We start from the raw sequence: 114,922 nt of genomic DNA, 5'->3' as shown, positions 1-114,922 counted from the left end.
CCGGTGCGGCGGCTGCGACTGGCAGCACGCCACCCTGGAGGCCCAGCGCGCGCTCAAGGCCGATGTGGTCGCCGAGCAGTTGCGCAGGCTCGCCGGCATCGACCGGAAGGTCGTGGTGGAGGAGGTTCCGGGCGCGCCGGACGGTCTCGGCTGGCGCACCCGGGTCCAGCTCGCCGTACGACCGGACGGGGCGCCGGGCTTCCGCAAGCACCGCTCCCACGACATCCAGCCCGTCGACGCGTGCCTGATCGCCCACCCGGAGGTGGAGGCGGTCGGTGCGGAGCTGCACAAGTGGCCCGGGGCGGCGGGCGTCGAGGTGATCGCCTCAGCGGGCGGCGACCGCGCCGTGGTGGTCAAGCCGCGCCCGCGCCGCACGGTGCCCGTGCCCGACCTCGACGCGCCGGCCTCGATCCTGCTCGACCAGGGCAAGGGTCGCACGGTGCCGCGCCACGGCTCGGGCGTGCTCCGCGAACGGGTCGGCGACCGGGAGTTCCGGGTGTCGGGCAGCGGCTTCTGGCAGGTCCACCCCGGCGCCGCGGAGACCCTGCTGGACGCCGTCCTGACCTTCGCCGCCCCGGAGCCGGGGGAGTGGGCGCTCGACCTCTACTGCGGGGTGGGCCTGTTCGCCGCCGGCCTGGCGGAGGCGGTGGGGGCGGAGGGGGCCGTCTTCGGCCTGGAGTCGGACGCGGCGGCGGTCCGCGACGCCCGCGCCAACCTCCGCGACCTCCCGCAGGCGCGCGTGGAGCGGGGCCGGGTCGAGGAGGCCCTGGACCGTTTCCAGATCGAACGCGCCGACGTGGTCGTGGTCGACCCGCCCCGCGCCGGCCTCGGCCGCGAGGTGGTGGACCGCATCACGGGCCTGGAGGCGCCACGCATCGTCTACGTCTCCTGCGACCCGGCCACCCTGGCCCGTGACCTGGCGTGGCTGGGGGAGCGGGGATACGGCCTCACGGACCTGCGCGCCTTCGACGCCTTCCCGATGACCCACCACGTGGAGTGCGTGGCGCTGCTCGTCCGCGGGTGAGCCGTAACCCGCGCACCAGCGCGACGGCTCAGAGCCCGCGCACCAGCGCGACGGAGAAGGGCAGGCTCGGCGTGCCGTCGCCCAGTGGGCCGCCCTTGTCGAACTGCGAGCGCACGACGTACAGCCCGTGCCGGTGCCACGTCAGCGTGGTCGGGAGCTGGAGCGCCTCGTCGGTCAGCCGCCGCTCCACCCGCGCCGCCGTGCCGTCGCGGGTGACCCGCCACCGGCTGATCGTGTCGACGGTGTTGTGCACCGCCCACAGCGTCGCGCCGCGCAGCTCCAGCCCGTCGGCGTGCAGCATGTCGCCTCCCTCCAGCGCGACCTTCCGGACGGCGCGGGTGGTGAGGTCGACGCGGTAGAGGCCGCCGCCCGTCATGTCCGCCGTCAGCAGGTAGCGGCCGGCGCGGTCGGCGACGATTCCGTTCAGCGTGAACGTTCCGGGCGCGTTCGGGCCGGCCGCGTCGCTCAGATCCGCGTACGGCGTGAGCGGCGCCCTGCCGCCGCGTGCCCGGGCGAGCTGGCGGAGGGTGACCCGGTACACGACGGCCCGCACGCTGTCGGTGAGGTAGGCGGTGCCGTCCGGCGCGATGGCGACGTCGTTGACGAACCTCGGCTCGTCCCCCTCGACCTCGAAGCGGGCGAGCAGCGCGCGGGTGCGGGTGTCGTAGACGGTGACGCCGCTGGTGGAGTCGGTGACCCACAGCCGGCCTGCCCCGTCCGCCTCCAGGCCGTTGGCGGTGTGCCGGCCGTCGGCGCCGGCCGGCAGGAAGGTCTCGGCCACCCGCCGTCCGGGCGTCATGCGGAACACGGTGCCGTCGGTGAAGGAGCCGGCGTACAGGTCGCCGGTACGCGGATCGGCGGTGATGCCCTCGGGGTAGACCCGGGCGCCGGGCAGCTCGAATGCGGTGGAGACGGTGGCGGCAGGGGCTGAGACCGTTGCGGCGGTGCCGGCCGCCAGGGCCGCGGGGGTGGCGCCGGCGAGCGCGATGGCCAGGGTCATGCCCGTTGCGGCGGCGACGGTACGGAGGGAACGCATGAGCAACTCGCAAGGGTTGGATCATTAGGACGAGAACTTACGATAATTAGAGCTCTAATATCTGTCAACATCGGCTGAACGGGGTCGTTACCATGCGGAGATGACCTCGATGCCCGTTACCGAGCGCCTGGGCTTCCACCTGAAGCGGGCGGAGCAAGCGCTCAACGCGGCCAAGCACGCCGCGCTGAGGCCCGCCGGACTGACCGTGCCCCAGTACGCGGCGCTGCTCCACCTCGCGGAGAACCCGGGCATCTCGGCGGCCGCCCTCGCCCGGGCGTGCGGGGTGACGCCGCCCACCATGAACACCGTGCTCAGGAACCTTCAGGAGCAGGGCCTGATCGAGCGGACACCGCACGAGTGGCACAAGAACATCCTGGAGACGCGGCTCACCGCGAAGGGCGCGCAGGTGATGGCCAGCGCCGACGCCAACGCCGTACGCGTCGAACGCGGGCTCGCCGGCGCCTTCAGCGACGAGGAGCGCGAGACCCTGATCGCTCTGCTGGCGCGCTGCGTCGAACAACTGGAGGGGGCACGCCCCGCCTAGTGCGCCCGCGAGGACGGCACGCGGGCCGCGCCCCCACCGACCGGATCTGTCGGTGCTGTCGGGCACCATCGCTGAAACGATCAAGGAGTGGCGATGGCGACCGACCCGCTCGCCCCGTTCCGCTGGCTGGCGGTTCCGGCGGGGCACGAGGACGACCTGTTCGACGAGATCTTCTGTGTGTCCTTTCTCCGCGGACTCGAACCGGCCGAGGTGCTCCGCCGCTTCGCAGAGCCGGAGGCGCGACAGGGCACGCCTCAAGGGCCGCTTCAGGGGCGGGAGATGAGCCTGGACGAGTACGGTCATAGGGCGTTCGCGTTCGGCGACAGGTACGGCGGCTCGCGGGGCGGTGGACATGTGGGAGTCGTCCAGGCCGGCGACTGGTGCGTGGCCCTGGAACTCCTCGGCTGGGAGGCCGCCAGGGGAGACACCCGGGCCAGGCTGTCCTCCGGCTGCGAAGTGGTGGCCGTGCTACGCCACGACTACGCCAACCACCATGTCGCCTACGCGCTCGACGGTGAGACCGTCACCTGTTTCAATCCGTACATGCCGGACATGCGGTCGGGCAGTGATCCGGATCGGCTCAACGGGCTCATGCGCGAGGTCGGCCTTCCGCTGGAGCCGACGACCGGAGGCGAGGACTGGAACGACCTCTACGCGACCGCGATCGCGCGGTCGTTCCACCTGGCGGCGCGGATCAGCGGCGTCGTGCCCACACCGGAGATGCTCAGGGGGCCGCTCCTGGTGGGCCCGGTGCGGGGCGGGTGAAATCGGATGGCGGCGCCGGGCTGGGTGTCGTTAGGGTCGCGGCGTGATCTACGAGGACCCTCTGGCGTACCTGCTCGGCATCGAGGGCGTCGCCCTGTTGCGCTCGTTCACCGGCCAGTTCGACCGCGGCTTCGTCGAGGCGCGTGTCGCCGAGATCCGCCGGCTGCTCGACGACGAGGCGCTGGCGGACGCGGGCGTGCAGGTCGCGCGGGTGGACGCGGTGGAGGGCTATCGCATCTGGTCGCGCACCTATGACGGGCCCAACGGCCTGTTCTCCATCGACGAGCCCATCGTCGGGCGGATCCTCGACGGGCTTCCGGCGGGCGTCGCCCTGGACGCCGCGTGCGGCACCGGCCGGGTGGCGGCGTCCCTGGCCGGGCGCGGCCATCAGGTCATCGGCGTGGACGGCTCGCCCGACATGCTCGCGCGGGCGCGGGACCGGGTCCCGCAGGGGGAGTTCCTGGTCGGGGACCTGCTGCGCCTGCCGGTGCCGGACGACGCCGTGGACCTCGTGGTCTGCTCCCTGGCGCTGACGCATGTCCCGTCGCTGCGGCCGGTGATGGCCGAGTTCGCCAGGGTGCTGCGTCCGGGAGGACACCTGGTGGTCTCCGACATGCACCCCGAGGGAGTCGCTCGGGGCTTCGTCCCGCCCGTACGGCGGGAGGACGGGCAGCCGGGGCGGATAGCCACCTACCGGCACCCCGTCGGCGACTACCTGCGCGCCGCCCTGGCGGCGGGGCTGCAGGTGCGCCGCTGTGAGGAGCCTCGCCTGGCCGAGGCGGAGCGGCCCCGGCCGGCCGGGACGCCGTCCACGGCGCAGGCGCTGGAGACCTGGGACGTGTGGCCGTGGTGCCTGACGGACCTGGTGCCCGAGGCTGCGAGGGCCGCCCATGGCGACGTGCCGGCGATGGTCGTCTGGCACTTCCAACTGGCCCCGGCGGGAGGCTGAGCCGCGAGTTTCCCCCGAGGCGCATAGATGGCCCACCAGGGCGGGCATGTCTCTACCCGGCCCCACAGGTGCGGGCCGCCCGCCATCGGCCCGGATGGCAAGCTGACTCGCGGTGGCCGGACCCTCACGGAACGGGGCGGCACGGGCGGCTGCGAACGTCTCCCGCGTAGACCCCGGGCACGGCCACAGGCAGGCAGTCTCCCCTCGGGAAGGAGCACGAATGAGCAACCGTGTCGTCGCGCGAAGGCTCAACGACCACGTCGAGATCCACCACGTCGACAGGCCGGACGTGGTGCTGGAGGTCCCGCGCAAGGACTTCGCCGACCTGATCGCCGCGGTCACGCCGCTGGAGGCCGAGGTCGCGGAGTCCGCGGCCTGACGCCAAGGACCACCTGCCGGAGCCCCCGCCGCCCACGCGGCGGGGGCTTCCGCCTGTCTGCGCCCATGGCTTCCGGCCTGGGTAAGGGGTAGCCTTTCAGCGCTGTTTCGGTCATCCATTCGGCGGAAAAACGGACGGCGGTGGTCATGTGGGGCGTACGGTGCGCCACATGCGCAAGCAGGTTTCCGAATCCGCCGAGGCGGGCGGAGATGGGCGCAGGACGCGGGTCCTCGCGGTGGCGGGCACGGCGCTCGTGGCCGGCGTGAGCGTCGTCCTGGTCGTGACGAGCCTCGTCACCGCCGGCGGGCCGGCGTCGCTCCCTCCGGGGAACGCGGGCCACGCCGCCCTGTTGCCCCCCGCCGGAGGCGAACTGCCCCCTGGCCTTGGGGCTGAGCCTGACCGGGCGTTCCTGCGCCGCCTTGAGCGGATCGCCCCGTGGCTGGCTCCCGAGGAGGACGCGGCGCTGAGCCGGGCCCGCGCCACCTGCCGCGACATCGTGGCCGGCAAGCCGGGGGAGGAGCTGGTGAGCGACGCCCAGGAGCGCTTCACCGACGTGACCCGGGAGCAGGCCGCCCGGATCGTGGAGGCGGTCAGGGAGTGGTGCCCCGCACCGGCGGCCTCCTTCGCGAGCTGAACCCTCGTCGGCCACACTGAGTCCATGGAATACGTCGGCCGGGTGCCCGCCCCGCCGCTCGACCGGTTCATCGACGACATCTACTGCCTGACCGGGGTGCCGCGCCACCACCGGATCAACGTTCCGCCGATGCCGTCGGCACACCTGTTCGTCAACCTGGGCGAACCCGCCCGCCTGTGGGAGCCTTCGGTGCCGCCGGAAGTGTTCAGCGATGGGTGGTTCATGGGCGTATGGACCAGGCGTTTCCTCGTCGAGTACCCCAGCCGGGTGCGGCTCGTCGGCGTGCACTTCAAGCCTTGGGGTCTTTCGCCGTTCGTCGACATGCCGGCGACCGAGCTGCGGGACCGATGGGTGCCGGTCGACGCCGTCTGGCAACGGTCTGCGGACCGGCTTCGCAACCGGCTCGGCGAGAGCGCATCGGCCACCGAGATGCTACGGGTCCTGGAGGAGGAGCTGCGATCGCGACTCGCCGAGGCGCCGTCACGCGGTCTCGACCTGGTCCGGCACACCGGCGGGCGGTTGGCGACCTCCCACGGCGCGGTCCCGGTCGGCGCCCTGACCGATGCCGCCGGGGTGAGCGGCAATCACCTGGCCACGCAGTTCAAGTCGCACGTCGGGGTCACCCCGAAGCGGGTGGCGCGGATCTACCGCTTCGCGCGGCTGATCCTGTCCGTGGACGCCCTGCGTCCGGTCGACTGGTCGGAGCTCGCCCAGACGGCGGGCTACTTCGACCAGGCCCACTTCAGCAGGGAGTTCAAGGACTTCACCGGCCATACCCCGACGCAATACCTGGCCCTGCGGCGCCGGTTCCCCGCCGACCCTTCGGACAGCGTTCCGATGCCCGCTGATTGATTTTCTACAAGCCCCATGGCCCCCCGGGACGACAGGATCGGAGGCGAACGCGCAGGACGACTCCAGGAGGACCCGTGGGCACAGTGATCATGCACAACGTGGTGTCGGTGGACGGCTTCATCGCCGATGACCAGGACGACGTCGGACCCCTCCACGACTGGTACTTCAGCGGGGACACCCCGATCACCGAAGGCGGCGACCAGGAGTACGACCATTCCGGTACCGGAAGCCGCCTCAAGGTCTCACGCGCGTCGGCGCAGTACGTCCGGTCGATGTGGGAGTCGATCGGCGTGATCGTGATGGGCCGCAACCTGTTCGACCTGGTGAACGGCTGGGAGGGCAGGCCGCCCGCGGGAGAGCACGTGGTCGTGGTGTCCCACCGGCCCAAGCCCGAGGGCTGGCACCCCGAGGCGTCCTGCCATTTCGTCGACGGCGTGACGGCCGCCATCGACAAGGCCCAGGAGCTCGCCGGTGAGCGAACCGTCGCCGTGAACGCCGGCGACGTGGGCGGCCAGATCCTCGCGGCCGGCCTCGTGGACGAGGTGGCGATGGACGTGGTGCCGGTGGTGTTCGGGTCGGGCAAACGCTACTTCGGCGGCATCGAGGGGCAGCACCTCCTGGAGGACCCGCACGTGGTCATCCAGGGTGACCGGGTGCTGCACCTGAAGTTCACGGTACGCCGACAGCCCTAGAGGCGGGGGTCCACCGGCTCCGACTCCAGGGCCAGGACGGCGAAGACCGGCTCGTGGACGCGCCAGGCCGCCTCGCCCTCGCACAGCCGGGCCAGCGACTCCAGCCCCAGCGCGTACTCCCGCAGCGCCATCGCCCGCTTCTTGCCCAGGAAGCGCCTGCGCAGCACGTCCAGCGACTCCGTGTAGTCCGGCCCGTAGATGATGCGCAGGTACTCGCGGCCCCGCACCTTCACCCCCGGCTGGACCCGGCCCGGCGTGTACGTGGCCGGCTTGACCACCATGCCCTCGCCGCCGGCCGCCGTCAGCGACTCCCACCAGGCCACGGCCTCGGCGCGCGACTCCTCCGACTCCAGCGACACGAACAGGTGACGCGTGTGCGTGATCAGCGGCGAGTCCAGCCGCGCCAGCGTGGACAGGTGCCAGGCGTGCGGCTCCAGCGCCGTGGCCCGCCCCTCGCAGGCGAGGATCTGGAACGGCGCCACCCGTACCCCGTCCAGCCCGTCGACCGGCCAGCAGTAACGGGCGTAGGCGTCGCGGAACAGGGCAGCGTTGGCAGAGCGGCGCCGGGTGCGGGACAACAGTCCGCCCACATCCGCCCCGCGCCCGGCCGCCGCTTCGAGCGCCGACACGGCCTCGGGCAGTGCCACCCGCGCCGCCGCGCCCACCGAGGCGTACTGCGTCCTGATCAGCTCGCCCGCCTTGGCCGACCAGGGCAGCAGCTCGCAGTCGAGCACCACCCAGTCGGAGCCGAGCTCCGCCCACAGCGGCGCGCACGCCTCCCGCAGCCCCTCGACGAGCGGCCCGTTGTCGTGGAAGAACGGCCGGCCGGTACGCGTGTAGACGGCGCCCGTGCTGCCGTCGGTGACGCCGAACCGCTCCCGCGCCACCTCCGGCGTCCTCGCCAGGACGGCCACGGCCCGCGAGCCCATGTGCTTCTCCTCGCACACGACCTCGCCCACCCCGGCGGCGGCGAACTCCGCGAACGCCTCGGCCGGGTGCTCCAGGTAGCCGTCCAGCGTGGACGTCTCCGGCGGCGCCATCGTCGGCGGCAGGTACACGAGCCAGCGCGGGTCCACCGCGAACCGGCTCATCACCTCCAGCGCGGCCGCGGCGTTCTCCTCCATCACCTTGACCCGCGCGCCGAAGCGGGTCTCGACGTACCGGGTGCCCCGGACGTCGTCGATGCTCAGCGTGTTCGGCTCGCGGGCGGGGCCGCCGAGCGGCTTGACCGGCTCGTACCAGACCTTCCGGGCGGGCACCTGCACCAGCTCCCGCTCCGGGTAGCGCAGCGCCGTCAGCTCGCCGCCGAACACGCAGCCCGTGTCGAGGCACATCGTGTTGTTGACCCACTCGGGCCGCACGGTCGGGGTGTGGCCGTAGACGACCATGGCCCGGCCCCGGTAGTCGTCGGCCCACGGGTAGCGCACCGGCAGGCCGTACTCGTCGGTCTCGCCGGTCGTCTCGCCGTACAGGGCGAAGGAGCGGACCCGGCCGGACGCGCGCCCGTGGTACGCCTCCTTCAGGCCCGCGTGCGCGACGACGAGCCGGCCGCCGTCGAGCCGGTAGTGGCTGATCAGCCCGTCCATGAACGTCCGCGCCCGCTCCGTGAACTCCGGCGGCTCGGCGGCGAGCTGGTCCAGCGACTCCTGGAGGCCGTGCGTCGCCCTGACGTTGCGGCCGTTGAGCGCGCGCACCAGCTTCTGCTCGTGGTTGCCGGCCACGCACAGCGCCGTGCCCGCCTCGACCATGTCCATGACCAGCCGCAGCACGCCCGGCGTGTCGGGGCCGCGGTCCACCAGGTCGCCGACGAACACCGCCGTCCGGCCCTCCGGATGCCGTACTCCCTGCCAGCCGAGCCGCGCGAGCAGCTCCTCCAGCTCGGCGCGGCAGCCGTGCACGTCGCCGATGATGTCGAACGGCCCGGTCAGCTCACGCTTGTCCGACCACGCCCTCTCGTACGTCACGGTGGCGCTCTCGACGGCGTCGAGGCCGCGCAGCACGTGGACCTTGCGGAAGCCGTCCCTGGAGATCTTGGACAGCGACCGGCGCAGCTCCTTGCGCTGCCGGACCACCACGCCGGCCCCGAAGTCACGGTCGGGACGGGTCGCGTTGCGCTGGATGGCCGTCTCCTCGGGCACGTCCAACACGATGGCGTCGGCCAGCACGTCGTGCCGCTTGGCCAGGTCGATGAGGGCCTTGCGGGCGCCGTACTGCACGTTCGTCGCGTCGACCACCGTGAGCAGGCCGCGCGACAGGCGCACGCCGACGATGTGGTGGAGCAGCGCGAACGCCTCGGGCGTGGCGGACTGGTCGTTCTCGTCGTCGGAGACCAGGCCGCGGCAGTAGTCGGACGAGATGACCTGCGTCGGCTTGAAGTGCCGGGCGGCGAACGTCGACTTCCCGCTGCCGGACACGCCGACCAGCACCACCAGGGACAGCTCAGGAACGCTGATCACGGGTGAACACTCCCATCTGCGTCGGCGGGCCGACCTCGGGGTCGTCCTCGCCCACGGGGCGCAGGGCGACGGTGTAGCCGTACCGGCCGGCCACTTCGGCGGCCCACGCGGCGAACTCGGCCCGGGTCCACTCGAACCGGTGGTCGGGGTGGCGCAGCCCGGTCAGGAATTCGTAGCGCACGTTGTACTCGATGTTCGGGGTGGTGACGAGCACGTGCCGGGGCCGGGCGTGACCGAACACGACCCGCTCCAGCGCCGCCAGGCGCGGCGGGTCGACGTGCTCGACCACCTCCATGAGCACGGCCGCGTCGTAGCCGGCCAGCCGCTTGTCGGTGTACGTCAGGGCGCCCTGGAACAGGGTCAGCCGCTCACGCCTGGCGGCCGGCATCCGGTCCAGCTTCAGCTTGCGCGCCGCGACGGTCAGGGCCATGGGGGAGACGTCCATGCCGCCGACACGGGCGAACCGGGGCCTGGCCAGCAGCTCGCCGACCAGCTCGCCGTGGCCGCAGCCGAGGTCGATGACGCTGGTCGCGCCCAGCTCCTCCAGGGTCAGCAGCACGGCCTCCCGCCGCTTCCCGCTGAGCGAGCGCGGCCCGGCGCTCTCCTTCGGAGACTGCTCCTCCTGGACGGGAGCGTCCGGCAGCTCGCCTTCCGGGCTCTCGCCTTCCGGCTGCTCGCCTTCCGGCTGCTCGTCGGCCGGGGCCGGTGTCGCGGTCGGCCCCTCCTCCTCCGGTACGGCCGGCTCCAGCGCCTCCTCCGTCTCGTCGCCCAGCTCCGCCAGCCGAGCCAGCGCCGTACGGGCCAGCGCCCGGCGGCGGCCCAGGTAGCGCCGCGTGATCAGCGCCCGCTCCGGGTGCGTCCCCAGCCAGCCCTCGCCGGCGCGGATGAGCTTGTCCACCTCGTCCGGCGCGATCCAGTAGTGCTTGGCGTCGTCGAGCACCGGCAGCAGCACGTACAGGTGATTGAGCGCGTCGGCCAGCCGGACGGTCCCGGTGAGGGTGAGCGTCACGTACCGCGAGTCGCCCCACTCGGGGAATCCCTCGTCCAGCGGCACCGTCTGCGCCGACACCTCCCAGCCGAGCGGCTCGAACAGTCGTCGCGCCAGGTCGGGGCCGCCCCGGCAGGGCAGCGCCGGCAGCCGGACCTCCAGCGGCAGCGGCCCGGCCGCCAGCTCCGGCCGGGCCGCGCACCGCCCCGCCCGCGCCGTGCGGAACACGTCGGCGAGCGCGACGGCCAGCAGGGACGAGGCGGCGTAGGGCCGGTCGTTGACGTACTGCGACAGGCTGAAGTCCGGCGAGCCCTTCCCGCGCGAGCGGGCCAGCGTCACCGGGTCGACCTCCAGGAGGAGGGCGGCGGTGCAGCGCTCCTCGCCCGCCTCCGGGTAGAACACCGTCGCCTTGCCGGACGACTGCCCGAACTCCTGCACCCGGTCGGGATGCTTGTGCAGCAGGAAGCCCAGGTCTGTCGCCGGTCTCGCGGTCGTCGAGATCGTCAGCAGCACCCGCCAAGTGTGCCGTAGCGGGGCAAACCGCGTCACGGCGTTTACCGTCACGGCGTCGACCGTCACGGCGTTTACCGTCTCGGCGTTTATACGTGCGGCAGCACCTCGGCGGCGATCAGCTCCAGGTGGTCCGAGTCGGCCAGGTCCATCACCTGGAGGTACACCCGCTCCGCCCCCAGCTCCGCCAGTCCGCCCAGCTTGTCCAGCACCTCGGCCGGGGTGCCGGCGAGCCCCTTCTCGCGCAGCTCGTCCAGACCCGTGCCGATCGCCGCCGCGCGCCGCTCCAGCTCGGCCTGGTCACGGCCCACGCACACCGTCTGCGCCGCCGACAGGACGATCGTGCGCCCGGCCTCGTCGGCGGCCCGCCGTACCCGGTCGAACGCCGCCCCCGTCTCGGCCAGGGTGTGGAACGGCACGTTGTACTCGTCGGCGTACATCGCCGCCAGCCGGGGCGTCCGCTTGGCGCCGACCCCGCCGATGATGATCGGCGGGCGCGGGCGCTGCGCCGGCTTCGGCAGCGCGGGCGAGTCGGCCAGCCGGTAGTAGGCCCCCTCGAACGAGTACGGCCCCTCGGCGGTCCAGAGACCCCGGATGATCTCCAGCTGCTCCTCGAACCGGCCGAACCGCTCACCCACCGGCGGGAACGGGATGCCGTACGCCGCGTGCTCGCCGTCGTACCAGCCGGTGCCGAGGCCCAGCTCGACCCGGCCGCCGCTCATCTGGTCGACCTGCGCGACGCTGATCGCCAGCGGCCCCGGCAGCCGGAACGTGGCCGGCGTCACCAGCGTGCCCAGCCTGATCCGGGACGTCTCCCTCGCCAGACCGGCCAGCGTGATCCACGCGTCCGTGGAGCCGGGCCCCGGATCGCCGGCGCCGATGCGCTGGTAGTGGTCCGACCTGAAGAAGGCGTCGAAGCCCAGCCGCTCGGTGGTCTGGGCGACGGTGAGCAGGTCGGTATAGGTCGCGCCCTCCTGGGGCTCCGTGAAGATCCGCAACTTCATACCGTCATTATCGGCATGGACCGGACGGCATCCGGAGAACGGCCCCGGGGAAGCCGTCCGGCTTGCTACCGTCGCCGTCAACGCTCTGTGTGATCGACTGACGACTCGGGGTGGCGCATGTCTGGTTCGCGGCTGTCCGGGGGGCGGTCCTCGCGCGAGCGCTCCTCGCGCGAGCGGTCTTCCGCTACGCGGTCGGGCGGGTCCCGGCGCGAGCGGGAGGCCGGCACGCTTCCGCGCCCGCTGGCGTTCCTCGCCGCCCTGGGCCTGGCGGCCGCGACAGGGACGTCGCTCACGCTGTTGCCGGCCCGCGCCATGCCCGACCTCGTCCCGCCCGCCACCTCGCCGGCGCTCGCCCGGCCCCGGCCTCCCGACGTTCCCGGAGCGGCCACGGCAGGGCCCGCGTCGTTCGTCCGTTTCGCCGAGCCCGGCCGCGACCCCGGCTTCGACCTCGCCGCCGACGCGCGGCTGACGGGAACGCACTGGTACGCCCTCGGCCACCTGGTCGCCGGCCCCGGCCCTTGCACCCCCGCCTGGACCACCTCCCCTTCGGCCGTCGCGGCGCAAGGCGAGGCGGCCGGAGACCTGACGGACACCGACCGCGCGCTCGCCGCAGGTGTCCGCTCGTTACGGGAGGAAGGAGGCGGCGCGGGCGTCATACTCGGCGGGTCCCGGGGCCGTGACCTCGCCGCCACCTGCGCCACACCCGAGACCCTGGCCGCCGCCTACGGAGACGTCGTCTCCCGCCTCGGCGCCTCGTACCTCGACGTCGACCCGAGCGCCGTCGGGCCGAGCGAGGGCGAGCCGGACGACGAGCCGGACGACGACGAGCCGGACGACGACGAGCCGGACGGCGGCGGGCCGGACGGCGGCGCCGACCGGGCCGCGGTGATCCGCCGGGCACGCGCCCTGGCCCTGCTGCAGCGCGGGCGGCGGCTGCCCGTGACGTTCACGCTGCCGCTCCGGCCGGACGGCCTGGCCGAGCGCGACGTCGCGATGCTGCGCCTCACCCGCGCGCACGGCGCCGACGTCGCCACCGTCAACCTGCTGTCCCCGACAGAGCCGTCCGGCGCGCCCCCGGGCAGGCTGCGCCGCGTCGCCTCGGCCGTGCGCGCGGCCGTGCGGCAGGTCGCCGAGATCCAGGGCCTGGACGGCCCGGCCGACGCGTGGCACCGCGTCGCGCTCACGCCCGTCCTGGGCGCCGCCGCCGACCTGAACGAGACCGACGCGCGTGCGCTGGCCGCGTTCGTCGCCCGTAACGACCTGGCCTGGCTGTCCCTGCGCGGCGCCGAGCCCGAGCCGGCCGTGGCCCGCGTCCTCTGGCACACCCTCGCCTGAACGACACCCTCTGGCGTACTCCCGCCCGAACTATAGGATTTCGGCGACATGATGACATAGCCGACGAGGGGGAGGGCGGTGGCGGGCCAGGCGCGTACGGCGCGGAAGATCCTCATCTACTGGATGGACGCCACGGTCGCCCTGCTGGCGCTCTCGTTCGCGGCCATGGTCACGGCGGTGACCATGGAGGGGAAGATCTCGGTCGCGCACGCCGTCGTCGTCGGCGTCTGTCTGCTCGGATCGTGCGCGTTGTTCCCGTTCCTGATGCGCGAGGCCTTCGACACCCGGCCGCGGCCGACTGCCAAGCTCGCCGTGGCCGGACTGCTGGCGGCGGGCGCGGTCGCGCTGCTGCCCCCGGCGGTGGGCAACGGCATGAGCGAAGGGCTCTGGGCCATGGTGGCGTACCTGTGGCTGTCCGGAGCGGTGCTGTACCTGCCGATGTGGGCGGGCATCTGCACCGGCGCCGCCGTGATCGGGCTCACCGTGACCGCCGTCGTGCTCATCACGCACCAGCCGTGGCAGCCGGTGCTGCTCGTGCAGGGGATCACGGCCGTGGCGATGGCCGCCGCCCTGTGGTTGTGGCGCTGGCTGTGGTGGACGATCAGGGACGCGCACGACAGCCAGGAGGCCAAGGCGAGCCTGGCCGTGGCGGAGGAGCGGCTGCGGTTCGCGCGCGACCTGCACGACCTGCTCGGGCACAGTCTCTCGGTGATCTCCCTGAAGAGCGAGCTGGCCGCCAAGCTCGCCACCCGCTCGGACGCCGGGGCCGGCAAGGCGGAGCGGGAGATGGCCGACGTACGCAGGCTGGCCGCGGAGGCGCTGGCCGAGGTGCAGGTCGCCGTGGACGGCTACCGGACGCTCGACCTGGACGAGGAGCTCCACGGGGTACGGGCGGCGCTGGAGGCGGCCGGCGCCCGCTGCGTGATCGACGCCGCCACCGCCGACCTGTCGCCCGCCGCCCGCGCGCTGCTCGCCTGGGCGGTCCGCGAGGGCGCCACGAACATCCTCAAGCACAGCACGGCCACGCGGTGCGCGATCACGATCCGCGACGGCGCCCTGGAGATGCGCAACGACGGCGTACGCGTCCCGGCGCCCACGGCCGCGTACCCGCTGGAGACCGCTTCTGAGCCCGCTTCCGAGACCGCTTTTGAGGTGGGCCCGCCGGCGACGAGCCGGGCGGGCGGGGAGCGCGGCGGCAGCGGGCTGCGCGGGCTGTCCGAGCGGATGGCCGCCGCCGGCGGGACGTTCGCGGCGGGCCCCGATCACGGCGGCGAGTTCGTGCTGAGGGCGGCGGTGCGGGCATGAGCGGGCGAGCGGACCGGTTCCAGGCCAGGCGGGGGACTGAACTGGACAAAGTACTCCGGATCTGGCGGGCGGCGAAGCTGGGCAAGATCCTGCGGTTCAGGCGGGTGACGAAGCTCGACAAGGTCCGTTGGCTCATCGTCTACTCGATCGACTTCATCCACCTCACGTCCCTGAGCGGCTTCTTCGCGCTGTACGCGCTCTGGGAGCAGGGGTTCCCGACGCCGCTGGCGGTGGGGGCCGGCGTGCTGCTGGCCGTCCTGCTGGTCCTCGCCGGCCGGACGTTCCGGCTCGCGGTCAGGGGCGGCAGCCGCCCGACGGCCGTCCTGTGGATCTCCGGTGTGATCGCGCTCGTGCTGTCGCCGATCACGCTGGTCTGGGGGCCCGCTCTGTGGCTGGGCATGCTGGCGCCGTTCACCCGCAAGCGCACCGTCCTCGCGGCGTTCGCCGCGTCGATCGTCGCCGTGAGCGTCTACCTCGCGCTGATCACGGGGGGCGTGGTCTGGCCCGTGGTCGTCATCCAGGCGCTGCTCACCGTGGTCATCGTGGGCTGCGTCGGCGTGAACCTGTGGCTGTGGCGGCTGGCCAAGGCGGCCCACGAGGGCCAGGAGGCCAGGGCCAGGCTGGCCGTCTCCGAGGAGCGGCTGAGGTTCGCCCGCGACCTGAACGACCTGCTCGGGCAGAGCCTGTCCGGCATCTCGGCCGGAGCCGAGCGGGCCGAGGAGCTGCTCCGGTCGGACCCGGAGGCCGCCGCGGCCCGGATGTACGAGGTGCGCGACACCGCCCGGCAGGCGCTGCGTGAGGTGCGCGTGGCCGTACAGAGCTATCGGACGCTGGACCTCGACGAGGTGCTCGCCGGCGTGCGCGCGGTCCTGGAGGCGGCGGGCGTGCGCTGCGCCGTCGAGGCCGACACCGCCGCGCTCGGGCCGGAGACCCGTACGCTCCTCGCGACCGTCGTCCGGGAGGGCGCCACGAACGTCCTCAAGCACAGCAAGGCCGAGCGCTGCTCGATAACGATCAAGGATGGGGTGCTGGAGATGTCCAACGACGGGGTGACCGGCCCGGTGGGCGACCACGCGCCGGACGGGCTCGGCGGCCTGTCGCGGCGGGTGAGCGCCGCGGGCGGCACGCTCCAGGCGGCGCCCACCCGCGAGGGTGCGTACGTCCTGCGCGCGGCGGTGCCGGCGTGACGACGCGTGTGCTGCTGGCCGACGACGAGCACCTGATCCGTGGCGCCCTGGCCGCGCTGCTCGACCTGGAGGACGGCATCGAGGTGGTCGCCCAGGTCGGCCGGGGTGACGAGGTGCTGGCCGCCGTCACCGAGCACCGCCCCGACGTTGCCGTGCTCGACATCGAGATGCCCGGCATGGACGGCCTGAGCGCCGCCGAGCAGATCAGCTCCCAGTGCAAGATCGTCATCCTGACCAGCCTGGGACGGCCCGGGTACCTGCGGCGGGCGATGGCGGCCGGCGTCAGCGGCTTCCTCGGCAAGGACGCCTCCGCCGAGGAGCTGGCCATGGCCATCCGCAAGGTCCAGTCGGGCGGGCGCTACCTCGACGCGGAGCTGGCCGCCGCCGCGATGGCCGCCGGAGACAGCCCGCTCACCGACCGGGAGCGCGACGCGCTGCGGCTGGCCGGCGACGGCGCGACGATCGCGCGGATCGCGGCGGAGCTGCACCTGACCGAGGGCACGGTGCGCAACTACCTGTCGAGCGCGATGACCAAGCTCAATGCGCAGAACCGGCTGGAAGCCATCCGCACTGCACAGCGCATGGGCTGGCTGTGAGGCCGTACGTCAAGATTGCGTAAGTATGGCGGTATAGGTGCCTTGCGAGGGGTAGATGCCGGTCTCATAAGGAGGGGACCGCATGGCTACTCAGCCCGCTCATCAGGAGAACCTGGGACATGTCGTCTTCATCACCGCAGCGGCGGCCATAGGCGGGTTCCTGTTCGGCTACGACAGCGCGGTGATCAACGGCGCGGTCGTGGGCATCCAGAAGTTCTTCGGCGTCGGGGCCGTGGAGATCGGCATCGTGGTGGCCATCGCGCTGCTCGGCTCGGCCGTCGGCGCCTGGGTGGGCGGCAACCTGGCCGACCGTTGGGGCCGTACGCGGACGATGCAGGTGGCGGCCATCCTGTTCGCGATCAGCTCCATCGGGCAGATGCTGCCGTTCGGCGTCTGGGACCTCGGGGTGTGGCGGTTCCTGGCGGGTGTGGCCATCGGCATGGCCTCGGTGCTCGGGCCGGCGTACATCGCGGAGGTGGCGCCGCCCGCCTACCGGGGACGGCTGGGGTCCTTCCAGCAGCTCGCGATCGTGCTCGGCATCGCCGTGTCGCAGCTCGTCAACTACATGTTCGCCCGGCTGGCGGGTGGCAACGTCAACAACCCGCTGTGGGGGCTCCAGGCATGGCAGTGGATGCTCGGCGCCTGCGTCGTGCCGGCCCTGCTCTATCTGCTGTTCGCCTCGACGATCCCCGAGTCGCCCCGCTACCTGATCATGGCGGGCCGCACCGAACAGGCCCGGAAGGTGCTGCGCGAGGTCGAGGGCGACGAGGTCAACCTGGACGACCGGGTCCATGAGATCCAGCACGTGCTGCGCACCGAGGCCCGGCCCACCATGAAGGACCTGCGCGGTTCCGCGCTGGGACTGCTGCCGATCGTGTGGGTCGGCATCGTCCTGTCGGTCTTCCAGCAGTTCGTCGGCATCAACGTGATCTTCTACTACTCGTCGGTGCTGTGGCAGTCGGTCGGCATCACGCAGTCCAACTCCCTGCTGATCAGCTTCTCCAGCTCGGTGATCAACATCATCGGCACGTTCATCGCCATCGCCCTCGTGGACCGCATCGGACGCAAGCCGCTGCTGCTCATCGGCTCGGCCGGCATGGCCGTCTCGCTGGGCACCGCCGCCTGGGCGTTCAGCTCCGCCCGCACGGTGAACGGCGCGGTCACGCTGCCGGGCGCCCAGGGCGCCATCGCGCTGATCGCGGCCAACGTGTTCGTGCTCTTCTTCGCCCTGTCGTGGGGCGTCGTGGTCTGGGTCCTGCTGGGCGAGATGTTCCCCAACCGCATCCGCGCCGCCGCCCTGGGCGTGGCCGCCGCGGCCCAGTGGATCGCCAACTGGGCGATCACGGTGTCGTTCCCGTCCCTGGCGGAGTGGAACCTGCCGCTCACGTACGCGATGTACTCGTTCTTCGCCATCCTGTCCTTCCTGTTCGTCACCAAGTGGGTCAAGGAGACCAAGGGCCGCAAACTCGAAGAGATGGGCTGACCCTCACGGACCCTTCTGGCGGCGAACCTCTCACTGACTCGGGCGGCTCGGGCACCTTCCGGATCGGCTACCCTCCAGGGCGTGATCGACGACGTGCTCGGGCCCTCACTGGACGTCCTGTTCTGCGGCATCAACCCCGGCCTCATGTCGGAGGCCACCGGCCACCACTTCGCCCGCCCCGGCAACCGCTTCTGGCCCGCCCTCCACCTGTCCGGCTTCACGCCCCGCCTCCTGTCCCCGTCCGAACAGCACCTGCTCCCGTCGTACGGGCTGGGCATCACGAACGTGGTGGCCCGGGCGAGCGCGAAGGCGTCGGAGCTGACGCGGGAGGAACTGGTGGAGGGCGGCCGCCGGCTGGCTGCCTTGGTGGGGGAGGTCCGTCCCAAGGTGCTGGCGGTGCTGGGGGTGTCGGCGTACCGGACCGCTTTCGCCCGTCCCAAGGCTGCGGTGGGGTTGCAGGAGGAGTCGGTGGGCGGGGTGCCGGTGTGGGTGCTGCCTAATCCGAGCGGGTTGAACGCGCACTGGACGTTGGCGGGGATCGCGGAGGAGTTGCGGCGGGTACGCGGGCACATTGGCCGGACGTGATTGGCACGTTCTCACGGAGGGTTACGTACCTGATAGGGCCGGTTTCCGGTTTGTGACCTTTGCCCTCTTGCTGTGTGGATCACGATCTATTTACCTTGATCGTCAGATAGTGATCTGCTCCGAGCCACCTGGCTAGGCACCTGCATGCCGCGGCGGAGAGCGACGTCCAGTGTCCTTTGGTCGCCGTTTGTGGTTCGGAGTGTGATGACGCATGCGCCGTAGTCTGTCGTGGGCTCGTTCGGCTGCGCGGTCGGTTGTCGTGGTTGTCGGGGTGCTGCCGGGGTTGGTCGCGTTACAGGCGTTGCCGGCGTCGGCGATGGTTGCCGCGCAGGTGGCCTTGGCTGCTGACGCGGGGATGGCTCCGGTGCTCCCTCGGCAGATGTCGGGGTCGGCGCAGGGTGTGCCGTCTTTGGTGGCCGCGACGCACTTGGCGGCGGTGTCGGCTCCGGCGGATGGGTGGAAGGCACAGGTCGCTGCTCCGAAGGGCGCGGTTCCGGCTGAGCAGCGGTTGACGCAGTCGTCTGCGGCGACGGCCTCGGAAGCGACCAAGGATGATCTGCCGGCGGGTGTGCGGAATGCCGAATCCGCTGATAGCGCGGTGCTCTCGGTGCCGGTGCTGGACAACGTTTACCCCCGCAATGGGGAGTTGGTCGACTCCTTGATGCCGGTGTTGCGGGCTTGGGGGCAAAGCACCAGCGGCTCGTCGGTGTCGTACTCGTTCACGATCTGTGACGTCAAGTCGATGTCCGGCACGGGCTGTACGTCGTCGGGCTATGTGGCGGGCAACCGCAACAACTGGAGCGTTCCGGCGGGCAAGCTGGCGTGGGGCAAGCAGTACTGGTGGCAGGTGACCGCCCGGGACAACCTGGACAGCTCGACCACCACCTCGCCGGTGTTGACATTCACCACGGGTGTTCGCCAGCCTGTGGTCACGTCGTGGCTGGGGCAGTCGATTACCAGCGGCCGGGAGTTCGATCAGCAGTCGGGCAACTACACCACGTCGTTCACTGATCTGTCGGTGGCCACGGCGGGGGCACCGTTGTCGGTGGTGCGGACCTACAACAGCATGGACCCGCGCACGGATGGGATCTTCGGTGCGGGCTGGTCGACGCGCTGGGACATGAAGCTGGTCAAGGAGGTCCGCGGCGCGGCGACCTCGGCGCTGGTGACGTATCCGGACGGGCGTCAGGTGCGGTTCCGGGCAAACGGGGATGGCTCGTTCCAGCCGCCGCCGGGCATGTACGCCACGCTGGCGCAGCAGAGCGGCGGCACCTGGAAGCTGATGGACAAGCAGGCCACCAGCTACCTGTTCGATGACCAGGGCCGGCTGACGAAGGTGAGCGACCAGCGTAACCGCAGCCAGGAGTTGTCCTACGGCGGTGACGGCAAGCTGGCGAAGGTGAGCGGGGTTGGCGGCAGGTCGCTGACGTTCACCTGGACGGGCAACCACGTTCAGACGGTGTCCAGCGACGCTGTCGATGGCAAGCCGCTGACGTGGACCTACGGCTATGAGGACAACCGGCTGACGCAGGTGTGCGCGCCGGTGGCGACGCCGAACTGCACCAGCATCGAGTACGGCAGCGGGTCGCTGTATCGCAGCGGCGTTCTCAACACAGACCCGGTCGGTTACTGGCGTCTGGGTGAGGCGACCGGGACGACGGCCGAGGACGTGGGCACGAGCGGCGGGGATGCCACCTATCAGGGTGTGACGCTGGCCCAGCAGGGTGCGCTGACGGGGACGTCGGACACCGCGGCCAAGTTCGGTCCGGGTGCGCTGGTCAAGCTGCCGTCGCACACGATCGCGCGTCTGGGTGACCAGATGTCGGTGGAGGCGTGGTTCAAGACCAGCCAGTCGGGGGTGATCCTGGCTGCTGGCACGGGTGAGAGCAGCGGCATCGCCAAGGGGGCGATGGTCTACGTCGGCACCGACGGCAAGCTGCGCGGCTCGCTGGACGCGGTCACCGCACCGATCACCTCCGCCCAGCCGGTCAACAACGATCAGTGGCATCACGTGGTGCTGACCGTCTTGGGTGCGAATCAGACGCTGTTCCTGGACGGCCAGCAGGTCGGCACGATGACCGGGCAGGTGACGGCGTGGCGGCAGTTCGCCAGCGTCGGCAACGGTGTCACCGATCCGGCCAAGTCGCCGGCGGTGCCGTCCACGTCGCAGGCGTTCCCGTTCCAGGGGACGATCGACGAGGTCGCGGTGTACGGAGCGCCGCTGACTGCGGCGGAGGTGGCGGGGCATTACGCGGCGCGTGGCGGTGCGCCGTACAAGCTGTCGAAGATCACGCTGCCGTCCGGGCGGGTGTGGGCGTCCAACACCTACGACGACAAGACCGACCGGATCGCCACGCACGTCGACAACCACGGCGGTACGTGGAAGATCGGCCCGATCTCTGTCCAGCAGGAGTACGGCGAGGCGCAGGTCACCGTCACCGACCCTGGCACCAAGACGCTCAAGTACCTGTATGACGCCTGGCGCGGCTATCGCATCCGCGGCGAGACCGACCAGCTCGACAAGACAACCTGGTACGAGTACGACCAGGCCGGCTTCCTGAACAAGATCATCGACCGCAACAATATCGCCAACGAGATCTACCAGGACAAGCGCGGCAACACCCTCGGCCGCCAGTACTGCCGCGCACCGGGCGAGTGCGCGATCGAGTTCTGGACCTACTACCTCAACGCCAACGACGCCTTCGACCCGCGCAACGACCAACTGATCGCCTACCGCGACGGCCGCTCGGCCAGCGACACCGACAACACCTTCGCCGCCGTCACCGAATACAACAGCTTCGGTGAGCAGACCAAGCAAACCACTCCCGCCACGACCGACTTCCCCAACGGCCGCTCCACCTCGATCGCCTACACCGACGGCACGGAGCCTGCGGTCGGTGGCGGCACCACTCCGGCCGGTCTGGTAGCGAAGAAGACCGACGCACGCAGCAACTCGTGGACGTACCGGTACACGGCGGCAGGTGACCTGGCCGAGCAGACCAACCCGACCGGCCTGGTCACGAAGCTCGAGTATGACGCAATCGGCCGTCTGTTGACGTCCACGCAGGTGTCGCAGGCGTACCCGGACGGGGTGAAGACGACCTTCACCTACGACGGGCTCAGCCGACTGGTGACGGCTGCGGAGCCGGGGGTCAAGAACGAGGTCTCCGGGGTCACGCACACCAAGCAGACGACGTTCGGCTACGACCCGGACGGCAACCAGCTGACCGAGAAGGTCGCCGACCTGACCGGCGGCGACGCCGAACGGACCACCACCTACACCTACGACACCCACGGCCGCCAGGACTCCGTCACCGGCCCCGAAGGGGGCGTCGTCCGGCAGGACTGGAACCAGCGCGGCTTGCCGACCCGCATCACCGACGTCCGCGGCACCATCATCGACAACGGCTACACCGACCGCGGCGAACTGGCGACGCGCACGCTGAAGGGCTGGACGGACAGCCCTGTCAACCCACAGCCGGCCAAGGACGTGGTACTGGAGTCCCGCGGCTACGACCCCGCCGGGCGACTCACCTCCACCGTCGATGCGATGGGCCGCAAGACCACCAACGTGTACTGGATGGACAACCGGCTCAAGCAGAAGATCGCCGACGACGCCAAGCTGAACGGCAACACCACCACCCGAGACGTCGTCCTTGAGGCCCACGAGTACGACCCGGCCGGCAACCTGGTCGAACAGACCACCGGCGGCGGCCTCACCACCACCATCTACGACTACGACGCCGCCAGCCGGCTCATCGACCAGATCCTGGACCCGGACAACCTCGCCCGCAAGACCGCGTTCGCCTACGACGCAAACGGCAACGTGCTTCGCAAGACGCTGACTGGTGCCGGCACGTCCCGCTCTGAGGTGACCGAGTACGTCTACGACAAGATGAACCTGGTCACCAAGACGACGGTGGAGAACGGCGCCGACGACATCGTCTCGACCTCGGACTACGACGATCGAAGCCTGGCCGTCGCGGCCACGGACCCGCGCGGCAACACCACCGGAGCGGATAAGGCTGCGTTCACCTCGACGCTGCGCTATGACGCGCTGGGCCGGTTGGTGGAGGTGACGGGTCCGCAGGTGAAGGTGGACAAGGCCGGCTCGTCTAGCGATGTGCGTCCGTCGGCCCGTTACGGCTACGACACGTTCGGGGCTACCACCCATGAGCGGGATGCCGAAGGGCGGACGGTCACGTCGGTGTTCGACAAGGCCGGCCGCCTGGCGAGCAAGAGCGCCCCGCCGTACACGCCGCCGGGCGGCACCGTGATCACATCGAGCACCTCGCACGGCTATGACAAGGCCGGTCAGCTGATCCGCACCACGGACCCGCGTGGCTACACCAGCACGTTCGAGTACGACCAGTTGGGTCGTCAGGTGCGGGTGACGGATCCGGCGCCAGAAGGTGAGACGCCGGGCCGGTGGGTCGCCGAGTATGACCTGGCCGGGGAGCAACGTGCGGCGGTGGACCCGACCGGTGCGCGGAGCGAGGCAACCTACGACGACCTCGGGCACAAGATCACCGAGACGCAGGTGGAGCGCAAGCCCTCCGCCGCGGCGTACACCACGAAGCTGGAGTATGACGATGCCGGCCGCTTGATCAAGTCGGTGGCCCCGGGCAGCCGAACAACCACGTATAAGGTTAACGCGGCTGGTGAGCCGATCGAAAAGACTGACCCGGTTGTTACGACCACCAACACCACAAAGACGGACTACGATCCGGCTGGTCGCCCAACCAAGATCACTGATGGGTTGGGAAATGCCACGTTGGCGGAGTATGACCTGGCCGGCCGCAAGATCGCGGTCAAGGACCTGAGCTCAACCGGGACGGTGCTGCGCACGATGAGCACCGGCTACGACCCGGCCGGCAACTCCACCACCCTGACCTCCGGTGAGGGGCACGTGACCAAGCAGACCTTCGATGCCCTCAACCGGATGACCAGCCTGATCGAGCCGGTCAAGGACGGCGAGAGCATCACCACGTCGTTCGGCTACGACGCCACCGGCGCTCGCACCCGCCTGACCGACGGCCGCGGCAACGCCACCTGGACGACGTACAACACGCTCGGTCTGGTGGAGACGGTGACCGAGCCGTCCACCACCGCCCACCCGGACGCCGCCGACCGTACCTGGACGGCCGGATACGACCAGGCCGGCAATCCGACCGCGCTCATCCAGCCCGGCGGGGTGCGCATCGACCGCACCTTCGACCACCTCGGCCGCCTGACCAAGGAGACCGGCGGCGGTGGCGGGGCGACCAGCGCGGAGCGCAGCTTCGGCTACGACCTGGCCGGCCGGCAGACCACGATCGGCGACCTGACCGTCGACTACAACGACCGTACGCTCCCGTTGTCCATCAAGCAGGGCACTGCCCAGCAGACCGGCTACGCCTATGACGAGCTGGGCAACCCCACCCAGCGCGTGGACGCGGCCGGCACAGCCACCTTCGCCTGGGACAACGCAGGACGGTTGTGGACCGCCACCGACCCGGTCACCACCCGCAAGATCACCTACGACTACGACCAGGCCAACCGCCTCAAGACGATGACCGCCAAGGTCGGCACCACCTCCGCCGACACCCAGGTCTTGACCTACGACGACATGGACCGCCCCAAGACCCACACCCTCAAGTCGAGCACGGGTGCCCAGTTAGCCAACATCACCTACGGCTGGGACAAGGACGACAACCTCACCACCAAGACCACCGCCGGCCTGGCCGGGGCGGGCACCAACACCTATGGCTACGACCACGCCGGACGGCTCACCTCCTGGACCGCCCCCGGCGGCGCCAAGACCCTGTACGAGTGGGACGCGGCCGGCAACCGCACCAAGGCCGGCGACAAGACCTACACCTACGACGAACGCAACCGCCTCACCTCAGGCGACGGCTCCACCTACACCTACACACCCCGGGGCACCCTGGCCACCGAGACCAAGAACGGATCCACGACCCAGCTCACCTTCGACGCCTTCGACCGCCTCATCGCCGACGCCGAAAGCCTCTACAGCTACGACTCCCTCGACCGCGTCACCACCCGCACCCGCGGCACCACCAAGCAGACCTTCGCCTACGCCGGCCTGACCAACGACCTGGCCGGGATCAGCGACACCAGCGGCGCAGTCCAAGCCAAATACGGTCGCGACCCGCTCGGCGGCCTACTCGGCCAGAAGGAAGGCACCAACCCCGCCCTATCCACCCTGACCGACCTGCACGGAGACCTGGTCGCTACCTACACCATCACAGCCATCGCCACCACCACCAACTATGACCCCTTCGGCGCCATCACCGCCCAAACCGGTGCCAAGACCACCCTCGGCTACCAGGGCGCCTACACCGACCCGGACACCGGCAAGGTCAACATGCACGCCCGCTGGTACCAGCCAGGAACAAGTGCCTTCACCAGTCGCGACACTGCCAACCTCATCCCCAACCCCTCCGTCCAGGCCAACCGCTACACCTACGCCAACGCCTCACCCCTCACCGGCATCGACCCAACCGGCCACGCCACCGTCATTACCGACGGCGTCGGTGGAGTCGGGATGACCCCCACCTACTCCGGCTCGGCAGTCGGAGGAGTCTGGGGCACCCCCTACGGACCCGTCCGCGACGACTATGAGGTCGGCGACATGTGCGCATGGGCTGGCACTTGCTTCGGCGCAGACGAAATTGTGTGGCTTGCCCCTCAAGTCGCCCCCGAATGGTATTTCGAGAACTATGTCCTGCGGGACAATCCCCTGATGAACGACGAAGAAGCGAAACGAGCCGGCGTCATGCCGAACGGCATGACGGCTCCAAAGGGCTTCTGGGACATGAGTGCCAAACAGCGCGCTGATTTCACTCGGCTCGCCTCGTGGGTAAATTTTATCAATCCTTCTATTTCACAAGAAGAACTGCTCGGAATTGGAGGAGATCCGGCCGCCGGGGGAAAGAGCGGGCCGTCATACTATGACATGTACAAGCAGCTCATCCCTTATCAAAATAGAATTAAAGAGGCTGCCGATTATTATAAAGTCGACAAAGTATTCTTAACTGCTGTTCTTGTTTACGAATTACAGCGCGATGAGACCAAACTGTACATGAGAAATCGTAAGGGGACTACGACGCTAACCCTGCTGGCTAAAGGAATGAATGGCTCCTTTGGTCTGCCACAGCTTGAACCCTATAAGGTGCAAAAGGCGCACGAAAGATATTTTGGTGTGGCGATCAGTGAGAAACAAGCTCTGAAAATGATAATACAAGATCCCATTGGGGCGGCTGCACTGTATATGCGGTTCCTGCATGACACGGTCGAGATTCCGACCGTGAGCGGCGGTACTAGGAGATTGACCTGGGCGGAAACGGCGGTTGCCTATTGTGGGTGTTCGGGAGCGACTCGTAATGCCAGCGACCACAGGTGGAGCACTAATAAGCTGGTGACATGGCTAGGCGGTACCAGTCGTTATCCGCAGACGAGTAGTAGGTTTGAGGCTGCAAAGCGCCGGGACGCGATGGAGGGTGATGGTTGGGCGGCGAATGCGGCCCGCGAATTCTGGGTGTTCGCCTGACGGCCATGCTGTACGAAATGCTCGGTCCTGATTGCGCAACTTCGCCATCGATGCTGTACACCTTGCCGGAGTCGCCAACCTCGCCCAAGCCAACCGGCATCTCTCCTGAGACACCGCCCGCGCCCTGACTATCCTCAGACTCACGTGATCAACTGACCTCCCCGGAGCCTTGGGCCCTGGGGAGAGGGCCAATGCCCAGCTCACGGGCTGGCGGCTTCTTCGCGAACTGCGATACTGCTCCCTACGAGGCCGGACAGCTATGCAAGACGATTGCCATCCTACAGAACTACGAGCCGCCAGAGGATGAAAAGGACTTCAGTGATGTATGCTGACCCGGCAATGGCTGTGCTAAGGAAGCGTGGCCATGTCCGATCGTAACGGGCAAGGTTTCGTGATGACTGATAAGCGCCGTTCTGCTATAGCCGTGGTGAGTGCTGCAACGAGGGTCGTATCGATCGCTGTTTGCGTATTACTTCTCCTGACAGGATGCGGATCCTGGTTCCAAAAAACGATTAGGGCTGAGGAGGGTGCACTTAGCGAGGTGCGTAGCGTGGGCCGTGTCGTTGCGCAAACCACCGAGGATCCCGTATATCGAGACGTTATCCAAATCGAGGACGTCCTTGTAATGGATGTCGACGCCTCGGCTGCCGATGCAGATATGGATGTTGCGCGTCGGCTGCTCGAGCAGCGTGGATGGGATTTCATAGAGAAGGTGGGAAGCCGTACACTCATGAACTCTACGCGCTGGAAAGATACAAGTTTGACTATCGAGCCATTTCAGAAAGATGATACGTATGCCGGCTCTTGGCGGGAATATATAGCACAGAAAGTCCAAGTTGAGCCGGTTGGTCGCAACAAATATTTGCTTGTAGTGGTTAGCCGCTCGCATCCATGAAGCATTGATGTGCCACTTTTGACCAGAGTCGTGATCGCCGAGTTGTTGTGGCTGGTCTCTGGCGTGATGCGACTTGAATGTGGTCACACCTCTTGGTCGGCCTGGCTCTGGTGTCGACGCTGGTGCCGTCAGGGTGGCCGAATGCCCCCTCGCCGCCATCCCTCGGACCTGACCGACGCGCAATGGGAGCTGATCGAGCCCTTACTCCCCGAGCCGAACACCGGCGGGCGTCCGGAGAAGCATCTGCGCCGGGAGATCGTCAACGCGATCTTGTATGTGGTCCGATCCGGTTGTCCCTGGCGCTATCTGCCACGGACCTGACGCCCTTTATGTGGAATCAGAGCTTGGAGGTCAAGCCGTATCCGCCCCGGTTTCGAAGACGGGCGGCATGGGTCCTCCATCAGCCGCGCAAACCCCACGAGTCCAAGCCCGAGTAGATGTAGGCCGTCTGGCACTGAGGTGATCTCGTGCGCCCAGTAGAACAGGAGGTGAAGCCGTGACATAGCGGCTCATGGTGTTGTTCGTAAGCTCGTCGTCGCTTGCCGGTGGAAGTCCGGTCCGGGTAGCTGCCAGGAGGCCCGGTAGCAGGCTGGCGGCTTCGTCTGGAAACGGGCGGGGTCGAAGCCCAGCGTCAAAGGCCCTGTTCATGGGGGAGCGACGGTGCGGTCCCTAGCATGAAGCGAAGCCTGCGGCGTCGTTACTCAGCCCGCCCTTTGGGTGGGACAAGGGAGTGCCGAGCCTCTCGAAACCGCGGCGAAGGCCATGGACGCGGTGAAGAGCCTGGAAGCGCAGCCGTCAAGGACTCCTCGGCGTATGGGGCGCGGAACGCATCGACAGTGGCGGCGGGAACTGGGGAGGCCTCCCCGGCCCGGCAACCTGCGGACATATGGGTGTTGCTGGAGCGTCGCGCCCCATAACCGGTCGGAGCCGGGAAATGGGCAGCGAGCCGGGTGGGCGTCGGAGGCGGCCGTAGTACCGATCGAGCCGACCGGACAACATAACCGGTGGTGAGGGGAAGGACCGCTGCTTCGCAGGCGACGTAGAATGCCCCAGATCCGGGCGGCTTTGAGGTCGTGCACCGCGCCGGGCAAGGAGCCGGAGGTCCACAGCGGTGTGCCGCCGGGAGCGGCTAGGACCTGGATGTTCATGCCGTGCTTGTTGTGCTTGTCGGAGTAGAAAGGCCGGTCGGCGGCCACTCGGGCGATGAGGATGAGCGTGCCGTTCAGCACCAGAGGGGTAGCCGGCGCGCTTGGCCTCGCGGATGTAGCGCCAGGCGGTTGCGATGCCGACGCCGAAGCCAGCGGCGACTTCGGCCAGGGTCTCGCCTTTACGCAGGTGGACGAGCACTGGCGGGGCCTGCCGCCCTGAGGTGAGGCGGCGCCACGGTTATAAGCCCTCACTGAGACCGTCATGGGGGCCCACGATGTCGGCATCTACGGCCATCACTTCGCGGCCGGTACGAGTTCGGCCTAGTCGCGAGGCGCGACGTCGTAAATGACCACGGCCGTCACGTGGGTTGGGCACCTCCTCCTATAACGCCGCAGGAGCGGGTCCGGCAGCATGATGGCAGGGTGTTGTCTGGTGCTGTTGACTAACGTGGTGGCCCGGGCGAGCGCGAAGGCGTCGGAGCTGACGCGGGAGGAACTGGTGGAGGGCGGCCGTCGGCTGGCTGCCTTGGTGGGGGAGGTCCGTCCCAAGGTGCTGGCGGTGCTGGGGGTGTCGGCGTACCGGACCGCTTTCGCCCGTCCCAAGGCTGCGGTGGGGTTGCAGGAGGAGTCGGTGGGCGGGGTGCCGGTGTGGGTGCTGCCTAATCCGAGCGGGTTGAACGCGCACTGGACGTTGGCGGGGATCGCGGAGGAGTTGCGGCGGGTGCGCGAGCACATCGCTCGGCCGTGATTGGCATGTTCTCCCGGAGGGTTTACACAGCCGACAGGGCTGGGCTCCGGTTTGTGGCCTGTGCCTTCTTGGTGTGCGAATCATGGTGCGTTGCTCAAGCGGTCAGCAGGAGTCCTTCGCGCTCGCCCGCGCCGCCACGTCAGGCAACTGCTACAAACAACAGGACTGCGGCATGATGGCAGGGTGTTGTTTGGAGCTCTCTGAGGTTCTCGTCGTTTTCCGGTGGAATTCCGGCCCGGGTGGCTGCCAGGAAGGCCCGGCAGCAGGCTTGCGGTCTCGGCTGGATACGGGCGGGGTCGAAGCCCAGAGTCAAAAGCCATGCTGGGGGAGCGACGGTGCGGTCCGTAGCATGAAGCGAAGCGCCTTCGGGTGAGACAAGGAGTGCCGAACCGCGGGCGCTTCTGGGACGGAGCCCGGGGACGTCAGCATCTTCAAGCACTGAAGCCGCCCACCCCTCAAACTCCGCCTTCGACTGCCTCATAGGTGGGCCAGCAACATGTCCAGCGGTCGCGGTACGCGATCGAGATCGAGGGCCGCGACGAGCCGGGCGGAGTAGCGGATCTTGCGGCCGCTGCCTGAGCCCATGAACCGGCGCAGCTGGTCGTGAGTACTTCTCCCACGCCATGTGGGTTGCTTCTGCAGCGTGCGGAACGAGCTGAGTTCGCCCTCGGCATCGACGACGCGCTCAACCGTGGTGGTCCCGAGCGCGCGGATCAGCTCGTCCTCCAGGTCGGCGACGCACACGAAGAACCCGAGCGCCTCCAGATCGCTCTGGCTGAGATCGGAGCCGAGGCCGGCGCGCTCGAGAGCCCTCCGGTAGTCGCCTTCCTCCCCGACGTCGCACAGACCGGCCAGCCGGAGGTTGCGACCGGGAGGGCCGAACCTGCCGACATACGTCCCGATGTTCGTGGCACCGCCCATCGCCACAAGGGAGATGCCTTCGGCCGCCAGGTTCCGGCCACGGCGCTCGGCCAACGCTTCGATGGCCGACTTGTCGCTGGCGCCCTCGACCAGGACCACGGTCTGCGTGTCGCTCACGAGCCCACCCTTGCATCGAACCTGAAGAGGTTCATCCCCTTTTATGCGTGGAAGGCCGCCTGGCTTCCCCCGCGATCGCCAAGGACGGAATCCCGGCAGCCGGTGACGGCCCGTGACGGGCGGCGTAGCACCATGGACAGGGGGACAGCCGACGTCCGGGGAGGCCGCCACGATGGCCGTGACATTCGATCACCAGGGCCCGTCCAGGGCCTCCCGCTACCTGCCCATCGCCGAGCACGGCCTGATCGGCGACCTGCGTACCGTCGCCCTGGTCGGCACCGACGGCACCATCGACTGGTACTGCTGCCCGTCCTTCGACTCGCCCAGCGTCTTCGCCTCCATCCTGGACGCGGACCGGGGCGGCGCGTTCGAGCTGTGCGCCACCGTGCCCGCGCGGACCAAGCAGTTCTACTTCCCCGACACCAACGTGCTGATCACCCGCTTCTTCACCGGGGACGGGGTGGGCGAGATCCAGGATTTCATGCCGGTGACCGGCGACGACGTGGAAGCCGACCGGCACCGGCTGATCCGCCGCGTCCTCTGCGTACGCGGGCAGATCCCTTTCCGGGCGAGGGTGGCGCCCCGGTTCGGCTACGGCGCCGAGCCGCACGAGGTGACCCGGCGCGACGGCCTCGTCGTCTTCTCCTCCGCCGACCTGTCGCTCGCGCTGACCGCCACGGTTCCCGTCGAGTGCGACCAACGCGACGCGCACGCCGACTTCACGCTGAAGGAGGGGGAGTCCGCGGTGTTCGCGCTGGACCGGGTCCGCGCCGACGTGTCGCCGCGCGGGTGCCCGCACGAGGAGGCGGAGGACGAGTTCAACGCCACGGTACGGTTCTGGCGGCGCTGGCTGTCCGCCTCGCGCTACCGCGGCCGCTGGCGCGAGATGGTGCACCGCTCGGCGCTCACCCTCAAGCTCCTCACGTACGCGCCCACGGGGGCGATCGTCGCCGCGCCCACGACCAGCCTGCCCGAGCAGCTCGGCGGCGAGCGCAACTGGGACTACCGCTACCTGTGGGTACGCGACGCCGCCTTCGCCGTCTACGCGCTGCTGCGGCTGGGCTTCACCGGCGAGGCCGAGGCGTTCATGAACTTCCTCACCCGACGCGTCTGCCGCCACGAGGACGGCCCGTCCGGGCCCCTCCAGATCATGTACGGCATCGACGGCCGCACCGACCTGCCCGAACGCGAGCTGACCCACCTGGAGGGACACCAGGGCTCGGCCCCCGTCCGGGTCGGCAACGCCGCCGCCGACCAGCTCCAGCTCGACATCTACGGCGCGCTCATCGACTCGGTCTACCTCTACGACAAGTGGGGCCAGCCGATCTCCAGCGACCACTGGGACGACGTCTGCGCCCTGGTGGACTGGGTCTGCGCCCACTGGAACCAGCCGGACGAGGGCGTCTGGGAGACACGTGGCGGCCGCAAGAACTTCCTGTACTCGCGGCTGATGTGCTGGGTGGCGATCGAGCGCGCCATGCGGATGGCCCGGCGCCGCGGCCTGCCCGCCGACATCCCGCGCTGGCGCGACACCCGCGACGTGATCTACCGGGAGCTGATGCGGCGCGGCTGGTCGTCCACGCGGGGCGCGTTCGTGCAGCACGAGGACGACGACGTCCTGGACGCCGCCGTCCTGATGATGCCGATGGTCAAGTTCATCTCGCCCACGGACCCGAAGTGGCTGTCCACCCTCGACGCGCTTACCGCCGACCTGGTGTCGGACTCCCTCGTCTATCGCTACGACCCGGAGGCCAGCCCCGACGGCCTGCGCGGGGAGGAGGGCACGTTCTCGATCTGCTCGTTCTGGTACGTCGAGGCACTCGTACGGGCGGGCCGCGTGGAGGAGGCGCGGCTGGCTTTCGAGAAAATGCTCACCTACGCCAACCACGTGGGCCTGTACGCGGAAGAGATCGGGCAGAACGGCGAGCAGCAGGGCAACTTCCCCCAGGCCTTCACCCACCTGGCCCTGATCAGCGCCGCCTTCAACCTGGACCGCGCCCTCGGCTGACTCCGCAACCGGGCCAGAGGGCTCGTGATGTCAAGGATTCACGCCTACGTTCAGCAGGCCGAGAATCCGGTGCTTCTTCGCAAGCTCCTCATGGGCTGGCGACGGGCAACTGTACGGTTGACGGTCTGCGTCCTGTCACTTCACGTACAAGGGGTTGGCCATGCCGTTACGACCGGTTCGCCATATCGCCTCCATAGCCGCAGTGGTCATTGTGCTGGTCGAGGGCGTGCATTTTCTCGCCGACGATCCTGAGCATTTCGCCGAGGTGTACAGCGGAGCGGTCCAGATGGCGCATCCGGAACATTGGATGGGCGACTCCGGTGCCGAGATCGGCATCCTGTCCACTGACCTGGCCTTCACAGCCGATGAGTACGGTTCCCCGAACGCCGGCTTCCTCCACGGCTCGATCAGTATGAATGCCCTGCGGATTCTCCGCGTCGAGCCGCTCCCACGCACGAAGATGACCGGCATGCTTCAGGAGTTTCGGGGTGGAGGAGGGGCGGACGACGACGCGAAGAGGCGGGGCCGCAGCGAGCTGGCGAGTCTGCCCGACAACGTGTTCGCGACGGCGATCATCGAGCTGGCCCGGCCATTGGACGAGCGGCAACTCGACACGACGTTCCCCGGACTCCTCGCCACGAAAGGCGATGGCATGTATCTGTTCCTGTCCGGCGTGGACAAGGGGATGACGAAGCCGGTCTTCTGGCGGTCGTGCGCGGTCTATCGCCCCTCCGAGTGTGAGCAGAAGTCCGGCTTGGAGCTGTATCGCCGGTGGGTGTCCGAGCTTCGCCGGCTGGACGGGATCGGTCTCGCGCAATTGGACCTGGACATCGACCGGTTGCGAGAGGCAGCGCGGGAAGGGCGTGTCTACGGCATGCTCACCTACGGCTATCCCGGATCCCGGCTGTCGGAGATGCTGGACCTGCCCGCGGTTCGTACGATCCGCATCGTTGAGACACGAACCATCGGCTGATCGGGTGGGCGGCGGCTTCCACGGGGGCGCGGTGCGCCGCGGTCCCGCCCCGGGGAGCCGCCCGGCCGACTTCCCGGTCAGCCCGACCTGATCGGCGCATTCACGCGACCACCGCCGGAGCGGGTCACTGGCGGTTGCTGTGGCGGTGGATCAGGGAGAAGACCATGCCGACGATCCAGACCACGAACAGCACCTTGAACACGCCCCACCCGCCGAAGATCATGCCCAGGATGAGGAACACCGCGAGCACCGGCAGGAACGGTTTCGGGCCGTGGCGGCGGCCCTGGTGGCGCATGTCGCGGTAGGCGCGGCGCATGTCGCGGTGGGCGTGGCGCCCCTGCTCCATCTGCTGCCGGTGGGCGTGCATCGCCGCCTTCCAGTCGTCCATGCCCGGGATCGGTGTCGCGGGCGGGCCGGGGTGGACGGCGGGGGAGCCGGGCAGGTCGGCCGTGACCTGCGCCAGGTCGCCGGCGGTGCGCGCGGCCAGCGCCCGGTCGAGGCGCTCGTCGAGCTCCTCGTGGTCCAGGCGGCCCTGCGCGAAGTGCTCGCGCAGGGCGGCCATCGTCTGCTCGCGTTCGGCGTCGCCGATGCGGAGATCCTTGGGGTCCATGGCAGGGGCCTCCCTCTCTCCGAGCCGGCTGTCCGTTGCGAAGCCGGTCATGCGGTCACTCCTCGCCCGGGTCGCCGTCGGCCAGGATCTGGTAGAGCTTGCGCCGGGTCTCTACCAGAGTCTTACGCGCTTCGCGGATCTGTGCGTCGGTTCCGGTCTGGAGAACTTGAACCATCGCGAAAGCGGACTGCCGGGCGATGTCCCACAGATCGGCCGCGTTGTCGTCGATGTCGGGGCGCATCTCGTCCCACGGGGTGCGGATCTCGTCGCCGTGGGCGTCGATGTACGCGCGGCCCTCGTCGGTGAGGCGGAAGGTCTTGCGGCCCTCGTTCTCCTCGGCGACGACCAGGCCCTCGTCGGTGAGCTGCTGGAGCGCCGGGTAGACGGCGCCGGGGCTGGGCTTCCAGCCGCCCTCGCTGCGCTCGGCGATCTCCTGGATGATCTGGTAGCCGTTGCGCGGCTCCTCGGAGAGCAGGGCCAGGATCGCGGCGCGCACGTCGCCCCGCTTGGCCTTGCGGCCCCGGCCGCCCCAGCCGCGGTGGCCGAACGGCCCGCCAGGACCGAACGGCCCCCCGGGGCCGAACGGGCCGCCCTGACCCCAGGGGCCCCGGCCGAACTCGGGCGGGAACGGACGCCGGGCGCGCGGCCTCTCCTCGTGCGGGTGGTGGTGATCGTGGTGACGGCGGTGTCCCGCCTCCTCCCAGGCTCCTGCCGTGGCCCTGAGCGCTCTGATGGCCTCACGGGCGGCCCGCTTGAACTCACGCGCGTCGGGCCACTGCCCGCCGGCTGCATGTGCTGTGGTCATGATATTTCCTCCTCTGAGATACCTCGCGACTGTTCGCGATGCTTCAACGATATATCGGAAGTATGTCGTCTGCAACGCTCCCGGGGGAGTGAGACAGATCACGAAAAAGTCGCGGAATTCGGGAACAGGATCCGGAACGGGGTCGTTGTTCAGTGCAGACGAGGTCGTTCCGCGTCGGCAGGGCTGGGGGGTGCTGTCGCCGTGGAGACGACCTCGTCTGCGTTTCCGGACGGTTCTCGGACGCATGCGGGCCGGGTACGGGACCGTTCCCGTACGGCACGCTCACCTGTCGCCGCTTTGCCGTACAGTCCGGATCATGATGGGGCACACGCACGCGATGACGGGGGCCATCGCATGGTTGGGGCTGGCGCCGGGGCTCGCGGCGCTGCCGATGGTGACGGAGTCGTCCCGGTTCATCGAGACCGGGATCATGGCCAACGCGCTGACCCCGGCGGAGCTCATCGCCGGCGCGCTCGTCTGCGCGGGCGCCGCGATGCTGCCCGACCTCGACCATCCCAGCGCGACGATCGCGCAGACGTTCGGGCCCGTGACGTGGCTGCTGAGCAAGGCGGTCTGCTGGGCGAGCGGCGGGCACCGGGGCGCCACGCACTCGCTGGTGTTCGCGGTCGCGCTCGGGTTCGGGGCGCACTGGCTGGCCGGCGCCTACCCGATCGGGCGCGACATCATGGTGGTGCTGCTCATCGGGCTCGCCTTACGCGCCATCGGCATCGGCATTCCCGGCAACAAGCTCGGCTCGGCGGTGGTCAACATCGGTCTCACCGCCGGCCTGTACGCCGTCTTCCTCTCCCAGGGGGTCGGGTACGCCTGGCTCGGCATGGCCGTGGCCCTCGGCTGTCTGATCCACGTGGTGGGCGACTGCATGACCGAGCGCGGCTGCCCGGTGCTCTGGCCGATGTCGGTGAAGTTCTTGCTGCCGTGGAAGATCGGCATCAAGACCGGCAAGAAGTTCGAGCAGAAGATCCTCGCGCCCTTGCTGTCGGTCGCCATCATCGCCCTGCTGTTCCTCCGCCTCGCCCCCGTGTAGCCCTCCGGAGTCCTGTGCGGCCCGTCCGGAGTCCCCGTGTCACCTGGCCGAACTCCTCTCCCGGGCCCCCACTCTCTCCGTTTAACTTGATGTCGAGATACTTTTCGCGATATCTTGACGTCGAGACACCGCTGCAACCGCCGGTTAGGGTCACCTAACGTGCTGATCAGTCCCGGGGTGCGGCAGGATTCAACTGGGAGCGAATCCGGCATAGCGCGCGGAATGCCGCGGGCAGGCAGCCGCGAGCGTCCCCACGATCACGCAATGGTCTATGGAGGAGGCGAATCACCGTGTCCGCGAACAGCTTCGGCAGCCGTGACACGCTACGCGTCGGCGACGCGTCGTATGAGATTTTCCGGCTGGACGCCGTCGAGGGCGCTGCCCGCCTCCCGTACAGCCTGAAGATCCTGCTGGAGAACCTGCTCCGCACCGAGGACGGCGCCAACATCACCGCCGACCACATCCGGGCGCTCGGCGAGTGGGACCCGAGCGCGGCGCCCAGCGTCGAGATCCAGTTCACCCCCGGCCGCGTCATCATGCAGGACTTCACCGGCGTGCCCTGCGTCGTCGACCTGGCCACCATGCGCGAGGCCGTGCGCGACCTCGGCGGCGACGCGGCCCGCATCAACCCGCTGGCCCCCGCCGAGATGGTCATCGACCACTCGGTCATCGTCGACTACTTCGGTCACCCCGACGCCTTCCGGCGCAACGTCGAGCGGGAGTACGAGCGCAACCGCGAGCGCTACCAGTTCCTGCGCTGGGGCCAGACCGCCTTCGACGAGTTCAAGGTCGTCCCGCCCGGCACCGGCATCGTGCACCAGGTCAACATCGAGCACCTGGCCCGCGTGGTCATGACCCGCGACGGCAAGGCGTACCCCGACACCTGCGTCGGCACCGACTCCCACACCACGATGGAGAACGGCATCGGCGTCCTCGGCTGGGGCGTCGGCGGCATCGAGGCCGAGGCCGCGATGCTCGGCCAGCCGATCTCCATGCTGATCCCGCGCGTGGTCGGCTTCAAGCTGAGCGGCAAGCTGCCCGCCGGCGCCACCGCCACCGACCTGGTGCTGACCATCACCGAGATGCTGCGCAAGCACGGCGTGGTCGGCAAGTTCGTCGAGTTCTACGGCGAGGGCGTCTCGTCCGTGCCGCTGGCCGACCGGGCCACGATCGGCAACATGAGCCCCGAGTTCGGCTCCACCTGCGCGATCTTCCCGATCGACGGCCAGACCGTCGACTACCTGCGCCTCACCGGCCGCTCCGAGGAGCAGATCGCCCTCGTCGAGGCGTACGCCAAGGCGCAGGGCCTGTGGCTGGACCCGGCCGCCGACGAGCCGGTCTTCTCCGAGTACCTGGAGCTCGACCTCGGCACGGTCGTCCCATCGATCGCCGGCCCGAAGCGCCCGCAGGACCGCATCGCGCTGTCCGAGGCGAAGAGCGCCTGGCGCGCGGCCGTCAAGGACTACGCGCCGAGCGTGCTCGGCCCCGCGGACGAGGCGTCCGACGAGTCGTTCCCCGCCTCGGACTCGCCGGCGATCAGCCACGACAGCGACGGCGACCAGCCGCACGCCGCCCAGCTCAACGGCTCGCGCCCGCACAAGAAGGTGCCGGTGACCCTGGCCGACGGCACCTCGTTCGAGATCGACCACGGCATCGTCGCCATCGCCGCGATCACCTCGTGCACCAACACCTCCAACCCGTTCGTCATGCTCGGCGCCGCCCTGCTGGCCCGCAACGCGGTGGAGAAGGGCCTGACCCGCAAGCCGTGGGTCAAGACCTCCCTGGCGCCCGGCTCGCAGGTCGTCACCGGCTACTTCGAGCGCTCGGGCCTCCAGCCGTACCTCGACAAGATCGGTTTCAACCTCGTCGGCTACGGCTGCACCACCTGCATCGGCAACTCGGGCCCGCTGCCCGAGGAGATCTCCGAGGCGGTCCAGGCCAACGACCTCGCGGTCACCGCCGTGCTGTCCGGCAACCGCAACTTCGAGGGCCGCATCAACCCCGACGTCAAGATGAACTACCTGGCCTCGCCGCCGCTCGTCGTGGCGTACGCGCTGGCCGGCACCATGGACATCGACCTCGACAACGAGCCGCTCGGCACGGGCGCCGACGGGCAGCCGGTGTTCCTGCGCGACATCTGGCCGTCGCCGGAGGAGATCTCGGCTGTCGTCCACTCCTCGATCGGCCGCGACATGTTCGAGCGCGACTACGCCGACGTGTTCAAGGGCGACGACCACTGGCGGTCGCTGCCGATCCCCACGGGTAACACGTTCGAGTGGGACCCGTCGTCCACGTACGTCCGCAAGGCCCCGTACTTCGACGGCATGCCGGAGAAGCCCGAGCCCGTCACCGACATCGCCGGCGCCCGGGTGCTGGTCAAGGTGGGCGACTCGGTCACCACCGACCACATCTCGCCGGCCGGCTCGATCAAGGTCGGCACCCCGGCCGCGCAGTACCTCCAGGCCAACGGGGTCGAGGTCAAGGACTTCAACTCGTACGGCTCGCGGCGCGGCAACCACGAGGTGATGATCCGCGGCACGTTCGCCAACATCCGCCTGCGCAACCAGATCGCGCCGGGCACCGAGGGCGGCTACACCCGCGACTTCACCCAGGCCGACGCCCCGGTGTCGTTCATCTACGACGCCTCCGTCAACTACGCCGCCGCCGGCACACCGCTCGTGGTGCTGGCCGGCAAGGAGTACGGCTCGGGCTCCTCGCGCGACTGGGCGGCCAAGGGCACGGCGCTGCTCGGCGTCCGCGCCGTCATCGCCGAGTCGTACGAGCGCATCCACCGCTCCAACCTCATCGGCATGGGGGTGCTCCCGCTGCAGTTCCCCGAGGGCGCCACGGCCGAGTCGCTGGGGTTGACGGGCGAGGAGACGTTCGACATCACCGGGGTGGAGGAGCTCAACAAGGGCGGCATCCCGCGGACCGTGCACGTCAAGGCCGGTGACGTCGAGTTCGACGCGGTGGTCCGCATCGACACGCCGGGCGAGGCCGACTACTACCGGCACGGCGGCATCATGCAGTACGTGCTGCGCTCGCTGCTGGCCAAGTAGCGCCACCGAGGACGCCGTCCCCGCACGGCGGGGGCGGCGTCCTCGCGTTTCACCGGTCCATGGTCCGGTAACGGTGCACGGCCAGCGGCAGGAACACCACGAGGATCCCCACCGACCAGATCAGGCTCGCGCTCACCGGATGTCGGAGCGGCCAGGCCGAGGAGACCGAGGTGGGGTTGCCGAAGAGGCCGCGGGTGGCGGCGACGACGGCGCTCATGGGGTTCCAGTCGGCGACGGGCTTGAGCCAGACCGGCAGCCCCTCGGTGGGGACGAACGTGTTGGCCAGGAACGTCATCGGGAACAGCCAGCCGAACGTGGCCGCGTCCGCCTGCGCGCCGCTCTTGATCCACAAGCCGATGTACGTGCCCACCCAGATCATCGCGAACCCGAACAACGCCAGCAGCCCGAACGCCGCCACCGTGTCTCCGAGGCTCCCGTGTGCCCGCCACCCGGCGATCAGCACTCCGGCCAGCACCATGGCGGCCAGCGACAGCAGGTGCATCGACAGGTCGGCGACGCTGCGCCCGACGAGCACGGCGCTGCGGGCGATGGGCTGGGCACGGAATCTGTCGATGATGCCGCGTGCCATGTCCTCGCCCACGGTGGTGGCGGCCGAGGTCGCGGTCATGGCCATGACCTGCATGAAGATGCCGGGCATGAGGTAGTTGCGATAGTCGCCCCCGCCCGGCAGCACGATCGCGCTGCCGAAGACGTAGCCGAACAGCACGGTCATGATCACGGGGAACACCAGGAAGCCGACGATCTCGCCCGGCTGGGCCTTCAGCCGCGAGTAGGTGCGGCCCGCGATGGTGAGGGAGTCGAGCAGGGTCCAGCGCAAGGTCTCGTACATCGATGGGCTCCTTTCAGGCCGTCAGGCGGAGGAAGACCTCGTCGAGCGTGGGCCGCCGCAGCGCCAGGTCCTCCACGGGGATGCCGGCCGCGTCCAGCGCGCCGGCGATGCGGATGAGCGACTGCGCGCCGTCGGCCGCGGGAACGGTCACCTGCCGCCCCTCGGCGCTCTCGACCTCCGGCGTCCCGGTGCTCCGGAGCAGCCGCAGCCCCGTGTCGACGTCACCCGGCTCCCGGAAGACGATCTGTACCCGGTCGCCGCCGATCGTCCGCTTCAGTTCCTCAGGCGAGCCTGCGGCGGCCACGGCGCCTTCCCTGAGCACCACGACCTGGTCCGCCAGCTGGTCGGCCTCGTCCAGGTACTGCGTGGTCAGCAGGAGCGTGGTGCGCTCCTTGACCAGCTCGCGCAGCAGCTCCCACAGCTGCATCCGGCTGCGCGGGTCGAGTCCGGTGGTGGGCTCGTCCATGAACAGCACCGGCGGTGACACGATCAGGCTCGCGGCCAGGTCGAGCCGCCGCCGCATGCCCCCGGAGTACTCCTTGACCGGCCGCCGTGCCGCGTCCGCGAGCCCGAACCGCTCCAGCAGCTCGCCGGCCCGGCGCCTCGCCTCCGCCCGGGACAGGTGGTAGAGCCGGCCGAACATCTCCAGGTTGCGCCGGCCGGTGAGCAGCTCGTCCGCGGCGGCGTGCTGACCGGCCAGGCCGATGCGGAAGCGCAGGCGCGCCGCGTCGCGCACCACGTCGAGCCCGTCCACCTCGGCCCGGCCGCCGTCGGGCCGCAGCAGCGTGGTGAGGATGCGCACGGCCGTGGTCTTGCCCGCGCCGTTCGGCCCGAGCAGGCCGCAGACCGTGCCCTTCTCGACGCGCAGGTCGATGCCCGTGAGCGCTTCCCGGTCCCCGTAGCGCTTGCGTAAGCCCTCCACGCGGATCATCCCGATCCTCCTTAACGACGTTAAATCTAACAACGTTAAGGATCGTTGAACGGCGTTAAGCTGTCAACCGTGGCACTGGAGAAGGGCACCATCGTCGCGACCGCGCTGCGACTGCTGGACGAGGGCGGGCTCGACAAGCTCACGCTGCGGCGGCTGGCCGGGGAGCTGGGGGTGCAGGCGCCCGCCCTCTACTGGCACTTCGGGAGCAAGCAGGACCTGCTGGACGCCATGGCGGCGCAGATGATGCGTGAGCGGCCCGCGCCGCCGGTGTTCACCGACCCGGCGCGGTGGCGCGCGTGGGTCGCCGCCCGCGCCCGCAACGACCGCGCGATGCTCAACGCCCGCCGCGACGGGGCCCGGCTGGCCGCGGGGACGCGGCCGTCGGCCGAGCTGTTCGCAGAGGTGGAGCGGGCCGTGGCGGCGCTGGAGTCGGCCGGGTTCACGGCGGAGGAGGCGATGCTCGGGCTGTCCGCGGTCAGCGGGTACGTCGCGGGCTTCGTGCTGGAGGAGCAGGCCGACCGGGCGCGGGACGACGCGGAGGGGCCACCGGACCGGGAGGCGTTCGCGCGGGCGTACCCGCGGCTGATGGCGGCCCTGGAGCGGATCGGCGACCCCCAGGGGGACGAGGCCTTCGAGGGCGGGCTCGCGCTGATCCTGGACGGGCTGGAACGGCGGCTGGCCTCCCGCGACTCGGCCGGCCTCCCGGGGCCGGCCGAGTGACACCTGGCGAAGGCGTGCGATTCCCCCGGGGCGGCCCTGCCTCTGGCAGGATGGGAGGCTGCCACCCGGCGAAATTCCGCTTCGCCGGGTGGCGGCCGTCTACAGCATGTCCGTGACCCAGCTCGTGATCTCCTGGACGACGTCGTCGGACACGATGCCGACCCTCCTGGTGAAGCGCAGGGGCGAGACACTGCGAACCTGCTCGGCCATGGCCCAACTGGGTTTGTCCAGGCCGGTGCCCTCGCAGCCGACGGGGATGTGGTTGTCCCAGCCGCGCTCGGTCGTGGTCAGCGGAACGACGATCTTCACGGCGATGGCGGCGTTGAAGTCGTCATTGCTGACGACGAGCACAGGGCGATGGTGACCCTGCTCGCGGCCGGTGGGTTCGCCCAGCTCAGCGAGCCAGATCTCGCCCTGGATGACCCTCATCTCTCTCCTCGGGAAACGTGATGAGCCCCTCCCACTCGGGTGCGATGCGGGGGGAGCGTGGCAGGGGGCCTTGGACCAGCCGGCTTTCGGCCAGATAGTCGGCCCAGGCTTGGGGGTCCTCCTTCTGGGTGCGCTCGATCTGCTCCGCGACGGTCTGCCAGCGCTGTTTCTTCTCCATCTCCGTGATGGCCTGGTCGATGATCGCGGTCATGGGTTCACCTGCCTTTCTGGCGAGTGCTGCGATGCGGTCTCTCGTGGTGACGCTGACGCGGATCGTCGTGGCTTTGGGTTTCATCGGCATACTCCGGAGGCTACGTCGGCGTCTGTCAGGACCATACACATCCGCGGTTACTCTCGCATCATCATCGGCAACAGAGAGTAAAGATGATTGACTCTCGCCCATGACTCCTGCGGTATTAGTCCTCATTGTTGGTGGTTTGGCGGTCTTTGTGGGCGCGGTCGTCCAGGGCAGTGTGGGCTTCGGCCTCGGGCTGGTGGCCGCGCCCGTGCTGACCATGCTCGACCCCGGCGTGATGCCCGGGGCGATGCAGGTGGCGAACATGACGCTGCCGCTGCTGACCCTGGCCGCCGAGTGGCGGAGGGTGGACTGGCGTGGCCTCGGCTTCGCCGTCCTGGGCAGGCTGCCGGGCAGCGTGGTCGGCGCGGTGATCGTGGTCCAGGTGTCCGTCCACGCGCTGGGCGTCCTCGTGGGGGTCATGGTGCTGGTGGCGGTCGGCCTGACGGCGAGCGCGCCGGCCGTGCCGCGCAACGGCGCGACGATCGCGGGGGCGGGGTTCGTCTCGGGCGTCACCGGCACCGCCACCGGCATCGGCGGCCCGCCGATCGCGCTGGTCTACCAGCACGCCAAGGGGCCGCAGATCCGCGCGACCCTGGCCATGTTCTTCTTCCTGAGCGCCGGTCAGTCCCTGGTCATCCTGGCGGCGGTGGACCGGTTGCCGGCGCGGGCCCTGGTGACGGGCGCCGCGCTGCTGGTGCCGATGGCGGTGGGCTTCGCGGTGTCGGGGCCGCTGCGGCGCTACCTCGACGGCGGCAAGGTCCGGACCGCGGTCCTGGCGGTAGCCGCCACGTCCGCCGCCGTACTGATCGCCCAGAGCCTCGTTTCCTGACCGCCGACCGAGGAAGTGTCCGCGTGAACGACAGGTGGCTCCGGGAGCGACAGGCGGCCGATCTGAGGGCGTTGACAGTGCGTATACGCCGCCGTTGCGGCTCACTACGATTCCGCCATGCCTTTCGATCTTGTGCGGTATGCCTTCCTGGTCGCGTTCATATTTCTTCTCGCGGGCGGTCCCGCGGCCGGGGCCATCACGGCCGCGATGCTCTCCGCCTCGCCCAGCCGCCACAAGTTCATGGGGCGGGGATTTGTCGTCGGGGGACTGTCCGTGTCGCTCGCCGGGGTCTTGTTGCTGGGGCTCGGCGCGTGGCTGGGGCGTGAGGATTCGCGCTACGGCATCATCGAGTACCTGGAACTGCTGGTGATCGCCTTCATCGGCGCGGGTCTGCTCGTGACCGGTCTCGGCCCGCTGCCTTCGTGGCTGCTGCGGCTCTCCGGTCCGTATGCCGAACGGCTGCCGCTGCCCTTGCGCCTGGCGGTCCGCGACCTGGCTCGTCGTCGTGTTCGCGTGGTGCTCGCGATCACGCTGGCGATGGTGGCGAGCGCCGTCGGCATCGTGCTGACGGTCATCGCGGTCGCGTAGCGACGCAGAGCAGGGCCGCATACGCTCCCCAGGCCCGGCCGGGCACCTTGTTGGTGCGGTCGAGCCCCTTGTTCGCGCAGCCTTTCTCGGCGGCCGATGCGGGCACCGTGCGAGCGGCGATCGAGCGGGAGTTACCCGGGGTGCCGATCGCCCAGAGCGAGCGCCCCTCGGCCCTCTCCTGGTACTTCGACGCGAGGGCGGAGAACGTCGAGATACCCGAGGAGGCCGTCTACGGGGATCAGGTCATCGGTGACGAGAAGCTGCTGCGGTACCTCACGGGCAACCAGTCGACGCCGTACGACGAAGGCACGGCCGTGGTGATCACGTCAGCCGACGTGAAGGTCGACTCGGTGGTGCTCTCCTACGAGATCAACGAGAACGACGAGACGACGACGAGCAGGACTGTCCGGGCGGTCCTCGCCAGGACCGCCGACCCGCACATGGAGACGATCTTCGTGCCCTCGAAGATCGTCCGGGACCTCGGCTACCAGCTCCGACCGGACGAGCTGATCGTCGACCCCTCTCTCCGCCGGGTCACGGCGGAGGAGCAGGAGCGCCTCGACGACCGGCTGGACGACGCGGTCGCGAAGACCTACGTCGAGCGGGGCTTTGAGGCTTCGACCGGATGGCTGCCCATCGTCGCGGCGGCATTCCTCGTCGCCCTCGCAGGTGCGCTGGCCGCCGGCCTCGGTGAGGCCGCGAACGCGCGCCAGGCCCGGGTCATGAGGCGGGCCGGCAACGGATCGGCCACGGCCTTCCGGTGGTTCTGCGCCTTCCGCGCGGGCCTGAGCGCCCTGTGCGGAACGGTCCTTGGCGCGATCGCCGGATGTCCCGCCGGGATGTTGCTGCTGTGGCCCCTGACGGCGCCCACCACGTGGGACGACCCGGCACGGGTGCCGTTCGAGACCCCCTGGCCGGCGATCGTGGTCGTCGTCGCCGGCCTTCCCCTCCTCGCCGCCGCCCTCAGTGCGCTTCTCGCCCGCGAACGGCCGCGCCTTCCCGCACCCGCGGCGCCTCGACCCTGAAGCCGGGGGAACGCCTCGACGGCGGCGAGGTCCGGACCGCGGTCCTGGCCGTGGGGCCACGTCGGCCGCCGTACTGATCGCCCAGAGCCTCGCTCCCTGGCCGCCGATCGAGGAAAGCGCTTGCGTACTGTGCCTGCGTGAACGGCGGTGGCCGGCACGGTCGTCCGTGTTGAGGGGACGTTTCTGGATTGTTACCGGGAACAACAAACTGCCCCTTCTGGGGGTCTTCCAAAGCAGGCTACGGCGGAATACGTTGCCGCAAACAACATTCATCCGGGCCCCTCCGGAAGAAAGGACCCTGCACATGCGCAAGGGGATCCTCAGTACGACCGCCGCGGCCGCCGCGCTCGCCCTCGGTCTCACCGCCTGCGGGGGCGACGGCGGTCAGAGCACGACCGACGCCTCGGCACAGGCATCACCACAGCAGAAGATCGGGAAGATCGGCGTGATCCTGCCCGACAGCAAGTCCTCGGCCCGCTGGGAGACGGCGGACCGCAAGTACCTGGAGGAGGCGTTCAAGGCCGCCGGGGTGCAGTACGACATCCAGAACGCCCAGAACGACAAGACCGCCTTCCAGACCATCGCCGACCAGATGATGACCAACGGCGCCACCGTGCTGATGATCGTCAACCTGGACAGCGGCACCGGCAAGACGGTGATCGACAAGGCCCGCTCGCAGGGCGTGGTCACCATCGACTACGACCGGCTCACCCTGGGCGGAGGCGCCGCCTACTACGTCAGCTTCGACAACACCAAGGTCGGCCAGCTCCAGGGCGAGGGCCTGAGCAAGTGCCTGGCCGAGAAGAAGGCCGACAAGCCGATCGTGGCCTACCTCAACGGCTCGCCGACCGACAACAACGCCACCCTGTTCAAGGCCGGCTACGACGGCGTGCTCAAGCCCAAGTTCGACTCCGGCGAGTACGTCAAGGGCCCGGAGCAGTCCGTCCCCGACTGGGACAACACCCAGGCCGGCACGCTCTTCGAGCAGATGCTCACCACGCAGCCGAAGATCGCCGGCGTGCTCGCCGCCAACGACGGCCTCGGCAACGCCGCCATCACCGTGCTGAAGAAGAACAAGCTCAACGGCAAGGTGCCGGTGACCGGCCAGGACGCCACCGTCCAGGGCCTGCAGAACATCCTCGTGGGCGACCAGTGCATGACCGTCTACAAGGCCGTCAAGAAGGAGGCCGACGCCGCCTCCAAGCTCGCGGTCGCGCTGGCCAAGGGCGAGAAGCCGGCGGCGAGCGGCAGCGTCAAGGACCCCGAATCCGGCCAGGACGTGCCGGCCGAGCTGATGGAGCCGGTGGCCATCACGTTCGACACGGTCAAGGACGTGGTCGCCGACGGCTACGTCACCAAGGAGGAGCTGTGCACGGGTGACTTCGCCGCCAAGTGCACCGAGGCAGGAATCCAGTAACGAAGCTCATCCGGGGCGCGGCCGGCGCCGCCCGGCCGCGCCCCTGCCCGAGGGAGACCCATGACCCCCCTGCTCGAAGCGCGCGGGATCGACAAGAGCTTCGGCCCCGTGAAGGTCCTGCACGACGTGACGTTCTCCGCCTACGCCGGCGAGGTGACCGCCCTCGTCGGCGACAACGGCGCCGGCAAGTCGACGCTGGTCAAGTGCATCGGCGGCATCCACCCCATCGACAACGGCGAGCTGCTCTTCGAGGGGCGTCCCGTCCAGGTGAACGGCCCGCGCGACGCCGGCGAGCTCGGCATCGAGATCGTCTACCAGGACCTGGCGCTCTGCGACAACCTGGACATCGTCCAGAACATGTTCCTCGGCCGGGAGCGCCGCCGGGGCATCGTGCTGGACGAGGACACCATGGAGGAGCTCGCCGAGCAGACCCTGAGCGGCCTGTCCGTCCGCACGGTCAAGTCCATCCGCCAGCAGGTCTCCAGCCTGTCCGGCGGCCAGCGCCAGACCGTCGCCATCGCCAAGGCCGTGCTGTGGGACAGCAAGGTCGTCATCCTCGACGAGCCGACCGCCGCGCTGGGCGTCGCCCAGACCGCGCAGGTGCTGGAGCTGGTGCGCCGGCTCGCCGACAACGGCCTGGCCGTCGTCCTCATCTCGCACAACATGAACGACGTCTTCGCCGTCTCCGACCGGATCGCGGCGCTCTACCTCGGCAGGATGGCCGCCCAGGTCAGGACCGCCGACGTGACGCACGCCCAGGTCGTCGAACTGATCACTTCGGGCCGCAGCGGAGATCTCGGCCTCAGGAACGGGGTCATCTGATGAGCAAGGTCAAGGAGCTTCCCGGCGAGGCGGTGGTGGCGGCGGTGCGTTCGCCGTCGATCGGCCACAGCGCCCGCGCCTACACCGAGAGGGTGCGCGCCGGTGACATGGGCGCGCTGCCCGCCGTCCTCGGGCTGGTGGTGCTGTGCACGGCCTTCGCCCTGGCCCGGCCCGCGTTCCTCAGCGCCATCAACTTCGCCAACCTCTTCACCCAGGGCGCGGCGATCACCGTGATCGCCATGGGCCTGGTCTTCGTGCTGCTCATCGGCGAGATCGACCTGTCGGCCGGGTTCAGCAGCGGCGTCTGCGCGGCCGTCCTCGCGGTCACGCTGACCAACATGGGGCTGCCCTGGTACGTCGGCGTGCTCGCCGCGATCGTCACCGGCACGCTCATCGGCACCGTGCTCGGCACGCTCGTCGCCAAGGTCGGCATCCCGTCGTTCGTGGTGACGCTGGCCGCCTTCCTCGCCTTCCAGGGGCTCGTGCTGGTCCTGGTCAACGAGGGCACGAACATCTCCATCAACGACCCCGTCATCAAGGCCGTCGCCCAGCGCAACCTGCCGCCCGCGCTGGGCTGGGCGCTGTACGCGGCCTGCGTCCTCGCCTACGCCGGGTTGCAGGTGCTGCGGGCGCGCAAGCGGGCCGCGCGCGGCCTGGTGGCCGATCCGCCGTCGCTCATCGCCGCCCGGGTCGGCGCCCTGGCCGTCCTCGCCGGCCTGGCCGTGTACGCCCTGAACGTGGAGCGCAGCTTCAACCCGGCGTTCGCCTCGCTCAAGGGCGTGCCGATCGTGGTGCCGGTCATCCTCGCGCTGCTGGTGCTGTGGACGTTCGTGCTGCGGCGCACCGCGTTCGGCCGGCACGTGTACGCGGTCGGCGGCAACGCCGAGGCGGCGCGCCGGGCGGGCATCGCGGTCGACCGGATCAGGGTGAGCGCGTTCGTGATCTGCTCGTCCATGGCGGCCGTCGGCGGCATCGTGGCCGCCTCCCGGGCCAGCTCCGTCGACCCGAACACGGGTGGCAGCTCCGTGCTGCTGTACGCGGTGGGCGCGGCGGTGATCGGCGGCACGAGCCTGTTCGGGGGCAAGGGCCGGGTGCTGGACGCGGTGCTGGGCGGCGCGGTCATCGCGGTCATCGACAACGGCATGGCCCTCATGCAGTACGGCTCCAGCGTCAAGTACCTGGTCACCGGCTTCGTCCTGCTGCTGGCGGCGGGGGTGGATGCCGTGGCGCGCAAGCGGGCGGCCGCCGCTGGTCTAAGGTGATCAGCGACTTTCCGTCGTTCAAGGATGCTCAGACGATGCGTGCGGGCCCCTCACAGGAGGACATCAGGCGTCACAACCTCGGCGCCCTGCTGCGCCATGTCCACCTCGGGGGGCCCACCTCGCGGGCCGAGCTGACCGCCAAGATGGGGCTGAACCGCAGCACCATCATGGCTCTGACCTCCGATCTCACGGCCGCCGGCCTGGTGCGCGAGGAGCTGCCGCGCGAGACCGGGCGCGCGGGCCGCCCCTCGCTGGTGGTGCGGCCGGAGTCGTCGCGGGTGTACGTGTTGGCCTTCGACGTGGGCCCGGACCGGCTGGCGGCGGCCCGGGTCGGGCTGGGCGGCGCGATCCTGGACCGCCGGGAGACGTCGCGGCGCCGCGGGCCGTTCGACCTGGACGAGCTGGCCGGGGCGCTGGCGGGGTTCGCGCGGCAGATGCGGCGCAAGACCCGCGCGGACACCGTGTGCGTCGGCGCCGCGGCGGCCGTGTCCGGAGGCGTGCGCAGGGACGACGGGGTGATCATGTTCGGCCCGAACCTGGGGGCCGAGGCGGTGCCGTTCGGTGAGGAGCTGGGCCGCCGGCTGGGCCTGGGGCTGCCGGTGAGTGTCGGCAACGACGCCAACCTGGCGGCGCTGGCCGAGCACAGCCGCGGCGTGGCCGTCGCCGTGCGCGACCTCATCTACCTGCACGGGGACGTCGGCATCGGCGGCGGCATCATCACGGGCGGCCACCTGCTGGGCGGTCACGACGGCTACGGCGGCGAGGTCGGCCACATGGTGGTCAACCCGGGCGGCCGGCCGTGCGGCTGCGGCTCGCGCGGCTGCCTGGAGGCCGAGGTGGGGGAGCGGGCCCTGCTGGAGGCCGCCGGGCGCGGTTTCGAGCCGGCGCCGGCCGGGGAGGCCGTGGGCCGTCAGGGGCGCGAGGCGGTGCGGGCCGTGGTGGACGCGGCCGACCGGGGCGACATCGTGGCGCAGGAGGCGCTCAAGCGGGTGGGCGACTGGCTCGGCCTGGGCGTCGCCAACCTGGTCAACATCTTCAACCCGGAGATGGTCATCTTCGGGGGCATGCTGCGGGAGGTGTACCTGGGCTCGGCGGCGCAGGTGCGCAGCCGGCTCGCGACGCACGCGATGGGCCCGCAGCGGGAGAAGCTGCGGCTGCGCACCTCGGCCCTGGCCGACGACGCGACGCTCGTGGGCGCGGCCGAGCTGGCCTTCGCCCACGTGCTGGCCGATCCCCTGGAGGTCCTGGCCCGCGTGACCGGCTGAGACCGTCCCAGGGGAACCGGGTCGTCAGGAGACGCGGGCGGACGACGCCGTCCAGGTGTTGCAGGAGGCGGCCGAACCGCTGGAGTAGCCGCGGTCCTGCCAGTAGGCGAGGTTGCGCGGCTTGCCGTGGACCTTGCTCTCGTGGGCCTCGCGGACGGCGCCGATCCACTGGTCCCACGTGATGCCGGGGTCGACGGAGTCGAGGGCGGCGCTGTAGAAGACGCCGGCGAAGCATTCGGCCTGCATCTCCAGCCGGTGGCTGAGCACGGTGCGGGCGCCGCCGCCGGATCGCCAGTAGAGGCGATTCTGCTCGTCGAGCATGCCGGTGAGCTGCTGCACGTGGTGGCCCCACTCGTGGGCGACGGAGTGGGCGATGTTCATCTTGAACGGGTCGGTGAGGTCCCGCTTCATGATGCGGATGGCGACGGTGCGCTGGGCGGGGCAGTACTGCGCGCCGTTGCTGGTGATCCTGCCGCAGACCGAGGAGCTGCCCGTGGTGATCGTCACCTTCGGCGAGGTGTAGCGCAGGCCGGCGGACTTGAACCGGATGGCCCAGAAGCGGTCCGCGCAGCGGGCCATCGCGCGGTGGAACGCCTTGAGCGAGGCGGAGCTGCCCTCACGGATCTCCGGGATGGGGCAGGACAGCGGCGCGGCGGTGCCGGAGCGGTAGATCTGGTTCTTGGCCAGCACGGCGGGGGGCACCGCGGCCGCGTGGGGAACGCCGGAGGCGGCCTGTGCCGCAGGGGAAGCAGCGGTGGAGACCGCCGCGGGGTCCGCCGCGGTCTGCGCGCCGGCCGTACCGGGCGTGACCAGGCCCGCGATCACGCAGACCGACGCTGCGACAAGGGGAATACGCACGATCGCGGATACTAGACCAGTTGATGGTGATTTGGTGGGCTGTCTGGGGAAAAGGCCGGGAACGCGAGACGCGGCCGCGCCCCGAAGGATGCGACCGCGCGGATCGTGACCCGGGGGTGGCCGGCATGGCCCGGCCGGGCAGGCTCCAACCGGCAAGGCCGTACCACACGCCAGCCAGGTGATCGTCTCCGGCGGCCGGCGACATCAACCTCCTTCGCCGGCGCCCTGTGCGTGAGACCTTTTGAATGCCTCCACGAACGGCGCCTTTTCTTCTCGGGTCAGCCTTTCGAAGGACTCCCACACTCGCCGTTCTTCTTCCCTGGAGATGCCGGCTCCCTCGATCGCCGACGCGAGTTCGAAGATCGGCGCCCCGAATTCTCGGCGCGCGAAGGCGTTGGTCATGAACGCGAATTCCGGATCGGGCTGGCCACGGGCGATCCAGGCGCGCACGTTGGACAGCATTCTGTCCCTGCCCCGGTCGAGCTCGCCCTGCCAGTCATCGCCTTTCGATCTCAGCTCCATGACGTGGTCGACGCAGTGATCAATGGCAATGAGGTTGATTCGCAGCACGGCCTCGCGGACAGCCGGATCGGTAAGTGCCTCCGGGATGAGCACAGGGTTCAATCCGTGCGTAGGACTCCTGTTGTCGCGTTCGAGAGCCTGCACCGGGTGACCGTCATCGCCAATTCGGGCGGGGCTTGACCTCGGCCCCTGCATGGTTTCCTCGATGGCATAGAGCGCCCAATTGCTCTGAAACGTCAGCCCGACCTCTCTCGGTGGCAGCGGATCGAAGAGCGGGGATCCGCCATTGCTCCGATCGAGGCCCAGATGGAATTCGTAACCCTGCTTCGTTCCAGGATGAGGATCCCCCGGGGACTGGGCGAAGAACATGTAGCGTCCCGTGAACGAGGTCTCCGGCCCGTACATGGCGGAGAGCATCTCTTGGATGGTTCCACGGAAGCCGTTGTCGACAATGGTGATGGCACTCTCACGTCCCACGGGCACCCCGCAGCTCCGGAGATAGTCGGTCAACAGTTGAGCGGCTCCAGGGACATCACTGGGGTCCACATCATGTGCCATATGCCGCAGACCCTTCAGCTCCGGAAAGCTCCTGCCCCCCCGTTCCAGGTCCTGTACTGCTGCTTCCGCCATTTTCCTGGACACAAGAGCCACGGTGCAATGGCGTTCGAAGAACGCCGGATCCACCAATACCCTGGTCAATTTCTCGGTCACGCGGGCCATGGCTTCTCCGTCGCGGCCCAGGTGGAGGAGCGTGTGGCCTGCCGCCGCGTCCGCCACCAGATCGGGGATCATTTTCTCGACGGATCTGACGATGGTCGGCGCATGGTTCGCCCTGGCCGCGTCGTACGCCACCTCCAGGGCATTCAGAGCCTTTGGATGCGACAGGCTCAACTCCGCACTGACCTCGCTGATCGCCTGGGCGCGTTGATTCATGTAGGCGAGCGGGCTGCGGGCCTCGGCCCCGTGCACGTCCATCATGGCCTGCACCCACTCGGACGTGGGAGTCCTCGGATGATCCGGAAATGGCTGACCCGCCTGCGGGTGGGAAATCTCAGCAGTATGCGTGACGGGCGCATCCGCCGGTTGGTCCGGCGCTGTGTCGGGAACGATCCCCTGGACATCGTGACCGGTGTCCTTGGGATCCACCGTCAAGTCGGCGACCTGCACGGGTTCCGTCGAAGGTCGCCGGCTGTCGGCGAGGGGCGGGCCGGCTGCATGAGAATCCTGACGGCCGGGGCCGGGACCACCCTGCTCATCGTGAACGGCTCCCTTCCTGCCGAGGAGGGCCGCTTCGATTCTGTTGTGCCCCGGGGCGGCCTTCGGGTCCGGTGAGGCGACAGCACGGTCGGTGGAAGGCGCCCTACGAGCGTCCGGACCCATGGGGTGTGGCCCGCCGCCTCTCGCAAGGAGATCACCGATCGCGTTGTCAGGCGTGGCGGTTCGCGGTTCGCGGACCGGGGAGCCGGGCGTGCCGATCCGGCTGTCGGGTGAGGCGTGCGGGTGGGTCTGCGTCGTGGCCTGGGCGAGATCGGTGTGGTGGGCGGTGGGAGGACTTTCCGGCCCCACCGTGCTGCCGCGTACGGCTGCGCCATCGGAATGGCGAGCGGCCAGGTGCGGGGTGGCCAGGTGTTGGCCGTCGGCGCCAAGGGCCGCGGATGTGCCGCTCTTGAGGATCAGGTCCCAGTCCAGCGGCCGGCCGTCCAGCACGGTGCTGATCGCAGCGGCGGCCGACCCGGCGACGCCGTACTGCAAGGCCTGGCCGGGCACCGTTCCCGTCAGCAGAGCCATCAACTTCTCGCCGAACGCGGCCTCTGCCCGAGCGATGCCGTCCCGTAACGCCGGCGTGGCCAGCCGGCCCAATCCGCCCTGGAGCAGCCCGGTAAGGAGCCCGCTGATCGCCCCGTCCCGCACAGTGATCAGCACCTGGTGAGTGTCGATCTCATCCCGCCGCCCGCCCTTGACCTGCGAAAGCTCTGTCACCAGCTCCAACGCCCCGCCGATCGAGGCGAACAGGACCGCGAGCTTCGATGCGAGCATGGCGATCTGCAAGGCGCTCATGCGGCTTACCCGTAAGAAGGCACTGAGTGCCCATGGCGCCCGCCAGATCAGGAACGGCACGACCGTCATCATCAGGATCACGATGAGTGTGATCATGCGCTGGGCGTGCTGGATGGTCACCCCCACCCCGTTCAACGCGAGTGCCGCGTTGATCAGCCGCTTGACAAGATCGGCTCGCCGGCCGCCCACCTTGTCACGCACATGTGCGACGAACAGCCGCTGCGCCGCGCCGTCCCACCGCTCCCCCACGAGGTTGGCCGTAACCAGGTCCGCGGCGTCGGTGTCGGCCACCACCCGATGCGCCGCCACCACGCACGCATCGGCCAACCGGAAGCATCGTCGCGGGTTGACCTCGGGCCATGCCATCGCGGTGACCCAGTCGACGTACGGCCGCAACGCCTCCGGAACGACACATCCGTCAAAGCGCATCCCCCACCGCCGTTCCGCGGCGCGGGGAAAGGTGACCCAAGGCGGTCACGTACGCAGTTCGCTGGAGTGCTCGGCCACCTCGTAGAAAGCCGAGCCTCGGGCCAGGCCGTCGCCCTCGTGTTCCAACTCATCAAGCAAGGCGCCGAAGAGGTCGAATATCCCCTTTTCGATCGCTGGGAGTTTCCTGGCCAGCTCCGCCCCGTACACATCGTCCCCAAGGGCGGCTCTGTCCTCGTCGAACGCCCGCCGCAGCTCCTCTTGGGCCTCTGCCAGCTGATCGTAACGATTCCGGGCGACGGCACTCGCCCACCGCATCGACGGCCAGTGCGCGGAGTAACCCTGATCCCTCATAGCGCGTCGCTCTCACCGAGAAGCTGTGGCACGACCGATCAGCTCCATGAACGTTCTCGACAGCCCGGCTTGATGCTCGGCATCTCGCGACGCGGGTCCACCACCACGTCGGTGAGCAGCCCGTCGTCCGACTGGGCTGCTCACCGACCGCTCATGCGAGCTGTAATGGACATCCGAGCGCTGTGCGGACCTTGACCGGTCGCGTCACCGGGCTCCCGAGCGCCTGTCGAAGATGATCGGCACCCATCCAACCGGCAGGAACGGCTTGCGCGCCGACCCGGTGATCGTTTCCGGTCACGGCACTAGGCGACCGCGCGGGACGAGGCGGCCCAGGTGTTGCAGGAGCCCGGGGAGGCGGAGCCGTAGCCGCGGTTCATCCAGTACGCCTGCGACGAGCCCCTGCCGTGGTCGTTCTGCGGCCAGGCCTTGCCGCCGTTCTTGCGGAACCAGTCGACCGTGTAGTCCCACTCCGACGGGTCGATCGGGAGCGTGTCCTCGATCGTCCGCATGAAGACGGAGGAGAAGCACTCGGCCTGGAGCTCGGAGCGGCGCGAGAGCTGGAGCTGACCCGCCTTGGAGGCGCGGGCGCGGGCCGGCCAGTAGTAGTTCCAGATGCCGGAGATCTGCTGCACGTGGTGCCCGTACTCGTGCGCCATGAGGCGGGTGATGCCCAGCGCGAACGGGTCACGCAGCTGCGTCTTCGTCACAAGCATGTACATCGTGCGGTCGACGGAGCAGTAGACGCCGTCGGCGCCGGTGCTCCACGGGCCGCAGGGCGTGCGCAGCTTGCGGGTGATGATGCGCAGACGCGGCTTGCTGAACGACAGCTTCGCCTTGCGGAACTGGCTCGACCACGACGCGTTCAGGCAGTTCGTCACCTTGGTGAGGAACCGCTTGTAGGCGGCGGTGCTGCCCTTGGGCAGGCTGCCGGGGGAGCAGTGGGAGCTCGCGAGCGTCCCGGTCCTGTACAGGGGGTTGGCGGTGGCGGCCGCCTTGCCGCGCGGCGGCGCGGCGAGCTGCTGGGCCTGCTGGCCGGAGTTCAGGGCCTGCTGCTGGGCCTGCTGCTGGGCCTGCTGTCCGGCGGTGTTGACGGGGTCGGTCTGTGCTGCCGCCGTGCCCGCACCGACCAGCGAGGCGAGCACGCCGGTGGCCACGAGAGTCGTCAGCTTCCTCATGGGGAGAGTCTTCATAGTGAGGGAAAGACTAGGTCAAGATCGGACATATGTGGGTGGAATTGACTCGATGGAGTCAGCGAGGCATCCACGAACTAGACTTCAAGCCGTTGGCGCACAGGAGCAGAGGGGATGCATCCGTGAGCGGGTTGCTGGACTCGGTTGAGGGACCGCACGACGTCAAACGGCTCGATGCCGAGGAGCTGCCGAGGCTGGCGAACGAGATCCGCGACCTGCTCGTCGACTGCTGCTCCCGCTTCGGCGGGCACCTCGGCCCCAACCTGGGTGTGGTGGAGCTCACCATCGCGATCCACCGGGTGTTCGACTCACCCCGCGACCCGGTCATCTGGGACACCGGCCACCAGGCGTACGTCCACAAGCTGCTCACCGGCCGAGCCGCCGGCTTCGGCGCGCTGAAGCAGGAGGGCGGCCTGTCCGGCTACCCGAGCCAGGCCGAGTCCGAGCACGACTTCGTCGAGAACTCCCACGCCTCCACCGCCCTGTCCTACGCCGACGGCCTGGCCAAGGCGTTCAAGCTGCGCGGCGAGCGTGACCGCACGGCCGTCGCCGTGATCGGCGACGGCGCGCTCACCGGCGGCATGGCCTGGGAGGCGCTCAACAACATCGCCGCGGTCAAGGACCTCCCGCTGGTCATCGTCGTCAACGACAACGGCCGCTCCTACTCGCCGACCATCGGCGGGCTCGCCTCCCACCTGTCCAAACTGCGGGTCACGCGCCGCTACGAGGACTTCCTGGAGTACGTCAAGGAGAAGATCGGCAACGTCCCGGTCCTGTACGACGCGCTGCACGGCTTCAAGAAGGGCGTCAAGGACATCCTGGCCCCGCAGGTCATGTTCGAGGACCTCGGCCTGAAGTACGTCGGCCCCATCGACGGCCACGACGAGCAGGCCATGGAGGCCGCCCTGCGCACCGCCCGCGACTTCCGCGGCCCGGTCATCGTGCACGCCCTCACCCAGAAGGGCCGCGGCTACTCCCCGGCCGAGAACCACGACGAGGACCAGTTCCACTCGCCCGGCGCCTTCGACCGGGTCACCGGCGCCGAGAAGCCCAAGGGCCGCATCTGGACCGACGTCTTCAGCGAGGAGCTGGTCCGGCTCGGCAAGGACCGCGAGGACATCGTCGCGATCACCGCCGCCATGCTCCACCCGACCGGCCTGGCCGCCTTCGCCGACGCCTTCCCCGACCGCACCTACGACGTCGGCATCGCCGAGCAGCACGCGCTGACCAGCGCGGCCGGCCTGGCGCTGGGCGGCCTGCACCCGGTCGTCGCCGTCTACGCCACCTTCCTCAACCGCGCCTTCGACCAGCTCCTCATGGACGTCGCCCTGCACCGGCTGCCGGTCACCGTGGTCCTCGACCGGGCGGGCGTCACCGGCGACGACGGCGCCAGCCACAACGGCATGTGGGACCTGTCGATCCTCCAGGTCGTGCCCGGCCTGCGGATCGCCGTGCCGCGCGACGGCGAGCGCCTGGCCGAGCTGCTGCAGGAGGCCGTGTCCGTCACCGACGGCCCCACGGTCGTCCGCTTCCCCAAGGGCCCGGTGGCCGCGCCGATCGAGGCGGCCGGACGGCTCGGCGAGATGGACGTCCTGCGCGCCGGCGACGCCGACGTGCTGATCGTCGCCGTCGGCCCGATGGCCCAGGCGTGCATGGACGCCGCGGTGCTGCTCGACGCCCAGGGCATCTCGGCGACCGTGGTCGACCCCCGCTGGGTCAAGCCGCTCGACGAGGCCCTCGTGCTCGCGGCGGGCGCCCACCGGCTGGTCGCGGTCGTCGAGGACAACGGCCGCGTCGGCGGCGTCGGCGACGCGGTGGCCCGGCTGCTGCGCGACGCCGACGTGGACGTGCCGGTCCGCACCTTCGGCATCCCGCAGGAGTTCCTCCAGCACGCCAAGCGGGCCGCGATCCTCGGCCGCGTCGGGCTCACCGGGCAGGACCTCGCCCGCCAGATCACCGAGGCGGTCGCCCGCCGCGACCAGCCCATGAGGAGCCCGTCCACCCAGCGCTGACCCCGGGCCGCGTCAGGTGCGCGCGCCGGTGCATGATGCCCGCGTGTGTGGGCAAGGTCACACTCGTGGACGTACTTCGCACGAAAACGGTTGAGCAGTCCATCAGCGACACCGAGGCACCGGAGCATCGGCTGCGCAAGCGCCTGACCGCCGTCGACCTGACCGTCTTCGGCATCGGCGTGATCGTCGGCACCGGTATCTTCGTGCTGACCGGACAGGTGGCCAAGCAGACGGCCGGACCGGCCGTGGCCATCTCCTTCGTCGTCTCCGCGATCGTGTGCGGCCTGGCGGCGCTGTGCTACGCCGAGTTCGCCTCCACGATCCCGGTGGCGGGCTCGGCCTACACCTTCTCCTTCGCCACGCTCGGCGAGCTGCCCGCCTGGATCATCGGCTGGGACCTCATGCTGGAGATGGCGCTGGCGGCCGCGGTCGTGGCGGTCGGCTGGTCGGGCTACTTCGCGTCGCTGCTGTCCTCGATCGGCCTGCCGCTGCCCGCGTCCATCGCCGGCGACGACCCCGTGGTCAACCTGCCGGCCATGATCGTGGTGCTCCTCCTCACCGCGATCCTGGTGGCCGGCATCAAGCTCTCCTCACGGGTCAACCAGGTCATCGTGGCGATCAAGGTCGCGGTGATCCTGCTCGTCATCGTGGCGGGGCTGTTCTTCATCAAGCCGTCGAACTACTCGCCGTTCATCCCGCCGCCGCAGGCCACGGAGCAGGTCGCCGGGCTCAAGGCGCCGCTGATCCAGGTCCTGTTCAACATCACGCCCGTCGCGTACGGCGTGATCGGCATCTTCTCGGCCGCGGCGGTCGTCTTCTTCGCCTTCATCGGCTTCGACATCGTCGCCACCGCAGCCGAGGAGACCATCAACCCGCAGCGCGACATGCCGCGCGGCATCATCGGCTCCCTCGCGATCTGCACGGTCCTGTACGTGGCCGTCTCGCTGGTCGTCGTGGGCATGCAGAACTACAAGACGCTCAGCACCTCGGCGCCGCTCGCCGACGCCTTCACCGCGGTCGGCCAGAAATGGGCGGCCGGGCTCATCAGCATCGGCGCGATCGCCGGGCTCACGACCGTGGTGATGATCCTCATGCTCGGCCAGACGCGGGTGCTGTTCGCCATGTGCCGTGACGGGCTGCTGCCGCGCAAGCTGGCCAAGGTCCACCCGAGATTCGGCACGCCGGCCCGGCTCACGGTCATCATCGGGATCGTGTCGGCGCTGCTGTCCGGGTTCATCTCGCTGGGGGCCCTGGCCGAGCTGGTCAACATCGGCACGCTGTTCGCGTTCGTGGTGGTGTCGGCCGGCGTGATCATCCTGCGGCGCACGCGGCCCGACCTGCCCAGGGCGTTCCGCACGCCGCTGGTGCCGGTCCTGCCCATCCTGTCGGTGCTGGCCTGCTTCTACCTGATGCTCAACCTGCCGGTCGAGACGTGGCTGCGGTTCATCATCTGGATGATCGTGGGCGCGTTGCTGTACTTCACCTACGGCTACCGGCACAGCCGGGTCGAGGCGGCCAAGGCCCGGTAGCGGACAAGCGTGGGGGACGGTCTCCCGGCCCCCACGCGGTTCCCTGCCTGTGTGACTGCCTGCTCGTACGACTGGGCTCAGAAGACGAACACGCCGTCGCCGGCCGCCTTGGCGCGGCACAGGTTGGCGAAGGTCGAGTGCAGCGCGATGTTGCGGCCCTGCCAGCGCCCCACCACGGCCACCTCGTACGGCTCGGAGATCCACGGACAGGCGCTGTTGGACCGGCGCAGCCCCGACAGCCGGCCGTCGACGGCCCGGAGCCGGTCACAGGCCACCTCCGGGTTCGGGTGGTCGCCGCCATCGGGGTCGCAGCGCAGCACGTACGTCTGCGGTTCCTGGCCCGACGCCGTCACGGTGATCCGCAGGGCCGTCCGCCCGTGCTGCGCCGCCATGGCCGGCAGGGCGGCCGCCATCAGGAAGGCCCCGCACAGCGCGGTTACCTTGAGCGATCTCATGACTGTCCTCTCCGTCGTGGCACAGGCCCGCCCCGGCCGACGACCCGAGTGAGCGTGGGGACCGCAGGGGCTGATGTGCCTGGTGTGACACCGGTGTAGGTACCCGGCGGTCCCGACGGCGGCGGCCATGGATCGTCCCCGATTCGGCCATGTGATGGGCAGGGCGCAGAGCGGCGGCAAAGGACGCAGAAAAGGGGACCCGCGGCGCCACCGCGAGTCCCCTTCCCTCACGCCACGGTCAGGCGGGCACCGAGGCCACGCCCGGCGGCAAGAAGCGGGGCCGCGCGAACCCGGCCCGGTCCAGCAGCGGTGTGACACCGCCCAGGTGGAACGGCCAGCCCGCGCCGAGGACCATGCACAGGTCGATGTCCTGCGGGGCCGCCACCACGCCCTCGTCGAGCATGATGCGGATCTCCTCGGCCAGCGCCTCCAGCACGCGCCGCCGTACCTCCTCGGCGGTGGACGGCGCGTCGCCGCCCGCGAAGAGCGCCACGGCCTCCGGGTCGAGCGAGAAGTCGGGCGCGTACACGCCCGGCTTGCCGGAGGCGACGAGCTTGGCCATGCCCGCCGAGACGCCGAACCGGCCGGGGAACGCCGCGTGCAGGGTCTCGGCCACATGCAGGCCGACGGCCGGCCCGACGAGCTGGAGCAGCGCGAACGGCGTCATCGGCAGCCCGAGGTCGTCCAGCGCGTGCTCGGCGACCTCCAGCGGCGTGCCCTCGTCCACGGCGGAGATGACCTCGCCCATGAAGCGGGTCAGCAGCCGGTTGACCACGAACGCCGGGGCGTCCTTGACCAGCACCGACGACTTCTTCAGCGTCCTGCCGACCGCGAACGCGGTGGCGAGCGTCGCGTCGTCGGTCGAGGCGCCCTTGATGATCTCCAGGAGCGGCATCACCGCGACGGGGTTGAAGAAGTGGAAGCCGACCAGCCGCTCCGGACGCGCCAGCTCGGCCCCCATCTCGGTCAGCGACAGCGACGAGGTGTTGGTGGCCAGCACGCACTCCGCGCTCACCACGGCCTCGACCTCGGCGAACACCTTCTTCTTGACCGCCATGTCCTCGAAGACGGCCTCGATGACGAAGTCGGCGTCCGCGAACGCGTCCTTGGTCAGCGACCCGCTGACCAGCGACTTGAGCCGGTTGGCCTGGTCGGCCGACACGCGGCCCTTGGCCAGCAGCTTGTCCACCTCGGCGTGTACGTAGCCGACGCCCTTGTCGAGGCGGCCCTGGTCGAGGTCGGTCAGGACGACCGGCACCTCCAGGCGGCGGGCGAACAGCAGCGCCATCTGCGAGGCCATCAGCCCCGCGCCCACCACGCCGACCTTGGTGACCTTCCGCGCCAGCGACTTGTCCGGCGCGCCCGCCGGCCGCTTGGCCCGCCGCTGCACCAGGTCGAAGGCGTACAGGCCGGCGCGCAGCTCGTCGCTCATCAGCAGGTCGGCCAGCGCCTCGTCCTCGGCGGCGAACCCCTCGTCCCGCGAGGCGGTGCGGGCCCGCGCGACCAGGTCGAGCGCCCGGTACGGGGCGGGCGAGGCGCCGCGCAGCTTCATGTCCACGAGGAACCGCGCGTCCGCGACCGCCTTGTCCCAGTCGTCGCCGTCATGCGAGGGACGCTCGACCGCGACCTCGCCGTTGACGACCCGGGCCGCCCAGCGCAGCGACTCCTCCAGGAAGTCGGCGGGCTCGAACAGGGCGTCCGCGACGCCCAGCTCGTACGCCTGGGCGCCCTTGACCATCCGGTTCTGCGACAGCGGGTTCTCGATGATCAGCTTGACGGCGTTCGCCGGGCCGATCAGGCGCGGCAGGAGCTGCGTCCCGCCCCAGCCCGGCACCAGGCCGAGGAAGCACTCCGGCAGCGCGACGGCCGGGACGCCCGAGGAGATCGTCCGGTACGTGCAGTGCAGCGCGATCTCCAGGCCGCCGCCCATCGCCGCGCCGTTGACGAACGCGAACGACGGGACGTCCAGCTCGCCCAGCCGCCGGAACACGTGGTGCCCGAGCGCGCCGATGGCCAGCGCCTCCTCGCGCGAGGCGACCGAGGCGGCGCCCTTGAGGTCGGCGCCGACGGCGAAGATGAACGGCTTGCCGGTCACGCCCACCGCGGCCAGGTCGCCGCGGGCGGCGATCTCCGACAGCGCGCCGTTCAGCGCGAACAGGCCGTGCGGGCCGAACGTGTTGGGCTTGGTGTGGTCGAAGCCGTTGTCCAGCGTGATGAGCGCCATCGTGCCGGCGCCGTAGGGCAGTTCGACGTCGCGGACGAGCGCCTTGGTGACCACCTCGTCGGTGCTGCGCTCGCTCAGCAGGGCGCGCCAGGTGTCGATGTTCGTCATGCCAGGTTCTCCCAGATCACGGTGCCGCCCATGCCCATGCCGACGCACATGGTGGTGATGCCGTAGCGCACGTCCGGGCGCTCGGCGAACTGGCGGGCGAGCTGCGTCATCAGCCGCACGCCCGAGGAGGCCAGCGGGTGGCCGAAGGCGATCGCGCCGCCGTAGGGGTTCACGCGGGGGTCGTCGTCGGCGATGCCGAAGTGCTCCAGGAACGCCAGCACCTGCACCGCGAACGCCTCGTTGATCTCGAACAGCCCGATGTCGGAGATCGACAGCCCGGCCAGCCGCAGCGCCCGCTCCGTGGACGGGATCGGGCCCACGCCCATCACCTCGGGGTCCACGCCGGCGAACGCGTACGACACCAGCCGCATCCTGGCCGTCAGCCCGAGCTCCTCGGCGACCTCCCGGGCCGCCACGACGCAGCCGGTCGCGCCGTCGTTGATGCCGGAGGAGTTGCCCGCCGTCACGTGCCCGTGCGGCCGGAACGGCGTCTTCAGCGCGCCCAGGCCCTCCATCGTCGTGCCGGGCCGGGGCGCCTCGTCCTCCACCGCGAGGCCCCACCCCTTCTCGGCCGTCCTGATCGCGGTCGGCACCAGGTCGGGCTGGATCTTGCCGTCGGCGTACGCCTTGGCCACCTTCTCCTGAGAGAGCACCGCGTACGCGTCGGCGCGCTGCTTGCTGATCGTGGGGTAGCGGTCGTGCAGGTTCTCGGCGGTCATGCCCATGACCAGGGCGCTCGGGTCGACGAGCCGCTCCGACAGGAAGCGCGGGTTGGGGTCGACGCCCTCGCCCATCGGGTGGCGGCCCATGTGCTCGACGCCGCCCGCGATGGCGACGTCGTACGCGCCGAACGCGATGCCGCCCGCGACCGTGGTCACCGCGGTCATCGCGCCCGCGCACATGCGGTCGACGGCGTAGCCGGGAACGGACTTCGGCAGCCCGGCCAGCACCGCGGCCGAGCGGCCGATGGTCAGGCCCTGGTCGCCGATCTGGGTGGTCGCGGCGATGGCGACCTCGTCCACGCGCTCCGGCGGCAGGGCCGGGTTGCGCCGGATGAGCTCGCGGATGACGCGTACGACCAGGTCGTCGGCGCGGGTCTCCGCATACAGCCCCTTCGGCCCCGACCGGCCGAAGGGGGTGCGCACGCCGTCGACGAACACGACGTCACGAGAGGAAGGCACGGGGTTCGCTCCTCGTTACTGGACTGCTGTCGGGCCCATGCTACTCGTCAGTAACTAGAACCGGGACGCGGGCGGATGGGAGTGATGAAAGGGCAGGTGTATATGAGGTTGGGAACAATTTATGGGGATGCTGTGAAATTTCCGGACAAAGATGGGTGGAGTCTGTTAGGAAAGGTCGCGCACAGCTATGGACTAGAGAGGTCACAGAGTGTCGCGCGACGAGAACGATAGGTCGTACGAGGACGGTCAGTCACGGCCGTTGAACCCGGAGCTGACCGGCGACGTGCTGTCACCTCGGTACAGCACGGACGACACGGATGAGCAGCCGGCCATCGTGGTCTCCGGCAACGAGACGTACATCATGCCGTCCGACGGCGCGCCCCTTGAGCGGTATCCCCCGCAGGACGCGGCGACGCCGTACCCCTCGGAGGGGACGTCCTCGTATGCGCCCCAGGACGGCACGGCCCTGCACGCGGACTCCCCGCACGCGGACGCCCTGTACAGCGACGCCCAGCCCGCGGACGCCCTGCACGCGGACTCCCCGCACGCGGACGCCCTGTACAGCGACGCCCAGCCCGCGGACGCCCTGCACGCGGACTCCCAGCACGGGGACGACCCGTACGTCGACGCCCTGTACGGGGACGCCCAGCACGGCAACGCCGGATACGGCGAGACCGAGGGCGGCGCCCACCGGGCGGACGGCGAGCAGGCGGGCTACACGGACGCCGACAGCGGCTCCCACCGGCTCCAGGACACGGGCGACTACGGCGACCCCGCCTATCTCCCGCTCGACAAGGGTTACGAGACGTCCGCCGACGACGAGGACGGCGAGCCGCGGCGTGGCTTCCTCGGCTCCGGCTGGACCGACGCGAACCAGGAGAGCACCGCCGACAAGGAGGTGCGCCGCCGTACCAAGCTGCTGGTGGCCGCCGCGGCCGTCGTCGTCGTCCTCGGCGCCGGCGCCGGCTGGATGCTGACCGGCACCTCCTCCGACGACCCGTGCGCGGCGGACCGCTGCGCCAGCGCGGGCCGCGTGAGCGCGCCGCCCACCTCGGCCGCCCCCGACCCGGAGGACACCGGCGAGGCCGCGGACGAGCCCGGCGAGTCCGCCACGCCGGAGCCGTCCACGTCCAGCACGGTCGCCCCCACCCCGACGGCGGCCCGCGTCCGGGTGAGCCGCACCCCCGAGCCGCGCGTCACGCGGACCCGCGTCGGCCAGCCCACGACCCGCGCCACCGGCAGGACCACCCGGCAGCCGACGACCGTCGACGACACCACCACGACGCGCGACGACGACGTGGACGCCAAGACCGCCGACCAGCCCACCGCGCCGGCGCCGGTCGCCACGACCCAGGCGCCCGCCACCACCCAGGCGCCCGCGCCGGCTCCGTCGGAGACGCAGAAGGGCCTGTTCGACATCCTGTTCCCGTGGAGCTGACAGGCTGAACGGCGCCTGATCTGGCCTCCCGGCGCCGGGCGTGTAAGGATGCGGACCCGGGGGCCGGTCTGACAGACTGGGAAACCGCTTTCCGGGGAGGTCTCGTGGTCACGCTGGAGGACGTCGCCAGGCAGGCGGGCGTCTCGCTCGCGACCGCCTCGCGGGTGCTGAACGGCAGCACCCGCCAGGTGGGCGCCGACCTGCGGGCGCGGGTCGAGAGAGCCGCCGACGAGCTGGGCTACCGCGCCAACATGGCCGCCCAGACGCTGGCCCGGGGCGCGAGCAACGTCATCGGCATCGTCGTCCACGACCTGACCGACCCCTACTTCGCCGCCCTGGCCGACGGCGCCATGCGCGCCGCGGCCGGCGAGGGCCTGCTCGTCATGGTCGGCACCACGCACCGCGACCCCGAGCAGGAGATCGCCTACGTCGCCACCATGAACGCCCAGCGCGTGCGCGCCGTCCTGCTGGCCGGCTCCCGCGTGGACGACCCCCAGGTGACCGGCCGGCTGCGCCGCGAGCTCGAACGCTACCGCTCCAGCGGCGGCCGGGTCGCCTGCGTCGGCCAGGACCTGCTCGGCGTCGACACCGTGGCCCCCGCCAACCACGAGGGCGGCGCGGCCCTGGCCCGCTCCCTGGCCGGGCTCGGCCACACCCGCTTCGCCGTCCTCGCCGGGCCACCGCACCTGATGACCGCCCGCGACCGGTGCGACGGGTTCGTCGCGGCGGTCAAGGAGCTCGGCCTGCCGGAGCCGCGCGTCGTCCACGGGCCCTTCGACCGCGACGGCGGCTACACGGCGGCGGGGGAGACGGGCGACGCGACGTGTGTGTTCGCGGTGAACGACGTGATGGCCGTCGGCGCGCTGGCCGCCTACCGCGACCGGGGGACACGGGTGCCGGACGACGTCTCGGTGGCGGGCTTCGACGACATCGCCACGCTGCGCGACCACGTACCGGCCCTGACGACCGTCCGGCTGCCGCTGGCCGACATGGGCGCCCGCGCGCTGGAGCTGGCGCTCGCGGCGGGCGAGACGACGACCGTGGACCACGTCGCCGGCGAGGTGGTCCTGCGGGAGAGCGTGCGGGACATCCGCTGACGTCCGCACCCGGCACTCCCGAGACCGGCCGGCCACGCAGTCCGCGTGCCGCCGACCGGCCACGCACCCGACGCCCGGCACACCCGCTGCGTCCCAGGCCGTGCGCGCGGACGACGACCACCCGTCCGGCGCGTCATCAGCCGGGCGCGGGGCCGACGACCACAGGTCCGGCGCGTCATCAGCCGGGCGCGCGGATCACGATCACACACACGGACGACACATGAGGGAGACGCGGTGAAGCTCGCGGTCAGCACACTCGGAATGCCCGGCGAGGGGCTGGACAGGGCGATCGAGGTGGCCACGGCCCACCGGTGCGACGGCCTCGAACTGCGTCTCCACCCCGACACGGGCGTCCACCGCGGCCTCACCGCCGAGGAGCGGCGCTCGGCGCGCGAGCGCGTGGAGGCGGCCGGGCTGGAGATCTCCGCGCTGGCCGGGTACGTGCGGGTGTGCGAGCCCGGCCCCGACGAGCCGCTCGTGGAGGCGCTGCGCGCGGACCTGGAGCTGGCGGCCGACCTCGGCGCGCCGGGAGTGCGGGTGTTCCCGCGCGGCGACGACCCGGCCGTGGGCGCCCGCCGCCTCCGCGCCGTCTCGGAAGCGGCCGCGCGTCTCGGCGTCCGGGTGCTCGTCGAGACCCACGACCTGATGCCGACCGGCGCCGCCGTGGCCGGGCTGCTGGAGGCGGCGGACCGGCCTGAGACGACCGGGGCCATCTGGGACCTGCTGCACCCGTGGCGCCACGGCGAGACCCCCGCCGACACGCTGGCCGCGCTCGGACCCTGGCTGGAGTACGTGCAGGTCAAGGACGCCGTCTCGGCCGAGGACACGACGCCGGTGCCCATGTGGACGGGCTCGGTGCCGCTGGACGAGGGCGGCGAGCTGCTGCGCGCGGCGGGCTACGACGGATGGGTGTCGCTGGAGTGGGAGCGGACCTGGTATCCGCAGGTGGCTCCGGTGGAGGAGATCCTTCCCGGCGCCGCCGAGTGGGTCCGCCGCTTCGCCCCCGCGTCCGGGACCGTTCCGGGGGATGTCGTATGAGGGACAAGGTGCTGGTCGTCGGGATGGACGGCCTGCGCTTCGACCGCCTGGTCGCGATCCGTCCGCCGGTGCTGTCGGCGCTGATGTCGACGGGCGCGTACGGCACCAGCACCCTCCCGTACGGCGAGCCCGAGGCGCCCCGCACCGAGTCTCCGGGCCAGGTCGTCCCGGAATGCCCTGTCGAAACGGGCCATATCGCCCACGAGGGCGCCGAGGGCCTCCTGCGGGTCATCCGGGCGCGGACCGACTCCGGGCCCGGGTGGGCGTCGATCGCGACCGGGGTGTGGCCGGACAAGCACGGTGTCGTGGACAACGGCTTCGGCGCCGAACAGCTGACACCTCCGCAGTTCGCGAAATATCCGGACTTTCTGACGCGAGCCCAGGAGGCCCGCCCCGACCTCGTCACCTCCGCGTTCTTCTCCTGGGCCGCCCTCGCCGAGCACGGCGCGTTCGGCCCCGCCATCGGCACCCGGTTCGTGCTCGACGGGTACGCCCTCACCTGGAGCGTCGCCGACCGCCAGGTCGCCGCGGCGGCCCGCGAGCACCTGGAGCTCACCGGCCCCGACCTGTCGTTCGTCTACCTCGGCGACACCGACGAGGTGGCCCACGTCCTCGGTCCCCTCGGCCCCGAGTACGCCGACGCGCTCCTGCTCCAGGACGCGTACCTCGGCGGGCTCCTCGACGCGATCCGTGCGCGGCCGTCGTTCGGGCACGAGCGGTGGACGGTCCTGGTCACCACCGACCACGGCCACGTGGACGCGGGCGGCCACGGCGGGGTCTCGGGGGAGGAGCGGACGGTGTTCGTGATCGGCGCGCGGCTGGGCGAGGACCTGGGCGGCGTCCGCCTCCAGGAGCCGCGGCCCGTGGACGTGGGGCCCACGGCGCTCGACCGGCTCGGCATCGAGGTGGACCCGGCCTGGGACCTGGACGGAGCGCCGCTGGCGTTCTGATGCCGCCGATGTTTCATCAGGTGTTGAATTTCTGGGCGCGAGGGGTGACACTCGTGTCCAGAAGCTGAACACCGAGGACGGGGCAGATGAACACGGCACTGGACTTCTCCGAGATCGACGCCACCATGCTGGCCGAGGTGGGCGGGAAGGCGGCCAACCTGGGTGAGCTGACCAGGGCCGGGCTGCCCGTCCCGCCAGGCTGGGTGCTCACCACGGACGCCTACCGCCAGGCCGCCGAGGCCGCGAACCTGGAGGAGGTCGTCACCGCGGGCGGCGACGGGCCGGCGGCGGCTAGGGAGCGCCTGCTCCGGACCCCGCTGCCGGAGCCCGTGGCCCAGGCCGTCATCGCCGCGTACGAGCGGCTGGGGAGCGGCCCGGTCGCGGTGCGCTCGTCGGCCACGGCCGAGGACCTGCCGTTCGCCAGCTTCGCGGGGCAGCAGGACACGTACCTCAACGTCGTCGGCGCCGACGCCGTGCTCGACGCGGTCCGCCGCTGCTGGGCGTCGCTGTGGACCGACCGCGCCGTCTCCTACCGCGCGTCCAACGGCATCGACCACGCCTCGGTGCGGCTCGCGGTGGTCGTCCAGAAGATGGTCGAGGCCGAGGTCGCCGGAGTGATGTTCACCGCCGACCCGGTCACGGGGCGAAGGCGGCGGGCGGTCATCGACGCCAGTCCCGGCCTGGGCGAGGCGGTCGTCTCCGGAGCCGTGAACCCGGACCGCTTCGTCGCCGACCCCGCCACCGGCCAGATCCTCGAACGCCACCCCGGCGACAAGCGCGTGGTCATCCGCTCCCTGCCCGGCGGCGGCACGGAGCGCGTGGACCGTACCGGCTCCGTGGAGCCCTGCCTGACGGACGCCCAGGTCCGCGAGCTGGCCACGCTCGGCGCGCGCGTCGAGCGTCACTACGGCGCACCGCAGGACACGGAGTGGGCCATCGACGCGGCCGGCGCGATCTGGCTCACCCAGGCACGCCCGATCACCACGCTGTACCCGCTGCCCGCCCCCACCCGCGACGGGCTGCGCGTCTGGTTCAGCCTCAACGTCGCCCAGGGCGTCATGGGCCCGCTCACCCCGATGGGCCTGGCGGGCTTCCAGCTCACCGCGTCGGGAGCGGCGGGCCTGTTCGGGCGCCCTCCGGCGGACCCGAGGGGCGGGCCCGCGTTCATGTCCGTGGCGGGGGAGCGGCTCTGGCTGGACCTGACCACCGCCGTGCGCAGCCGCGCCGGCCGCGCCGTCCTGCCCAAGGCGCTGACGCTCGGTGAGGCCCGTACCGCCGCCGTGCTGAACGACCTGTTCGACGATCCCCGGCTGTCGCTCGTCCACACCTCGCGCCTGCCGTTCCTGAAGGGGCTCGCCCGCTTCGCCCGCACCGTCAACGCGCCGGTCCGCGTCCTGGAGGCGCTGGTCAGCCCGCGCGCCGCCCTGGCGTACACGCGGCGGCTGGGCGATCAGCTCGACCGGCGGCTGCGCGTTCCGGACGGCGCCACCCCCGTCCAGCGCATCGACCACGCGGAGCGCATGCTCCGCGTCGCCTTCCCCGCGATCGTCTCCGTCATGCCGATCGTGATCACCGGGTACGGCCTGTTCGCGCTGGCGTCGCGGCTGTCCGGGACGCCCATCCCGGAGATGCAGGGCGTGCTGCGCAGCCTCCCCGCCAACCCCACGACCGAGATGGACCTGGAGCTGTGGAACCTGGCCACGCGGGTGGAGCCCCAGCCGTTCCGGGAGCTCCCGGTCGGTGAGCTGGCGCGCCGCTACCGGGCCGGCGAGCTGCCACCGAAGGCCCAGCGGGGCGTCGCGCGCTTCCTCCAGCGGTACGGCCACCGGGGCGTCGCCGAGATCGACCTGGGGCTCCCGCGCTGGTCGGAGGAGCCGGCGCACATCCTCGGCGTCCTGGCCAACTACCTGCGCATGGACGACCCCGGCGACCTCGCCCCCTCCGCCCTGTTCGCCCGCGGCGAGGAGGAGGCGCGCCGGGCCGTGGACACGATCGCCGCCCGGGCCGGGCGGCGCGGCTTCGCGCGGGCCGCGGTCACCCGCTTCGCGCTGCGCCGTACGAGGCGGCTGGCGGGGCTGCGGGAGCTGCCCAAGTTCTACCTGGTCAAGATCCTGGCGGGGATACGGCGGAGCATGCTCGTGGTGGGGGAGCACCTGACGGCCGCGGGGCTGGTGGACGAGCCGGGCGACGTGTTCTTCCTCCGCTTCGAGGAGGCCAGGTCCGCCCTGCAGGCTCTGACACCGCACACCGCGTCCGGTACGGCTCCCGTCCCGCCGGGAGCGCCGGCCGGCTCGTCCGGAGCGGCTTCCGCCTCGGAGGAGGCGGCGCTGTCCGGGCAGGGGCTGCGGGAGCTGGTGACCGCCCGCCGGGCCCGCTACGAGCAGGAGGCGCGGCGCCGCCACGTGCCCCGCGTCATGCTGTCCGACGGCACCGAGCCGGAGGCCGTCGCCGCCGCCACCGCCGGCCAGGCCCCCGAGGGCGCGCTCACCGGCACGGCCGCCTCGGCCGGCACGGTGACGGGCCCGGCCCGCGTGGTGCTGGACCCGGTGGGCGCCCACCTGGAGCCCGGCGAGATCCTCGTCTGCCCGTCCACCGACCCCGGCTGGACGCCGCTGTTCCTCACGGCGGGCGGCCTGGTCATGGAGATGGGCGGGGCGATGTCCCACGGCGCGGTGGTGGCCAGGGAGTACGGCATCCCGGCCGTGGTCGGGGTCCCGGACGCCACCCACCGCATCACCACGGGCCGGCAGATCACGGTCAACGGCGCCGCCGGCACCATCACCCTCGACTGACCGGTGCCGACCATGCCTCGCGCCGGCTCCAGGCCGATCTCCTTCTCGAAGGGGAGCCGTAGTGAACATTGGGGTTTACGGCGTACACCCGATTGGTTTACTGTGTACACCGTGAGTCCGAGCACTGCCGAGAAGATCGCCGACGCCGCGCAGACCATTCTCGTGAGCGAGGGTGCCGAGGCCGTGACCATGCGGCGGGTGGCTGACATGGCCGGCGTGTCCGCGATGGCGGCCTACAAGCACTACCCGAGTCGTCAGGCGCTCCTGGATGCGGTGGCCGACCGGGCTTTCCGCGAGCTGGCCGAGGGGTGGGGAGTCCGGGCGCAGGACGGGTCCTGGGAGGACCGGGCGCTCGGCCTCATGGAAGATTTTCTCGACTTCGGCCTGGGCAGGCCGCATCTGTACAGGTTCCTCATGACCGATCGCCGCGAGCGGGCCCGGCGCTTCCCCGACGACTTCCAAGGCGGCGCGTCGCCGGTGTTCACCATGCTCGTCGTGCTGGTCGAGGACGGCATGCGCGAAGGGGTGGTGCGCAAGGACCATCCGCTGGAGGTCACGCTGACGCTGACCTCGTCCGTCCAAGGGCTCCTGCAGCTCTACCTCGGTGGCCGCATCGGCTTGGACGAAGACGGCTTCCGCAGGCTGTGCGAGCGCACGGCGAGGAGGATCTTCGATGGCATCCGGGAGTGAGCGGCGGCCCCGCCGGAAGCGGTGGGCGTGGGGCGCGGGCGCGGCGGTCCTCGTCATCCTGGTCGCGGCGACGGGGTTCGGGGCCTGGTACGGCAGTGAGCAGGGGATCAGGGTCGTGCACTACGGCACGAGCAACACCAGGGTGCTCACCGTGCAGGGCGATCTGGTGACGCTGGAGCAGACGCCGGAGTCCGGCAAGCCCGGCACGTACTGGCTGGAGTGGAGCGGCGCGTTCTCGATGCTCGGCGACGTCGTGTCCCGGGCGCCCGGCCGGGTGACGCGCAAGGTGCTGCGCGGCCCGATCCCGTCCGTGGGCACTCCCGGCTGGTTCGGCAACGTGCCTCCCGGCGATCCCCGGGTCGCCTGGGGCATCGACCACACCGAGATCATGGTGCCCACCGAGCTCGGGCCCGCGCCGGCCTGGTACGTGCCCGGCAAGGGCGCCACGTGGGTCGTCGCCGTTCACGGGCAGAACGGGCGGCGCAAGGCGGAGCTGAAGGTCCTGCCCGTCGTGCACCGGCTCGGGCTGCCCTTCATGGACATCAGCTACCGCAACGACGAAGGGGCGCCGCCCTCGCCCGACGGGCTGCTGCACCTGGGCGACTCCGAGTGGCGCGACCTGGAGGCCGCCCTGCGCCAGGCACAGACGATGGGGGCACGGCGGTTCATCCTGTACGGCAGCTCGATGGGCGGCCAGATCGTCGGGCAGTTCCTGGGCAGATCACCGCTCGCGAACCTGGTCGACCGGGTGGTCATGGACGCCCCCATGATCGACGTACGGATGACCGGGGAACAGGGCGCCAAGAACTTCCATCTGCCCGTCTTCGTGGCCGGGCTGTCGAACCAGGTCATCGAGTGGCGCACCGGGGTCGACCCGGACAAGCTCAGCCTGATCCGCCATCCGCCGAAGATCAGGCCGCCCCTCCTCCTGATTCACACCGTGCCCGACACCGAGCACCCGATCCAGGAGGCGCGCGACCTCGTCGCCGCGGGCACGCGCCTGGGCTGGCGGATTCAGTTCGAGCCGTTCGCGCAGGGCGGCCACACCGAGGCGTGGAATGTGGATCGCGCCCGCTACGACCGGCTCGTGCGTGACTTCCTGTCCCCGGCCTAGCAGGGCGACGACCGGCGGCGGGTCACGCCGGTCGTCGGGTCCGCGGGCATCGAGGAGAGCCGGACCGGCTGCCCGCGACAGGTGTGCGGGCAGCCGTCCGGCAGGTGCCTCTACAGCGTCAGGGTCCAGCCGTTGATGTAGCCCTTGTCGCCCTTGGCGAGGTCTTCCGCTTTGAGTCTCCAGGTGCCGTTGGCCGGTGAGGCGCTGGCGTTCACCCAGTAGCTCTCGTCGATGTTGTCGGTGCCGTCCTTGGCGTCCGGGGCCCGCAACGGGTAGACCTTGCCGTCCGGGGCGATCAGGTCGATCTTCAGGTCACCGCGCCAGGTGTGCTGGATCTCGACGTGGACCCGGGCGCGGGTGGGGGCGTTGCCGTTGATCCACGCCAGGACGATGCCGGATTCGGCGGCGCCAGGATCGGGGATGGCGGTGTCGTCCCAGTTGCCGAAGCACGGCAGGCGGATCGACCAGCCGTCGATTTTGCCGGTGTCGAGGTATTCGACGTCCTGCACGCGTAGTTTCCAGGTGCCGTTGGCCGGGGACGCGCTGGCGTTGACCTGGTAGGTCTCGTGCAGGATGTCGGCGCTGTCGTTGGGGTCGTTGGCCTGCAGCGGGTAGACCTTGCCGTCCGGGGCGATCAAATCGATCTTCAGCTCGCCGCGCCAGGTGTGGTGGATGTCGACGTACACCTCGGTGGTGGCGGGCGCGCTGCCGAGCAGGCCGGTGACCGCGATGTTGGACGTCACGGTGCCGTGGTCGGGGATCGCGGTGTCCTTCATGTTCTCGAAGTACGGGACGGGCCAGGCGCCGGGGTCGGGGGACTTCCCCAGTACGGCGGCGTCGACCTGGATCCGGGGGGTGGTCACACCGTTGTAGGGGATGCCTTTGCCGGTCGTCTTCAGGGCGGTCTCGAGCTGGGCCAGCGAGGCGTCGGGCATCGCCTGGCGCAGCACGGCCAGGGCGCCGGTGACGTGCGGGGCGGCCATCGAGGTGCCGTTCAAGGAGGCCCATCTGCCGCCGGGAACGGACGAGACGATGGACACGCCGGGGGCGAAGAGGTCCAGCAGCGCGCCGCGGTTGCTGAAGGCGGCCACGCCGTCCTGGTCGGTGGTGGCGCCGACGGTGATGGCCGAGGACACGCAGGCGGGGGCGGCCACGGCGGCGCCGTAGCCGTCGTTGCCGGCCGCGACCACGGTGGCCACGCCGGCGGTGCGCAGGCTGTCGATGGCGGTCTTGCGCGGGTCGCCGTCGCAGGCGGCGGTGTACTGGCCGCCGCCCAGGCTGAGGTTGGCGGCCACCAGCGGCACCCCCTCGTCCTTCAGCTCCAGCACTTTCTCCAGGCCGGCGAGCTGGGCGCTGGTGAAGCTGAGCACGCACGGGGCGGCGCCCGCTCCGCACAGGTCCTCGGAGGCGAACTTGCTGAACACCTGGATGGCGACGACCTCGGCGCCGGGCGCGACGCCGGCCGGCGGGGCGCCGGTCACGCCCTGGCCGTCGCCGACCGCGATGCCGGCCACGTGGGTGCCGTGGTCGCAGTCCAGCGCGGGGTCGGCGCAGGGGCCCTGGTCGGTGTCGGCGGCGCCGGGCCCTTCCTGCTGGGCGGTGCCGTCCGGGCACAGGCTGGTGGAGGAGTAGTCGGCGTCGATGGGGGAGAAGCAGGCCTCCTCCAGCACCCGGTCCTTGAGGAAGGGGTGGTTGACCGCGACGCCGGTGTCCAGCACGGCCACCACGCTGCCGGCCCCCGTCTTGCCCGCGGCCCTGGTCCTGTCCGCGCCGATCAGCGGGACGCTCTCGGCCAGCACCGGCGGCACCGGCCGGTCCTCGCTCACGCTGACCACGCTGGGCAGCTTGGCCAGGCGGTCCAGCCCGGCCTGGTCGACGTGCAGGGTGACCACGGGGAAGCGGGACAGTTGCTGGACCACCTGGCCGCTGGCGGCCGCGTCCGGCAGGTCGGCGCGGGTCTTGCTGACGACGTTCACTCTGATCTTGCCCGCGGCGGCCGCCCGCTCGCTCAGCCGGGGCTCGATCCAGGGGGCCGCGGAAGTGGCCTGCTGTGCGGTCGAATCGGCCGCTGCGGGAGTCGTGGGAGAGGCCGGTGCCGCGTGGGCCGGCCCGGTTGCGATCGCCGTGGTCACCAGCGCTGTGATGACACAGGATAAGAGTCTTGATCTCATGACGTACCGCGCTTTACAGGAAGAAGGTGCAGGGTGGCTACGTCGGCATGGGGGGTGGCCGGACGGCGGCCGAAACCGCCGCCCGGCCGAGGGGAAATCCCCGAACAGGTCAGAGCTCAGGTGTCACGTCGGGCTCGCGCCGTTTTCAGGGGTTGCCGTACCTTTTGACGAACTTGTAATAGGTCCATGCCCATGCCCTGCAGTCGGGCCGGAACAGGATGAAGTAGCCGCCGCACACCTTGTCGCGCATCGTGATGTAGAACCGGTTGTCCACGTCGAGCTTTCGCGTGCGGGTGTTGTCGAGGTAGTACTTGTAGTGCTTCTTCCGGTTGGCTATCAGGCCGTACCCGTAGTCGTGGGAGTCGCAGGCCGGCCGCATATCGAAATTGTGCGGCTTGTCCGGAGAGCTCGTGCAGTGGTCGTAGACGATGCCCCTGACCTTGAAGCCGCTGGCGGTCCGCTTCCAGTCGGGCTTCCGCCATTTGCCGCCGTGGAACGCCCAGGCCGAGCAGCCCGACTTCGTGTACCACATCCAGGTGACGGCCGTGTTGCACTTCTTCGGGTAGGACTGCGGGGGATCCACGCCGTCCGGCAGGAAGTCGCTGGCGGGCGGCTCGGTGGCGTTGGGGTCGTCGAGTCCGGCCGCGCCCTCGGTCGTCCCGCCGTTGGCCGGCAGGTCGGTGCTGGTGAGGGTCACCTGGGGAGCCGCGACACCCGCGGGGAAGGTGAGCTGCCACCCGCCGTTGGTGACCGACTCGATCGACGACAGGCGTCCCACCGTGTCGTAGGCGTAGGTCCCCTGGACGGCGCCGACGCTGGGATCGCTCACGGTGCGCAGCATGCCGTTCAGGTCGTAGGCGTAGCTCGCCTCGGTCTGCGGTGTCTCGGTCCCGTAGGTGACCGAGACCTCCTTGAGCCGGCCCGCGTAGTCGCCGTTGGAGGTGCCGGTGGCCGTGGTCGCCGTGGCGTAGGTGAACCTGGTGACGGACGCGGGCTCCGCGGCGCCGGCCGGCTCCTTCACGGTGCTGACGCGGCCCTGGGTGTCGTAGGTGATCGTGGACTTGCCGAAGGCGGCGCTGCCCACGTCGACCACCCGCCAGGGGTCGGCGCTCGGCGCTCCGGCCGGCCGGGCCCACGTGTAGGTGAGCTGGAGGTCACCGTTGCTGATCGGGGCGCCGTCGGGGGTGACGAAGGTGTCGTCGTCCGCCTCCACGGGGCCCGGATCCGTCAGGATCGTCTCGGTCGTCGTGGTACGCATCGCTCCGATGGCCGCGTCCCACTTGGTGGTTTCGGTGATCTTCGATCCGTTGTCGGCCTGGTACGTCTGGATGCCGCCGCCGTCGGGGAAGGAGACGCTGCTCTTCAGGGGGTAGCGGGTCGACGTCCCGCCCTCGAGCTCCGTGACGACGAGGGTGCCGTTCTGGTTCTCCAGTTTCCGGTTGATCTGGCCGCCGGCGAACTCGGCCTGCCAGCTCGGCCCGAAGACGCCCAGCTCGGGGCGGGTGGCCGGGGCGGACTGCGGCCGGGCCAGATCGCCGGCGGTCAGGGCCACGCCGTGCTTACGGCTGATCGCCCCCGCGGACACGTCCAGCTCGGTGAGCTTGAAGGTCTTGGTGTCGGAGGAGTACTGGCCGGGGCCGATCTCCTGAACGTCTGCCGGCGGCGGATCGGTCAGCGCGGCGGCGGAGGCTTCCGGGGCGAGGAAGGGAAGGAGCATGGCCCCGACGGCGACGGCGAGTGGTAATCGGCGCAAGTGGTGCCTCCAGGTGAAGCGAGAAAGTGATCTGATCACCTGGAGAGTAAGTGCTGATAAACCTGTTGACAAGATATGGACAATTTAGGTGAAGGGTGCTCAAATCGCGTATGGACTGCGTCTCCGCTGCGATTCACCCATCTTTTTTTTGCACAGGTCGCGAGGCCTGTCTGGTGGCTTATGCCGAATTTATGGCCAAATTATGGCGAAAATGTGGAGGTCCGGCGAGGGTATGAAAACGCGTGGACGTTGCCCCATTCCGATTTCACCGCGGACCGCGGCGGCGCGAGAGGGCCGGATGGCACCCCGGCACCGCCGCGGTCCTGTGATCACATCGGATAGCCGGGCGTGAACTCGACCGGCAGCGACTCCAGGCTGCGCATCTGGATCGACGACCGCCATTCCAGCGCCTCCGGCGGCACCGCCAGCACCACGTCGGGCAGCCGGTCGAGCAGCATCTCCACCGCGATGTGCGCGATGACCTCCGCGAGCTCCGGCGCGGGGTGCGGGCAGCCGTGCGCGCCGTACCCGAACGACATGTGCGCGTGATTGCTCACGGAGTCGCCGTAGAGGTCGGGGCGGACCTGCGGGTCGAGGTTGGCGGCGGCCAGGCCGCAGACGAGGAGGTCACCGGCCTTGATGCGGCGGCCGCTGAGCTGGGTGTCCATGACCGGCCACCGTCCGATGGCGATCTGCCCGGGCGCCTCCTTCCACAGCACCTCGTTCAGCGCCTGGCCGATGCTGCGCCGGCCGCCCGACAGCGTCATGGCGAACCGGTCGTCCGTCAGCATGAGCTGGATGGTGTTGCCGATCCAGGTGGCCGTCGGGTCGTGGGCCGCGGTCAGGGTCAGGAGCAGGTCCTGGGTGAGCTCCTCGTCGGTGAGCCCGGCGGGGTGGGCGAGCAGCCGGGAGGGCATGTCGGGCCCCGGGTACTGCCGTTTCGTCTCCAGCAGCCGGCTCATGACGGCCTGCACCCGCTGGTACGCCTCCATCGCGGCCGGCCCGCCGTTCAGGGTCGTGGCCACCTCGCCGACCAGCGCGCGGGTGTCCGGGTCCGGCAGGCCGAGCATCGAGGCGAGGACGAGCAGCGGGATCGGGTTGGCGTACTGCGCCATCAGGTCCGCCCGGCCGGAGCCGATGAAGGTGTTGATCAGTCCCTCGGCGACCCGCTCACAGCGCGCCCGCAGCTCGAACTGGTCGGCCGCGGCGAGCGCGTCGCTGACCGCGCCCGCCCGGCGCTCGTGCGCCGCGCCCACCTCGAACAGCATGGACGGCTGGTAGGCGACGTACGCGTTGAGGGGCCAGTCGGGCGGGATGTTCTTCCACTGGTTCCAGTGGCGCGAGTCGCGGACGAACAGCTTGGGATTGCTGAGCACGTACCGCAGCTCGCGGTAGCCGAGCACCAGCCAGCCGGGTACGTCGCCCTCCAGCAGGATCGGGACCACGGGGCCCTGCTTGCGCATCTCCTCGAAGGCGCGGGCGGGATTCTGGTGGTACGCCCTGCCGTACATGGGGAAGGCGCCCTCGAACGCGCTCGGCTCGGGGGCTGCGGGAGGGGCGGCGAACCACTGGACGGGTTCGGAGGGATGCGTGGCGTCGGTCATGAGGTCACCTGCCGGGCGGAGGACAGAGCATAGAGGTGGTTGACCAGCGTGATCAGCACTGCCTTGCTGGACTCCCGCTGCCGCGCGTCGCACGCGATCAGCGGCACGTCGCCGGAGAGGTCGAGCGCGTCACGGATCTGGTCGAGCGTGTGGGTGGACTCGCCGAACTGGTTGTGGGCCACGATGAACGGCATGCCGTGGTGTTCGAGCCGGTCGATGGCGTACCACGAGTCGGCCAGGCGGCGCGTGTCCACCAGCACGACGGCGCCCAGCGTCCCGGTGAACAGGCGGTCCCACAGGAACCAGAACCGCTCCTGACCCGGCGCGCCGAACAGGTAGAGCACCAGCTCGGCGTTCAGGCTGATCCGGCCGAAGTCGAACGCCACCGTGGTGGTGGACTTCGCCTCCACCCCGCGCGCGTCGTCCACCCCGATCCCCGCCCGCGTCATGGTCTCCTCGGTGCTCAGCGGACGGATCTCGCTGACCGATCTGACCAGGGTCGTCTTACCCACGCCGAAGCCGCCGACGATCACGATCTTGAGTCCGGTGGTCGCGGAGCTCGGCAACGGGGTGCGCGCGACCGGTTCAGAGGTTCTGGAGTCCAACGAGTACCTGCTTCAGCATGTCGGGATCGGGCAGACGCGTCGCGGCAGGCGCCGGACGCGGGTTCCTGGCGGTGATGCGTCCCGTGTCCAGCAGGTCGCACAGCAGGATGCACACAACGCTGACCGGCAGCCGCAACTCCGCCGCGATCTCCACGACCGCCGTCGGGCTCCTGCAGAGCCGGAGAATGCGGGCATGCTCGGACTGCATGCCCGGAGTGGGATCGCACTCGCTCACGATCAGCGTGACCATGTCGAAGGCGTCGTCCGTCACGCTGCTGCGCCCGCCGGTCACCATGTAGAGGCGGTCCGGATTCTCGTCCTCCAGGCGCGGCGACATCAGAGCCGGCTGCTCTGCTGCGGTGCGCGGGGTGGCGCGGTCAGGTATTCGCCGATCTGCTCCACCAGCTCGTTCATGTTGTGGCCGATGACCCCGGGATCGGCGTCGTCGCCGGCCACCACGGCGAGGTGCGCGCCCTCGCCCGCCTCCACGATGAACAGCAACCCGCCGTGGAACTCGGTCATGGACTGCCGCAGCCCGCCCGTGCCGTCGCCGAACTCGATGGACGCGCCGTATGACAGGCTCTGGATACCGGAGGCGATCGCGGCGAGTTGGTCGGCGCGGTCCACGGTGAGCGCGGCGGTGTGCGAGAGGCGCAGGCCGTCTCTCGACAGCACCAGCGCGTAGCGGGTCTGCGGGGTCCTCTCCAGGAGGTTCTCCAGCAGCCAGCCGAGTTCCTGATCTGAGCTTCTCATCGAGGTCCGTCCTCTCCAATCTGTCGTGCCCTGCTCGCCTGGTGGAAGGCCGCGAACTTGGCTGCGGCGTCGGAAGGTGGCCGCGTGGGCCGGGTCTCGGGGCCGGCGGCCGGCGCCGGCGATGTGGGTGTGGCGGCCGCGAGCGTCTGCCCCCGGCGGCGTCGCGGCAGCCCGTGCAGCTCCGCGTCCTGTTCGGGGGCCGCCGGCGGCGCGGCCTGCCGGCTGTGCGGGGCCGCCGCGGGGGAGTGCGTCACCTGCGGGGCCGGAATGTTGTGGCTGATGAGCTGCTGCGGGATCATGACCACCACGCCGGTGCCGCCGCGCGAGGACGGGCGGAAGGACACGGTCAGACCGTGCTTGCGGGCCAGACAGCCGACGACCGCCAGCCCGAGCCGGGAGCCGGACAGCGTCGTGAAGTCCAGCGGCTCGGCGGACACGGCGCGCTCCGCCCGGGCCAGCGCGGCGGGGCTCATCACCAGGCCGCAGTCCTCGATCGTGATCACGATCCCGGTGCTCACCTCCTCCACGTACACGTGGACCTCTTCGGTGGGCGGGGAGAAGCTGGTGGCGTTGTCCATCAGCTCGGCGAGGGCGTGCATGACACCTTCCGCGGCGTGCCCCGCGATCGCGACGGTGCTGACCGAGTGCACCCGGACCCGCTGGTAGGCGCTGATCCTGCCGATCGCCCCGCGCAGGATGCTCTCCATCACGATCGGCTTGGTCCAGCGCCGCCCCGACCTCGCCCCGGTCAGCAGGGCGATGCTGTCGGCGAGCCGGCCGGCCTGCGCGGTGGTGTGGTCCAGCTTCAGCAGGTCGCCGAGGGTGATCCGGTCGTGCCGGTCCTCCATCTCGCGCAGGTCGGCCAGCATGCTGGTGGCCAGGGCCTGCACCCGCCCGGCGGCACTGGCGCACGCGGCCGTCGTGGCGGCACGTACCCGCTGCTCCCGGCTGACCTCGTTGACGAAGACGTACAGGAGGTGCTGCTGGGCGGTGCTCGCCGGCCGGGGAGTGCCCGCGAGCACGGACTCCGCCGACATCCCCTCCCTGATCCGCGCCACCGTTCCGGGCATCGTCTCCGTGGCCATCCGGATGAGCTCCGCGTCGCCCGCGGCGAGCCGGCTGCGCAGCAGCCGGATCTGCTGGCTGCCGTACGTCGCGGACGTGACCGCACCGCACACCAGGACGGCCGCGACGCCCAGGGTCCAGGCCAGGAATGTCCGGGCCGAGAGGGGGGCGGTGAGCACGGCCGTCAACGCCGCGGCCCCCGTGATGACGGCCGTGGCCGCCAGGACGACCAGGGATTCCCCCAGCGGCAGGCGCGCCGCGCGGTGGCGTGTGTGTACCTGTACTGACATCGATGAGCTCCTCGTCGGCGAGTGGAGCCCGGTCATCGCGAACGCGACGCGACCGGGGCCGAACGCGCGACGACGGACCTGTTCCGGCCGATCACCTTGATCGCTGGGCGAGCGACAAAAGATCTTACAGCACTTTACTCTGCGTCATAAGACAGCATCTGACGGCAACGCGTCCGATCCTCCCCGAAACTCGACATGTTGATCAACCCTCCAGTACGGTGCCACTTCCTATCGCCTTGACACACGACGGGAGTCGGCTCTCCATGGCAGGTTCACTACTCGATGGCAAAGCGGCGCTGATCACGGGCGCCGGATCGGGCATCGGAGCCGCCACGGCGGTGGTGTTCGCCCGGCACGGAGCCAGGGTGGTGGTCGCCGACATCAACGAGGAGGGCGGCAAGCGCACGGTCGCCGAGGTCGAGGCGGCGGGTGGCGAGGCGGCCTTCGTGTGGGTGGACGTGCGGCGGTCCGACGCGGTCAAGGCCATGGTCGACTTCACGGTCGAGCGGTTCGGCCGCCTGGACTGCGCGGTCAACAACGCGGGCGTGGACACGGCGGGCGAAGGCCGGCTGCACGAGGTGGGCGAGGAAGCCTGGGACGCCTCGATCGGGGTCAACCTCAAGGGCGTCTGGTGGTGCATGAAGCACGAGCTTCCGCAGATGCTGGAGCAGGGCTCGGGCTCGATCGTCAACGTGGCCTCGGTGGCCGGCCTGGTCGGCATCGAGGCGCCCTTCGTCTCGCCGTACGTCGCCGCCAAGCACGGGGTGGTGGGGCTGACCAAGGCGGCCGCCCTGGAGTACGCGACCTCGGGAATCCGCGTGAACGCCGTGTGTCCCGGCGCCGTGCGCACCCAGATGGTGGACGACCTCATCCAGCAGGGGATCATGACGCTGGACCAGACCGCCGCCTACCAGCCGCTCGGGCGGTACGCCAACCCTCCGGAGATCGGCGAGGCGATCGCCTGGCTCAGCTCCGACGCCGCCTCCTTCGTGACCGGCCTGCCCATGGCCGTGGACGGGGCCATGACCACCCGCTGACAAGGCCGCTCGGCGGGCGGTCCGGTCAGTGGGCGGTCCAGCCGCCGTCCACCGGGGGATCGCGCCGGTGACCAGGGCGACCTGCCCGCCGAGGTCGGTGCCCGCGATCATGAGGGCCGGCCCAGGTACTCGGCTCCGTTGACCCAGTTGCGGGTGAGCCAGCGCGCGGCCTCCCCGAGGTCGTCGTCGCGGATGGCGGCGACGATGCGCCGATGCTCGGCGAGGCTCTGCTCCGCCCCTTCCTGGCCGCCGAAGTAGAGCACGTCGTACCGCTTGACCAGGGGCTTGGTCTGGGCGATGAGCCGTGTCAGGTGGTCGTTGGCGCAGGCCGAGAGCAGCAACGCGTGCCAGGCGTCGTCGAGCGCGGCCAGATCGCCGCCGGTGTCGAGGGCGGCGCGCATGTCGTCGTTGAGCCGGTCGAGCCGGTCCGTGACGCCGAGGAGGGCCTGCGGCGGGGACCAGCGCAGCGCGAGCGCCTCCAGCTCGCCCACCAGCGGATAGAGCTTGCGGGCCTCATCCGGGTCGAGGGGCGGCACGCGGAAGCCGCGCCGGGGCTCGGCCACCAGGAGGCCCCGGTCGGTGAGCTCCACCAGCGCCTCCCGCAGGGGAGTGCGGCTCACGCCCAGCTCGGCGGCCAGGCGGACCTCGTTGACCCGCGCGGTCGCCGGGAGCCGGCCGTCCAGGACGCGCGCGGTGATCTGCTCGGCCAGATCCCGGCGGAGGGGGCTCGCGTTGTCTGCCACATCCCCAGCGTATTGCATGCAGTCACGAATTTCTGTATTCAGTTTGTATGAACTGCATTCAAGATGTGGACGTCGCACGGGCGCGGGCGGAGACTCCCGGGTGCGCCCGGGTGACCCACCTCGACAACGCGGGGGCCGCGCTCCCGCCCGCGATCGTGACCGACACGGTGATCGCCCACCTGCGCGAGGAGGCCCTGCGCGGCGGCTACCGGGCGGCGGCCGAGGCCGCGCCGCGGCTCGACGCGGTCCGCGGGTCCGTCGCCACCCTGCTGAACGCGCACAGCGACGACATCGCCCTGACCGACAACGCCACCCGCGGATGGCAGGCGGTGTTCTACGCCCTGCCGTTCGGCCCCGGCGACCGCATTCTGACCAGCCGGGCCGAGTACGCCAGCAACGTCATCGCCTTCCTCCAGGTCGCCGAGCGGACCGGGGCGCGCGTCGAGGTGGTCGGCGACGACCCGAGCGGGCAGCTCGACGTCGAGGACCTGCGGCGCCGCCTGGACGAGCGGGTGCGCCTCATCGCCATCACGCACGTCCCCACCCAGGGCGGCCTGGTCAACCCCGCCGAGGAGGTGGGCCGGATCGCCGCGGCCGCCGGCGTGCCGTACCTGCTGGACGCCTGCCAGTCGGCCGGGCAGCTCGACCTCGACGTCGAACGGCTGCGCTGCGACGCCCTGAGCGCCCCCGGCCGCAAGTACCTGCGCGGCCCCCGGGGCACCGGCCTGCTCTACGTCCGGCCCCGGCTGCGCGAGCGCCTCACGCCCGCCGTCCTCGACCTGCACGCCGCCACCTGGACCCACCCCGACCGGTACGAGGTGGAGGAGACGGCGCGGATGTTCGAGACATGGGAGCGCGACGTGGCCGCCGTCCTCGGCCTGGGCGCCGCCGTCGACCATGCGCTGTCGTGGGGCCTGCCCGCCATCGAGCGGCGGGTCGGCGCGCTGGCGGGGCGGCTCAGGGACGCGCTGCGGGAGGTGCCCGGCGTGCGGGTCCACGACCAGGGGGTGCGGCGGTGCGGCATCGTCACGTTCACGGTGGAGGGAAGACCGGCGGCCGAGGTCCACGGCCGGCTGGCCGGGATGGGCGTCAACACGTCGGTCTCGCTGCGGCGCTACGCCCGGTACGACCTGCCCGCGCGTGGCCTGCCCGACCTGGTCCGGGCCTCGGTGCATTACTACAACACCGAGGAGGAGCTGCACCGGCTCGTCGAGGCGGTCGGCCGGATGGGCGGGTGAGTCCCCGGCGGATGGTTCACCTTCGAGAGAAAACGGACTATAGTCCGGCTATGGCGCGAGACAACACCGGACCAAAGTCCGATTCGGCGAGACCGCTGGAGTTGCTGCTGACCCGCCCGCCCAAGGAGCGGGCCGACGCCTCCCGCAACCGCGCCGCCGTCCTGGACGCCGCCGCCCGGCTGTTCGCCGAGCACGGGGTCGAGGCGGTGTCCATGGACCAGGTCGCCACGGCGGCCGGCGTCGGCAAGGGCACGCTGTTCCGGCGCTTCGGCGACAAGTCGGGGCTGGCGGCGGCGCTGCTGGACGCGCGGGAGCGGGTGCTGCAGGAGGCGATCCTGTACGGGCCGCCGCCGCTGGGGCCCGGGGCCGCGCCCGCCGAGCGCCTGGCCGCCTTCATGGACGCCTACCTCGACTACCTGCTGGAGCACCTGGCGGTGATCCGCATGTCGGAGACCGGCGCGCCCGGCGCCCGATACCGGATCGGGGCGTACCGGTTCTGGCACCGCCACGTGGCGATCCTGCTCGACGGCACCCCCGACCCCGACCACTCCGCCCACGCGCTGCTCGCCGCCCTGTCGGCCGTGCACGTGACGGCGCTGCTCCCGGAGCTCGGCGAGCGGCGCATCCGCGCGGGGGCCCTCCATCTGGCCCGCTCGCTGAGCTGACCCGGGCGTCCTGCCGCGGTCAGGCGGGTACGCCGGCGTCCGCGCCGAGGGCTGTCGCGCAGGCCCGCAGGTCACGCGGCGCCGCGTGCGCGATCTCGGTGTACGGTTGCCGGTTGCCGGGCTCCGCCCAGCGCGCGAAGGCGGTGGCGAGCGCGAGGGCGCCCATCTCGGCGGCCAGGCGCGCGGTGGTGTCGTCGGCTCCGCGGGCGCGCGGGGCCTCGGCCATGGCGGAGGCGAGACGGGCCTGCTTGAGCAGCTCGCGCTCCTGCAGCTCGCTGTGGGCCGCGATCACCGCCTGCCGCTGCCGGGCGAGATCATGGCGGTCCGCGGTGAACGCGAAGGCGAAGGACTCCAGCGCCGCGGCGAGGCAGCCGGCGGTCGTCGTCCCGGGCGGAGCGGCCCGGATCGCCTCGGCGAAGCGTTCGGCCATCCCGTCCCGCCCACCGAACAGTACCTCCCGCTTGTCGGCGAAGTGCCGGAAGAACGTGCTCCTGGTCAGCCCGGCACGGTCGGCGATCTCGGCCACGGTGGTGGCGTCGTAGCGGCGTTCGTCGCCCACGGTGTGGCCGCCGCCGCTTGGCGCAAGCCGCGCGACTGAGCCGGCGGCGCTCCGGGAGCGGCGTCAGCCGAGCACGAAGTGCAGGCGGGTGGTGGTGCCGTCGGCGTGGCCGTGGCGACGCACCAGGTCGCTGAGCTCGTTGACGAGGATCAGGCCGTGGCCGCGCGACTCCAGGTCCACCGGCGGGATCCGCCCGGCCATCGGCTCGGCGAAGTGGCCGGCGTCGTCGATCTGGTACACGAGCGTCGCGGTCTCGGTCCACACGGTGATCGTGCAGCCGCCCGTGGCGTGCTCGAAGGAGTTGGTGGCGACCTCGTTGACCGCGAGCACCACGCGTTCGACGCGGGAGTCGGGCAGGCCCGCCGAGCGGGCGAGACCGGCGGTGAAGGCGCGCACGTCCTCCAGCTCGCCGACGGTCTTGAAGGTCCGCTGGTACGCGGTGAGCGGGGGAGCGGGAAGGGGCTGGTCGAACATCGCTGCGGTGTCCAAGGGATCGGCGTAGAGGCCGCTGGCCCAGGTACGGTCTGCCTCGGCCATGACGGGATGGGTGCGGTAGGAGTCCTCGACGGCTCGCGCGCCGAGGGCACCCGTGTCGTACGGGCACAGGATCGCCGCGTCGCGGCCGGCGAAGGCGGCGTTGATGAGCGCCTCGTGCGCCGCGCAGGCGGGGTACTCGACCTGGCTGCGGCCGGCCCAGATCGGCTCACCGATGATCCACACGCGCTGCCCGGAGTGGCGCCGGGCGAAGGCCAGCAGGACGCGGGGGATGATGCGGCCGGGATTGCGGCCGGCCACCGCCATGTCGGCGAAGACCACCCCGGAGGCGGCCCCGCCCAGACGGGACCGGATGAGGTCGCCGTTGCCGCCCGGCACGGCCACCATGGCCGGCTCGCCGGCGTCGAGCGCCCGCCGCAGGAACGCGGCGCACCCCTCGGCGTAGGCGTCCGGCGTGTCGTAGAGCAGCCCGATGTGCTCGAACGGATCGGCGACCGAGCCGGAGGGGGAGGCCGTGACGCTCACACCGGGCTCCCGGTGACGCACCGCGCGTGGGCCTGCCCCGGGTCGATCACCGACAGCATCTCGTTCAGCGTCGGGCGGACGCCCCGCAGGAGCAGCCGGCCCCGCGCGGCGGCGACCGCGCCGGCCAGCAGGCGGGCGATGGCCGTGTCGGCGAACCTCAGCTCCGCCACGTCGACCACCAGCGGGGCGGCCCCGTCGGCGATGCGATGGGCGTCGGCCACGACGTGGCGCAGCGTGGCCTCCAGGGCGTCGCTGTTGCTCCGGTCGGCCGCGCCGGCCAGCGCCAGCCCCTCGAAGGTGCGGCGGATGCGCAGCATCGGCGCCCACTCCTCGTGGCTGCCCGCCCCCGCCCGCGCGGTCGCCGGGTGGGCGGCGCCGATCCGGTCCAGCTCGGAGCTGGTGAACAGCCGCCGGTCGTAGCAGCACAGCGCCATCGCGTAGCCGTCGGCGAAGATCCGGTTGGCCTGCGCCTCGTACCAGGCCAGCCGCTCGACGCCGGGGCTGGCGCGGACCGTCCAGCCCATGTCGGCCGCCACCCGCAGCGCGCTGTAGCCCTGGCCGCGCGCCTCGCCGATGGCGGTGTGCCAGCCGTCCAGGGCCCGCTCGGCGTCGAACGCGCCGCCCGCCAGGTAGGACTCCTCGGCGGTGGTCACCTGGAGCTGCCCGGTGCGCTCGGGCTCGCGCACCTCCAGGCCGTACGCCTGCGCCGCCGCGAGGAAGGCGTCGGGCAGGAAGGTGTCGGTGAAGTACAGGACCTGCTCACCCCGATCGAGACCTCCGCGAAGGTAACGAATCAGAGCCGACAGATGTCGTTCATGGTCGTCGAATGTCCAGCAGACGTGATCCCCTGGGAGGAGATGGTCCACCGTGGTGGGATGTGCCATGTACCGCTTCTCGTCTTCGGGGATGCGGCAGGAGGTCCAGGCGTCGAGGGATGGAGGGGGCGCCGCGCGTTCCTGCCCGCCCCTCCACAGTAACAACTTCCAGCGGCTCCGCGCCGTTTCGCGGTGACCCACGTCACAGAGAAGGGCGCCGTCCCCGCGGGACGGCGCCCGGAGAACGGGGCGGTCAGGAAGGCACGACCACCTCGGCGTAGCGGGCCTTCATGGTGGCCAGCACCTCGTCCGGATCGGCGACCCACACGTCGGCGTTGAAGATCTCGACCTCCACGTCGCCGGTGTAGCCGGCCGCCAGCACGGCCCGGGTGATCGGCGCGAAGTCGATCACCCCGTCGCCCATCATGCCGCGCCCCAGCAGCACGTCGGCGGGCAGCGGGTGCAGGAAGTCGCACACCTGGTAGGAGGCGATCCGCTCGCCGGCGCGGGCGATCTGCTCGAACAGCCGCGGGTCCCACCACACGTGGAAGGTGTCGACCACCACCCCGACCTGCTCCACCGGGTACGGCAGGCTGAGGTCCACCGCCTGCTCCAGGGTGGAGATGACGGCCCGGTCCGCGCAGTAGACCGGGTGCAGCGGCTCCAGCGCCAGCTTCACGCCCCGCTCACCGGCGTACGGCGCGAGCTCGGCCAGGCCCTCGGCCACCCGCTCCCGAGCGGCGGCGAGGTCCTTCGACACGGACCCGGTCAGCGGCTCGCCCGGGACCACGCCCGGCAGCCCGCCGACGACCATCACCAGACAGGCCGCGCCCAGCTCGGCGGCCTCGTCGACGGCCCGCCGGTTGTCCTCCAGCGCCGCCGCGAACGCCCGGCGGCCGTCCTCGCCGGGCCCGCCCGACGTGAGGAAGCCGCCCCGGCACAGCGACGACACCCGCAGGCCCGCCTCGCGCACCAGCTTGACCGACTCGGCCAGGCCCTGCTGGGCGACCTCCTGCCGCCACAGGCCGATGGCCTCCAGGCCGTGCCGCACGCAGCCGTCGACGGCCTCGGCCACCGTCCAGCGCCTGGTGGTCCACTGGTTGAGGGAGAGACTCACAGGCCGTTCACCGCCAGCAGCGCCCGCATGCGGCGGACCGCCAGCTCCTGGTCGGCCAGCAGCCCGGCCCGGTCGGCCAGGCGGAACACCTCCGACAGGTGGACCAGCGAGCGGGCCGACTGGGCGCCGTTGACCATGGCGAACGCGTCCTGGTGGCCGTTCAGCCAGGCCAGGAAGACGATGCCGGTCTTGTAGTTGTACGTCGGCGTCTCGAAGATCTTGCGCGACAGCGCCACCGTCGGCGCCAGGATCTCGTCGTAACGGGCGAGCATCCGGTCACGGCCGGCGTCGTCGGAGGCGGCCCGCGCGGCCTCGGCGGCGTCGAGCGCCTGCAGGGCCGCCGCCGCGGCCGGCGCGATCGCGTCGAAGATGCCGAGCAGCGCGTGCGAGCCGCTCCTGATCAGCGACGGGTAGTTGAAGTCGTCGCCGGTGTAGAGCCGGACGCCCTCGGGCAGCGCGGCCCGCAGCCCGATCTCGTGCTGCTCGTCCAGCAGCGACACCTTCACGCCGTCCACCTTCGGCGCGTGGGCGTGGATCAGCTCCAGGAACGCCTCGGTGGCCGCGGCCACGTCACGCGAGCCCCAGTAGCCGGCCAGCTGCGGGTCGAACATCTCGCCGAGCCAGTGCAGCACCACCGGCCGGTCGGCCAGGCCGAGCAGCTCGCCGTACACCTGGTGGTAGTCCTGCGGTCCGGCCGCCACCCGCGCGAGCTGGCGCGAGGCCATGACGATCACGCCGGCGCCGGCCGCCTGCACGGTCTCGATCTGCTCGGTGTACGCGGCGGTGATCGCCTTCAGGTCGTCCGCGCCGGGGGCGTGGTCCGTGCCGGCGCCGCAGGCCACCAGCTCGGCCGGGTCACCGAACGCGCGCGCCTCGTCGGCGCTGCGCCGGATGAGCTCCTTCGTCGCGGCCCAGTCGAGGCCCATGTTGCGCTGCGCGGTGTCCATCGCGTCGGCCACGCGCAGTCCGTGCGACCACAGGTGGCGGCGGAAGCGCAGCGTGGCGTCCCAGTCCACGGCCGCGGGGGAGCCGGGCGTGTTGTCGCCGAGCGGGTCGGCGACCACGTGCGCCGCCGCGTACACGACGCGGCTGACCGCCGGGCCGTCCGGCCGCGGCCACGTCACCGGCTCGCGCAGCTCGTACGCGCCGCCGGGCAGGTCGATCCTCACAGCTCCGGCACCTCGATCCTGCGGCCCTCGGCCGACGAGCGCAGGCCCAGCTCGGCGAGCTGCACGCCCCGGGCGCCGGCGGCGAAGTCGTACGGGAACGGCGCGTCCTCCAGGACGTGCCGGACGAACAGCTCCCACTGGATCTTGAAGCCGTTGTCGAACTCGGCGTTGTCCGGGACCTCCTGCCAGCCGTCGCGGAAGCGCGCGGTGACGGGCAGGTCGGGGTTCCACACGGGCTTGGGCGTGGCGGCGCGGTGCTGGACGCGGCAGTTGCGCAGGCCGGCGACCGCGCTGCCCTCCGTGCCGTCCACCTGGAACTCCACCAGCTCGTCGCGGTTCACGCGCACGGTCCAGGAGGAGTTGATCTGCGCGACGACCCCGCCCTCCAGCTCGAACACGCCGTACGCGGCGTCGTCGGCCGTGGCCTGGTAGGCGTGCCCCTGCTCGTCCACCCGCCGCGGCACGTGCGTTACGGCCTGGGCGTAGACCGAGCGGACCCGGCCGAACAGGTTCTCCATGACGTAGTGCCAGTGCGGGAACATGTCGAGCACGATGCCGCCGCCGTCCTCGGCCCGGTAGTTCCACGACGGGCGCTGCGCCTCCTGCCAGTCGCCCTCGAACACCCAGTAGCCGAACTCCCCTCGCACCGAGAGGATCCGGCCGAAGAACCCGCCGTCGATCAGCCGCTTCAGCTTCAGCAGGCCCGGCAGGAACAGCTTGTCCTGCACGACGCCGTTCTTCACGCCCCGCGCCGTCGCGGCCCCGGCCAGCGCCACGGCCTCCTCGACCGACTCGGCCGTGGGCTTCTCGGCGTAGATGTGCTTGCCCGCCTCGATCGCCTTCAGCACGGCCTTCACCCGGGCGGAGGTGACCTGGGCGTCGAAGTAGATCAGGTTGTCGTCGTCGGCCAGCGCGGCGTCCAGCTCGGTCGTGTAGTCCGGGATGCCGTGGCGGTCGGCGAGCTCGGCCAGCTTGGCGGCGTTGCGCCCGACGAGGACGGGGCGCAGCTTGACCCGGCTGCCGTCGGAGAGCGTGACGCCGCCCTGCTCGTTGATGGCCAGGACGGATCGGACCAGGTGCTGGCGATATCCCATCCGTCCGGTGACGCCGTTCATCACGACGCCGATGCTGCGCACGCTCATGGGGATCCTTTCACGGAAAGCGCTTTCCCGAACGGTAAGGCCGAGCCGCCGGAGGCGTCAAGTGCCGGTCGTGTCTAGAGCTCGCCCTTGGTCTCCAGCCTGGCCAGGGACCTGGCCAGCGGGTGGGCGGTGAGGGCGAGCTGCCAGTCGCGGGCGCCGAGCTCGCGCAGCCGCTCGGCCACGGTCTCGTCGGTGATCTGCTTCGGCGGCTCCCAGGTGAGCCTGCGCACGGCGTCGGGCTGCAGGAGGTTCTCCGTCGGCATGCGGTGCTCGTCGGCCAGCGCGGCGATCACGGCACGGGCCGCGGCCAGCCGCTTGGCGGCGGCCGGGTCGCGGTCGGGCCAGCGGTTGGCGGGCGGCGGGCCGTCGCCGGGCGTGCTCGGCTGCGGCAACTGCACGTCGGGCAGCGCGCGTGCCCGGCTGACCGCGCTCAGCCACTCGCTCATGTAGCGGCGGGCGCTGCGCCCGGTGAACGGGGCGATCTCGGTCAGCGCCTTCTTCGTGCGGGGCACGTCGAGGGCGGCGGCCACGATCGCCGAGTCGGGCAGGACCCGGCCGGGCGCCAGGTCGTTCTCGCGGGCGATCCGGTCGCGCATCAGCCACAGCTCGCGCACGATCGCCAGCGCGCGCACGTTGCGCACCTTGTGGATGCCGGACGTACGCCGCCACGGATCCGACCGGGGGACGGCGGGCGGCGTGCCGAGCACGGCGGCGAACTCCTCGCGCGCCCACTCCAGCTTGCCCGCCTCCTCCAGCTCGGCGTGCAGCACGTCGCGCAGCTCGACCAGCACCTCCACGTCGAGCGCGGCGTAGCGCAGCCAGTCTTCCGGCAGCGGCCTGGTGGACCAGTCGGCGGCCGAGTGACCCTTCTCCAGCCGCAGCCCGAGCACGGTCTCCACCATCGTGCCCAGCCCCACGCGCTCGTAGCCGAGCAGCCGGCCGGCCAGCTCGGTGTCGAACAGCGCGCGCGGCCGGAACCCGACCTCCAGCAGGCACGGCAGGTCCTGCGAGGCGGCGTGCAGCACGACCTCGGCGTCCGCCACCGCCGCGTCCAGGCCCGACAGGTCGGGGCAGGCGATCGGGTCGATCAGCGCGGTGCCCGCGCCGGCCCGGCGCGCCTGCACCAGGTAGGCGCGGTTGCCGTAGCGGTAACCCGAGGCGCGCTCGGCGTCGACGGCGACCGGGCCGCTGCCGCGCGCGAACGCGTCGACCACCCGGGCCAGCGTGGCCGCGTCCGCGACGACCGGCGGTATGCCCTCACGCGGCTCCAGCAGCGGCACGACCGGGCGCTCGCCCGTGTCCGCGCCGTCGGCCACGCTGTTGGCCGCTGGGCCGCTGTGCACGGTTCTTTCTTCTGTCATGAGTTCACCGCTCTCATGACGCGGATGACGTCTCGACTGGTGCCCTCACTTCGTACGGTCACTCTCCGGATCTTCGCGCCTGCGGGGCAGGGACGCCACATCGGGCGGCAGCGGCGGGATCCCCGCGGCCACGCACATGAGGTCGCACCAGGCGGCCACGTGACCGGAGAGGTCTTCCTGGGTGGGGGACCAGGACGCTCGCAGCTCCAGCTCGGTGGTGACCGGATCATCGGCCTTGTTGCCGAAGCCCTCGGACACCGCTCTTGTCACGGTACCGCCGGCCGCCGAGTAGTCGGCGTGGTGGGCGTCCAGGGCCTCCGTGAGCCAGCTCCAGGCGACCGGCCCGAGCAGCGGGTCGGAGGTGATCTCCGGCTCCATGTCGGCGCGCACGTAGGCCACCAGCCGGAACGGGCCGTCCCAGCCGCGCTGGCCGTCGGGGTCGTAGAGCAGGATCAGCCGGCCCACGGCCAGCTCGTCGTCGTCGCGGTAGACCGACGCGCCCACGGCGGCGGAGTAGGGGGCCAGCCGCTGCGGCGCGGGCAGGTCCTCCAGCTCGATCTCCGGCCTGACCTCGGCCGGGCGCAGGCTCTCGGCCGCGCGCCTGAACGCCGGGGGGGCCGGCGGCCGGTCACTCGAGGTCATGGTCGCAGCGTAGGCCGCAGCCTCGGGGAAGGGGACCACGGGGGTGCTCATCGTGCCTGCTCAACCCGCTGCCGCAACCCGCTGGCGGGCGGACGCGAACGGCACGGCGCGAGTCCCGTCACGAGTCGTGTCATGAGTCCCGTCATGGGTCCCGTCATGGGTCCGGGAGGGAGTCCCGGAACGAGCCGCGGTACGGGTCGCGGGAGCGGTCACAGGCCGTGGCACGGCACTGAGCACGGCGCCTGCGGCGGCGCCTGTCGTCGCACCTGTCATCGCAACGGGGCCTTTCTTCGGATCGTGGCTCCGACGTTGGCACGCCTGACCGACAATTCCCCGCAACGCGCTCGGCGTGTCCCGAAAGTGGATGCTGAATCGGTGCCGCGCGGTCGCTTGGCGAACATTTGGTCCAGTCAAGACCGGCTTTCTGGTCGCCCATGGGGTGTGTTCGACCCGCGTGAGCGCCGAGGGCCGGGTCGGCCGGTAAACCTCCATCCGACTATTCGATCATGATTTGGGGTGTTCAATGCATACTTTTCCGACACCTCGTGCCGATGCGGCGCCGATGAGGGGACCGGCGGGAGGTCATGGCACCCTTGGAAGGTGAATCTCGCCGACTCCGCGTTCCTGCGTGCCTGCCGCCGTCAACCCGTCCCGCACACCCCCGTCTGGTTCATGCGGCAGGCCGGCCGATCGCTGCCCGAGTACCTCAAGGCGCGCGAGGGCGTGCCGATGCTGACGGCGTGCGCCACCCCTGACCTCGCCGTCGAGATCACCATGCAGCCGGTCCGCCGCTACGGCGTCGACGCGGCCGTCTTCTTCAGCGACATCGTCGTGCCGCTCAGGGCCATCGGCGTCGACCTCGACATCAAGCCCGGCGTCGGCCCGGTCGTCGCCCAGCCGATCCGCGACGAGGCCGGCCTCTCCGCGCTCCGCCCGCTGGAGCCCGACGACGTCCCCTACGTCACCGAGGCCATCCGGGCGCTGACCGGCGAGCTGGGCGGCACGCCGCTCATCGGCTTCGCCGGCGCGCCGTTCACGCTCGGGTCCTACCTCATCGAGGGCGGCCCGTCCCGCCACCACGACCACACCAAGGCGATGATGTACGGCGAGCCGCGCCTGTGGCACGCGCTGATGGACCGCCTGGCCGGCATCGTGCTCGCCCACCTGCGCCTCCAGGTCGAGGCGGGCGCCTCGGCCGTCCAGCTCTTCGACTCCTGGGTGGGCGCGGTCGCCCCCGCCGACTACCGGGAGTACGTGCTGCCCTACACGCGCCGCATCTTCGAGGGCCTGGCCGACCTCGACGTGCCGCGCATCCACTTCGGCGTCGGCACCGGCGAGCTGCTGGGGCTGCTCGGCGAGGCGGGCGCCGACGTGGTGGGCGTCGACTGGCGGGTGCCGCTCGACGAGGCCGCCCGCCGGGTGGGCCCCGGCAAGGCGCTGCAGGGCAACCTCGACCCGGCCATCCTGCTGGCCCCGTGGGAGGTGGTCGAGCGCAAGGCCCGCGAGGTGCTGCGGGAGGGACGGCAGGCGGAGGGCCACGTGTTCAACCTCGGGCACGGCGTGCTGCCCTCCACCGACCCCGACCAGCTCAAGCGCCTCACCGACCTGGTCCACGAGGCCTGATCCCGCCCGGCCGCTTCGGCCGGCTGCCGCGACCGTGCGCGCCGGCTCTTACGGCTCCGTGGGCGCCGGGGGCTGGGCCCGCTCGGCGGCCTCGGCCGGTTCTGCGGTCTGGGTGTGCGGCTCATGCGGAGTCTGCGACCCCTGCGGATGCTCGGGTCCCTCCGGACGCTCCGGCCCTTGTGGACGCTCCGTTCCCTGCGGATGGCCTGGGCCCTGGGGACCCTGCGGACCTTGCGGGCCGTACGGGGCCGGTGGGAACGGCCGGGTCGGCGGGGCGGGCCGCCGGCGCGCGTTCCGGCGCGTCAGCCACACGATCAGCGCGGCCAGCGGCACTAGGATGAGCATCCAGGGCAGCACCACGCCCAGCACGGTCAGCGCCACCTTCACGAACGCCACCAGCCCCGACCACCCCTTGGCCAGCCCGCCGAGGAAGCCGGCGGGCTCCTCCGACGGCGGGGTCACGACCGCGACCGGTCCGACCACGGTCAGCGTGAGCGTGGCCATGCTCACCTGTCCCGCCAGCTCTTTCTGCTGGGCCTGCAACGACTCCAGGTCCGCCTCGCGGGTGGAGATCTCCCGCTCCACCTCCAGCACGTTGCCGATGGTGTCGGCCTTCTTCAGCAGCGTGCGCAGCGAGTCGAGCGCCTGCTGGGCCGACTTGATCCGGCTGTTGACGTCCGCCACCTGCGCGGTGACGTCCTCGGTGCCCTGGTTGAGCGAGATCTGCTCGCCCAGGTCCTTGCCCATGCTCGCGAGCACGTCGGCGTACCGCGCCGGCGGGATCTTGAACTCCAGCTCGGCCGAGCCCTCGCCGCCGTCGGACGAGCTGGACTGCTCCTTCGACAGGTAGCCGCCCGCGCCGCCGACGATCTGCTTGGCCTTCTGGGCCGCCGCCATGACCTCCTTGGCCCGTACCGTCATCCTCCCGACGTAGATGACCTGACGGTCCTGGGCGGTGACGGTGACGTCGGAGGCGATGTTCTTCCCCGCGGCGTCCTGGGCCGAGGGCTGACGCCGCGCCCTGGCGGTGGAGGCCTGCGGCGCCGAGGCGGGCGCTCCCGCCGACTCGCCGCGGGAGGCTGTGTGCAGCTCCGTCCCACCGCCGCCGCACCCCGTCAGGCCCGCTAAGAGCAGGGCCGCGCAGGCGGCCGACAGCGCCGTGCCGTACTGGAATCTCCTCATGCCCTTACGACGGACCAGGTGCTGGACGGGTTTGATCGGATCCGTCACGGTACGGTCACGTGCGGGTGTCGGCGGCCGGAGCGCACGCGACCCGGAACGCCGTGCCGGCCGCACGGGTCCACGCCCCGGACGGCCGGGCGGGCCGCGGAGACGGTAGCGTCTGGAGGCGTGGAAGGGAAACGGGCGCACGTGGTCGTCGTCGGGGGCGGGATCTCTGGTCTGGCCGCGGCGTGGCACCTCCGCCAGGCGGGCGGCGATCGGATCAGGGTGACGGTCCTCGAAGGCGGCCCGCGCATCGGCGGCAAGCTGCACGCCTCCGAGGTGGCCGGGGTCAGCGTGGACGCGGGAGCCGAGGCCGTGCTGGCCAGGCGGCCCGAGGGCACGGAGCTGGCCAAGGCGGTCGGTCTCGGCGACGACCTGGTCAGCCCCAGCTCCGCGCGGTCGTCCATCCTCAGCAGGGGCTCGCTGCGCCCCATGCCCAAGGGACAGGTCATGGGGGTGCCCGCCGACCTCGCCGAGCTGGCCAAGTCCGGCATCGTCTCGCCCGGCGGGCTGCTGCGGGTGCCGATGGACCAGATCCTGCCGCCCACCCTCGTCCGCACCGACGTGTCCGTCGCCGCCTACATCCGCGCCCGCATGGGCGGCGAGGTGCTCGAACGGCTCGTCGAGCCGCTGCTCGGCGGCGTCTACGCGGGCCGCTCCGACCGGCTGTCGCTGGAGGCCACGATGCCCCGGGTGGCCGCCGCCGCCCGCTCCGAGCGTTCGCTGCTGAGCGCCGCCCGGCAGATCGTCCAGGAGGCGCCCAGCGCCGGCGGACCGGTGTTCGCCACGCTGCGCGGCAGCCTCGGCAGCCTGCCCGAGGCGGTCGCCAAGGCGTCGGAGGCCGAGATCCGCACCGGGGTGACCGTGCGAGAGCTGCACCGCACCGCCGAGGGGTGGCGGCTGGTGACCGGCCCCGTGCCCAGGCCCGAGGTGATCGAGGCCGACGCCGTGATCGTCGCCACGCCCGCCCCCTCCGCCGCCCGGCTGCTCAAGAGCGAGGCGCCCAAGGCGTCGGCCGAGCTGTCGCGCATCGAGTACGCCAGCATGGCCATCGTCACGCTCGCCTACGCCGCCGAGGCGTTCCCCGAGCCGCCCGGTGAGAGCGGCTACCTCGTGCCGCCCGTCGAGGGCAGGCCGGTCAAGGCCGTCACGTTCAGCTCCGTCAAGTGGCCCCACCTGGCCGCCGACGGCCTCGTGCGGCTGCGCTGTTCCATCGGCCGGGTCGGCGAGGAGCACCTGCTCCAGCGCGACGACACCGAGCTGGTGGCCCTCGCGATGGCCGAGATGGCCGGCGTCATGGGCGTGCGCGGGCTGCCGATCGACACCCGCGTCACCCGCTGGGGCGGCTCCCTGCCGCAGTACAACGTGGGCCACCTCGACCGCGTGGCGCGGGTGCGCGCCGCCGTCGCCGTGCTGCCGGGGCTCGCCGTGTGCGGGGCCGCCTACGACGGGCTGGGCGTCCCCGCCTGTGTCGCCACGGCCCGCACGGCCGCCGCCCGGATTCTGGACCACCTGTCGCTGCGGGGAGAATAGGGGCATGACAGAGGGCGCACCGCGGCTCAAGGCCCGCGATCTCAACCAGGTGATCCGCTACACGATGTGGTCCGTCTTCCGGGCGACCGGGCCGCTGCCCGCCGACCGCGAGAGTCTCGGCGCGGAGGTCGACGAGCTGCTGGAGCAGGCGGCGCTCAAGGACGTGGTCACCCGCGGCCTCTACGACGTGGCCGGGTTCCGCGCCGACGCCGACTACATGTTCTGGTGGCACGCCCCCACCTCCGACGACCTGCAGGACGTCTACTCCCGCTTCCGCCGCACGGCCCTGGGCCGCCACAGCGAGCCCGTCTGGTCCGCCATGGCGCTGCACCGGCCGGCCGAGTTCAACAAGTCGCACATCCCGGCCTTCCTCGCCGAGGAGGAGCCCCGGGCGTACGTGAGCGTCTACCCGTTCGTGCGCTCCCTGGAGTGGTACCTCCTGGAGGACTCCGAGCGGCGCGCCATGCTGGCCGAGCACGGGCGCATGGCCCGCGAGTACCCCGACGTCCGGGCCAACACGGTCGCCTGCTTCTCGCTCAACGACTACGAGTGGATGCTCGCCTTCGAGGCCGACGAGCTGCACCGGATCGTCGACCTCATGCGCGAGCTGCGCGGCGCCCAGGCCCGCCGGCACACCCGTCTGGAGATCCCCTTCTACACCGGCGCCCGCAAGCCGGTGACCGAGCTGGTCGCCGCCCTGCCGTAGAACGGTCAAAGGGAAGTCCGCGATCCCTCCGCATTGATCTACCTGCTCAGTCACACTCAGTGGTGACGGCGGGTTGTCACGTTCCAGGGGGGAGCATCGTGACCGCGGACTCGAGCAGGCACGGCAGGCATCCGTACGGTGACGGTCCGTGGGAGGACTTCCCGTACGGGCTCATGCCGGAGGACTTCCCGTACGGGGACGACGAGGCGGTGGCCCGCGCCTGGGAGCACCTCACCCTGGGCTGGCAGGAAGCCGCCGGTCGGGCCGCCCCGGACGGCGGCGCGGACGGCGGCCCGGACGGCGGCGTGCACGGTGTCCCGGACGGCGGCGCGCACGACGTTCCTCACGGTGGGTCGCACGGTGGTGCGCAGGAGGGGCCGCGCGAAGCCGGGCCGGGGCCGGACGGTGAGGCGGGGCGGCACGAGCGGCCGGCCACCGGCCGCGTCGGCGCGCGTGTCGCGGGCCGGCTCTCCCGGCGTGCGGCGGGCCGGGCCTCCCGGCGGATCGCCGACCGCATCTGCAGGAGGATCGCCGAGCTGGGACCCCGAGGACGCGGGATGCACGCGGGCGACGGCGACGAGTGGACCTCCGGCCATGACGAGTACGCGGCCGGCGGAAGGCCTGCGGCCGCCGGTGGGCATGCGGCTCGCGGTGGCCACGCGGCCGATCGGGGAGGGCGGCCGGAGCGGCGGCACGCGCGGGTGCCCGAGTCGTGGATGCGACGGAGTGCGGCGCACAAGGCGTGGCTCGTGTGGGTGTCGGCCGGCTCGGTGGTGCTTGCGGGCGGGGTGACGCTGCTCGGTGGCGGTCCCCTCGGCGGGACGTTCTCCGTGACTGGATCGGCCGGAACGACCGGATTAGGCGGATCGGGGGGATCGGCTGGATCGGTTGGATCGAAGGGAGCGGCTGGATCGGCGGGATCGGCCGGAGCGGCAGGATCGGCGGAATCGGCGGAATCGGCCGAGTCGGAGGGACTGGCTGGATCGGGTGAATCCGGGAGGTCGGCTGGTTCGTCCAGCGAGGCCGTCGAGGTCGGAGAGGCTGGAGAGGCTGACGGGAGCGACAGGGGCGGTGGGGACGACGGCGTGACCCGTACCGAGGTACGGGCCAAGGGTGTCACCCCCGGCGCCGTACAGCCGCCGACCGACCCGACGCCCCGCTCGACGACCGATCCGGCGGCTGACTCCACCCTCCGGTCCACGACCGACCCCACGCCCCGGTCCGTACCCCGACCAAGTGGTGGCTCGGGGGCGCCGGTCGGGCGCTCGGGTGACAGCGGGGCCGGGGCCGGGACCGGGGCGAGGGGTGCCACTGGAGCGGCCGGAACGTCGCAGGGCGCCGAGCTCACCGCGGTCGAGTACTTCCGCGCCCGTTGGGGCTCCGGGGACAGTGCGATGCGCCACGTCAGGGATGTCCGCACCATCGGTGGATATCTGCGTATCTACACGGATCTGCCGGAGTCGGCGGCCAACTCCGCCGACGCCCTGACCCTCTGCCGGCGCGGCCTGGAGTACCTCCGCCGGGACGGCGCCGCGCACCCCGTGGTGTTCGTCCAGGCGAGGTTCGGCGAGAACGGAAACCCCGTGCTCGCCAACATCCTCGGCCCCGCCGACACGAGCTGCCGCGTCACGCACCCGGACCCCGGCTGACCCTGACCGGCCCCGGCGTGCCGAAGGGCGGACGCTCGTGGTCGATACAGCTAGCGGACGCGGACGCGGGTCTTCCAGCACAGCCGGCAGCGCTGCGTGATGATCCGGCCGATCGCCTCGACCGTCACCCACCGGTGACGAAGATGCACAAGGCTCACCTGGCGCTCCTACCCCTGGTGACCGGCCGGTACGCGCTGTCGCCGACCGTTCACTCCTTGGGGAGGAGCCGCAGCGAGACGGAGTTGATGCAGTAGCGGTCGTCGGTCGGCGTGGGATAGCCCTCGCCGTGGAAGACGTGGCCGAGATGGGAGTCGCAGCGGGCGCAGCGCACCTCGGTGCGGACCATGCCGAGGGTGCGGTCCTCGATCAGCCGCACCGCGTCCGACTCCGACGGCTCGAAGAAGCTCGGCCACCCGCAGTGCGACTCGAACTTCGTGTCCGACCGGAACAGCTCGGCGCCGCACGCGCGGCAGGAGTACACGCCCTCGGTCTTGGTGTCGACGTACTCCCCGGTGAACGGCCGCTCGGTGCCGGCCTCGCGGAGTACGTGGAACTCCTCCGGGGAGAGCTCGACCCGCCACTCGGCATCGCTCTTGACCACCTTGTCCATGTATCCAGCGTACGAGATGTGGCAAAAAGAGATCTCCGTCGGGGGAAGCATCCCTTCTGGGGGAAATTCGCGTCTTTGTAGGCAAGGAGGCGTCATCGCCTCCTGCTCAGGGTGGGATCACTCGCCGGATCGCCCCAGCGGCACAGCCCACGCCCGTGCTGGCGCCGCGCGGGGGCGGTCCGCGGATCGTCCGGGTGGCGCGCCAGCGCCCGTGCGAGCCGCGTAGGCGGGTGGTCTTCAGGTCCGTCCCGTCGAGCCCTCGGTCCGCCACCGAGGCGCGCTCCGGGACGGACCCACCCACCCGAGCCCCGCCCGATGCCCGCCCGATGCCCGCCCTGGGTTCCTGGGATTGTCGGTCGTGCGGGGTAGGTTCGGGGGCATGGCATCGCCGTTCATAGAGCTCGAGGTAGGGGAGCGGACCGTCAAGGTCACGAACCCCGACAAGGTGTACTTTCCGGAGATCGGCGTCACCAAGCGCGAGCTGGTCGAGTACTACGTGAGTGTCGGGGACGGCGTGCTGCGGGCGCTGCGGGACCGCCCGACCAATCTCAAGCGCCATCCCGACGGCATCCACACCGAGGCCATCTACCAGAAGCGCATGCCGCCCAAGCACCCCGACTGGCTGGAGACCGTGACGGTCACCTTCCCCAGCGGGCGCAAGGCCGACTCGCTGCGGGTCACCGAGGTCGCCGCCGTCGCGTACTGCGCCAACCTCGGCACGGTCGACTTCCACCCGTGGCAGGTGCGCGCGGCCGACGTGGAGCATCCTGACGAGCTGCGCATCGACCTCGACCCGCAGCCGGGGCTCGGGTTCGACGCGGCGCGCCGGGCCGCGTTCCTGACCCGCGAGGTGCTCGCCGACCTCGGCATGACGGGGTTCGTGAAGACCTCGGGCAACCGCGGCGCGCACATCGCGGTCCGCATCGAGCCGCGCTGGGACTTCGTCGAGGTGCGGCACGCGGGCATCGCCCTCGCGCGGGCCGTGGAGGAGCGCGCTCCCGACCTGGTGACCACCGCGTGGTGGAAGGAGGAGCGAGGCGAGCGGGTGTTCGTGGACTTCAACCAGAACGCCCGGGACCGCACGGTGGTCAGCGCCTACTCGGTGCGGGCCAAGCCCACCGGGCCCGTCTCGGCACCGCTCACCTGGGAGGAGCTGGAGGACGCCGACCCGGCCGACTTCGACATCCGCACGATGCCGGCCCGCTTCGCCAAGGTGGGCGACGTGCACGCGGCCATCGACGACCGGGCGTACTCCATCGAGCCTCTCCTGGAGCGCTACGCGGAAGACAGCCGGGGCGACATGCCCTATCCGCCGAACTATCCGAAGATGCCCGGCGAGCCGCGGCGCGTGCAGCCCAGCAAAGCCCGTCCGGACGGGGACGTCTGAGGGGTCCCGCGCTCGCCGTCCCGCACGGCCGGCCCCCTCCGATCGCCGGGGCGTTCGGCTCCACCGGCCGTGCGGCCTTTCCGCCGTGCCCGGAGTGCGGGCACGTGCCTGGAACGTAACCCCGCGTCCAACGTCATGGAGGTTCGCCTGGGTTGAAAGAACTTCTACCGAGGAGGGCAATCCTTGTCCGCTTGGTGGAGGATTCTTCCACCTGGTGGTGCAGGAGCCCTCGAAGTGGTTCAGGAGTCCCCGAACTCCAGCCGCAGCGCCCGGGTGAAGTCCGCGACCGCCTCCTCGTGGCGGTCCAGGTCCTGGAGGACCTCGCCGCGCACCCGGTACGCCCAGACGTACTCCGGGTCCAGCTCGATGGCCCGGTCGAGGTCACGCACGGCCGCCTCGTCGTCGCCCAGCTCGCTCAGCACCGCGCCCCGGCTGCCCAGCGCCCGGTCGTTGTCCGGGTCCAGCTCGATCGCGCCGTTCAGGTCGGCCAGGGCCTCGTCGTAGCGGTCGATCATGCGGTACGCCTCGCCGCGCCTGCTGAGCGCCCGCACGTAGCCCGGGTCCACCCCCAGGGCCCGGGTGTAGTCGTCGATGGCCTCGGCGTACAGGTTGACCCGCTGGTACAACTCCGCCCTCGCCAGCCACGGGTACGCCTGGCCCTCGTTGAGCGCGATGATGCGGGCGTGCACGTCCAGCGCCTCATCCAGCCGGCCCAGGTCGGCCAGGGCGTCCGCCTTGCCCTCCAGGACCCAGAACGACTCGGGCGTCAGCGTCAGCGCGTGGTCGAAGTCGGTCAGCGCCTCCTCCAGCCGGCCCAGCGCCGCGTACACCTGGCCGCGCGAGCCCAGGGCGTACGCGCTGTCGGGCTCCAGGCGCAGCGACTGGTCGAAGTCCGACAGCGCCGCGTCGTACCGCTCGATCAGCCGGTGGCTCTCACCCCGCAGCCGCCACGCGCGGGCGCTGTCCGGCGCCAGGGCGATCGCCTCGGTCAGGTCCGCGATGGCCGCGTCGTAGCGTGACAGCGCCACGTACGACTCGGCCCGGCTGCGCAGCACGGACGCCCGCGACTGCGCGGCCTCTTCCGACAGCGCCGGCAGGGCGGACGCGCCGGCGGGTTCGTCGCCGATCTCCTCGCTGATGATCCCCTCGCTCATGGCCGGGAATCTATCTGACTAAATCTGAATGATGGCAGCCTTTTCCCGGGTGTACTCCAGGACGCCGTCGTGCCCGTAGCCGCTGTCCTTCACGCCGCCGAACGGCAGCCCGGGCGGCATCTGCCGGAACGTGTTCACCCACACCGTCCCGGTCCGCAGGTCTCGCACGAACCGGTGCGCCCGTCCCAGGTCACGCGTCCAGACGCCGGCCGCCAGCCCGTACGGGGAGTCGTTGGCGATCCGCAGCGCCTCCTCGTCCGTCTCGAACGGGATCGCCACCGCGACCGGCCCGAAGATCTCCTCCTGGCAGACGCGCAGCCCGTTGTCGCTCGTCGTGTACAGCGTGGGCGACACCCAGTAGCCGCCGGGCAGGTGCGGCACCACCTCGGCGCCCCGCCGCCCGCCGAAGACCAGCTCGGCGCCTTCCTTCTCGGCCAGGTCCAGGTACGACGTGACCCGCTCGTACTGCCCGCGCGACACGATCGGCCCCATCGTGGTGTCCAGGTCGAGCGGGTCGTCGAGCACCAGCCCGGCGGCCAGGCGCTCCATCCGCTCCAGCATCTCGTCCCAGACCGACCGGTGGATCAGCATCCGGGAGCCGGCCACGCAGACCTGTCCCGCGTTGCCCGTGTAGACGGAGTTCACCGTGAGGCCCAGGGCGGCGGCGTCGAGGTCGGCGTCGGGGAAGACGATGTTCGGCGACTTGCCGCCCAGCTCGAACGTCATCGGCTTGAGTGTGTCCGCCGAGGCCCTGGTGATGACCCGGGCGGTCTCCGTCGAGCCGGTCAGGCTGATCTTGTGCACGCCGCGGTGCCGTACCAGGGCGTCGCCGACCTCCTCGCCCACGCCGCTGACGATGTTGAGCACGCCGGGCGGGAGCACCTCGGCCAGCAGCTCGCCCAGTCGCAGCACCGACACGCTCGCCTGCTCGGCGGGCTTGACGATCACCGTGTTGCCCGCAGCCAGGGCGTAGGCGGCCTTGGCGGAGAAGGTGGAGATGGGGGAGTTCCACGGGATGACGCACAGGGCGACGCCGTACGGCTCCCGCCGGGTCATCCCGAGCGCGTCGGGGCCCAGGATGACGGTGTCGCCCTTGACGGCGTCCAGGCACTGGCCGGCGGCGAGCTGCCACAGGTGCGCCATGCCGGGCAGGTCCTTGGTGAGGGTGTCGCGCAGGATCCGGCCGTTGTCGGTGGTCTCCAGCCGGGCCAGCTCGTCGGCGTGCTCGGTGAAGACGGCGCCGACCTGCCGCAGGACGTGCGCGCGGGCCAGGGCGGGCAGGGCCGACCAGCGGGGGAACGCCTTCCCCGCCGCCTCGACGGCCGCCTCGGCGTCCTGCGGGCCGCTCGCGGGGACGCGGGCCCACACCTCCCCGGTGGCGGGATTGACGGAGTCCATGGTCCGGCCGCCGGCCGCCGGGACCAGCCGGCCGCCGATCAGGTTGCGATAGTCGGTCACGTCACCAAGCATATGCTTGCTTGCCAAGCGAGAGCCAGCGAGAGCCAGCGAGAGCCGAGCGAGGGTCGAGGGTCGGGCGGATGCCCGCGAGAGCCGGCGAGCGGCGGCGGAGGGGCGGCGACGCCTGCGAGGGTCTGCGGGGCCGGTGTGGGCCGGCGGCCCGGGAGCGGGCCCGGCTCCCCCTAGGATCAAGGGCATGGAGCTGGCCCCGGGTGTCCACGTCGCCGTCACCGACCGTCACGGGGGCGTGAGCACGCCGCCGTACGGGTCGCGCAACCTCGGCGGCCTGGTGGGCGACGATCCCGCGGCCGTCCGCGCCAACCGCGAGGGCGTCGCCGCCGAGCTGGGCGTGCGGGCCGTGGTGTTCATGCGTCAGGTGCACGGCGCCGACGTCGCGTACGTGAGCGAGCCGTTCGGCGACGACCCGCCCCCGCTGGACGGCGTCTTCACCACCGAGCCGCGCCTCGCCCTGGCCGCGCTCGGCGCCGACTGCCCGGCGGTGCTCGTGGGCGACCCCGTGGCGCGGATGGTGGGCGCCGCCCATTCCGGCCGCCCCGGCACCGAGCTGGGCGTGGCCGCGGCGCTGGTCGAGGCCATGGCCGCCAAGGGCGCGTCGCCGGAGCGGATGGCGGCGCTCGTCGGGCCGGGCGCGTGCGGCCGGTGCTACGAGGTGCCCGCCGAGCTGCGCGAGCGGGTCGCCGCCCGGGTGCCGGAGACCTGGTCCACGACGTCCTGGGACACTCCCGCCCTCGACCTGCGCGCCGGCATCGAGGCCCAGCTCCGCGCGGCGGGCGTCGCGGACGTCCGCCACGACGCGCGCTGCACGATCGAGTCCGAGGAGCTCTACTCGCACCGCAGGGAGCAGCCCGGCGGGCGCTTCGCCGGCCTCGTCTGGCTGGCCTAGCGGCATCGGGCCCGTCGGGGCCGGCGCGGCGGCTCAGGGCCTGTCGAGGGCCGGTGCGGCGGCTCAGGGCCTGCCGGAGTCGTTCGCGGCGGCTCAGGGGCCCGACAGGGCGGGAGCGGTGCGCAGCACGTCGCGGGCCAGCCCCAGGTCGCCCTCCAGCTCCGCCGCGAACGACTCCGGGTCGCCCCGCCCGCCCAGCAGGAAGCAGAACTCCACCACGTCGGCCGTGATCCGCGCCTCCGGCTCCCGCGCCCCGGTGCCGGCCGGTCCGAGGGGAACGTGCCACTCGCCGCCGCCCGGCCCCGTGAGCGTGAGGTGGACCGCCCGGCCGCCGCCGTCGAGCCCCGACACCAGCATCGTCAACGGCAGCAGCCGCGCGCACAGGTCGGCCGCCGGGTGGATGTGCTCCGGCACCGGGTGCGGCAGCCGCAGCCGGGCCGCCCTCGCGGCGTCGTCGGCGTGGATCCAGGTCTCCAGGGCGCGGGCGAGCACGTGGTCGCGCACCGCGAACTCCACGCTGTCGAGCGTCGCCGGCGTCCCCGGCGGGAGGGACGCCAGGTGCCGGCAGAGCGCGTCGGCCTGGGCCCGCCAGTCGCGCCGCGTCTGCTCCGGGCTGCGGGCCCGCTCGTGCGCCTGCACGTCCGCCGTACGGCCCAGCGAGTCGGAGGCCGTGATCGGCGGCCCGAGGACCGGGGCGCCCACCGAGGCGGCGAGCAGCCCGTCCTTGGCGGCGAGATGGGCGACGAGCTCCTGAAGGGTCCAGCCCTCCACGACGACCCGCGACCAGTCGTCCTCACCGGCCGAGGCGAGCAGCGCGTCCATGGCCGCCACCCGGCCCGCGTACGGCTCGGCCCAGCCGGCGGTCGGGGCCGCCGGGCGGCGCCGGGCACGCGCGCCGGCGAGCAGTTGCGGACGCAGGGAGGCGGCCGGCACCTCCGCGTCCTCCATCAGCGCGTCCAGGTAGAGACGATCGACGGGTTCCATCACACCTCCTCCTCCGCCAGCGCGTCGGCCAGGCGCCGCAGCGCCAGCCTGATCCGCGACTTGGCCGTGCCCTCCGGCACGCCCAGCTCCTCGGCCACCTGCCGGTAGGTCCTGCCCCCGTAGTAGGCGAGCTCCACCGCGTGCCGCAGGCCGTCGGGCAACGCCGTCACCGCCTGCCGTACCCGCCGGGCCTCGTCGGCGGCGAGCACCGTGTCCTCCAGCCGCGCGGGCGGCGGCTCGAACATCCGCGGGCCGAGCGTGGACACGCGGCGCCGCTCCTCGGCCCGCACGTGGTCCACGGCACGGCGGTGGGCGATCGTGGCCAGCCACGCCCGCAGCGGGCCCCGGCCGGGATCGTAGGCGAGGGGGCGCTCCCAGAAGACCAGGAACACCTCCTGCGTGATGTCCTCGGCGATCACCCGGTCCCTGGTGACCCGCAGCGCCAGACCGAAGAGCAGCGAGGACAGGCGGTCGTACACCTCCCCGAGTGCGGCCTCGTCGCCGCCGACCACCCGCTGGTGCAGCAGGTGGTCGTCGTACGGCGCGTCCACTGGCACCACGCTCCCGATGACGGCTCCCGTTGGTCCGGACGAAGGCGGCGGGCGCGCCGCGACCCGAGCATGCCATTGTTCGCCGCGGATGTTGAGCCCGGATGAACCGGCGCGGCCCCGGTCCGCCCGGACTTCGCGTGGAGGCCCAGGTCCGGTCCGGACAGCGGCCGGACGAGGGTGTCCGGGCTCACGATAGGGTCGAAGTCCGACTGACCAGAGGGAGGAACCGTCATGGCCACCACCCGCACCGCCACCACGCAGTGGAAGGGCGCCCTGCTCGACGGCTCGGGCACCGTGTCGCTCGACACGTCCGGCGTCGGCACGTTCGAGGTCTCCTGGGCGTCACGCGCCGAGGCGGCCAACGGCAAGACCTCGCCCGAGGAGCTCATCGCCGCGGCCCACTCCTCGTGCTTCTCGATGGCGCTCTCCCACGGCCTGGCCGGCGCCGGCACGCCGCCCGAGTCGCTGCGCACCAGCGCCGACGTGACCTTCCAGCCGGGCGAGGGCATCACCGGCATCGTCCTCACCGTGCAGGGCCAGGTGCCGGGCATCACGGCCGAGCAGTTCCAGGAGGCCGCCGAGACCGCCAAGGCCAACTGCCCGGTGAGCAAGGCGCTGACCGGCACGACGATCACGTTGAACGCGCAGCTCCTCTAGCGAGATCGTGATCGCGGTCGCCCTGGTGTGATCGCGATCGCGTGGGACAATTGAGTCACATGCGAGATGTCTGGCCGGGCGAGCCGTATCCACTCGGCGCCACCTGGGACGGCGTGGGCACCGGATTCTCGGTGTTCTCCGAGGTGGCCGAGCGGGTCGAGCTCAGCCTCTTTCACGATGACGGCTCCGAGGAACGCGTCGACCTGCCGGAGGTCGACGGGTTCGTCTGGCATGCCTACTTTCCCGGCATCGTGCCGGGACAGCGCTACGGCTACCGCGTCCACGGGCCCTACGAGCCCTCCCGCGGCCACCGGTGCAACCCCGCCAAGCTGCTGCTCGACCCGTACGCCAAGGCCATCGACGGTGACCTGACGTGGAACGAGTCGCTGTTCTCGTACGAGTTCACCGACCCGGCACGGCTCAACCTGGCCGACAGCGCGCCGTACATGCCGAAGAACGTGGTGGTCAACCCGTTCTTCGAGTGGGGCAACGACCGGCCGCCGCACACCCCGTACCACCAGACGGTGATCTACGAGGCGCACGTGCGCGGCCTGACCATGCGGCACCCGGCGGTGCCCGAGGCGCTGCGCGGCACCTACGCGGGCGTGGGGCACCCCGCGATCATCGACCACCTGCTGTCGCTCGGGGTGACGGCGGTCGAGCTGATGCCGGTCCACCACTTCATGCCCGAGCACTTCCTCGTGGCCAGGGGGCTGACCAACTACTGGGGCTACAACACGATGGCCTATCTCGCCCCCCACGGCGGCTACTCCAGCTCCGGCACGCGCGGCGAGCAGGTGCTGGAGTTCAAGGCCATGGTGCGGGCGCTGCACGAGGCGGGCATCGAGGTGATCCTCGACGTGGTCTACAACCACACCGCCGAGGGCGACCACATGGGCCCGACGCTCGGCTTCCGGGGCCTCGACAACTCCGCCTACTACCGGCTGCACGACGGCGACCGCCGCTACTACCTCGACTACACCGGCTGCGGCAACTCCCTCAACGTCCGCTCGCCGCACGCGCTCCAACTGATCATGGACTCCCTGCGCTACTGGGTGCTGGAGATGCACGTCGACGGCTTCCGGTTCGACCTGGCCTCGGCGCTGGCCCGGGAGCTGCACGACGTCGACCGGCTGAGCGCCTTCTTCGACCTCATCCAGCAGGACCCGGTGATCTCGCAGGTCAAGCTCATCGCCGAGCCGTGGGACGTCGGCCCCGGCGGCTACCAGGTCGGCAACTTCCCGCCCCTGTGGACCGAGTGGAACGGCAAGTACCGCGACATCGTGCGCGACTTCTGGCGGGGCACGCACTCGGCGCTGCCCGAGTTCGCCTCGCGGCTGACCGGCTCGGCCGACCTGTACGCCACCTCCGGGCGCCGGCCCGTGGCCTCCATCAACTTCGTCACCTGCCACGACGGGTTCACACTCGCCGACCTCGTCTCGTACGACCGCAAGCACAACCTCGCCAACGGCGAGGACAACCGGGACGGCACCGACGACAACCGCTCCTGGAACTGCGGCGCCGAGGGCCCGGTCGAGGACCCGGAGATCGTCCGGCTCCGCCACCGCCAGCGGCGCAACTTCCTGACCACGCTGTTCCTGTCGCAGGGCGTGCCGATGCTGTCCCACGGCGACGAGCTGGGCCGCACCCAGCGCGGCAACAACAACGCCTACTGCCAGGACAACGAGATCGCCTGGATCGACTGGTCGCTCCTGCACACCGAGAACGACCTGCTGGAGTTCGTCCGGACGCTGTCGCGGCTGCGGCGCGAGCACCCGGTCTTCCAGCGGCGCCGCTTCTTCCACGGCCGCAACCCCGAGAACGGCCGGCGCGACCTGGTGTGGCTCACCCCCGGCGGAGCGGAGATGACCGCCGGCGACTGGCACACCGGCTACGCCAAGTCGCTGGGGGTCTACCTCAACGGCGAGGCCATCACCGAGCCGGGGACGCGCGGCGAGCGCATCGTGGACGACTCGTTCCTGCTGCTCATCAACGCCCACCACGAGGACATGACGTTCACGCTGCCGGGCGAGGAGTTCGGCCCGGCCTGGCTGCCGGTGCTCGACACCAACCACGACACCCGCCAGGACGAGCCGTTCCCGGACGAGCGGTGGCAGCCGGGCGCGCTGGTGGCCGTCACCTCCCGCTCCATCCAGGTGCTGCGCCAGCCGCGCGCGTCCTGACCCACGCGGGTCATCCGCCGGTGAGGGCCGCGGCGACGAGCGCCAGCGCGAACGTGACCACGCCGCCGAGGCCGTGCAGCGCCACGGCCAGCACGGGGAAGCGGCGCTCGGCGCCCCGGGCGTGCCGCCCCCCGCCGAGCCAGCGGGTGAACATGGTGAAGCCCAGCAGCGCCGCCACCGCCAGCACCCCGAACGCCGTCCACGCCAGCGCCCTGACGCCCGTCACCAGGTGGGCCACCCAGCAGGCCAGCGCCGCCGTGGCGAGCACGGGATGGGAGAAGATCAACGTCACCGGGAAGCGGGTCACCTTGGTGGCCTGCTGTCTCAGGCCGCCGCCCGAGAGCCACAGGTAGAGCAGATAGATGCCCACGATCGCGGTGCACGTCCACGTCACGGCTGTGGCCAGCCCCACCCGGGCCTCCTTCGGTCACCGATCCCAGACGACACGTTAGGCGCATCACTCCATGTATGCCATTGGTTACCGCAAAGTGCTGTGTCTACGGGCAAAGGTTGCCGTCGCGGCGGGTTGTCGGAGGCGTGTGCCAAGGTAGAGGAGTGCGTCGCATCTACCCGGACATACAGGACGAACCACCCATCGAGCAGGCGTACGCCTATCCGGCCGGCCGGCCGTGGCTGCGCGTCAACATGGTCGCCAGCGCGGACGGCGCGGCCTGGATGAACGGCCTGTCGGGCGGGCTGTCGAGCAAGGCCGACCGGCGGATCTTCGGCGTGCTGCGAGGGCTCGCCGACGTGGTCGTCGCCGGCGCCGCCACCGTGCGCGCCGAGGGCTACGGCCCCGCCCGGCCGCGCGAGTCGTGGCGGGCGCTGCGCGAGGGCCGGCCCGAGGCGCCGCCCGTCGCGGTGGTCAGCCGCAGCCTCGACCTCGACTTCGGCGGCCCGCTGTTCGCCGAGGCGATCGTCCCGACGATCGTCGTCACCTGCGCCTCCGCGCCGGCCGACCGCCTGGCCGCCGCCAAGGCCGTCGCCGACGTGGTGGTCGCCGGGGACGACGTGGTCGACCTGGAGGCGGCGGTGCGGGGGCTGCACGAGCGCGGGCTGACCCGGGTGCTGTGCGAGGGCGGGCCACGGCTCAACGCCCAGCTCGCCGCGGCCGGGGTGCTCGACGAGCTCTGCCTGACGATCAGTCCGCTGCTGCTCGGCGGGGGCGCGGCGCGCATCCTGAACGGCGAGGCGGCGCAGGTCGGCCTCGTCCTCAGTCAGCTGCTGGAGGAGGACGGCGTCCTGTTCTGCCGGTACACGAGGGAGCCGAACCATGTCTGACCCCATCGACCCGACCTCCGCCGAGCCTGAGGGGGCTCCGGGGCCCGAGGTCGAGCCGGAGCCGGTGCCCGACCTGCCGGTCCGCCCGCCCCTGGCGCCCATGCTGGCCAAGCCCGTCAAGGCCATGCCCAAGCAGGACGGCACCCTCTTCTACGAGCCCAAGTGGGACGGCTTCCGCTGCATCGTCTACCGCGACGGCGACGAGGTCTACCTCGGCAGCCGCAACGAGCGGCCGTTCACCCGCTACTTCCCCGAGCTGGTCGAGGCCGTCAAGGCCGAGCTGCCCGAGCGGGTCGTGGTCGACGGCGAGATCGTGCTGCCGCGCGGCTCCCAGCTCGACTTCGACGCCCTCCAGCAGCGCATCCACCCGGCCGCCTCGCGGGTCAAGATGCTGTCGGAGGAGACGCCGGCCGCGTTCGTCGCCTTCGACCTGCTGGCGCTCGGCGACGAGTCGTACCTCGACCTGCCCTTCTCCGAGCGCCGCGCCCGGCTGGAGGGCATCTTCGGCAAGGCCGGCCACTCGGTGCGGCTCACGCCCGTCACGCGCGACGACGGGCAGGCGGGGGACTGGTTCGAGATGTTCGAGGGTGCGGGGCTCGACGGCATCATCGTCAAGCCCGGCGACCAGCCGTACGTCCCGGACAAGCGCACCATGTTCAAGGTCAAGCACGAGCGCACCGCCGACGTGGTGGTGGCCGGCTACCGCGAGCACAAGACCGGCCCGATCGTCGGCTCGCTCCTGCTCGGCCTCTACGGGCCCGACGGGCGGCTGCACCACGTGGGCGTGGCGGCATCGTTCCCGATGGCGCGCCGGGCCGAGCTGGTGGAGGAGCTCAAGCCGTACGTCGCCGACCTCGGCGAGCACCCCTGGGGCCACTGGGCCGAGCAGGCGGTGGCCGGTGCCGGCCGGCCGGCCGCCGGACCGGCGACGGGCGGGCAGCGGGTGCCCGGCGCGATCTCGCGGTGGAGCGCGAAGAAGGACCTGTCGTTCATCCCGCTCCGGCCCGAGCTGGTCATCGAGGTGGCCTACGACCAGATGGAGGGCGACCGGTTCCGGCACACCGCCCACTGGCGCCGCCCGCGGCCCGACCGCACCCCCGAGTCGTGCACGTACGAGCAGCTGGAGCGGCCGGTCTCCTACAACCTGGACGACATCCTGGCCCGCTGAGCAACCCGTCCGTGCTCATGCTGTGCCTTGCCGGGGCGGCCAGGACACGCTATATCTCGACACATGAGCACCGGTGATGAGCTCCGAGCCGCTGTGTCCGCCCGTCGCGACCTCGGCCCCGACTACGAGGACGCGCTCGTCGAGTCCTTCCTCGACAAGATGGGCCAGGAGGTCGACCGGCGGGTGGACGAGCGCCTCGCCGCCGCCCCGAGGGCCAAGGACCTCGCCAGGCAGTCGAGGGCGGCCGACGGGAAGCGGCTCGCCCTGGCGATCGTCTCGCTGGCCCTGGGCACGTTGGCGACGATCGCGCTGAGCGTCGGGAACGTCTCCGGGTGGGTCATCCCGGTGATCTGGTTCGCCATCGTCGCCGTCAACGGCATCTTCGCCACCGAACGCCGCCCCTGACGGTCGCCGGACCTCAAAACCGGACCTCAGGGCCGGGCTCCAGGGCCGGGCTCCAGGGCCGGACGTCCCTGACGCCCGGCCCCGGAGTCCCGTGCCCGGTGTCAGGAGTCGGGGGTCAGCTTGGCGCGGGCCTCCGTGACGAGGTCCCGGGCGTAGTCGTCGTCGCTCTCGGCCAGCACCCGCTCGACGCCCCGTGCCCCTCGGGCGTCCCCGCGCTCCGCCAGCCCGCGCGTGGCCTCGGCGACCGTGCGCAGGTCAGTGTCGTCCAGCCGGGCGGCCAGCGCCTCGCGGATCTCCGGCGTGTCGGCGGCCAGACCGGCCAGCCCCGAGGTGGCCCAGTCGCGCACCTCGTCGTCGGCGTCGCCGGTCATCGAGATCAGCACGGCCAGCCCCTCGGCGTGGTCGGGCGGCAGCACGTCGGCCAGCGCGATCGCGTCCGTCATCGTCCGTTGGTGTCCCTCCCGGCCGATGATGCCGAGCACCTGCGGCAGCGCGCGCGGGTCGCCCTGGTGGCCGAGTGCCGACAGCACCGACCGCAGCACCTGCGGGTTGCTCTCGGTGGTGGCCATCCGCTGGAGCAGCGGCAGCGTCCGCTCCAGGTACGGCTTGCCCTCCTCGGTCACCCCGAACTGGGCGATCGCGTCCACGCCGAACTCCCGCTCCCGGGCGTCCTCGCTGGCGCACAGCCTGGCCAGCGCCTCGTACGTCTCGTCGTCGCCCCGTCGCGCCAGCGAGTCGGCCACGATCCACCAGGTCTCGGCGTCCTCGTCCGTGTCGCGGTGCGCCAGCGCGCGCGCCACCAGCCGGTCGACCGGGGTGTGCGCCCCGGTGGCGTCCTCCAGCAGCGTGACGATGGCCGCGTGCCCACGCTGGGCCTGGACCTGCTCGGTCTCCGAGCCGTCGGCGGAGCGGCCCGCCACGGTCACCAGCTCGGTGCCGTCCTTGGCGAACTGCCTGGCCACCACGTACTCCCAGTCGTCCTGCCCGATCTGGTCGAGCAGCGCGCTCTCCAGGTGCACGCCCACCCAGTCGGCCGCCACGTCGAGCGGGGTGTCGCCGTCGCCGTCGAACTTCTGCGGGTCGGCCCCGCCGCTCAGCAGCACCTGCACCACGCCGAGCGCGCCCCGCCGGGCGGCCAGCGTGAGGGGCGTGTCACCGTCGTCGTTGGCGGCGTCGACCTCGGCCCCGGCCTCCAGCAGCAGCCCGGCCGTGTCGGCGTGGCCGTTGGCCGCCGCCCACAGCAGCGCCGTCCAGCCGCCGGCCTCCCGCCCGTTGACGTCGGCTCCGGCGGCCAGCAGCGCCTGGGCGGCCTCGACCCGGTCCCAGGCGGCGGCCGCGCACAGCGGCAGGCCCTCGTCCTCTCCCTCGCTCGGCCGGTTGGGGTCGGCGCCCCCGGCGAGCAGCTCGCTCACGGTCTCCGACTCGCCGTTCAACGCGGCCCGGTAGAGCTTCTCCTCATGCATGCAAGGGACACTAGCCCAGCTCAGCCCCCGCCCCGGCCGGTGCCGTCACATGCGCAGGCCCGACTCCAGATGCGCCAGCGCCTCGTCGAGCTCGGCGGGCCCGTCCAGGGACGGGTCCCGCGCCCACTGGAGCCAGACCAGGGTCACGACCCCGAAGACCGCCCCCATGGCGTTGCGCAGGCGCGGATCGTCCGCGTCGTGGCCCGTCCTGTCGGCCAGCAGCTCCCCGACCTCCCGCAGGAAGCCGGACGCCTTGCGCAGGTTGGCCGCCACCAGCTCCGGCACGGTCGCCGCGAACACCTCCCGTGCGTGCCCCGCCGCGATCTCCTCGGCGGTCAGGGAGGCGAACGCCGTGCGGAACGCGCCACGCAGCACGGTGACCGGCGCGCCCGGCGGCTGCGCGGCCAGCGCCTCGACGAGCGGAGGAAACCGGTCGAGTGTGACCAGGTCCTCCTTCGCCGGGAAATAGCGGAAGAAGGTGGCGGGGGAGACCTCGGCGGCCTCGGCGATCTGCTCGGTGGTGGTGGCGTGGTAGCCGCGCTCCCGGAAGAGCCTGAACGCCTCGCGCAGGATCGCCTCCCTGGTCCTGGCCTTCTTGCGCTCGCGTAGCCCGCCGTTCTCCATGTGCTCATTCTGCCGTACAGAAAAGTGATGGTGTACTCTCAAAAGATAGTCTGCCCCCAGTTTCAGGAGACGATCCGATGAGCGACCAGAACGCCGGGACGCCGGTGACCCTGCCCACCCGGCGTGACCCCCGATGCCCGTTCGCGCCGCCCCCCGAGCTGGAGCGGTACCGCGACCGTGGGCCGTTGACCCGCCTGGCCTTCCCCGACGGGCACGTCGGATGGCTGGTCACCGGCTACGGCCTCGCCAGGGCGGTCCTGTCGGACCCGCGCTTCACCGCCCGGCCGGAGCTCCGGCACTCGCCGCTGCCCCGCCCGAACGTCCGCCCCGGCGGTCACGACGCGCCTGCCGCGCCCGGCTGGTTCCCCGCCATGGACGCGCCCGAGCACACCCGGTACCGGCGCCTGCTCGTCGGCCGGTTCACCGTCCGCCGGATGAGGCGCCTCGAACCGCGCGTCGCCCGGATCGTCGCCGACCGGCTGGAGGCCATGGCCGCGGCCGGGCCGCCCGCCGACCTCGTACGGGCGTTCGCGCTGCCCGTCCCCTCCCTGGTGATCTGCGAACTGCTCGGCGTCCCCTACCGCGACCACGCCTTCTTCGAGGACCTGACCACCGTGATCGTGGACATGGACAACAGCACGGCGCGGGCCCTGACCGCGATGGGCGACCTGGCCGGCTACCTGGGCGAGCTGGTCCGGCACAAGCGCGCCCACCCGGCCGACGACCTGCTCGGCGGGCTGATCGCCGAGAGCGACCTGAGCGACGAGGAGCTGACCAACATCGCCCTGCTGCTCCTGGTCGCCGGACACGAGACCACCGCCAACATGCTCGCCCTGGGCGTCTACGCCCTCCTGCGGCACCCCGGGCAGCTCGACGCCTTCCGCGGCGACCCCACGCTCACCGACGGCGCGGTGGAGGAGCTGCTGCGCCACCTCAGCGTCGTCCACCTGGGCGCGCCCAACCGCGCCGCTCTGGAGGACGTCGAGCTGGGCGGCACGCTCGTCCGCGAGGGCGAGACCGTGGTCGTCGCACTGCCCGCGGTCAACCGCGACCCGGGGCGCTTCGCCGACCCGGACGTCCTGCGGCTCGACCGGGCCGAGGCCAGGCACCACCTGGCCTTCGGGCACGGCGTCCACCAGTGCCTGGGGCAGCAGCTCGCCCGGATCGAGATGCGCATCGGTTACCGCGCGCTGTTCGAGCGCTTTCCCGCGCTGCGTCTGGCGGTCCCGGAGGAGGAGGTCCCGCTGCGCGAGAGCGCGATGGTCTACGGGGTGTGGCGGCTTCCGGTCACCTGGTGAGGGTGCTCCGAAATGAGCAGGGCGTGGGCCGCGGTTCCTCCCGCGGAAGGAGGAAACGGACCCGGAAACGCGATATGTTGCGTCTTATGACTGACCCTGGCGAGGTCCGCGCGTCCGACGCGGAGCGCGAGGCCGTCGTGGAGCAACTGCGCGTGGCCTCCGTGGAGGGCCGGCTCTCGCTGGCCGAGCTGACCGACCGCACCGAGGCCGCCTACACCGCCTCCACGCAAGCCGAGCTGGTCCTGCTCACCCAGGACCTGCCGGCCGCCGGGCCCGGGGCGTTCCCGGCCGCCCAGCACGGGCCCGGACCGGGGCCCGAGCGCAGGCGGCGCTGGTTCGTGGGCGTGCTGGGCGACACCAAGCGGCGCGGTGCCTGGCGGATCGACCAGGAGCTGGGCGCGGTGGCCGTCATGGGGGACGTGCTGCTCGACCTGCGCGAGGCCGAGGTACGCACCGGCGCGGTGGACATCATGGCCGTCTCGGTGATGGGCGACGTGAAGATCATCGTCCCCGACGGGGTCCACGTGGACCTCGACGGGATGGCGGTCATGGGCGACAAGCGCGTGGACGTGCTGGAGGCGGCCCCGGGCATGAACGTGCCGGTGGTCCGGGTCCGCGCGTACGCGGTCATGGGCGACGTGAAGGTGCTCGGCGACTCCCGGGCCCAGCCGCTGAAGCGGGGCCTGGCGGCCTGGCGCGAGCAGTGGCGGCGGCTGCACGGCGACGACTGGCGCGACGGCCACCGCCGCCTCCACGGCGACGAGGACCGCCGGGGCCTCCACGGTCACTGACGACGGGACAACCGCGGCTAGGAGGCCGCGGCTCCCACGGGGACGCGCAGGGCGGCGTCGTAGCGCTCCAGGAGCACCCGCGCCACCTCGGGCGCGGGGCCCAGCACGTCCGCCACGACGTCGGCGCCCGCGGCGAGCGCCGCCCGCCGGACCTTGTCGGCGAACAGGCCAGGAGCCAGCAGGTACGGCGCGACGGCCACCCGGGGCGCGCCCGCCTCGCGCAGCAGCGCGACCGCCTGCTCCGGCGTCGGGGACGCGGCCGACGCGTACGCCGGCACGGCGGCCCACCAGCCGCCGTCACGCGCCCAGGCCCCGGCCATGCGGGCGACCACGGCGTTGGCACGGGCGTCGCTGGAGCCGGCCGACACGAGTACCACGGCCGTGCCGGGGTCGCGCGGAGCCACCCCCGCCTCGGCCAGCCGCCGCTCCAGCGCCGCCATCAGCAGCGGGTGCGGCCCCAGCGTGGCGCCGTAGCGGACGCGCAGCCGCGCGTCGCGCGCCCGCGCCTCGCTCAGCGCCGCCGGCAGGTCCACCCGCGAGTGGTACGCCTCCGTCAGCAGCAGCGGCAGCACCACGGCCTCGTCCAGCCCGCCCAGCGCCTGACCGAGGCTCGGCGCGGCGTGGTCGAGGTAGGCCGTGCGCACCGGCAGACCCGGGCGGGCCCGCCGGACCTCGTCCAGGAGCGCCTCCACGACCGCCGCGGCACGCGGGTCGCGGGAGCCGTGCGCGACCGCCACCAGAGGCGGGTCCTGGTCGGGGGCGCCCGCGCGCGGGGGGGCACCGCGGGGGGGTGCTCGCGCGCATCGCGGGCGAGCCGGCCGCGGGCTCCTCCGGCTGAGCCTT

Annotated in this window: 98 protein-coding genes and 2 pseudogenes (1 of these 100 cut by a window edge); 55 read left to right on the top strand and 45 right to left on the bottom strand. The window is 71.3% G+C overall.

Annotated elements, in window-relative coordinates; translation table 11 throughout:
* Positions 1–1,024, top strand: the 3' portion of a protein-coding gene (locus AB0H64_RS12260) for a class I SAM-dependent RNA methyltransferase (RefSeq protein WP_357623154.1). It extends 233 nt beyond the left edge of the window; 1,024 of the gene's 1,257 nt are visible here — the last part of the coding sequence; its start codon lies off the left edge, out of view; the stop codon is at positions 1,022–1,024.
* A gap of 28 nt (positions 1,025–1,052) precedes the next feature.
* On the opposite strand, the gene AB0H64_RS12255 is transcribed toward AB0H64_RS12260, so the two are convergent.
* The gene (locus AB0H64_RS12255; protein ID WP_357623153.1) at positions 1,053–2,060 is read right to left on the bottom strand and encodes a hypothetical protein; all 1,008 of its coding nucleotides are present in this window, start codon (positions 2,058–2,060) and stop codon (positions 1,053–1,055) included.
* 100 nt (positions 2,061–2,160) lie between these two features.
* On the opposite strand from AB0H64_RS12255, the gene AB0H64_RS12250 reads away from it, so the two are divergent.
* The 7 genes from AB0H64_RS12250 to AB0H64_RS12220 all read left to right on the top strand — a co-directional run bounded on the left by AB0H64_RS12250 (position 2,161) and on the right by AB0H64_RS12220 (position 6,875).
* A complete protein-coding gene (locus AB0H64_RS12250; protein WP_357623151.1) occupies positions 2,161–2,604 on the top strand; it encodes a MarR family transcriptional regulator in 444 nt (147 codons plus the stop codon).
* Positions 2,605–2,697: 93 nt separating this feature from the next.
* The gene (locus AB0H64_RS12245; protein WP_357623149.1) at positions 2,698–3,369 is read left to right on the top strand and encodes a DUF6461 domain-containing protein; all 672 of its coding nucleotides are present in this window, start codon (positions 2,698–2,700) and stop codon (positions 3,367–3,369) included.
* 43 nt (positions 3,370–3,412) lie between these two features.
* On the top strand, positions 3,413–4,318 hold the full coding sequence (locus tag AB0H64_RS12240; RefSeq protein ID WP_357623148.1) for a class I SAM-dependent methyltransferase: 906 nt from the start codon (positions 3,413–3,415) through the stop codon (positions 4,316–4,318).
* Between the two features lie 220 nt (positions 4,319–4,538).
* Positions 4,539–4,697, top strand: a complete 159-nt coding sequence (locus AB0H64_RS12235; RefSeq protein ID WP_357623146.1) for a hypothetical protein — start codon at positions 4,539–4,541, stop codon at positions 4,695–4,697.
* Between the two features lie 169 nt (positions 4,698–4,866).
* Positions 4,867–5,331, top strand: coding sequence for a DUF732 domain-containing protein (locus AB0H64_RS12230; protein WP_357623144.1), 465 nt, complete (start codon positions 4,867–4,869; stop codon positions 5,329–5,331).
* 24 nt (positions 5,332–5,355) lie between these two features.
* Positions 5,356–6,183, top strand: coding sequence for a helix-turn-helix domain-containing protein (locus tag AB0H64_RS12225; protein WP_357623143.1), 828 nt, complete (start codon positions 5,356–5,358; stop codon positions 6,181–6,183).
* Positions 6,184–6,257: 74 nt separating this feature from the next.
* Positions 6,258–6,875 (top strand): dihydrofolate reductase family protein, encoded by a 618-nt coding sequence (locus AB0H64_RS12220; RefSeq protein WP_357623141.1) that lies wholly within the window; start codon positions 6,258–6,260, stop codon positions 6,873–6,875.
* On the opposite strand, the gene AB0H64_RS12215 is transcribed toward AB0H64_RS12220, so the two are convergent.
* From AB0H64_RS12215 to AB0H64_RS12205, 3 genes are all read right to left on the bottom strand, one after another.
* Positions 6,872–9,331, bottom strand: a complete 2,460-nt coding sequence (locus AB0H64_RS12215) for a polynucleotide kinase-phosphatase (RefSeq protein ID WP_357623139.1) — start codon at positions 9,329–9,331, stop codon at positions 6,872–6,874. The two genes, AB0H64_RS12220 and AB0H64_RS12215, sit on opposite strands and share 4 nt — an antisense overlap.
* Entirely contained in the window at positions 9,315–10,832 is a 1,518-nt protein-coding gene (locus AB0H64_RS12210; protein WP_357623138.1) for a 3' terminal RNA ribose 2'-O-methyltransferase Hen1, read from the bottom strand. Before AB0H64_RS12210 ends, AB0H64_RS12215 begins: the two co-directional genes overlap by 17 nt.
* A gap of 86 nt (positions 10,833–10,918) precedes the next feature.
* Positions 10,919–11,833 carry an LLM class F420-dependent oxidoreductase gene (locus tag AB0H64_RS12205; protein WP_357623136.1) on the bottom strand — a complete coding sequence of 305 codons (915 nt, stop codon included), beginning with the start codon at positions 11,831–11,833 and terminating at the stop codon, positions 10,919–10,921.
* 117 nt (positions 11,834–11,950) lie between these two features.
* Here AB0H64_RS12205 and AB0H64_RS12200 point away from each other — a divergent pair, with 117 nt between their 5' ends.
* The 9 genes and pseudogenes from AB0H64_RS12200 to AB0H64_RS12160 form a co-directional block, all read left to right on the top strand.
* Positions 11,951–13,168, top strand: coding sequence for a hypothetical protein (locus tag AB0H64_RS12200; protein WP_357623134.1), 1,218 nt, complete (start codon positions 11,951–11,953; stop codon positions 13,166–13,168).
* Between the two features lie 78 nt (positions 13,169–13,246).
* Complete coding sequence (locus tag AB0H64_RS12195) at positions 13,247–14,473, top strand: histidine kinase (protein ID WP_357623133.1); 1,227 nt, start codon at positions 13,247–13,249, stop codon at positions 14,471–14,473.
* Complete coding sequence (locus tag AB0H64_RS12190) at positions 14,470–15,660, top strand: histidine kinase (protein ID WP_357623131.1); 1,191 nt, start codon at positions 14,470–14,472, stop codon at positions 15,658–15,660. The genes AB0H64_RS12195 and AB0H64_RS12190 overlap by 4 nt, the downstream gene beginning before the upstream one ends.
* Positions 15,657–16,256 (top strand): response regulator transcription factor, encoded by a 600-nt coding sequence (locus tag AB0H64_RS12185; RefSeq protein ID WP_357623129.1) that lies wholly within the window; start codon positions 15,657–15,659, stop codon positions 16,254–16,256. Before AB0H64_RS12190 ends, AB0H64_RS12185 begins: the two co-directional genes overlap by 4 nt.
* 82 nt (positions 16,257–16,338) lie before the next feature.
* The gene (locus tag AB0H64_RS12180) at positions 16,339–17,739 is read left to right on the top strand and encodes a sugar porter family MFS transporter (protein ID WP_357623127.1); all 1,401 of its coding nucleotides are present in this window, start codon (positions 16,339–16,341) and stop codon (positions 17,737–17,739) included.
* 81 nt (positions 17,740–17,820) lie between these two features.
* Positions 17,821–18,324 carry a G/U mismatch-specific DNA glycosylase gene (gene mug, locus AB0H64_RS12175; RefSeq protein ID WP_357623125.1) on the top strand — a complete coding sequence of 168 codons (504 nt, stop codon included), beginning with the start codon at positions 17,821–17,823 and terminating at the stop codon, positions 18,322–18,324.
* A gap of 259 nt (positions 18,325–18,583) precedes the next feature.
* Positions 18,584–25,876 (top strand): LamG-like jellyroll fold domain-containing protein, encoded by a 7,293-nt coding sequence (locus tag AB0H64_RS12170; RefSeq protein ID WP_357623123.1) that lies wholly within the window; start codon positions 18,584–18,586, stop codon positions 25,874–25,876.
* A 364-nt stretch (positions 25,877–26,240) separates the two neighbouring features.
* Positions 26,241–26,771: a hypothetical protein gene (locus AB0H64_RS12165; RefSeq protein WP_357623121.1), complete on the top strand. Its 531-nt coding sequence runs from the start codon at positions 26,241–26,243 to the stop codon at positions 26,769–26,771.
* A gap of 141 nt (positions 26,772–26,912) precedes the next feature.
* Positions 26,913–27,086: pseudogene (locus tag AB0H64_RS12160) on the top strand (transposase); the annotation flags it as partial.
* Positions 27,087–27,811: 725 nt separating this feature from the next.
* On the opposite strand, the pseudogene AB0H64_RS12155 reads toward AB0H64_RS12160, so the two are convergent.
* Positions 27,812–28,154: pseudogene (locus tag AB0H64_RS12155) on the bottom strand (transposase family protein); the annotation flags it as partial.
* 198 nt (positions 28,155–28,352) lie between these two features.
* Between AB0H64_RS12155 and AB0H64_RS12150 the strand changes: the two are divergent.
* Positions 28,353–28,667, top strand: a complete 315-nt coding sequence (locus AB0H64_RS12150; protein ID WP_357623119.1) for a uracil-DNA glycosylase family protein — start codon at positions 28,353–28,355, stop codon at positions 28,665–28,667.
* A 477-nt stretch (positions 28,668–29,144) separates the two neighbouring features.
* Here AB0H64_RS12150 and AB0H64_RS12145 read toward each other — a convergent pair whose 3' ends face one another.
* The gene (locus AB0H64_RS12145; RefSeq protein ID WP_357623117.1) at positions 29,145–29,705 is read right to left on the bottom strand and encodes a TOPRIM nucleotidyl transferase/hydrolase domain-containing protein; all 561 of its coding nucleotides are present in this window, start codon (positions 29,703–29,705) and stop codon (positions 29,145–29,147) included.
* Between the two features lie 172 nt (positions 29,706–29,877).
* Between AB0H64_RS12145 and AB0H64_RS12140 the strand changes: the two genes are divergently transcribed.
* Positions 29,878–31,713 (top strand): glycoside hydrolase family 15 protein, encoded by a 1,836-nt coding sequence (locus AB0H64_RS12140; RefSeq protein ID WP_357623115.1) that lies wholly within the window; start codon positions 29,878–29,880, stop codon positions 31,711–31,713.
* Between the two features lie 160 nt (positions 31,714–31,873).
* Positions 31,874–32,686: a hypothetical protein gene (locus AB0H64_RS12135; protein ID WP_357623114.1), complete on the top strand. Its 813-nt coding sequence runs from the start codon at positions 31,874–31,876 to the stop codon at positions 32,684–32,686.
* Positions 32,687–32,810: 124 nt separating this feature from the next.
* Here AB0H64_RS12135 and AB0H64_RS12130 read toward each other — a convergent pair whose 3' ends face one another.
* Together AB0H64_RS12130 and AB0H64_RS12125 are read right to left on the bottom strand one after the other, a co-directional pair.
* Positions 32,811–33,347: a DUF1707 domain-containing protein gene (locus tag AB0H64_RS12130; RefSeq protein ID WP_357623113.1), complete on the bottom strand. Its 537-nt coding sequence runs from the start codon at positions 33,345–33,347 to the stop codon at positions 32,811–32,813.
* A 4-nt stretch (positions 33,348–33,351) separates the two neighbouring features.
* Positions 33,352–34,101 (bottom strand): PadR family transcriptional regulator, encoded by a 750-nt coding sequence (locus AB0H64_RS12125; RefSeq protein WP_357623111.1) that lies wholly within the window; start codon positions 34,099–34,101, stop codon positions 33,352–33,354.
* 316 nt (positions 34,102–34,417) lie between these two features.
* On the opposite strand from AB0H64_RS12125, the gene AB0H64_RS12120 reads away from it, so the two are divergent.
* Positions 34,418–35,146, top strand: a complete 729-nt coding sequence (locus AB0H64_RS12120) for a metal-dependent hydrolase (RefSeq protein ID WP_357623110.1) — start codon at positions 34,418–34,420, stop codon at positions 35,144–35,146.
* A gap of 290 nt (positions 35,147–35,436) precedes the next feature.
* Positions 35,437–38,205: an aconitate hydratase AcnA gene (acnA, locus tag AB0H64_RS12115; protein ID WP_357623109.1), complete on the top strand. Its 2,769-nt coding sequence runs from the start codon at positions 35,437–35,439 to the stop codon at positions 38,203–38,205.
* A gap of 49 nt (positions 38,206–38,254) precedes the next feature.
* Here the strand turns inward: acnA and AB0H64_RS12110 are convergent, their stop codons facing one another.
* Both AB0H64_RS12110 and AB0H64_RS12105 read right to left on the bottom strand, forming a co-directional pair.
* On the bottom strand, positions 38,255–39,055 hold the full coding sequence (locus tag AB0H64_RS12110) for an ABC transporter permease (RefSeq protein WP_357623107.1): 801 nt from the start codon (positions 39,053–39,055) through the stop codon (positions 38,255–38,257).
* A gap of 13 nt (positions 39,056–39,068) precedes the next feature.
* The gene (locus AB0H64_RS12105; protein ID WP_357623105.1) at positions 39,069–39,986 is read right to left on the bottom strand and encodes an ATP-binding cassette domain-containing protein; all 918 of its coding nucleotides are present in this window, start codon (positions 39,984–39,986) and stop codon (positions 39,069–39,071) included.
* A gap of 69 nt (positions 39,987–40,055) precedes the next feature.
* Between AB0H64_RS12105 and AB0H64_RS12100 the strand changes: the two genes are divergently transcribed.
* Positions 40,056–40,706 (top strand): TetR/AcrR family transcriptional regulator C-terminal domain-containing protein, encoded by a 651-nt coding sequence (locus tag AB0H64_RS12100; protein WP_357623103.1) that lies wholly within the window; start codon positions 40,056–40,058, stop codon positions 40,704–40,706.
* 99 nt (positions 40,707–40,805) lie between these two features.
* On the opposite strand, the gene AB0H64_RS12095 is transcribed toward AB0H64_RS12100, so the two are convergent.
* Positions 40,806–41,135 carry a type II toxin-antitoxin system PemK/MazF family toxin gene (locus AB0H64_RS12095; protein ID WP_357623101.1) on the bottom strand — a complete coding sequence of 110 codons (330 nt, stop codon included), beginning with the start codon at positions 41,133–41,135 and terminating at the stop codon, positions 40,806–40,808.
* The gene (locus AB0H64_RS12090; RefSeq protein WP_357623100.1) at positions 41,101–41,436 is read right to left on the bottom strand and encodes a hypothetical protein; all 336 of its coding nucleotides are present in this window, start codon (positions 41,434–41,436) and stop codon (positions 41,101–41,103) included. Before AB0H64_RS12090 ends, AB0H64_RS12095 begins: the two co-directional genes overlap by 35 nt.
* A 136-nt stretch (positions 41,437–41,572) precedes the next feature.
* Between AB0H64_RS12090 and AB0H64_RS12085 the strand changes: the two genes are divergently transcribed.
* The 7 genes from AB0H64_RS12085 (at position 41,573) to AB0H64_RS12055 (ending at position 48,641) form a co-directional block, all read left to right on the top strand.
* On the top strand, positions 41,573–42,262 hold the full coding sequence (locus tag AB0H64_RS12085; RefSeq protein WP_357623098.1) for a sulfite exporter TauE/SafE family protein: 690 nt from the start codon (positions 41,573–41,575) through the stop codon (positions 42,260–42,262).
* A 117-nt stretch (positions 42,263–42,379) separates the two neighbouring features.
* Positions 42,380–42,850, top strand: coding sequence for a hypothetical protein (locus AB0H64_RS12080; protein WP_357623096.1), 471 nt, complete (start codon positions 42,380–42,382; stop codon positions 42,848–42,850).
* A 68-nt stretch (positions 42,851–42,918) separates the two neighbouring features.
* Positions 42,919–43,875, top strand: coding sequence for a hypothetical protein (locus tag AB0H64_RS12075; RefSeq protein ID WP_357623094.1), 957 nt, complete (start codon positions 42,919–42,921; stop codon positions 43,873–43,875).
* A gap of 304 nt (positions 43,876–44,179) precedes the next feature.
* Entirely contained in the window at positions 44,180–45,292 is a 1,113-nt protein-coding gene (locus AB0H64_RS12070; RefSeq protein WP_357623092.1) for a substrate-binding domain-containing protein, read from the top strand.
* 60 nt (positions 45,293–45,352) lie between these two features.
* Positions 45,353–46,114, top strand: coding sequence for an ATP-binding cassette domain-containing protein (locus AB0H64_RS12065; RefSeq protein ID WP_357623090.1), 762 nt, complete (start codon positions 45,353–45,355; stop codon positions 46,112–46,114).
* On the top strand, positions 46,114–47,376 hold the full coding sequence (locus AB0H64_RS12060) for an ABC transporter permease (protein WP_357623089.1): 1,263 nt from the start codon (positions 46,114–46,116) through the stop codon (positions 47,374–47,376). Before AB0H64_RS12065 ends, AB0H64_RS12060 begins: the two co-directional genes overlap by 1 nt.
* Before the next feature lie 35 nt (positions 47,377–47,411).
* Positions 47,412–48,641, top strand: a complete 1,230-nt coding sequence (locus tag AB0H64_RS12055) for an ROK family transcriptional regulator (protein WP_357623087.1) — start codon at positions 47,412–47,414, stop codon at positions 48,639–48,641.
* A gap of 24 nt (positions 48,642–48,665) precedes the next feature.
* Here the strand turns inward: AB0H64_RS12055 and AB0H64_RS12050 are convergent, their stop codons facing one another.
* The 4 genes from AB0H64_RS12050 to AB0H64_RS12035 form a co-directional block, all read right to left on the bottom strand.
* Positions 48,666–49,499, bottom strand: coding sequence for a neutral zinc metallopeptidase (locus AB0H64_RS12050; protein ID WP_357623086.1), 834 nt, complete (start codon positions 49,497–49,499; stop codon positions 48,666–48,668).
* Between the two features lie 204 nt (positions 49,500–49,703).
* Complete coding sequence (locus tag AB0H64_RS12045) at positions 49,704–52,508, bottom strand: hypothetical protein (protein WP_357623084.1); 2,805 nt, start codon at positions 52,506–52,508, stop codon at positions 49,704–49,706.
* A gap of 45 nt (positions 52,509–52,553) precedes the next feature.
* Positions 52,554–52,859: a hypothetical protein gene (locus AB0H64_RS12040; RefSeq protein ID WP_357623083.1), complete on the bottom strand. Its 306-nt coding sequence runs from the start codon at positions 52,857–52,859 to the stop codon at positions 52,554–52,556.
* 302 nt (positions 52,860–53,161) lie between these two features.
* Complete coding sequence (locus AB0H64_RS12035) at positions 53,162–54,034, bottom strand: neutral zinc metallopeptidase (protein ID WP_357623081.1); 873 nt, start codon at positions 54,032–54,034, stop codon at positions 53,162–53,164.
* Between the two features lie 146 nt (positions 54,035–54,180).
* Between AB0H64_RS12035 and dxs the strand changes: the two genes are divergently transcribed.
* Both dxs and AB0H64_RS12025 read left to right on the top strand, forming a co-directional pair.
* Positions 54,181–56,061, top strand: a complete 1,881-nt coding sequence (gene dxs / locus AB0H64_RS12030) for a 1-deoxy-D-xylulose-5-phosphate synthase (RefSeq protein WP_357623552.1) — start codon at positions 54,181–54,183, stop codon at positions 56,059–56,061.
* A gap of 65 nt (positions 56,062–56,126) precedes the next feature.
* The gene (locus tag AB0H64_RS12025; protein ID WP_357623079.1) at positions 56,127–57,590 is read left to right on the top strand and encodes an amino acid permease; all 1,464 of its coding nucleotides are present in this window, start codon (positions 56,127–56,129) and stop codon (positions 57,588–57,590) included.
* Between the two features lie 77 nt (positions 57,591–57,667).
* Here AB0H64_RS12025 and AB0H64_RS12020 read toward each other — a convergent pair whose 3' ends face one another.
* The 3 genes from AB0H64_RS12020 to AB0H64_RS12010 all read right to left on the bottom strand — a co-directional run bounded on the left by AB0H64_RS12020 (position 57,668) and on the right by AB0H64_RS12010 (position 61,558).
* Complete coding sequence (locus AB0H64_RS12020; protein ID WP_357623078.1) at positions 57,668–58,045, bottom strand: SSI family serine proteinase inhibitor; 378 nt, start codon at positions 58,043–58,045, stop codon at positions 57,668–57,670.
* Between the two features lie 238 nt (positions 58,046–58,283).
* A complete protein-coding gene (locus AB0H64_RS12015; protein ID WP_357623076.1) occupies positions 58,284–60,377 on the bottom strand; it encodes a 3-hydroxyacyl-CoA dehydrogenase NAD-binding domain-containing protein in 2,094 nt (697 codons plus the stop codon).
* Positions 60,374–61,558 carry a thiolase family protein gene (locus tag AB0H64_RS12010; protein ID WP_357623074.1) on the bottom strand — a complete coding sequence of 395 codons (1,185 nt, stop codon included), beginning with the start codon at positions 61,556–61,558 and terminating at the stop codon, positions 60,374–60,376. The genes AB0H64_RS12015 and AB0H64_RS12010 overlap by 4 nt, the downstream gene beginning before the upstream one ends.
* A 208-nt stretch (positions 61,559–61,766) precedes the next feature.
* Here AB0H64_RS12010 and AB0H64_RS12005 point away from each other — a divergent pair, with 208 nt between their 5' ends.
* From AB0H64_RS12005 to AB0H64_RS11975, 7 genes are all read left to right on the top strand, one after another.
* A complete protein-coding gene (locus tag AB0H64_RS12005; protein WP_357623072.1) occupies positions 61,767–62,996 on the top strand; it encodes a hypothetical protein in 1,230 nt (409 codons plus the stop codon).
* 104 nt (positions 62,997–63,100) lie between these two features.
* Entirely contained in the window at positions 63,101–64,093 is a 993-nt protein-coding gene (locus AB0H64_RS12000; RefSeq protein WP_357623071.1) for a LacI family DNA-binding transcriptional regulator, read from the top strand.
* A gap of 234 nt (positions 64,094–64,327) precedes the next feature.
* Complete coding sequence (locus tag AB0H64_RS11995; protein ID WP_357623069.1) at positions 64,328–65,131, top strand: sugar phosphate isomerase/epimerase family protein; 804 nt, start codon at positions 64,328–64,330, stop codon at positions 65,129–65,131.
* Entirely contained in the window at positions 65,128–66,081 is a 954-nt protein-coding gene (locus tag AB0H64_RS11990; protein WP_357623067.1) for an alkaline phosphatase family protein, read from the top strand. The genes AB0H64_RS11995 and AB0H64_RS11990 overlap by 4 nt, the downstream gene beginning before the upstream one ends.
* Positions 66,082–66,167: 86 nt before the next feature.
* Positions 66,168–68,873 (top strand): PEP/pyruvate-binding domain-containing protein, encoded by a 2,706-nt coding sequence (locus AB0H64_RS11985; protein ID WP_357623065.1) that lies wholly within the window; start codon positions 66,168–66,170, stop codon positions 68,871–68,873.
* Positions 68,874–68,984: 111 nt separating this feature from the next.
* Complete coding sequence (locus AB0H64_RS11980; protein ID WP_357623063.1) at positions 68,985–69,563, top strand: TetR/AcrR family transcriptional regulator; 579 nt, start codon at positions 68,985–68,987, stop codon at positions 69,561–69,563.
* Complete coding sequence (locus AB0H64_RS11975; protein WP_357623062.1) at positions 69,547–70,677, top strand: prolyl oligopeptidase family serine peptidase; 1,131 nt, start codon at positions 69,547–69,549, stop codon at positions 70,675–70,677. The genes AB0H64_RS11980 and AB0H64_RS11975 overlap by 17 nt, the downstream gene beginning before the upstream one ends.
* A 110-nt stretch (positions 70,678–70,787) precedes the next feature.
* On the opposite strand, the gene AB0H64_RS11970 is transcribed toward AB0H64_RS11975, so the two are convergent.
* From AB0H64_RS11970 to AB0H64_RS11940, 7 genes are all read right to left on the bottom strand, one after another.
* Complete coding sequence (locus AB0H64_RS11970; protein ID WP_357623060.1) at positions 70,788–72,809, bottom strand: S8 family serine peptidase; 2,022 nt, start codon at positions 72,807–72,809, stop codon at positions 70,788–70,790.
* Positions 72,810–72,993: 184 nt separating this feature from the next.
* Complete coding sequence (locus AB0H64_RS11965) at positions 72,994–74,601, bottom strand: phospholipase A2 (RefSeq protein ID WP_357623058.1); 1,608 nt, start codon at positions 74,599–74,601, stop codon at positions 72,994–72,996.
* Between the two features lie 329 nt (positions 74,602–74,930).
* The gene (locus tag AB0H64_RS11960; RefSeq protein WP_357623056.1) at positions 74,931–76,205 is read right to left on the bottom strand and encodes a cytochrome P450; all 1,275 of its coding nucleotides are present in this window, start codon (positions 76,203–76,205) and stop codon (positions 74,931–74,933) included.
* Positions 76,202–76,810, bottom strand: coding sequence for an ATP/GTP-binding protein (locus tag AB0H64_RS11955; RefSeq protein WP_357623054.1), 609 nt, complete (start codon positions 76,808–76,810; stop codon positions 76,202–76,204). Before AB0H64_RS11955 ends, AB0H64_RS11960 begins: the two co-directional genes overlap by 4 nt.
* The gene (locus tag AB0H64_RS11950; RefSeq protein ID WP_310717109.1) at positions 76,791–77,147 is read right to left on the bottom strand and encodes a DUF742 domain-containing protein; all 357 of its coding nucleotides are present in this window, start codon (positions 77,145–77,147) and stop codon (positions 76,791–76,793) included. The genes AB0H64_RS11955 and AB0H64_RS11950 overlap by 20 nt, the downstream gene beginning before the upstream one ends.
* Positions 77,147–77,563: a roadblock/LC7 domain-containing protein gene (locus AB0H64_RS11945; protein ID WP_355443123.1), complete on the bottom strand. Its 417-nt coding sequence runs from the start codon at positions 77,561–77,563 to the stop codon at positions 77,147–77,149. Before AB0H64_RS11945 ends, AB0H64_RS11950 begins: the two co-directional genes overlap by 1 nt.
* A complete protein-coding gene (locus AB0H64_RS11940; protein ID WP_357623051.1) occupies positions 77,560–78,918 on the bottom strand; it encodes an ATP-binding protein in 1,359 nt (452 codons plus the stop codon). The genes AB0H64_RS11945 and AB0H64_RS11940 overlap by 4 nt, the downstream gene beginning before the upstream one ends.
* Positions 78,919–79,181: 263 nt before the next feature.
* Here AB0H64_RS11940 and AB0H64_RS11935 point away from each other — a divergent pair, with 263 nt between their 5' ends.
* The gene (locus AB0H64_RS11935) at positions 79,182–79,955 is read left to right on the top strand and encodes a glucose 1-dehydrogenase (RefSeq protein ID WP_357623049.1); all 774 of its coding nucleotides are present in this window, start codon (positions 79,182–79,184) and stop codon (positions 79,953–79,955) included.
* Positions 79,956–80,062: 107 nt separating this feature from the next.
* Here the strand turns inward: AB0H64_RS11935 and AB0H64_RS11930 are convergent, their stop codons facing one another.
* On the bottom strand, positions 80,063–80,698 hold the full coding sequence (locus tag AB0H64_RS11930; protein ID WP_357623047.1) for a GntR family transcriptional regulator: 636 nt from the start codon (positions 80,696–80,698) through the stop codon (positions 80,063–80,065).
* Between the two features lie 47 nt (positions 80,699–80,745).
* Between AB0H64_RS11930 and AB0H64_RS11925 the strand changes: the two genes are divergently transcribed.
* Positions 80,746–81,936 carry an aminotransferase class V-fold PLP-dependent enzyme gene (locus tag AB0H64_RS11925; protein ID WP_357623046.1) on the top strand — a complete coding sequence of 397 codons (1,191 nt, stop codon included), beginning with the start codon at positions 80,746–80,748 and terminating at the stop codon, positions 81,934–81,936.
* A 50-nt stretch (positions 81,937–81,986) separates the two neighbouring features.
* Entirely contained in the window at positions 81,987–82,601 is a 615-nt protein-coding gene (locus AB0H64_RS11920; RefSeq protein WP_357623044.1) for a helix-turn-helix domain-containing protein, read from the top strand.
* Between the two features lie 19 nt (positions 82,602–82,620).
* Here AB0H64_RS11920 and AB0H64_RS11915 read toward each other — a convergent pair whose 3' ends face one another.
* From AB0H64_RS11915 to AB0H64_RS11880, 8 genes are all read right to left on the bottom strand, one after another.
* On the bottom strand, positions 82,621–83,160 hold the full coding sequence (locus AB0H64_RS11915) for a helix-turn-helix domain-containing protein (protein WP_357623042.1): 540 nt from the start codon (positions 83,158–83,160) through the stop codon (positions 82,621–82,623).
* 63 nt (positions 83,161–83,223) lie between these two features.
* Positions 83,224–84,180 carry a sensor histidine kinase gene (locus AB0H64_RS11910; protein ID WP_357623040.1) on the bottom strand — a complete coding sequence of 319 codons (957 nt, stop codon included), beginning with the start codon at positions 84,178–84,180 and terminating at the stop codon, positions 83,224–83,226.
* Entirely contained in the window at positions 84,177–85,064 is an 888-nt protein-coding gene (locus tag AB0H64_RS11905; RefSeq protein ID WP_357623038.1) for an MEDS domain-containing protein, read from the bottom strand. Before AB0H64_RS11905 ends, AB0H64_RS11910 begins: the two co-directional genes overlap by 4 nt.
* Before the next feature lie 184 nt (positions 85,065–85,248).
* Positions 85,249–86,112 (bottom strand): sugar phosphate isomerase/epimerase, encoded by an 864-nt coding sequence (locus AB0H64_RS11900; protein WP_357623036.1) that lies wholly within the window; start codon positions 86,110–86,112, stop codon positions 85,249–85,251.
* Positions 86,109–87,248 carry a dihydrodipicolinate synthase family protein gene (locus tag AB0H64_RS11895; RefSeq protein ID WP_357623550.1) on the bottom strand — a complete coding sequence of 380 codons (1,140 nt, stop codon included), beginning with the start codon at positions 87,246–87,248 and terminating at the stop codon, positions 86,109–86,111. The genes AB0H64_RS11900 and AB0H64_RS11895 overlap by 4 nt, the downstream gene beginning before the upstream one ends.
* A gap of 29 nt (positions 87,249–87,277) precedes the next feature.
* Positions 87,278–88,423, bottom strand: coding sequence for a Gfo/Idh/MocA family oxidoreductase (locus AB0H64_RS11890; protein WP_357623034.1), 1,146 nt, complete (start codon positions 88,421–88,423; stop codon positions 87,278–87,280).
* 74 nt (positions 88,424–88,497) lie between these two features.
* Complete coding sequence (locus AB0H64_RS11885; protein ID WP_357623032.1) at positions 88,498–89,784, bottom strand: ribonuclease D; 1,287 nt, start codon at positions 89,782–89,784, stop codon at positions 88,498–88,500.
* Positions 89,785–89,829: 45 nt separating this feature from the next.
* The gene (locus AB0H64_RS11880) at positions 89,830–90,426 is read right to left on the bottom strand and encodes a DUF3000 domain-containing protein (RefSeq protein WP_357623030.1); all 597 of its coding nucleotides are present in this window, start codon (positions 90,424–90,426) and stop codon (positions 89,830–89,832) included.
* A 600-nt stretch (positions 90,427–91,026) separates the two neighbouring features.
* Between AB0H64_RS11880 and hemE the strand changes: the two genes are divergently transcribed.
* The gene (hemE, locus tag AB0H64_RS11875) at positions 91,027–92,049 is read left to right on the top strand and encodes a uroporphyrinogen decarboxylase (protein WP_357623029.1); all 1,023 of its coding nucleotides are present in this window, start codon (positions 91,027–91,029) and stop codon (positions 92,047–92,049) included.
* Positions 92,050–92,097: 48 nt separating this feature from the next.
* Here the strand turns inward: hemE and AB0H64_RS11870 are convergent, their stop codons facing one another.
* On the bottom strand, positions 92,098–93,231 hold the full coding sequence (locus AB0H64_RS11870; RefSeq protein WP_357623027.1) for a DUF4349 domain-containing protein: 1,134 nt from the start codon (positions 93,229–93,231) through the stop codon (positions 92,098–92,100).
* A gap of 168 nt (positions 93,232–93,399) precedes the next feature.
* On the opposite strand from AB0H64_RS11870, the gene hemG reads away from it, so the two are divergent.
* The 3 genes from hemG to AB0H64_RS11855 all read left to right on the top strand — a co-directional run bounded on the left by hemG (position 93,400) and on the right by AB0H64_RS11855 (position 97,161).
* Positions 93,400–94,806, top strand: coding sequence for a protoporphyrinogen oxidase (hemG, locus tag AB0H64_RS11865; RefSeq protein ID WP_357623026.1), 1,407 nt, complete (start codon positions 93,400–93,402; stop codon positions 94,804–94,806).
* A gap of 4 nt (positions 94,807–94,810) precedes the next feature.
* Complete coding sequence (gene hemQ, locus AB0H64_RS11860) at positions 94,811–95,512, top strand: hydrogen peroxide-dependent heme synthase (protein ID WP_357623023.1); 702 nt, start codon at positions 94,811–94,813, stop codon at positions 95,510–95,512.
* A 1,085-nt stretch (positions 95,513–96,597) separates the two neighbouring features.
* The gene (locus tag AB0H64_RS11855; protein ID WP_357623022.1) at positions 96,598–97,161 is read left to right on the top strand and encodes a hypothetical protein; all 564 of its coding nucleotides are present in this window, start codon (positions 96,598–96,600) and stop codon (positions 97,159–97,161) included.
* A gap of 208 nt (positions 97,162–97,369) precedes the next feature.
* On the opposite strand, the gene msrB is transcribed toward AB0H64_RS11855, so the two are convergent.
* The gene (gene msrB, locus AB0H64_RS11850) at positions 97,370–97,771 is read right to left on the bottom strand and encodes a peptide-methionine (R)-S-oxide reductase MsrB (RefSeq protein WP_310717156.1); all 402 of its coding nucleotides are present in this window, start codon (positions 97,769–97,771) and stop codon (positions 97,370–97,372) included.
* 379 nt (positions 97,772–98,150) lie between these two features.
* Here msrB and ligD point away from each other — a divergent pair, with 379 nt between their 5' ends.
* Entirely contained in the window at positions 98,151–99,158 is a 1,008-nt protein-coding gene (gene ligD, locus AB0H64_RS11845) for a non-homologous end-joining DNA ligase (protein WP_357623020.1), read from the top strand.
* 239 nt (positions 99,159–99,397) lie between these two features.
* Here the strand turns inward: ligD and AB0H64_RS11840 are convergent, their stop codons facing one another.
* Together AB0H64_RS11840 and AB0H64_RS11835 are read right to left on the bottom strand one after the other, a co-directional pair.
* Positions 99,398–100,312, bottom strand: coding sequence for a tetratricopeptide repeat protein (locus tag AB0H64_RS11840; protein ID WP_357623018.1), 915 nt, complete (start codon positions 100,310–100,312; stop codon positions 99,398–99,400).
* 18 nt (positions 100,313–100,330) lie between these two features.
* A complete protein-coding gene (locus tag AB0H64_RS11835; RefSeq protein ID WP_357623016.1) occupies positions 100,331–101,770 on the bottom strand; it encodes an aldehyde dehydrogenase family protein in 1,440 nt (479 codons plus the stop codon).
* Positions 101,771–101,966: 196 nt separating this feature from the next.
* On the opposite strand from AB0H64_RS11835, the gene pgeF reads away from it, so the two are divergent.
* On the top strand, positions 101,967–102,674 hold the full coding sequence (gene pgeF, locus AB0H64_RS11830; protein WP_357623014.1) for a peptidoglycan editing factor PgeF: 708 nt from the start codon (positions 101,967–101,969) through the stop codon (positions 102,672–102,674).
* Positions 102,675–102,767: 93 nt separating this feature from the next.
* Here pgeF and AB0H64_RS11825 read toward each other — a convergent pair whose 3' ends face one another.
* Both AB0H64_RS11825 and AB0H64_RS11820 read right to left on the bottom strand, forming a co-directional pair.
* Entirely contained in the window at positions 102,768–103,658 is an 891-nt protein-coding gene (locus tag AB0H64_RS11825) for a maleylpyruvate isomerase family mycothiol-dependent enzyme (RefSeq protein ID WP_357623012.1), read from the bottom strand.
* On the bottom strand, positions 103,658–104,218 hold the full coding sequence (locus AB0H64_RS11820; protein ID WP_357623011.1) for a sigma-70 family RNA polymerase sigma factor: 561 nt from the start codon (positions 104,216–104,218) through the stop codon (positions 103,658–103,660). Before AB0H64_RS11820 ends, AB0H64_RS11825 begins: the two co-directional genes overlap by 1 nt.
* A 222-nt stretch (positions 104,219–104,440) precedes the next feature.
* On the opposite strand from AB0H64_RS11820, the gene AB0H64_RS11815 reads away from it, so the two are divergent.
* Entirely contained in the window at positions 104,441–104,866 is a 426-nt protein-coding gene (locus AB0H64_RS11815) for an OsmC family protein (RefSeq protein WP_357623009.1), read from the top strand.
* Positions 104,867–104,925: 59 nt separating this feature from the next.
* On the top strand, positions 104,926–107,049 hold the full coding sequence (gene glgX, locus AB0H64_RS11810; RefSeq protein WP_357623007.1) for a glycogen debranching protein GlgX: 2,124 nt from the start codon (positions 104,926–104,928) through the stop codon (positions 107,047–107,049).
* Positions 107,050–107,059: 10 nt separating this feature from the next.
* On the opposite strand, the gene AB0H64_RS11805 is transcribed toward glgX, so the two are convergent.
* Positions 107,060–107,461: a hypothetical protein gene (locus tag AB0H64_RS11805; RefSeq protein WP_357623005.1), complete on the bottom strand. Its 402-nt coding sequence runs from the start codon at positions 107,459–107,461 to the stop codon at positions 107,060–107,062.
* Between the two features lie 143 nt (positions 107,462–107,604).
* On the opposite strand from AB0H64_RS11805, the gene AB0H64_RS11800 reads away from it, so the two are divergent.
* The 3 genes from AB0H64_RS11800 to AB0H64_RS11790 all read left to right on the top strand — a co-directional run bounded on the left by AB0H64_RS11800 (position 107,605) and on the right by AB0H64_RS11790 (position 109,903).
* Entirely contained in the window at positions 107,605–108,330 is a 726-nt protein-coding gene (locus tag AB0H64_RS11800; protein ID WP_357623003.1) for a pyrimidine reductase family protein, read from the top strand.
* A complete protein-coding gene (locus AB0H64_RS11795; RefSeq protein ID WP_357623002.1) occupies positions 108,323–109,498 on the top strand; it encodes an ATP-dependent DNA ligase in 1,176 nt (391 codons plus the stop codon). The genes AB0H64_RS11800 and AB0H64_RS11795 overlap by 8 nt, the downstream gene beginning before the upstream one ends.
* 63 nt (positions 109,499–109,561) lie before the next feature.
* A complete protein-coding gene (locus tag AB0H64_RS11790; protein ID WP_357623000.1) occupies positions 109,562–109,903 on the top strand; it encodes a hypothetical protein in 342 nt (113 codons plus the stop codon).
* 101 nt (positions 109,904–110,004) lie between these two features.
* Here AB0H64_RS11790 and AB0H64_RS11785 read toward each other — a convergent pair whose 3' ends face one another.
* Both AB0H64_RS11785 and AB0H64_RS11780 read right to left on the bottom strand, forming a co-directional pair.
* Positions 110,005–111,366 (bottom strand): ankyrin repeat domain-containing protein, encoded by a 1,362-nt coding sequence (locus AB0H64_RS11785; RefSeq protein WP_357622998.1) that lies wholly within the window; start codon positions 111,364–111,366, stop codon positions 110,005–110,007.
* A 45-nt stretch (positions 111,367–111,411) separates the two neighbouring features.
* The gene (locus AB0H64_RS11780) at positions 111,412–111,990 is read right to left on the bottom strand and encodes a TetR family transcriptional regulator (protein WP_357622996.1); all 579 of its coding nucleotides are present in this window, start codon (positions 111,988–111,990) and stop codon (positions 111,412–111,414) included.
* A gap of 77 nt (positions 111,991–112,067) precedes the next feature.
* Here AB0H64_RS11780 and AB0H64_RS11775 point away from each other — a divergent pair, with 77 nt between their 5' ends.
* Positions 112,068–113,288 (top strand): cytochrome P450, encoded by a 1,221-nt coding sequence (locus tag AB0H64_RS11775; RefSeq protein ID WP_357622994.1) that lies wholly within the window; start codon positions 112,068–112,070, stop codon positions 113,286–113,288.
* An 86-nt stretch (positions 113,289–113,374) separates the two neighbouring features.
* Positions 113,375–114,079, top strand: coding sequence for a DUF1707 domain-containing protein (locus tag AB0H64_RS11770; RefSeq protein WP_357622992.1), 705 nt, complete (start codon positions 113,375–113,377; stop codon positions 114,077–114,079).
* Between the two features lie 17 nt (positions 114,080–114,096).
* Here the strand turns inward: AB0H64_RS11770 and AB0H64_RS11765 are convergent, their stop codons facing one another.
* On the bottom strand, positions 114,097–114,816 hold the full coding sequence (locus AB0H64_RS11765; RefSeq protein ID WP_357622990.1) for a sirohydrochlorin chelatase: 720 nt from the start codon (positions 114,814–114,816) through the stop codon (positions 114,097–114,099).
* Between the last annotated feature and the right edge of the window lie 106 nt (positions 114,817–114,922).

The organism is Nonomuraea sp. NPDC050733, from assembly GCF_040654215.1.
Lineage (GTDB): Bacteria > Actinomycetota > Actinomycetes > Streptosporangiales > Streptosporangiaceae > Nonomuraea.
Note: the sequence above shows the minus strand (reverse complement) of the source record. Positions and strands in the feature narration are given on the sequence as shown.

Excerpts from the sequence above, each read along its gene's own strand:
- AB0H64_RS11920 (WP_357623044.1), top strand. The coding sequence starts at position 81,987 with ATGGCGCGAGACAACACCGGACCAAAGTCCGATTCGGCGAGACCGCTG.
- AB0H64_RS11815 (WP_357623009.1), top strand. The coding sequence starts at position 104,441 with ATGGCCACCACCCGCACCGCCACCACGCAGTGGAAGGGCGCCCTGCTC.
- AB0H64_RS12165 (WP_357623121.1), top strand. The coding sequence starts at position 26,241 with ATGTCCGATCGTAACGGGCAAGGTTTCGTGATGACTGATAAGCGCCGT.
- AB0H64_RS12135 (WP_357623114.1), top strand. The coding sequence starts at position 31,874 with ATGCCGTTACGACCGGTTCGCCATATCGCCTCCATAGCCGCAGTGGTC.
- AB0H64_RS12110 (WP_357623107.1), bottom strand. The coding sequence starts at position 39,055 with ATGTACGAGACCTTGCGCTGGACCCTGCTCGACTCCCTCACCATCGCG.
- AB0H64_RS12105 (WP_357623105.1), bottom strand. The coding sequence starts at position 39,986 with ATGATCCGCGTGGAGGGCTTACGCAAGCGCTACGGGGACCGGGAAGCG.
- AB0H64_RS11880 (WP_357623030.1), bottom strand. The coding sequence starts at position 90,426 with ATGACCTCGAGTGACCGGCCGCCGGCCCCCCCGGCGTTCAGGCGCGCG.
- AB0H64_RS12125 (WP_357623111.1), bottom strand. The coding sequence starts at position 34,101 with ATGACCACAGCACATGCAGCCGGCGGGCAGTGGCCCGACGCGCGTGAG.
- AB0H64_RS11945 (WP_355443123.1), bottom strand. The coding sequence starts at position 77,563 with ATGAGAAGCTCAGATCAGGAACTCGGCTGGCTGCTGGAGAACCTCCTG.
- pgeF (WP_357623014.1), top strand. The coding sequence starts at position 101,967 with ATGGAGCTGGCCCCGGGTGTCCACGTCGCCGTCACCGACCGTCACGGG.
- AB0H64_RS12060 (WP_357623089.1), top strand. The coding sequence starts at position 46,114 with ATGAGCAAGGTCAAGGAGCTTCCCGGCGAGGCGGTGGTGGCGGCGGTG.
- AB0H64_RS11795 (WP_357623002.1), top strand. The coding sequence starts at position 108,323 with ATGTCTGACCCCATCGACCCGACCTCCGCCGAGCCTGAGGGGGCTCCG.
- AB0H64_RS11885 (WP_357623032.1), bottom strand. The coding sequence starts at position 89,784 with ATGACAGAAGAAAGAACCGTGCACAGCGGCCCAGCGGCCAACAGCGTG.
- AB0H64_RS11870 (WP_357623027.1), bottom strand. The coding sequence starts at position 93,231 with ATGAGGAGATTCCAGTACGGCACGGCGCTGTCGGCCGCCTGCGCGGCC.
- AB0H64_RS12250 (WP_357623151.1), top strand. The coding sequence starts at position 2,161 with ATGACCTCGATGCCCGTTACCGAGCGCCTGGGCTTCCACCTGAAGCGG.
- AB0H64_RS12080 (WP_357623096.1), top strand. The coding sequence starts at position 42,380 with ATGCCTTTCGATCTTGTGCGGTATGCCTTCCTGGTCGCGTTCATATTT.
- AB0H64_RS11785 (WP_357622998.1), bottom strand. The coding sequence starts at position 111,366 with ATGCATGAGGAGAAGCTCTACCGGGCCGCGTTGAACGGCGAGTCGGAG.
- AB0H64_RS12095 (WP_357623101.1), bottom strand. The coding sequence starts at position 41,135 with ATGAGGGTCATCCAGGGCGAGATCTGGCTCGCTGAGCTGGGCGAACCC.
- AB0H64_RS12020 (WP_357623078.1), bottom strand. The coding sequence starts at position 58,045 with ATGAGATCGCTCAAGGTAACCGCGCTGTGCGGGGCCTTCCTGATGGCG.
- AB0H64_RS12255 (WP_357623153.1), bottom strand. The coding sequence starts at position 2,060 with ATGCGTTCCCTCCGTACCGTCGCCGCCGCAACGGGCATGACCCTGGCC.
- AB0H64_RS12055 (WP_357623087.1), top strand. The coding sequence starts at position 47,412 with ATGCGTGCGGGCCCCTCACAGGAGGACATCAGGCGTCACAACCTCGGC.
- AB0H64_RS12180 (WP_357623127.1), top strand. The coding sequence starts at position 16,339 with ATGGCTACTCAGCCCGCTCATCAGGAGAACCTGGGACATGTCGTCTTC.
- AB0H64_RS12120 (WP_357623110.1), top strand. The coding sequence starts at position 34,418 with ATGATGGGGCACACGCACGCGATGACGGGGGCCATCGCATGGTTGGGG.
- AB0H64_RS11840 (WP_357623018.1), bottom strand. The coding sequence starts at position 100,312 with ATGAGCGAGGGGATCATCAGCGAGGAGATCGGCGACGAACCCGCCGGC.
- AB0H64_RS12090 (WP_357623100.1), bottom strand. The coding sequence starts at position 41,436 with ATGCCGATGAAACCCAAAGCCACGACGATCCGCGTCAGCGTCACCACG.
- msrB (WP_310717156.1), bottom strand. The coding sequence starts at position 97,771 with ATGGACAAGGTGGTCAAGAGCGATGCCGAGTGGCGGGTCGAGCTCTCC.
- AB0H64_RS12065 (WP_357623090.1), top strand. The coding sequence starts at position 45,353 with ATGACCCCCCTGCTCGAAGCGCGCGGGATCGACAAGAGCTTCGGCCCC.
- AB0H64_RS12200 (WP_357623134.1), top strand. The coding sequence starts at position 11,951 with ATGTCTGGTTCGCGGCTGTCCGGGGGGCGGTCCTCGCGCGAGCGCTCC.
- AB0H64_RS11790 (WP_357623000.1), top strand. The coding sequence starts at position 109,562 with ATGAGCACCGGTGATGAGCTCCGAGCCGCTGTGTCCGCCCGTCGCGAC.
- AB0H64_RS12245 (WP_357623149.1), top strand. The coding sequence starts at position 2,698 with ATGGCGACCGACCCGCTCGCCCCGTTCCGCTGGCTGGCGGTTCCGGCG.
- AB0H64_RS11905 (WP_357623038.1), bottom strand. The coding sequence starts at position 85,064 with ATGGCACATCCCACCACGGTGGACCATCTCCTCCCAGGGGATCACGTC.
- AB0H64_RS11975 (WP_357623062.1), top strand. The coding sequence starts at position 69,547 with ATGGCATCCGGGAGTGAGCGGCGGCCCCGCCGGAAGCGGTGGGCGTGG.
- AB0H64_RS11935 (WP_357623049.1), top strand. The coding sequence starts at position 79,182 with ATGGCAGGTTCACTACTCGATGGCAAAGCGGCGCTGATCACGGGCGCC.
- glgX (WP_357623007.1), top strand. The coding sequence starts at position 104,926 with ATGCGAGATGTCTGGCCGGGCGAGCCGTATCCACTCGGCGCCACCTGG.
- AB0H64_RS11950 (WP_310717109.1), bottom strand. The coding sequence starts at position 77,147 with ATGTCGCCGCGCCTGGAGGACGAGAATCCGGACCGCCTCTACATGGTG.
- AB0H64_RS11775 (WP_357622994.1), top strand. The coding sequence starts at position 112,068 with ATGAGCGACCAGAACGCCGGGACGCCGGTGACCCTGCCCACCCGGCGT.
- AB0H64_RS12235 (WP_357623146.1), top strand. The coding sequence starts at position 4,539 with ATGAGCAACCGTGTCGTCGCGCGAAGGCTCAACGACCACGTCGAGATC.
- AB0H64_RS11825 (WP_357623012.1), bottom strand. The coding sequence starts at position 103,658 with ATGGAACCCGTCGATCGTCTCTACCTGGACGCGCTGATGGAGGACGCG.
- ligD (WP_357623020.1), top strand. The coding sequence starts at position 98,151 with ATGGCATCGCCGTTCATAGAGCTCGAGGTAGGGGAGCGGACCGTCAAG.
- AB0H64_RS12140 (WP_357623115.1), top strand. The coding sequence starts at position 29,878 with ATGGCCGTGACATTCGATCACCAGGGCCCGTCCAGGGCCTCCCGCTAC.
- AB0H64_RS11925 (WP_357623046.1), top strand. The coding sequence starts at position 80,746 with ATGAACTGCATTCAAGATGTGGACGTCGCACGGGCGCGGGCGGAGACT.
- AB0H64_RS12070 (WP_357623092.1), top strand. The coding sequence starts at position 44,180 with ATGCGCAAGGGGATCCTCAGTACGACCGCCGCGGCCGCCGCGCTCGCC.
- AB0H64_RS12225 (WP_357623143.1), top strand. The coding sequence starts at position 5,356 with ATGGAATACGTCGGCCGGGTGCCCGCCCCGCCGCTCGACCGGTTCATC.
- AB0H64_RS12040 (WP_357623083.1), bottom strand. The coding sequence starts at position 52,859 with ATGAGGGATCAGGGTTACTCCGCGCACTGGCCGTCGATGCGGTGGGCG.
- AB0H64_RS12045 (WP_357623084.1), bottom strand. The coding sequence starts at position 52,508 with ATGCGCTTTGACGGATGTGTCGTTCCGGAGGCGTTGCGGCCGTACGTC.
- AB0H64_RS12205 (WP_357623136.1), bottom strand. The coding sequence starts at position 11,833 with ATGAAGTTGCGGATCTTCACGGAGCCCCAGGAGGGCGCGACCTATACC.
- AB0H64_RS11770 (WP_357622992.1), top strand. The coding sequence starts at position 113,375 with ATGACTGACCCTGGCGAGGTCCGCGCGTCCGACGCGGAGCGCGAGGCC.
- AB0H64_RS11780 (WP_357622996.1), bottom strand. The coding sequence starts at position 111,990 with ATGGAGAACGGCGGGCTACGCGAGCGCAAGAAGGCCAGGACCAGGGAG.
- AB0H64_RS12130 (WP_357623113.1), bottom strand. The coding sequence starts at position 33,347 with ATGACCGGCTTCGCAACGGACAGCCGGCTCGGAGAGAGGGAGGCCCCT.
- AB0H64_RS11990 (WP_357623067.1), top strand. The coding sequence starts at position 65,128 with ATGAGGGACAAGGTGCTGGTCGTCGGGATGGACGGCCTGCGCTTCGAC.
- hemQ (WP_357623023.1), top strand. The coding sequence starts at position 94,811 with ATGACAGAGGGCGCACCGCGGCTCAAGGCCCGCGATCTCAACCAGGTG.
- AB0H64_RS12015 (WP_357623076.1), bottom strand. The coding sequence starts at position 60,377 with ATGACGAACATCGACACCTGGCGCGCCCTGCTGAGCGAGCGCAGCACC.
- AB0H64_RS12035 (WP_357623081.1), bottom strand. The coding sequence starts at position 54,034 with ATGAGGAAGCTGACGACTCTCGTGGCCACCGGCGTGCTCGCCTCGCTG.
- AB0H64_RS11985 (WP_357623065.1), top strand. The coding sequence starts at position 66,168 with ATGAACACGGCACTGGACTTCTCCGAGATCGACGCCACCATGCTGGCC.
- AB0H64_RS11960 (WP_357623056.1), bottom strand. The coding sequence starts at position 76,205 with ATGACCGACGCCACGCATCCCTCCGAACCCGTCCAGTGGTTCGCCGCC.
- AB0H64_RS12190 (WP_357623131.1), top strand. The coding sequence starts at position 14,470 with ATGAGCGGGCGAGCGGACCGGTTCCAGGCCAGGCGGGGGACTGAACTG.
- AB0H64_RS11940 (WP_357623051.1), bottom strand. The coding sequence starts at position 78,918 with ATGTCAGTACAGGTACACACACGCCACCGCGCGGCGCGCCTGCCGCTG.
- AB0H64_RS12230 (WP_357623144.1), top strand. The coding sequence starts at position 4,867 with ATGCGCAAGCAGGTTTCCGAATCCGCCGAGGCGGGCGGAGATGGGCGC.
- AB0H64_RS11890 (WP_357623034.1), bottom strand. The coding sequence starts at position 88,423 with ATGAGCGTGCGCAGCATCGGCGTCGTGATGAACGGCGTCACCGGACGG.